Annotated in this window: 80 protein-coding genes, 1 tRNA gene, 3 rRNA genes and 1 pseudogene (2 of these 85 running past the window's edge); 60 read left to right on the forward strand and 25 right to left on the reverse strand. The window is 60.3% G+C overall.

All coding sequences use genetic code 11. From position 1 onward, the window contains the following. From AABM55_RS00585 to AABM55_RS00600, 4 genes are all read left to right on the forward strand, one after another. Positions 1-816: ribosomal RNA gene (locus AABM55_RS00585) — 23S ribosomal RNA — on the forward strand (it extends 2,076 nt beyond the left edge of the window). A gap of 160 nt (positions 817-976) precedes the next feature. Continuing rightward, positions 977-1,092: ribosomal RNA gene (rrf, locus tag AABM55_RS00590) — 5S ribosomal RNA — on the forward strand. 107 nt (positions 1,093-1,199) lie between these two features. Then, positions 1,200-1,315 (forward strand): 5S ribosomal RNA (gene rrf / locus AABM55_RS00595). Between the two features lie 373 nt (positions 1,316-1,688). Next, positions 1,689-3,569, forward strand: coding sequence for a methyl-accepting chemotaxis protein (locus AABM55_RS00600; protein WP_054594980.1), 1,881 nt, complete (start codon positions 1,689-1,691; stop codon positions 3,567-3,569). Positions 3,570-3,641: 72 nt separating this feature from the next. On the opposite strand, the gene AABM55_RS00605 is transcribed toward AABM55_RS00600, so the two are convergent. The 6 genes from AABM55_RS00605 to AABM55_RS00630 all read right to left on the reverse strand — a co-directional run bounded on the left by AABM55_RS00605 (position 3,642) and on the right by AABM55_RS00630 (position 11,531). After that, positions 3,642-4,109 carry an SRPBCC family protein gene (locus tag AABM55_RS00605; protein ID WP_054594981.1) on the reverse strand — a complete coding sequence of 156 codons (468 nt, stop codon included), beginning with the start codon at positions 4,107-4,109 and terminating at the stop codon, positions 3,642-3,644. Positions 4,110-4,138: 29 nt separating this feature from the next. Beyond that, entirely contained in the window at positions 4,139-7,600 is a 3,462-nt protein-coding gene (locus AABM55_RS00610) for an amino acid adenylation domain-containing protein (RefSeq protein ID WP_347928536.1), read from the reverse strand. Positions 7,601-7,614: 14 nt separating this feature from the next. Continuing rightward, entirely contained in the window at positions 7,615-8,544 is a 930-nt protein-coding gene (locus AABM55_RS00615; RefSeq protein WP_054594983.1) for a diiron oxygenase, read from the reverse strand. Then, on the reverse strand, positions 8,541-9,317 hold the full coding sequence (locus AABM55_RS00620) for a DUF3050 domain-containing protein (protein WP_103320469.1): 777 nt from the start codon (positions 9,315-9,317) through the stop codon (positions 8,541-8,543). Before AABM55_RS00620 ends, AABM55_RS00615 begins: the two co-directional genes overlap by 4 nt. A 736-nt stretch (positions 9,318-10,053) precedes the next feature. Then, the gene (locus AABM55_RS00625; RefSeq protein WP_347928537.1) at positions 10,054-10,824 is read right to left on the reverse strand and encodes an alpha/beta fold hydrolase; all 771 of its coding nucleotides are present in this window, start codon (positions 10,822-10,824) and stop codon (positions 10,054-10,056) included. Continuing rightward, the gene (locus AABM55_RS00630) at positions 10,821-11,531 is read right to left on the reverse strand and encodes a GntR family transcriptional regulator (RefSeq protein WP_054594986.1); all 711 of its coding nucleotides are present in this window, start codon (positions 11,529-11,531) and stop codon (positions 10,821-10,823) included. Before AABM55_RS00630 ends, AABM55_RS00625 begins: the two co-directional genes overlap by 4 nt. Positions 11,532-11,802: 271 nt before the next feature. Between AABM55_RS00630 and lapG the strand changes: the two genes are divergently transcribed. Continuing rightward, complete coding sequence (gene lapG / locus AABM55_RS00635; protein WP_347928538.1) at positions 11,803-12,495, forward strand: cysteine protease LapG; 693 nt, start codon at positions 11,803-11,805, stop codon at positions 12,493-12,495. 14 nt (positions 12,496-12,509) lie between these two features. Next, entirely contained in the window at positions 12,510-14,456 is a 1,947-nt protein-coding gene (lapD, locus tag AABM55_RS00640) for a cyclic di-GMP receptor LapD (RefSeq protein ID WP_347928539.1), read from the forward strand. Between the two features lie 128 nt (positions 14,457-14,584). Here lapD and AABM55_RS00645 read toward each other — a convergent pair whose 3' ends face one another. Then, entirely contained in the window at positions 14,585-14,923 is a 339-nt protein-coding gene (locus tag AABM55_RS00645; RefSeq protein WP_054594989.1) for a hypothetical protein, read from the reverse strand. 149 nt (positions 14,924-15,072) lie between these two features. Further along, on the reverse strand, positions 15,073-31,902 hold the full coding sequence (locus AABM55_RS00650) for a LapA family giant adhesin (protein ID WP_347928540.1): 16,830 nt from the start codon (positions 31,900-31,902) through the stop codon (positions 15,073-15,075). A 354-nt stretch (positions 31,903-32,256) separates the two neighbouring features. Between AABM55_RS00650 and AABM55_RS00655 the strand changes: the two genes are divergently transcribed. From AABM55_RS00655 to AABM55_RS00705, 11 genes are all read left to right on the forward strand, one after another. Then, a complete protein-coding gene (locus AABM55_RS00655; protein WP_054594991.1) occupies positions 32,257-33,609 on the forward strand; it encodes a TolC family outer membrane protein in 1,353 nt (450 codons plus the stop codon). A 37-nt stretch (positions 33,610-33,646) separates the two neighbouring features. Further along, positions 33,647-35,803 carry a type I secretion system permease/ATPase gene (locus AABM55_RS00660; protein ID WP_347928541.1) on the forward strand — a complete coding sequence of 719 codons (2,157 nt, stop codon included), beginning with the start codon at positions 33,647-33,649 and terminating at the stop codon, positions 35,801-35,803. Beyond that, positions 35,793-37,160, forward strand: coding sequence for an HlyD family type I secretion periplasmic adaptor subunit (locus AABM55_RS00665; RefSeq protein WP_103319975.1), 1,368 nt, complete (start codon positions 35,793-35,795; stop codon positions 37,158-37,160). Before AABM55_RS00660 ends, AABM55_RS00665 begins: the two co-directional genes overlap by 11 nt. A 320-nt stretch (positions 37,161-37,480) precedes the next feature. After that, positions 37,481-38,377 (forward strand): TauD/TfdA family dioxygenase, encoded by an 897-nt coding sequence (locus AABM55_RS00670; protein WP_347928542.1) that lies wholly within the window; start codon positions 37,481-37,483, stop codon positions 38,375-38,377. Positions 38,378-38,403: 26 nt separating this feature from the next. After that, positions 38,404-39,429, forward strand: coding sequence for an ABC transporter substrate-binding protein (locus tag AABM55_RS00675; protein WP_347928543.1), 1,026 nt, complete (start codon positions 38,404-38,406; stop codon positions 39,427-39,429). 5 nt (positions 39,430-39,434) lie between these two features. Next, positions 39,435-40,295, forward strand: a complete 861-nt coding sequence (locus AABM55_RS00680; protein WP_347928544.1) for an ABC transporter ATP-binding protein — start codon at positions 39,435-39,437, stop codon at positions 40,293-40,295. A 19-nt stretch (positions 40,296-40,314) separates the two neighbouring features. Continuing rightward, on the forward strand, positions 40,315-41,181 hold the full coding sequence (locus AABM55_RS00685) for an ABC transporter permease (protein ID WP_347928545.1): 867 nt from the start codon (positions 40,315-40,317) through the stop codon (positions 41,179-41,181). Positions 41,182-41,258: 77 nt separating this feature from the next. Then, entirely contained in the window at positions 41,259-42,179 is a 921-nt protein-coding gene (locus AABM55_RS00690; RefSeq protein ID WP_054594998.1) for a LysR family transcriptional regulator, read from the forward strand. Positions 42,180-42,322: 143 nt separating this feature from the next. Next, positions 42,323-43,861, forward strand: a complete 1,539-nt coding sequence (locus AABM55_RS00695; RefSeq protein ID WP_347928546.1) for an MFS transporter — start codon at positions 42,323-42,325, stop codon at positions 43,859-43,861. 25 nt (positions 43,862-43,886) lie between these two features. Further along, on the forward strand, positions 43,887-44,957 hold the full coding sequence (locus AABM55_RS00700) for an HlyD family secretion protein (protein WP_347928547.1): 1,071 nt from the start codon (positions 43,887-43,889) through the stop codon (positions 44,955-44,957). Further along, positions 44,954-46,561, forward strand: a complete 1,608-nt coding sequence (locus tag AABM55_RS00705; protein WP_347928548.1) for an efflux transporter outer membrane subunit — start codon at positions 44,954-44,956, stop codon at positions 46,559-46,561. The genes AABM55_RS00700 and AABM55_RS00705 overlap by 4 nt, the downstream gene beginning before the upstream one ends. 18 nt (positions 46,562-46,579) lie before the next feature. Here the strand turns inward: AABM55_RS00705 and AABM55_RS00710 are convergent, their stop codons facing one another. The 3 genes and pseudogenes from AABM55_RS00710 to AABM55_RS00720 form a co-directional block, all read right to left on the reverse strand. Next, a complete protein-coding gene (locus tag AABM55_RS00710) occupies positions 46,580-47,269 on the reverse strand; it encodes an NYN domain-containing protein (protein ID WP_054595001.1) in 690 nt (229 codons plus the stop codon). A 280-nt stretch (positions 47,270-47,549) separates the two neighbouring features. Further along, a pseudogene (locus AABM55_RS00715) lies at positions 47,550-48,254 on the reverse strand (DUF3142 domain-containing protein); the annotation flags it as partial. Between the two features lie 15 nt (positions 48,255-48,269). Next, positions 48,270-50,438: an outer membrane assembly lipoprotein YfiO gene (locus AABM55_RS00720; RefSeq protein ID WP_347928549.1), complete on the reverse strand. Its 2,169-nt coding sequence runs from the start codon at positions 50,436-50,438 to the stop codon at positions 48,270-48,272. A gap of 163 nt (positions 50,439-50,601) precedes the next feature. On the opposite strand from AABM55_RS00720, the gene AABM55_RS00725 reads away from it, so the two are divergent. Genes AABM55_RS00725 through AABM55_RS00740 form a run of 4 tightly spaced genes read left to right on the forward strand, consistent with a single transcriptional unit; the run spans position 50,602 to position 55,329 of the window. After that, a complete protein-coding gene (locus AABM55_RS00725) occupies positions 50,602-51,384 on the forward strand; it encodes an efflux RND transporter periplasmic adaptor subunit (protein WP_347928550.1) in 783 nt (260 codons plus the stop codon). Beyond that, positions 51,381-52,700, forward strand: coding sequence for an HlyD family efflux transporter periplasmic adaptor subunit (locus tag AABM55_RS00730; protein ID WP_347928551.1), 1,320 nt, complete (start codon positions 51,381-51,383; stop codon positions 52,698-52,700). Before AABM55_RS00725 ends, AABM55_RS00730 begins: the two co-directional genes overlap by 4 nt. After that, entirely contained in the window at positions 52,701-54,797 is a 2,097-nt protein-coding gene (locus AABM55_RS00735) for a biotin/lipoyl-binding protein (protein WP_347928552.1), read from the forward strand. 16 nt (positions 54,798-54,813) lie between these two features. Continuing rightward, positions 54,814-55,329 (forward strand): GNAT family N-acetyltransferase, encoded by a 516-nt coding sequence (locus AABM55_RS00740; protein ID WP_347928553.1) that lies wholly within the window; start codon positions 54,814-54,816, stop codon positions 55,327-55,329. On the opposite strand, the gene AABM55_RS00745 is transcribed toward AABM55_RS00740, so the two are convergent. Both AABM55_RS00745 and AABM55_RS00750 read right to left on the reverse strand, forming a co-directional pair. Continuing rightward, positions 55,322-55,633 (reverse strand): hypothetical protein, encoded by a 312-nt coding sequence (locus AABM55_RS00745; RefSeq protein WP_054595008.1) that lies wholly within the window; start codon positions 55,631-55,633, stop codon positions 55,322-55,324. The genes AABM55_RS00740 and AABM55_RS00745 overlap by 8 nt on opposite strands. A 52-nt stretch (positions 55,634-55,685) precedes the next feature. Then, a complete protein-coding gene (locus AABM55_RS00750; protein WP_054595009.1) occupies positions 55,686-56,306 on the reverse strand; it encodes a phage tail protein in 621 nt (206 codons plus the stop codon). Between the two features lie 172 nt (positions 56,307-56,478). Between AABM55_RS00750 and AABM55_RS00755 the strand changes: the two genes are divergently transcribed. The 7 genes from AABM55_RS00755 (at position 56,479) to AABM55_RS00785 (ending at position 71,679) form a co-directional block, all read left to right on the forward strand. Then, a complete protein-coding gene (locus tag AABM55_RS00755) occupies positions 56,479-58,071 on the forward strand; it encodes a glycosyltransferase family 39 protein (RefSeq protein WP_347928554.1) in 1,593 nt (530 codons plus the stop codon). A 285-nt stretch (positions 58,072-58,356) separates the two neighbouring features. Then, positions 58,357-59,202 (forward strand): sulfotransferase, encoded by an 846-nt coding sequence (locus AABM55_RS00760; RefSeq protein WP_103319940.1) that lies wholly within the window; start codon positions 58,357-58,359, stop codon positions 59,200-59,202. A 52-nt stretch (positions 59,203-59,254) separates the two neighbouring features. After that, positions 59,255-67,768, forward strand: a complete 8,514-nt coding sequence (locus AABM55_RS00765) for an Ig-like domain-containing protein (protein ID WP_347928555.1) — start codon at positions 59,255-59,257, stop codon at positions 67,766-67,768. 42 nt (positions 67,769-67,810) lie between these two features. After that, positions 67,811-69,325 (forward strand): TolC family protein, encoded by a 1,515-nt coding sequence (locus AABM55_RS00770; RefSeq protein WP_054595013.1) that lies wholly within the window; start codon positions 67,811-67,813, stop codon positions 69,323-69,325. Further along, positions 69,309-69,914: an adenylyl-sulfate kinase gene (gene cysC / locus AABM55_RS00775; protein ID WP_347928556.1), complete on the forward strand. Its 606-nt coding sequence runs from the start codon at positions 69,309-69,311 to the stop codon at positions 69,912-69,914. The genes AABM55_RS00770 and cysC overlap by 17 nt, the downstream gene beginning before the upstream one ends. Then, positions 69,911-70,702 (forward strand): aspartyl/asparaginyl beta-hydroxylase domain-containing protein, encoded by a 792-nt coding sequence (locus tag AABM55_RS00780; RefSeq protein ID WP_347929983.1) that lies wholly within the window; start codon positions 69,911-69,913, stop codon positions 70,700-70,702. The genes cysC and AABM55_RS00780 overlap by 4 nt, the downstream gene beginning before the upstream one ends. Then, positions 70,690-71,679 carry a sulfotransferase family protein gene (locus tag AABM55_RS00785; protein WP_347928557.1) on the forward strand — a complete coding sequence of 330 codons (990 nt, stop codon included), beginning with the start codon at positions 70,690-70,692 and terminating at the stop codon, positions 71,677-71,679. The genes AABM55_RS00780 and AABM55_RS00785 overlap by 13 nt, the downstream gene beginning before the upstream one ends. A 108-nt stretch (positions 71,680-71,787) precedes the next feature. On the opposite strand, the gene AABM55_RS00790 is transcribed toward AABM55_RS00785, so the two are convergent. Both AABM55_RS00790 and AABM55_RS00795 read right to left on the reverse strand, forming a co-directional pair. After that, entirely contained in the window at positions 71,788-72,549 is a 762-nt protein-coding gene (locus tag AABM55_RS00790; RefSeq protein WP_347929984.1) for a slipin family protein, read from the reverse strand. Further along, positions 72,549-73,085 carry an NfeD family protein gene (locus AABM55_RS00795; RefSeq protein WP_347928558.1) on the reverse strand — a complete coding sequence of 179 codons (537 nt, stop codon included), beginning with the start codon at positions 73,083-73,085 and terminating at the stop codon, positions 72,549-72,551. The genes AABM55_RS00790 and AABM55_RS00795 overlap by 1 nt, the downstream gene beginning before the upstream one ends. Before the next feature lie 214 nt (positions 73,086-73,299). Between AABM55_RS00795 and AABM55_RS00800 the strand changes: the two genes are divergently transcribed. The 15 genes from AABM55_RS00800 (at position 73,300) to AABM55_RS00870 (ending at position 89,487) form a co-directional block, all read left to right on the forward strand. After that, entirely contained in the window at positions 73,300-73,761 is a 462-nt protein-coding gene (locus tag AABM55_RS00800) for an aminoacyl-tRNA deacylase (protein WP_054595018.1), read from the forward strand. A gap of 147 nt (positions 73,762-73,908) precedes the next feature. Then, entirely contained in the window at positions 73,909-74,154 is a 246-nt protein-coding gene (locus tag AABM55_RS00805) for a DUF2789 domain-containing protein (RefSeq protein WP_019691148.1), read from the forward strand. A 230-nt stretch (positions 74,155-74,384) separates the two neighbouring features. Beyond that, positions 74,385-74,636 (forward strand): hypothetical protein, encoded by a 252-nt coding sequence (locus tag AABM55_RS00810; protein WP_347928559.1) that lies wholly within the window; start codon positions 74,385-74,387, stop codon positions 74,634-74,636. Positions 74,637-74,934: 298 nt separating this feature from the next. Next, positions 74,935-75,366 (forward strand): MarR family winged helix-turn-helix transcriptional regulator, encoded by a 432-nt coding sequence (locus tag AABM55_RS00815; RefSeq protein WP_054598214.1) that lies wholly within the window; start codon positions 74,935-74,937, stop codon positions 75,364-75,366. Continuing rightward, on the forward strand, positions 75,363-77,444 hold the full coding sequence (locus AABM55_RS00820; protein WP_347928560.1) for an FUSC family protein: 2,082 nt from the start codon (positions 75,363-75,365) through the stop codon (positions 77,442-77,444). The genes AABM55_RS00815 and AABM55_RS00820 overlap by 4 nt, the downstream gene beginning before the upstream one ends. Continuing rightward, positions 77,441-77,650, forward strand: coding sequence for a DUF1656 domain-containing protein (locus AABM55_RS00825; protein WP_054595020.1), 210 nt, complete (start codon positions 77,441-77,443; stop codon positions 77,648-77,650). Before AABM55_RS00820 ends, AABM55_RS00825 begins: the two co-directional genes overlap by 4 nt. Beyond that, the gene (locus AABM55_RS00830; protein WP_103319480.1) at positions 77,647-78,537 is read left to right on the forward strand and encodes an HlyD family secretion protein; all 891 of its coding nucleotides are present in this window, start codon (positions 77,647-77,649) and stop codon (positions 78,535-78,537) included. The genes AABM55_RS00825 and AABM55_RS00830 overlap by 4 nt, the downstream gene beginning before the upstream one ends. Beyond that, positions 78,534-79,982, forward strand: coding sequence for an efflux transporter outer membrane subunit (locus AABM55_RS00835; protein WP_347928561.1), 1,449 nt, complete (start codon positions 78,534-78,536; stop codon positions 79,980-79,982). The genes AABM55_RS00830 and AABM55_RS00835 overlap by 4 nt, the downstream gene beginning before the upstream one ends. Positions 79,983-80,065: 83 nt before the next feature. After that, positions 80,066-80,701, forward strand: coding sequence for a hypothetical protein (locus AABM55_RS00840; RefSeq protein ID WP_054595023.1), 636 nt, complete (start codon positions 80,066-80,068; stop codon positions 80,699-80,701). A 298-nt stretch (positions 80,702-80,999) separates the two neighbouring features. After that, positions 81,000-82,511, forward strand: a complete 1,512-nt coding sequence (locus AABM55_RS00845; RefSeq protein WP_054595024.1) for a YdgA family protein — start codon at positions 81,000-81,002, stop codon at positions 82,509-82,511. 302 nt (positions 82,512-82,813) lie between these two features. Further along, a complete protein-coding gene (gene pgaA / locus AABM55_RS00850; protein WP_347928562.1) occupies positions 82,814-85,294 on the forward strand; it encodes a poly-beta-1,6 N-acetyl-D-glucosamine export porin PgaA in 2,481 nt (826 codons plus the stop codon). A 12-nt stretch (positions 85,295-85,306) separates the two neighbouring features. Beyond that, a complete protein-coding gene (pgaB, locus tag AABM55_RS00855) occupies positions 85,307-87,304 on the forward strand; it encodes a poly-beta-1,6-N-acetyl-D-glucosamine N-deacetylase PgaB (RefSeq protein WP_347928563.1) in 1,998 nt (665 codons plus the stop codon). A 1-nt stretch (position 87,305) separates the two neighbouring features. Beyond that, positions 87,306-88,667: a poly-beta-1,6-N-acetyl-D-glucosamine synthase gene (gene pgaC / locus AABM55_RS00860; protein WP_347928564.1), complete on the forward strand. Its 1,362-nt coding sequence runs from the start codon at positions 87,306-87,308 to the stop codon at positions 88,665-88,667. Then, positions 88,664-89,185, forward strand: coding sequence for a poly-beta-1,6-N-acetyl-D-glucosamine biosynthesis protein PgaD (gene pgaD, locus AABM55_RS00865; RefSeq protein ID WP_054595028.1), 522 nt, complete (start codon positions 88,664-88,666; stop codon positions 89,183-89,185). The genes pgaC and pgaD overlap by 4 nt, the downstream gene beginning before the upstream one ends. Before the next feature lie 122 nt (positions 89,186-89,307). Beyond that, on the forward strand, positions 89,308-89,487 hold the full coding sequence (locus tag AABM55_RS00870; RefSeq protein ID WP_347928566.1) for a hypothetical protein: 180 nt from the start codon (positions 89,308-89,310) through the stop codon (positions 89,485-89,487). Here the strand turns inward: AABM55_RS00870 and AABM55_RS00875 are convergent, their stop codons facing one another. Continuing rightward, entirely contained in the window at positions 89,488-90,087 is a 600-nt protein-coding gene (locus tag AABM55_RS00875) for a hypothetical protein (RefSeq protein WP_256585307.1), read from the reverse strand. A gap of 298 nt (positions 90,088-90,385) precedes the next feature. Further along, positions 90,386-91,222, reverse strand: a complete 837-nt coding sequence (locus AABM55_RS00880) for a sterol desaturase family protein (protein ID WP_347928567.1) — start codon at positions 91,220-91,222, stop codon at positions 90,386-90,388. 69 nt (positions 91,223-91,291) lie between these two features. On the opposite strand from AABM55_RS00880, the gene AABM55_RS00885 reads away from it, so the two are divergent. Continuing rightward, a complete protein-coding gene (locus tag AABM55_RS00885) occupies positions 91,292-92,290 on the forward strand; it encodes an AraC family transcriptional regulator ligand-binding domain-containing protein (protein WP_347929985.1) in 999 nt (332 codons plus the stop codon). 179 nt (positions 92,291-92,469) lie between these two features. On the opposite strand, the gene AABM55_RS00890 is transcribed toward AABM55_RS00885, so the two are convergent. The 4 genes from AABM55_RS00890 to AABM55_RS00905 form a co-directional block, all read right to left on the reverse strand. Beyond that, positions 92,470-92,712 (reverse strand): hypothetical protein, encoded by a 243-nt coding sequence (locus AABM55_RS00890; protein ID WP_347928568.1) that lies wholly within the window; start codon positions 92,710-92,712, stop codon positions 92,470-92,472. A gap of 12 nt (positions 92,713-92,724) precedes the next feature. Then, positions 92,725-93,225 carry a hypothetical protein gene (locus AABM55_RS00895; RefSeq protein WP_347928569.1) on the reverse strand — a complete coding sequence of 167 codons (501 nt, stop codon included), beginning with the start codon at positions 93,223-93,225 and terminating at the stop codon, positions 92,725-92,727. After that, a complete protein-coding gene (locus tag AABM55_RS00900; RefSeq protein WP_347928570.1) occupies positions 93,222-93,533 on the reverse strand; it encodes a hypothetical protein in 312 nt (103 codons plus the stop codon). The genes AABM55_RS00895 and AABM55_RS00900 overlap by 4 nt, the downstream gene beginning before the upstream one ends. Next, positions 93,506-93,582, reverse strand: a tRNA-Arg gene (locus AABM55_RS00905). Before AABM55_RS00905 ends, AABM55_RS00900 begins: the two co-directional genes overlap by 28 nt. Positions 93,583-93,931: 349 nt before the next feature. Here AABM55_RS00905 and gabD point away from each other — a divergent pair. The 3 genes from gabD to AABM55_RS00920 all read left to right on the forward strand — a co-directional run bounded on the left by gabD (position 93,932) and on the right by AABM55_RS00920 (position 98,179). Beyond that, the gene (gene gabD, locus AABM55_RS00910; RefSeq protein ID WP_054595050.1) at positions 93,932-95,374 is read left to right on the forward strand and encodes an NADP-dependent succinate-semialdehyde dehydrogenase; all 1,443 of its coding nucleotides are present in this window, start codon (positions 93,932-93,934) and stop codon (positions 95,372-95,374) included. A 176-nt stretch (positions 95,375-95,550) separates the two neighbouring features. Continuing rightward, on the forward strand, positions 95,551-96,828 hold the full coding sequence (gene gabT, locus AABM55_RS00915; RefSeq protein WP_054595051.1) for a 4-aminobutyrate--2-oxoglutarate transaminase: 1,278 nt from the start codon (positions 95,551-95,553) through the stop codon (positions 96,826-96,828). A 136-nt stretch (positions 96,829-96,964) separates the two neighbouring features. Further along, on the forward strand, positions 96,965-98,179 hold the full coding sequence (locus tag AABM55_RS00920; RefSeq protein ID WP_054595052.1) for a response regulator: 1,215 nt from the start codon (positions 96,965-96,967) through the stop codon (positions 98,177-98,179). Positions 98,180-98,309: 130 nt separating this feature from the next. On the opposite strand, the gene AABM55_RS00925 is transcribed toward AABM55_RS00920, so the two are convergent. Then, positions 98,310-99,299, reverse strand: a complete 990-nt coding sequence (locus tag AABM55_RS00925; RefSeq protein WP_347928571.1) for a sensor domain-containing diguanylate cyclase — start codon at positions 99,297-99,299, stop codon at positions 98,310-98,312. 245 nt (positions 99,300-99,544) lie between these two features. Continuing rightward, positions 99,545-100,723, reverse strand: coding sequence for a delta-9 fatty acid desaturase DesA (gene desA / locus AABM55_RS00930; RefSeq protein ID WP_103319451.1), 1,179 nt, complete (start codon positions 100,721-100,723; stop codon positions 99,545-99,547). A 148-nt stretch (positions 100,724-100,871) separates the two neighbouring features. Between desA and dibA the strand changes: the two genes are divergently transcribed. From dibA to AABM55_RS00960, 6 genes are all read left to right on the forward strand, one after another. Then, on the forward strand, positions 100,872-102,791 hold the full coding sequence (gene dibA / locus AABM55_RS00935; protein WP_347928572.1) for a phosphodiesterase DibA: 1,920 nt from the start codon (positions 100,872-100,874) through the stop codon (positions 102,789-102,791). Between the two features lie 318 nt (positions 102,792-103,109). Beyond that, the gene (oscA, locus tag AABM55_RS00940; protein WP_007941032.1) at positions 103,110-103,292 is read left to right on the forward strand and encodes a sulfur starvation response protein OscA; all 183 of its coding nucleotides are present in this window, start codon (positions 103,110-103,112) and stop codon (positions 103,290-103,292) included. 75 nt (positions 103,293-103,367) lie between these two features. Beyond that, positions 103,368-104,381, forward strand: coding sequence for a sulfate ABC transporter substrate-binding protein (locus AABM55_RS00945; RefSeq protein ID WP_347928573.1), 1,014 nt, complete (start codon positions 103,368-103,370; stop codon positions 104,379-104,381). A 71-nt stretch (positions 104,382-104,452) separates the two neighbouring features. Next, a complete protein-coding gene (cysT, locus tag AABM55_RS00950) occupies positions 104,453-105,271 on the forward strand; it encodes a sulfate ABC transporter permease subunit CysT (RefSeq protein ID WP_054595057.1) in 819 nt (272 codons plus the stop codon). A 13-nt stretch (positions 105,272-105,284) separates the two neighbouring features. Beyond that, on the forward strand, positions 105,285-106,157 hold the full coding sequence (gene cysW, locus AABM55_RS00955) for a sulfate ABC transporter permease subunit CysW (protein WP_054595058.1): 873 nt from the start codon (positions 105,285-105,287) through the stop codon (positions 106,155-106,157). 3 nt (positions 106,158-106,160) lie between these two features. Beyond that, positions 106,161-107,150, forward strand: a complete 990-nt coding sequence (locus AABM55_RS00960) for a sulfate/molybdate ABC transporter ATP-binding protein (protein WP_054595059.1) — start codon at positions 106,161-106,163, stop codon at positions 107,148-107,150. 81 nt (positions 107,151-107,231) lie between these two features. Here AABM55_RS00960 and AABM55_RS00965 read toward each other — a convergent pair whose 3' ends face one another. Further along, the gene (locus AABM55_RS00965; protein WP_347928574.1) at positions 107,232-107,756 is read right to left on the reverse strand and encodes an Mpo1-like protein; all 525 of its coding nucleotides are present in this window, start codon (positions 107,754-107,756) and stop codon (positions 107,232-107,234) included. A gap of 85 nt (positions 107,757-107,841) precedes the next feature. On the opposite strand from AABM55_RS00965, the gene AABM55_RS00970 reads away from it, so the two are divergent. Further along, entirely contained in the window at positions 107,842-108,528 is a 687-nt protein-coding gene (locus AABM55_RS00970; protein ID WP_347928575.1) for a Crp/Fnr family transcriptional regulator, read from the forward strand. Positions 108,529-108,616: 88 nt separating this feature from the next. Further along, positions 108,617-108,982 carry a response regulator gene (locus AABM55_RS00975; RefSeq protein WP_347928576.1) on the forward strand — a complete coding sequence of 122 codons (366 nt, stop codon included), beginning with the start codon at positions 108,617-108,619 and terminating at the stop codon, positions 108,980-108,982. Positions 108,983-109,129: 147 nt separating this feature from the next. On the opposite strand, the gene AABM55_RS00980 is transcribed toward AABM55_RS00975, so the two are convergent. Then, the gene (locus AABM55_RS00980) at positions 109,130-110,134 is read right to left on the reverse strand and encodes an AraC family transcriptional regulator (RefSeq protein WP_054595063.1); all 1,005 of its coding nucleotides are present in this window, start codon (positions 110,132-110,134) and stop codon (positions 109,130-109,132) included. A 100-nt stretch (positions 110,135-110,234) separates the two neighbouring features. Here AABM55_RS00980 and AABM55_RS00985 point away from each other — a divergent pair, with 100 nt between their 5' ends. The 5 genes from AABM55_RS00985 to AABM55_RS01005 all read left to right on the forward strand — a co-directional run. Continuing rightward, a complete protein-coding gene (locus AABM55_RS00985) occupies positions 110,235-111,308 on the forward strand; it encodes a fatty acid desaturase (RefSeq protein WP_347928577.1) in 1,074 nt (357 codons plus the stop codon). A gap of 458 nt (positions 111,309-111,766) precedes the next feature. Continuing rightward, a complete protein-coding gene (locus AABM55_RS00990) occupies positions 111,767-112,348 on the forward strand; it encodes an alpha/beta hydrolase (protein ID WP_347928578.1) in 582 nt (193 codons plus the stop codon). A 56-nt stretch (positions 112,349-112,404) separates the two neighbouring features. Next, positions 112,405-113,340, forward strand: a complete 936-nt coding sequence (locus AABM55_RS00995; RefSeq protein ID WP_347928579.1) for a sigma 54-interacting transcriptional regulator — start codon at positions 112,405-112,407, stop codon at positions 113,338-113,340. Between the two features lie 303 nt (positions 113,341-113,643). Beyond that, on the forward strand, positions 113,644-114,426 hold the full coding sequence (locus AABM55_RS01000; RefSeq protein ID WP_054595067.1) for a MetQ/NlpA family ABC transporter substrate-binding protein: 783 nt from the start codon (positions 113,644-113,646) through the stop codon (positions 114,424-114,426). Between the two features lie 604 nt (positions 114,427-115,030). Continuing rightward, on the forward strand, positions 115,031-115,343 hold the 5' end (the start) of the coding sequence (locus AABM55_RS01005) for an amino acid ABC transporter permease (protein ID WP_347928580.1). 353 nt of this gene lie beyond the right edge of the window; 313 of the gene's 666 nt are visible here — the first part of the coding sequence; the start codon lies at positions 115,031-115,033; its stop codon lies off the right edge, out of view.

The raw sequence follows: 115,343 nt of genomic DNA on the forward strand, positions 1-115,343 counted from the left end.
CACTGGACTTTGAATTTGCTTGTGTAGGATAGGTGGGAGGCTTTGAAGCGTGGACGCCAGTTCGCGTGGAGCCAACCTTGAAATACCACCCTGGCAACTTTGAGGTTCTAACTCAGGTCCGTTATCCGGATCGAGGACAGTGTATGGTGGGTAGTTTGACTGGGGCGGTCTCCTCCTAAAGAGTAACGGAGGAGTACGAAGGTGCGCTCAGACCGGTCGGAAATCGGTCGTAGAGTATAAAGGCAAAAGCGCGCTTGACTGCGAGACAGACACGTCGAGCAGGTACGAAAGTAGGTCTTAGTGATCCGGTGGTTCTGTATGGAAGGGCCATCGCTCAACGGATAAAAGGTACTCCGGGGATAACAGGCTGATACCGCCCAAGAGTTCATATCGACGGCGGTGTTTGGCACCTCGATGTCGGCTCATCACATCCTGGGGCTGAAGCCGGTCCCAAGGGTATGGCTGTTCGCCATTTAAAGTGGTACGCGAGCTGGGTTTAGAACGTCGTGAGACAGTTCGGTCCCTATCTGCCGTGGACGTTTGAGATTTGAGAGGGGCTGCTCCTAGTACGAGAGGACCGGAGTGGACGAACCTCTGGTGTTCCGGTTGTCACGCCAGTGGCATTGCCGGGTAGCTATGTTCGGAATAGATAACCGCTGAAAGCATCTAAGCGGGAAACTAGCCTCAAGATGAGATCTCACTGGGACCTTGAGTCCCCTGAAGGGCCGTCGAAGACTACGACGTTGATAGGTTGGGTGTGTAAGCGCTGTGAGGCGTTGAGCTAACCAATACTAATTGCCCGTGAGGCTTGACCATATAACACCCAAGCAATCTGCATGCTTCGAGAGAAGAACCAGATTGCGGTGTGTGAAGACGAAACGAACCGAAAGTTCGAGCTGCTCACAAACACCGAGATCTATCACATACCCAATTTGCTGAAGCGGGACCAACAGGTCACGACTCAGTACCCGAATTTCTTGACGACCATAGAGCATTGGAACCACCTGATCCCATCCCGAACTCAGCAGTGAAACGATGCATCGCCGATGGTAGTGTGGGGTTTCCCCATGTGAGAGTAGGTCATCGTCAAGATTAAATTCCGAAACCCCTATTTGCGTATGCAGGTAGGGGTTTTGTTTTAAGTAGAAGTCACCAATTTTGCCGGCACGTATGCTTCATACGGGCTGGTCACAGAATTTCTTGACGACCATAGAGCATTGGAACCACCTGATCCCATCCCGAACTCAGCAGTGAAACGATGCATCGCCGATGGTAGTGTGGGGTTTCCCCATGTGAGAGTAGGTCATCGTCAAGATTGAATTCCGAAACCCCTGTCTGCTTACGCAGACAGGGGTTTTGTCATTTCAGAGGCCGCTAAAGGCTTCAAGCTCCCCGTGAAGACCCTGCCGCCTCGCCCTCCTGCGCGATGATTGGTGCAGAGCGCCTGTGCTGCATGATCAAGCGTCATCAAAAAAACGTAGGTTGAAAGCTCTAGCACGCCATTTAGCGGGCTCATGCAGGGAAAGACGTGCGTTTTGCATAAAAGCCTAAGTTTTCTCGGATCTGTGCCGAAAGACTGGTGAGACATGCGTGCACCAAAGTAGAGCCGCCTTAGAACGGTCTACGGCGTCACATGGAATGTTGCACCCGGAACGCATCCCCACTCCTTGCATAAGAAGTCCCATGAAATGAATCTCAAGTTCAGCCATAAAATCCTTTTGGCCGCTTCAGGCGTAGTGGTTCTGGCTTTTGCGTTGTTCACTTTGTACAACGACTACCTGCAGCGGAATACCATCCAGCAAAACCTCGACTCCTCCGTCCAGCAAGCCGGCGATCTGACGGCCAGCAGCGTCCAGAACTGGCTGAGTGGGCGAATCCTGGTACTGGAAAACCTCTCCCAGAACGTCGCGCACCAAGGCGCCAACGCAGACTTTGCCGGGCTGGTCGATCAGCCGGCCTTCACCTCGAATTTCCAGTTCACCTACGTCGGTCAGTCCAATGGCGTGTTTACCCAACGTCCTGACGCCAAAATGCCCGATGGTTACGATCCACGTCAGCGCCCTTGGTACAAGCAGGCCGTAGCTGCCGACAAAACCATGCTCACGCCGCCCTACATGGCCGCTGTTGGCGGGCTGGTGGTGACGATCGCCATGCCGGTGAAGAAGAACGGTGAACTGCTTGGCGTCGTCGGTGGTGACCTGAGTCTGGAAACCCTGGTGAAGATCATCAACTCGGTGGACTTCGGTGGTATCGGTCATGCGTTCCTGGTCAGTGCTGACGGCCAGGTGATCGTCAGCCCGGACAAAGACCAGGTGATGAAGAACCTCAAGGACATCTACCCAGGCTCGAACGTACGCATCGAGCGGGGGAATCAGGAAGTGCTCCTGAACAAGCAGGCGCGCATCCTGTCCTTTACCCCGGTTACCGGCTTGCCGAATGCTGAGTGGTACATCGGCCTGACGATCGATAGGGATAAGGCTTATGCGCCACTGAGCAAATTCCGCACGTCGGCACTGATTGCGATGTTCATCGCGGTGACCGCAATTGCCGTGCTGCTGAGTCTGTTGATTCAAGTGCTGATGCGTCCACTGACCACCATGGGCCGTGCGATGCAGGACATCGCTCAAGGCGAAGGCGATTTGACTCGCCGTCTGGCGGTGGAAAGCAAAGACGAGTTTGGTGAATTGGGCGGTGCCTTCAACCAGTTCGTGGAGCGGATTCACGCGTCGATTTCCGAAGTGTCGTCGGCCACGCGCCAGGTACATGACCTGTCGCAACGGGTCATGGCGTCGTCGAATGCTTCGATCATCGGCTCCGATGAGCAAAGCGCACGGACCAATAGCGTGGCGGCAGCGATCAACCAACTGGGTGCGGCCACTCAGGAGATTGCCCGTAATGCAGCGGACGCGTCGCAACACGCCAGCGGTGCCAGTGAGCAAGCTGACGACGGTCGTCAGGTGGTGGAACAAACGATTTTGGCGATGACCGAGTTGTCGCAAAAAATCAGCCTGTCGTGCACCCAGATTGAAACCCTGAACGCCAGCACCGACAACATCGGGCACATCCTCGATGTGATTAAAGGCATCTCGCAGCAGACCAACTTGCTGGCTCTCAACGCGGCCATCGAAGCGGCGCGGGCGGGTGAAGCCGGACGTGGTTTCGCGGTGGTGGCGGATGAAGTGCGCAACCTGGCCCATCGCACTCAGGAGTCGGCAGAGGAGATTCACAAGATGATCACCTCATTGCAGGTCGGCTCGCGTGAAGCGGTATCGACCATGAATGCCAGCCAGGTATCCAGTGAGGAAAGCGTCGAAGTGGCGAATCAGGCCGGTGCGCGGTTGATCAGCGTGACCCAGCGGATCACCGAAATCGACGGCATGAACCAGTCGGTTGCGGCCGCAACGGAAGAGCAGACGGCAGTGGTGGAAACCCTGAACGGTGACATCAATCAGATCAACCTGCTGAACCAGCAGGGCGTGGCCAACCTCAACGAAACATTGAAGGATTGCGATGCCTTGTCGCTGCAGGCCAACCGCCTGAAGCAACTGGTGGATAGCTTCAAGATTTAAACCGTTGCATGGATGCAAAAAAACGCGATGAAGTCGGTCTGACTCATCGCGTTTTTTTATGACGAAAATTCCCTACGCAAACAAATTGCGCGCGTTGCTCATCGAGTCATCGGCAAACCCCTGCACGAAGTCCTTGAACCCCGGCATTGCTTCTGCGCCGCCCTGGGCGGGTTCTGCGATGATGGTCCAGGTTGCGCGCGACTTGCCGGCGCTCAGGGGCTCGACACTCATGGCAGCCCACAACTGACCAACGCCCAAGGTGTTGTAGACGGTAGTCCAGGTCATGCTCAGCGCCTGGTCGTCGCGGGAGTTGAGTTGTTCGACGACCAGGTTGCCGTCCTTGAAGAACTTCTTGCGCAGCGACGACACACCTTCGCCGGTCATCTCGATGTGCGACAGCGCCGGGATGAACTTGTCGAAGCCGGCGAAGTTGCCGACCACTTCCCAAACCCGCGACGCCTCGGCGGGTATTTCCACCGACGACACAACGTGGCAGCCGTGCGGGTTTTTGATCAGGGTATCGGGTTGCAGAGTGCTCATGGTCTTGCTCCATTTCTACGGGTGGTGAATCAGATGAAGTTGATTTCTTTCAGGTAGTCGCAGCCGCGACGCAGCAGCGCCGGAGACTTTTGCGGGTAGTGCGTGCCCATTTGCTGCACACCGGCCTGGGCATTGGCGTGGCCGATCATCGAGATGTCGCCGATGTCCTCCTCGAAGCCGTTGAGGTAGAAACCCAGCACGCCAAACAACGCGTTATCGCTGTCGACCCGACCCAGTTGCTGTTGCCAGTCGGCGACGCTGACCATTTGAAACTCGCGGCCGGCCTCGCGGAACGAAGCGACGTAGGCGTCCCAGCTCAGCGGTTCGGGGTTGTGCAGGTTGAACACCGCCTGTTCGGGCTGATAACGGCTGGCGTGAAAGGCGATGAAGCGGGCGAGGAAGTCCACCGGCATCAAGTCGAAGTTCAGTGCGAACTCCGGCACCTGGCCGAGCTGGATCGAGCCTTTGAGCATCAGCATCAGACGGTTCTTGTGCGGCTGGCAGACGCCGGTGAGGCTGTTGAAACTGATGTTGCCTGGTCGGTAGAGGTTGACCCGCACCCCGCGCTCGCGAGCACGCTCGAGGATCCGTTCGCCGACCCATTTGGACAGGTTATAGCCGTTCTTGATGTAGATCGGCGGAGTCTGCGCGGCGGGTTGTTCGAGCACTCGCCCCTCGGCGTCGATGGTGCTGGAGGCCGACAGCGTGGAGACGAAATTGAAGATCTTCTTGCTGCGCCCTTCGCAGAGCCGCAAGCACTCGAAAATCGGCTCGACGTTATCCCGGGCCAACGACTCGTAATCGAGTACGTGGTTGACGTTGGCGGCGTTGTGTACCAACGCACCGAACTCCCGATCCAGCCGCTCATATACCTCCGGCGTCAGGCCCAGTGCCGGTTGCGTGATGTCCGCTGCGTAGACCCGCACCCGAGTCAGGTCCAGGTGCTCCAGACGGTTCTCACGCAGCGATTCGGCGAAGCGCTGCGCAGCACTTTGCCCGGCACCGTCACGCACCAGGCACGCGACTTCGCTGGCGCCCCAGGCCAGCAGCGCTTCGACGATATGCACGCCGACGAAGCTGTTGGCGCCGGTAACGATGACCTTGTGCACATCGCCCATTCGGCTGACCGGCAAGGGCTGTACATCGAGCTCGCGGAAGGCATCGGCCAGGGCTTTTTCGCTGAGCACTTCTTCGCCGGCAGAACCTCTGACCAGCGTGGCCAGCCTGGCGATGGTCGGGACTTCGATGAAGCGGTTGATCGAGATACTGCGTCCGAACTGCTCGCGTATCTGCAGCAACATGCGCGACAACAGGATCGAGTGCCCGCCCAGATTGAAGAAGTTTTCGTCGGTGGAAATGTCGCCTGCCGGCAACTCCAGCAGATCGGCCCAGAGCTCCAGCAGTTGCGCCTCGTCGGTGGACTCGGGTAACCGACGCTGAAGGTTTTCGAGGACACTGACCGGCATCGCCAGCAGCGCCCGGCGATCGACTTTACCGTTGCTGGCAAAAGGCATGTTCGCCAACTCAGTCCAGGCGATGGGCTGCATGTAGTCCGGCAAGAACTGCTGGGCGTGAGCTTTCAGCGCTTCGCGCGCTACGCCTGGCTGGTCTTCCTGGGGTTGTGCGAGGAACGCCAGAATCCTTCGATGACTGTCGATCACTACGGCCACCTGGCGGAACAACTGGCTGTCGCGCAGGCAGCGCTCGATCTCCTCCGGCTCGACCCGATAGCCGCGGATCTTCACCTGATTGTCTCGTCGTCCACAGAGCTCGATGCCGTCGGCGGTCCACTTCGCCATATCGCCGGTGCGATAGGCACGCAAACTTTGGCCGCCCGGCAAGGGCAATTGCAGGTAGCGTTCGGCGGTCTGCTGCGGGTTGTTCAAATAGCCCAGGCACACCCCCGGACCGACGATGTACAGCTCACCGACGGTCTGCTCGACCACGGGCTGAAAGTTCTCGTCGAGGATCAGCACCTGACTGTTGGCAATCGGTGCCCCGAGGCTGCGATTGCTGTCACCGACCTGCAGTTGTCGGGCGGTGATCAGCACTGTGGCTTCGGTCGGGCCATACAGGTTGTAGAGCTTGCCTTGTTGGGTCAGCTGTTTGATCACATGGGGTTCGCAGACGTCGCCCCCGGTCATCACATGTGCAAGGTCGCGCAACTGATCCAGCGGCAGAATGCTCAGCAGCGCTGGCGGCAAAAACGCGTGGCTGAGCTGATGATGACGGATCAACTCGATCAGTTGCAGCGGGTCACGACGCTGGTCGTCGTTGGGTACGATCAGCTCGGCGCCCTGGATCAGCGCCGGAAAAATATCGATCAACGAGGAGTCGAAACTCAGCGATGAAAACTGCAACACCCGACTCCGTTCCGTCAGCCCGACGTAATCGGCATACCACGCGGTGAAGTGCCCCAGATTGTTTTGGCTGAGCAACACGCCCTTGGGATGACCGGTGGTGCCCGACGTGTAGAGCGCCATGCACGGCGCCTGGCTGCCGGGACGCAGGCGCATCAACGGCAAGCAGGGATTTGCCTCGCGGGCGTCGATGCCACTGATGTCGAGCCCCGGCATCTCATCGCTCAGCGGGTGCTGGCCATCGTGCAACAACAGCACGGCGCCAGCGTTCTCCAGGATGTACTGCTGACGTTGCAGCGGGTGGCTGGGTTCGAGTGGCAGGTACACCGCGCCACTGCCGAGGATCGCCAGAATGCCGGCGAACAATGCACTGGATTTCGGCAGGCAAATACCCACGACCACCGGTCCCTCAACCGCCCGGTGCTGCTCGATCAATGGCAGCAGCCGTTGTTGGATTGCCAGGCTCCGGGCGTACAAGTCGCCATAGCTGAGCACCTCACCGGCAATGTGCAGCGCCGGGCGTTCACGGAAGGTTTTGAAACTCTGTTCGAGCCGCTCGATCATCGGGATTTGCCCGAGTTGCAGCAGCTGCGGTTGCGCGTTGAGGTTTAGCCGGTGGGCATAGGCCAGACTCTCCAGCGTCAACAAGCTTTCTTCACGCTGATGACGACCGGGCGCGGCCGTTGCAGCTTGCGTGAAGTACTCGGCATCGCGGGAAAAACGGCTGACCTCAAGCGCCACGCGGTCAACCAATTCAGCGATGACTCTCAGGCGCAGCGCCTGGCCATTACCAGAGGCTTCGTCGGCGACGGGGACGCGAGCGATCAGTCGCTGGTCGCCGCTCGATATGTAGCGGCACAGCACGTCGATAGGCGGCAGACCGCTGGCGTCTTCAGGTCCCAGGCCCAGGCGCACGCTCAGCTGTGCGCACTCGCCCTGGTCGCGCAGACGTTGCGCCGGAATGGCCAGGCTGCCGTCATCGATCAGCAGCTCGGCGTTACCGACCGATTGTTCGCTCAGGGTGTGGCTGTCGCTCAATCGCGTCAGCGTATGGCCGTGTTGTTCCAGCTCCAGCGCCAGCTCATTCAAGGCCTGGCTTTGACCGATGAGCAGAATGTCGAGACGTCTCATGATGTTCTCCTCGGCTAGATCAGGTAGTCGCTCAGGGCGTCTTGCACGCACGGTGAATCGAGCAGCGAACTGCTGCGGAAAAACCGCACGATGTTGGCAACCAGCGGGTGATGGCGATTGATCGGGAAGGCCAGGCCTGCCACTTCGCTTTTGAGTGCGGCCTTGGCGGCATCGCTGATGTGCAGGTGTTCGATCAACCGGAAATCGAACGATTTCTGAATGTCGTTAGTCAGGTAGTGAGTGATGAATACCGGCAGAATCTTCGCGATCAGTTGGCGGTCGTCTTCGTTAGCCGAGTGCCAATAGATCCGAACCAGCCGTGACCAGAACCCCGAGTGGCGGCCCTCGTCGAGCAAGTGGTCAGCCATCAGGCCCTTGATCGATTGCTTGACCGTGTCGTCCTTGGCGAATGCCGCGACGTCGTTGGTCACGGTGCTTTCCGCGATGGCCACGCAGATCAGCTCAACGGCGCTGCGCAGATGTTCCGGGGCCAGCGCCAACGCTGCAGGAATTGCCCTGCTCAGCTCGATTTCATGCGGCAGTTCGATCGGCGTGATGCCGGTCATGGCCACGGTCTGCTGCATGAAATCCATCGCCACCAGCGCGTGGTAATCCTCATCCACCACCACGGTCATGGCGTCATAGCGACAGGCGAACGGGAAGGGCACGGCGAAGCGATTCTTGGCGATGCTGCGGGCGGTCTTGTCGACGATTTCGGTTTCGAAAATCACCACGTCGTTGATGAACTTATAGAGCGTCTGCACCAATGCAAAGTCGCGTTGTTCCGGGCATTCGCGGACAAAGGTTTCGCTCAGCACCAGCGGTTGGCGGCTCAAGGGATAGATCAGTTTGTCGTCGTTTTCGACCATGCGCCGCGGACGTGTACGGATAGTCGCGCGGTTTTCCCAGGCGTCGGCGAAGGATTGGTAGTCGGCGGCGTTCATGCGCTCACCTCGGCGACCGATTCACGCATGCTCAGGCGCAAGCCGTCCCACAGTGCGATACGGCTTTCCACTGCGGCGATGGCTGCGGCATAGACGTCTTCTTGTCGTTGCGGATCGCCATCGACCAAGCGTGCCAGGAGTGTTTCGGCGGCGGGGCCGTGGTCTTCGGAGTCGACTTCGATGTGCCGCTCCAGGTAGTAACGAAAGGTCGGCGCCTGTTCGATGCCTATGCCCCAATCGTCGAGAATGCGCTGGAACATCTGCGGAATGACGCTTTCACGTCCATGCAAAAACGCAGCGGCAACGCTGTGCCCCGGCGCATACAGCGCGGTGTGCAAGGTGTGCCGGACAAAGTTCGATGCGGCCGGGTCGACGTCCACGCTTTGCAGGGCGACGTCGTAGCTCACGCCTTCCTTTTGCAGGGCGACGAAGCGCTCCACGGCCGCCGTGCTGGCGCCGATTTCGCGCATCGCATCCAGGTACAACTCGAAATGGCTGTAGTGACCGTGATCGAGTCGGTCATCGGACTCTTCGCCAAGGACGATTTCGTTGATCAGGCGCGCCGCTTGAGGGTCTTGGGGCGGTAGCCAGGGCAGCTGCACGCACGTGAGTTCCTGTTGCAGGCGTTTGGTCAGTGACATGAAGTCCCATACAGCAAATACATGGGTTTCCATAAAGCGTTGAAGTATTGACAGTGAATGGATCTCGGCAAAGATAGGGTGAGCGCTCAGGGCTGCTTTTTTTTGGTCGAGAAGTGCTTTATTGGGTTTCATGAGAGACCTATAAGTTGTGAGTTAAGTTGTTCGATTGGCAGAGGTTTATTAGGCGAGTTCAAACACGGTGCGGCCTGATCTTTTTAATAGGCGAACAAGTACCTCAAACAAACGTTGATGCAGTTCATGGTGTTGGCGGACCTTGCCAGGCAAGGCGTTGCGTGCGTCGATGGTGCTTGGCGGTCAGATGCCGAGATGAGTATTACAGACCTTGGCATTGACCGTGCCGACAAGTAAGCGGGAGCTTGAAGTTGTCGGCGGAGAAAAATTAATACATGAAACAAGTAGCGGGCAAGTGTTTTTTATATTATTTGTCAAGTGTATTTTTTTGGGCGCGACAAGTTTCGATAAAACTTCTGGATTAAGTTTTATTGGGATGAAGTTGTTCCTTCCGGCTTATATAAGTCAGAATTTAAATGAGTGAATGCCTCACTCGGAGCAACTTTGTATCTGGGGAGTTGATGTTTTTTTTGATGTGGTGGGCAGGAGGAGGGCACGGCCCATCTCTTCCCGTCCTTTGGCAAGCCTCCTTTTGTTCGTCCATCACGCGAGGGCTGTGCAGGCAGATTTACACGCCGCTCGTCCTTTTTTAGTCGGCAAACCAAGAGTGAGCCCAAAAAGCCAGTACTGCTATCACTGGCGCAGGGAGGGGCAGGGGTTTTCAGGGAGGAAAGTAGGGATTGGTGTCGCCAGCGCTTCTCGAGAACCTGTGCCTCATGGCACAGGCGTCAGGCGCTTACTCGCTGAGCAGGCCCAGATGGGTGTTGATAATCTGCAGCAGACGATGGCGCTGAGTGGTGGTGAAAAAATGATTACCGGTCATTTCTATCAGTTCGAATTCACGGCGAGTGAATTCGCGCCAATTGACCATGCTTTCAAGGGGGGCCAGCGGATCGTCGCTGCCGTAGAAAGCAGTCATCGGGATGTGCAGGCTGCGACTGGAAGGGTCGGCCCAGGACTCGAGCAGTTTCAAGTCACTGTGTATCAGTGCTTCGAAGGCGGCGAGTTGATCGCTGGCTGTTGCATCGAGAAGCGCACCTGGGCTTGAGGGTGCATAACTGTGCCGGATGTTCGGCAGACTATGCTGCGGCGCAGAGGCGGGTCGGGTATCCGGGCTGCGGCAACCGGAAATGAACAAGTGACGGGTTTGCCCCGGGCAGTGGGTTTCACTCAACTTGGCCAGCTCGTAGGCCAGAATTGCGCCCAGGCCATGGCCAAACAGCGCATGGGGTTCGGACAAGTAAGGTTGTAGCGCCGCAAAGGCGTCGACCAGCAGCGGTGGCCATTGTTCGTAGCGAGTCCGGTTCTGCGGATTGTCATGGCCGGGAAGCCTGAACGCGAGTAGTTCAATGTGCTCGCTCAGCGCTTGAGTCCAACTGCGGAACTGCTCGGGGTCGGCACCAGCTTCGCCGAAGCAGATCAGCCTGACGTCCGTCGTCTGGCTGGCGCTGATCACGGTCAGCCATGGAGTGTTCCGGGTGTGCACGGCTTTTCTTGTACGATTCACGTCGATGATTTCTTGCCCTGAGGTTCAAGGCTGTTCAGGTAACGCGTGATGACCTCGACACCCCGGTTCAGGTGGTTCTGAAGCTTTGTTACGGTTAGCGCGATGTCTCGGGCTTGTGCAGCGAGCAGCAGGTCACGGTGATCTTCCTGGGACAGCTTGCCGAGCCCCATGGCTTCAAGGTTGAAGCGCAGAAAGCGTTCCTCTTCCCACAGACCGCCTTCCACCAGGCTGAGGAGCCTGCGGTTGGGCGCCTTGCGGTATAGCGTCATGTGGAACAAACGGTTAAGCCTGCCGATCTCGGCATAATCGGTCTGTGTTTCGAGGTCGTCGATATAACGCTCGGCCTCGGCAAAATCTTCGTCGTCGAGCAGCGGAATCGACAGGCGCAGGGCCTCGGACTCCAGCAGGATACGCAGGGCATAGGTTTCGGCGGCGTCACCTTCGACCAATGGTGCGACAACCGCGCCTTTGTGTGCGACAACATGCAGCAGTGATTGCGCCTCGAGCTGGCGCAAGGCTTCGCGCACCGGCATGCGACTGACACCGAACAGGTCGGCCAGGTCTTGCTGGCGCAGCGCGGTACCGCAAGGCAAACGGCCGTCGAGAATCGCCGAGCGCAGGGTTTCTTCGATCACCGATCGCGCAAGGTGAGCGGGGATTGGGCCGCTGACCGGGATAGTACTTAAAGGGTTGGGCTTCTGTGTCACGACAACGCACCCTGATTAAAATGAAAAATATTGGATCCAATGCACACTAGTGACTGCCTTGCTGGTTGTCAAACCGGCAAAACAAATCAGTTTCCGTTAGTTTTATGCCACTGGCATTGCCACCAAACAGAGCATCACTGGCTACGTTTTTTTCAACTGCTTGCGCTTTCTCAAGTTTAGCGTGCTCGCGGTGATTGCACCGTGCCATTGTCTTTTATCCATCAAGGCTTCACCATCCATCGATTTCCAACCGCCCTTTGGACTCACTGCATTGCAGGCACGTTTCGCTCTCCCTCGGCCCCTGCGCTGGTTGTGTTCAGCACTGCTGATTGCTGGCGTCTTGCTGGGCGGTCTGCATGCCGATTGGGATTTTTCGCTGATCAGCCGCCGGGCCGAAACATTGTACGGGCCGTTGGGTGAAGGCAAGCAACGAATCGATGCCTGGCAACACCTGCTGGCGGCACAGAAGCAAACTCCGGAGCTGGAACAGCTCAATGTGGTCAATCTGTTCTTCAACAAGCAGATGCATTACGTGGAAGACATCGACCTGTGGCACGTCGAGGACTACTGGGCGACACCGATCGAAGCCTTGTGGAAGGGTGCTGGCGATTGTGAGGACTATGCGATCGCCAAGTATTTCAGCCTGCGCCATCTTGGGGTTTCCAGTGACAAATTGCGCATCACTTACGTCAAGGCCCTGCGCCAGAATCGCGCGCACATGGTCTTGACCTACTATTCAAGCCCGGACGCCATGCCGTTGGTACTCGACAGCCTGATGGATGCGATCCAGCCGGCCAGCCAGCGCACCGATTTGCTGCCGGTCTACTCCTTCAATGCCGAAGGGCTTTGGTTGCCGGGTGCCAAGGGCAATAAAAAAGTCGGTGACACCAAGCGTCTGTCCCGTTGGCAGGATGTGTTGAAGAAAATGCAGGCCGAAGGATTTCCGGTCGAGACGACTCACTAGGAGCATGCGCTTAGATGTCTTTGTTCAAACAACTGTTGATCGCTATCTGTCTGTTCCTGGTCGTCGCCTTCAGTGGCAGCTTCATGGTCGGCCTGGAGAGTTCGCGGACCCAGTACGTCAATCAGTTGCGCTCCCATGCGCAGGACGCAGCGACCGCGCTGGCGCTTTCGCTGACGCCGAGCATCGATGACCCGGCGATGGTCGAGCTGATGGTCAGCTCGATCTTCGACAGCGGTTATTACGCGAGTATTCGCGTGGTCGACCTCAAAACCGACAAAGCCATCGTCGAGCGCAGTGGCATTCCGGAAGTCAGCAGCGTGCCCGGCTGGTTCGTCAAATTGATCGCTCTGGAACCTGCTGGCGGTGATGCGCTGGTCAGCCGTGGCTGGGAACAGGCGGCCAGGGTCGAGGTCATCAGCCACCCGATGTTCGCCGTGGCCAAGCTCTGGCAGAGCGCTCTGGGCAGTCTGGGATGGTTGCTGATCTGCGGCGCGTTAAGCGCGGTACTCGGCGCACTGTTACTGCGTCGACAATTGAAACCGCTGGATTACATGGTCAAGCAATCCCACGCCATCGCCCGTCGCGAGTTTCTCAGCCTGCCCGAGCTGCCGCGTACCCCGGAACTGCGGCGCGTGGTGCAGGCGATGAACCAGATGGTCGAGAAACTCAAGGCGTTGTTTCAGGAGCAGGCTGAGCGCAGTGAAAAACTGCGGGTCGAGTCCTATCAGGACACCCTGACGGGATTGGCTAACCGGCGTTATTTCGAGATGCAATTGAACGCCCGGGTAAGCAACCCGGAGCAGGCCAGTTCGGGTTATCTGTTGCTGTTGCGGGTCAAGGACCTGGCCGGTTTGAACCAGCGTCTTGGCGGTCAACGCACCGACCAGTTGCTGCGGTCGGTCGGTGAGCAATTGTCGCGTGAGTGCGCCAGATTCCCGGAAACCCAGAACCTGGTGACGCGTATTCGCGGTGGTGAATTTGCCGTGCTGGCGCCTGGTCTGGTGCGCGAAGAGGCGCTGCAACTGGCGCAGAGCCTGGACAGCGCGCTGGCCAGTCTGTACGCAACCGGGGCGACTGATGTGGCGTCGGTGGCGTCGATCGGTTTGGCGCCGTTTGCCCATGGCGACACGCCGCAGGCGGTGTTGAGCCTGGCGGATCAGGCGTTGTCACAGGCGGAAGCAGAGGGCGAGGTGAACTGGGCGTGCCTGGATCACGGCGCAGCGGCCATTGTCGGCGACGATCACCATGCGTGGCATACCTTGCTCGATCAGGCACTGAATCAGCAGCGATTCGAATTGTACTTCCAACCGGTCGTGGCCAGTCAGGACACGCAGTTGGTGCTGCATTACAAAGTGCTCTCGCGCTTGCTCGATGAGCAGGGCAAGACTATCCCTGCCGGGCGCTTCCTGCCGTGGCTGGAGCGTTTTGGCTGGACCGCGCGGCTGGACCGTCTGATGCTGGAACGGGTGTTGGCGCAGATGGCGGGCCATGAAGACTCGCTGGCGCTGAACCTGTCCGCCGCCACCCTGGCGGATCCGCAAGCCCTGAATAAAGTCTTCGAAATCCTGCGCGAGCATTCCAGTCTGGGACCACGCTTGACCCTGGAGATCGGTGAAGAGCAATTACCTGATCAGGCCGTGCTTGAACAGCTGACCCGTCGTCTGCGTGAGCTGGGCTTCTCCCTGAGCCTGCAGCGCTTTGGCGGTCGCTTCAGCATGATCGGCAACCTGGCGCGGCTGGGACTGGCCTATCTGAAAATCGATGGCAGTTACATCCGTGCCATTGATCAGGAAAGCGATAAGCGTCTGTTCATCGAAGCCATCCAGCGCGCCGCCCACAGCATCGATCTGCCGTTGATTGCCGAGCGAGTGGAGACTGAAGGGGAGTTACGGGTGATTCGCGAGATGGGTGTGTACGGCGTGCAAGGGCAGTTGTTTGGTGAGCCGAAGCCTTGGCAGTAAGGCTTGATCGTTCCCACTCTGCGTGGGAATACAGCCCGTGACGCTTTGCGTCACATGCAGAAGCGGACGCAGAGCGTCCATTGAGGCGTGCCCACGCGGGAGCGTGGGACCGAGCGGCGTTGTGGGGGTTAGATCAACCCGCCTTCATCTTCATCAATCAAGTGACTCAAACCACCCAGCGCTTCGCGGGCCTGGGTCCGGTCCATCAGTTTGGCTTGCGCGGCCGCTGGCAGGTCGGTGACGCGAATCACCCCTTTGCTGGTCAGCACCTGAATCAGGTCGTCGAGTACCCGGATCATCTCCAGGTCGCTTTGCTTGAGCTGCTTGAGGCTGGTCTCCATCACTTCGTTGGCGTACCAGGCCTGGATTTCATGGTGATCGGAGGGCAGCGTTTCTGTAGCCTCCGCGTAAGCCGTCGCTTCCACGCGCACCAACTGGCCTTGCGCATCGCGTTGCACGTAGAACATCGAAAATCCCTCATGAATGAACCCGCGTCGTGCTGTCAGCAGGATAGGCCAACGCGTACGAGTATGCGGTGCCACGACGAAATCGTCACCCGCTGGCGACTGACAGCACCGTGACAGCCGCTCATTACGAGCGGCCGTCAGGGGCTTGATCAGGTGTTGTTGTGGTCGATCTTGATGGTCGGGTCGCTACCGGCGATCAGCGAGTTGATGCTCTGACCGGACCAGTTATTGCCTTCCAGTTTGATCGTCACATCAGCGTTGGCCACGCCGCCGGCCGCGTTAAGCTTGCCTTCGGAGCTGACCTGCAACGTCGACACACCTTCAACCGTGCTGATTTTCAGGAAGTTGTCGATGGTGCTGCCGCTTTCGCCCTGCAACAGATCCCGCAGGTCGATCCGGTCGCCTTCGCTGGCCTTGAAGTCCTTGATCACATCGTTACCGGTGTCGCCGGCCTTCCAGACGAATGTATCGGCACCCGATCCGCCAATCAGGATGTCGTTACCCTGACCGCCGATTAGCGTGTCGTTACCCGTACCGCCCAGCAGGATGTCATTGCCCTTGCCGCCGTCGAGGATGTCGTTGCCACCCTGGCCGAAGAGGATGTCGTTACCGGTACCGCCCAATAGCGTGTCATTACCGTCATGAGCGCCGGACACATCGAACGCGGTGTAGTGCTCGGTGATGTACTGGTGCACGTTGCTGGTGGTGACTTTGCTGAGATCCACGCCGGTCTGCTGGGCCACGAAGGCCTGCATGGCCTGGTAGCCCTCACCGGCAATGCCGTTGAAGCTCACCAGGTCGCCGAACAGGATGTCGTTGCCGTCGCCGCCATTAACCGTATCGGCGCCCGGCATGGTCGCTTCGGTGTGACCGATGATCGAGTTGGCCAGGTTGGCCGGATCGATGTTGCTTTGCGGTTTGCCGTCGGTGTCGAACGGTTTCAGGTCGCTGAGGCTGACATCGCTGTTCAGGCCGATGGCCTCGACCTGCGACAACTTGCCGAGCAACGCGAAGCTGTCGTTGGAGTTGCTGGTGGTACTGCTATCGGAGCTGTAGCCCGTGCCGTCCAGTTTCGACAACTCATAGGTGCCATCGCCTTGAGCGTGGAGCATCCCCAGGTCTTTGCTGACCCAGCGGTTGCCGTTATAGGTCTGCAGCGTCGTTGAACCATCGGTGTTGATGGAGAGGTAATGGGTGTTGTCCAGATACTTGGAGAACGTATTCCCCAAGGTGTAGTTGCTGGTTGTGACGACGTCATCCAGCTTCGCACCACCGCTGTACAGCGTCGGGTTGGTCTGCTCGCCGGACTGATAGTACGTTGGCTTTCCGTCGGTAATGAAATACGTCAGGTTGGTCGCGTTGCTGTTACTGGTGGCCATGCTGCTCTGGAAGAAGTTGGCCGTGGTCTTGAACACGTCTTCGTAGTTGGTGCCGCCGCCGGAAGCCATAGAGTCCAGCACCGACTTGAGCAGGGTCAGGGCATTCGGGTCGTTCAGGTTGACCGCAATCTGCTTGTTGACCTGAGTATCGAAGTCCGCGAGGAAGACGTTCACCGTGCCCGAAGTGCTGGCGCCCAGGCTGTTCTTGAGGGTGTTGAACACCGATGTCAGTGAGTCTTTGGCGGCGCTGATCGAGGTGGCGCTCATGCTGCCCGAGCTGTCGACCATGAACGCAATGTTGTAGTTGGTGCCTGGCACCACGGTCAGCCCGCCGATGTCGGCGATCATGATGTCGTTGCCGTTAGTACCGACGAAATTGTCATCCCCTGAAGTGCCGACCAACGGGTTATACACCGCCGGGTAAACCGTGACCGGGATCTGCGCAGTACTTGGCGCCGAGCCGCCGAGGGACTCGGTGGAAGTCGAGGTGACCGTCAGATTGATCGAGCCATTGAAGTACGGTGGCGGAGTGAGCGTCAGGCTGCCGAGATTCCAGCCAGTGACATTTGCTTCACCGGTGGTCGCCACGGTGAAGGTATGTCCCGCGCCATCGCTCAGCACGGAACCTGCCGGCATACCGCCGATTTTCACGCTCAGGCTTTCGGAGCCGTCGGTGTCGGTCAGTGCGGTGGTGATTTTTGACAGATGAACGCTGCCGCCCTCGGCGCCGGTGTTGAGCTTGTAGCCGTCGTAGTAGCCTTCGCCATTGGTGCCGTGCAGATCGGAGACCGTCACACCAGCATTGATCAGGTCGGTGACACCCGTGTAGATCGGCACGCCAGCGCTGCTCAGGTCGACGGCCGGGGCGCCGTTGACCGACAGGTTGACGTCGTAGCTGCCCGGGCCATTTTGGTTGTGGTGGTAGATGTCCAGGGTGTAGTAACCGCTGGTGGTCGGCGTGAACGATCCGGAGATTTGGCCACCCGCGCCCCACGTGGCACCGGCCACGTTATTACCGCCGATGGTCACCAGCAGACTGTCATCAGCAATACCGCTGAAGCTGTAGGTCTTGCCGGCTTCGAGGTAGATCAGCCCGGAAGTTTTCGACGCGGTACCGGCTGCAACGTTGCTGTCGGACTGCACGTTGCTCACGGTACCGCTGCTGTTCGGAGTACCGGCAGCATCGATCACGGATTTCAGGGTTTCAGCTGGCGCGCCACTACCGCTGGTGCCGAGACCGGCCAGGCCGGTCCAGACTTCCTTGATCAGGCCTGTCGAGTTCACGTTGTTGCCGGCGACGCTGAGTGTCGGCGCATCGGCAACGGGAGTGATATCGACTTTCACCGTGCCGGTATTGCCCAGAAGCTGGCCGTCGGTTGGCTGGAACTGGATTTGTGCGTAATCCGCCTGTTGGTTGCCCACGCCGGTGCCGCCGTAGCCATTGGTGCCGGATTCGTTGGCATCAGGCGTGAAGCGCAACTTGCCTGCATCAATGTCGGCCTTGCTGAAAGTCTGGTTGTTGGCCACGTCTTTCCAGGTCGAACCGTCCAGGTACTGCAACTTGCCGTCGCCCGGCAGCTGGGTGATTTTCACGCCCAGGCTGGCAGCAGGACTGTCGACATCGCTCACACCGAAATTCGACCAGCCGAGGATCAGCGGCGTGTCTTCAGTGCCGGTGACCGCACCGCCGGTAGCGACCGGAGCATCGTTGACCGCGACCACATTGACGGTGGTGGTGGCGACGTTGGAGTAATTGCTGCCGTCGGTCACCGTCACGGTGATGGTCCGCGGCGTGGTGCTCGGGTCTTCACTGTTGTTGGTGAAGGTGATGTTTTTGATCTGTTGCATGTAGTCGGCCAGCGTTGCATTGCCGGACAGCGTCAGGGTGATCGAACCATCCTTGCTGTTGGCGTTGATGCTGATGCCGTTGACGCTGTTGCCCAGGTTCAGCGAGTCGCCCGGCTGACGGTTGGTCAACACGATGGTGGCGCCGGTCAGCATGGTGCTGTCCGGGTCAGTGATCGTGAGGTCGGTGTCGCCAATCGATACGCCAGGGCCGGTGGTGCCTTCGGTGAAGGTGACGTTGTAATTGGCACCGGTCGCGCCGCTGGAGTTGTTGGCGTCCAGGTCGATGACGGGCGGAGCATCGTTGTCGATGATCGACGTGTTGACGCTGCCATTGGTGCTGCTGACCACCAGGTTTTCGAAGTTGCCACCGCTGGCCGAGTCGATCTTGACCACGATGTTTTCGGTAGGCTCGGTGATCTTGTCGTCAATGGTCGCGATATTGAAACTGGCGCTGCTGGCACCCGCCGGGATTTTCACCGTGTACACACCGGTAAAGTCCGAGCCGTCGGTGGCCGTGCCGCTGTAGACGACCTTCAGCGTCACGTCGGTTTGCGCAGGGTGCGTCAGGGTCACGGTGTAGCTGGCGGTCTGGCCTTCGGTGACCTGACTGCTGCCGCTGATGCTGACTTCGGTTTTATCGATGGTGTCGGTGACGCTGGTTACCGCTGGGGTATCGCTGGTGACCAGTTTTTCGAAATTGCCACCGGTGCTGGCGGTGATCTTGGCGTTGACCGAGCCGGCGTCGAGGTAGACATCATCTTTCGGCGCGGCGAAGTTCACCGAACCGCTGGTTTTGCCAGCGTCGATGTTGATGACTGCACCGTTGCTCAGGGTCACGGTCATCGCTGTGCCGGCCGGGTTGGTCAGGGTCGCGGTGTAGGTGATCTGGCCACCTTCGGCGACTGAGCCGGTCGCGCTCAGCGTCAGGTTGGTGGTGTCGACGGTGTCGGTCACGCTGGTGCTGACCGGGGTTTTGTCGGCGACCAGGTTTTCGTAGTTGCCGCCGCTGACGTTGGTAATCGCGTTGGTCAGCGGGGTGTGGCCGACCAGCGCGTCGTTTGGCGCGGTGGTGGTCGCGGTGCCGCTGGACTGGCCGACCGGGATGGTGATGGTCTGGCCGTTGGCCAACGTCACGATCACTGCCGAACCGGTGACCGGCGCGCTGACGGTGGCGGTGTAGGTGACAGTGCCGCCTTCGGCTGCCGAGTCAGTCGCGGTCAGTTTCACCGTCGAGGTGTCGATGGTGTCGGTGACGTTGGTGACCGCAGGTGTGCTGCTGGTGACCAGGTTCTCGAAGTTGCCGCCGGTGGCGGTGGAGATCGTTGCCTGGATCTTGCCGGCGTCGAGGTAGACGTCGTCTTTGGGTGCGTCGACCACTACGGTGCCGGTGGTTTTGCCAGCGTCGATGTTGATCACTGCGCCGTTGCTCAGGGTCACGGTCATCGCGGTGCCGGCCGGGTTGGTCAGGGTCGCGGTGTAGGTGATCTGGCCACCTTCGGCCACGGAACCGGTTGCGCTCAGCGTCAGGTTGGTGGTGTCGACGGTGTCGGTCACGCTGGTGCTGACCGGGGTTTTGTCGGCGACCAGGTTTTCGTAGTTGCCGCCGCTGACGTTGGTAATCGCGTTGGTCAGCGGGGTGTGGCCAACCAGCGCGTCGTTTGGCGCGGTGGTGGTCGCGGTGCCGCTGGACTGGCCGACTGGAATGGTGATGGTCTGGCCGTTGGCCAACGTCACGATCACTGCCGAACCGGTGACTGGCGCCGAGACGGTTGCGGTGTAGGTGACGGTGCCGCCTTCGGCTGCCGAGTCAGTCGCGGTCAGTTTCACCGTCGAGGTGTCGATGGTGTCGGTGACGTTGGTGACTGCAGGTGTGCTGCTGGTGACCAGGTTCTCGAAGTTACCACCGGTGGCGGTGGTGATCGTTGCCTGGACTTTGCCGGCGTCGAGGTAGACGTCGTCTTTTGGTGCGTCGACCACTACGGTGCCGGTGGTTTTGCCGGCGTCGATGTTGATCACTGCACCGTTGCTCAGGGTCACGGTCATCGCGGTGCCGGCCGGGTTGGTCAGGGTCGCGGTATAGGTGATCTGGCCACCTTCGGCTACGGAACCGGTTGCGCTCAGCGTCAGGTTGGTGGTGTCGACGGTATCGGTCACGCTGGTGCTGACCGGGGTTTTGTCGGCGACCAGGTTTTCGTAGTTGCCGCCGCTGACGTTGGTAATCGCATTGGTCAGCGGGGTGTGGCCAACCAGCGCGTCGTTTGGCGCGGTGGTGGTCGCAGTGCCGCTGGACTGGCCGACCGGGATGGTGATGGTCTGGCCGTTGGCCAACGTCACGATCACTGCCGAACCGGTCACTGGCGCGCTGACGGTTGCGGTGTAGGTGACAGTGCCGCCTTCGGCTGCCGAATCGGTCGCAGTCAGTTTCACCGTCGAGGTGTCGATGGTGTCGGTAACGTTGGTGACCGCAGGTGTGCTGCTGGTGACCAGGTTCTCGAAGTTGCCGCCGGTAGCGGTGGTGATCGTTGCCTGGACCTTGCCGGCGTCGAGGTAGACGTCGTCTTTTGGTGCGTCGACCACGACGGAACCGGTGGTTTTGCCGGCGTCGATGTTGATCACTGCACCGTTGCTCAGGGTCACGGTCACTGGCGTGCCGGCGGCATTGGTCAGGGTCGCGGTGTAGGTGATGTGGCCACCTTCAGCCACGGAACCGGTTGCGCTCAGCGTCAGGTTGGTGGTGTCGACGGTGTCGGTCACGGTGGTGCTGACCGGGGTTTTGTCGGCGACCAGGTTTTCGTAGTTGCCGCCGCTGACGTTGGTAATCGCGTTGGTCAGCGGGGTGTGGCCAACCAGCGCGTCGTTCGGCGCAGTGGTGGTCGCGGTGCCGCTGGACTGGCCGACCGGAATGGTGATGGTCTGGCCGTTGGCCAACGTCACGATCACTGCCGAACCGGTCACTGGCGCGCTGACGGTGGCGGTGTAGGTGACAGTGCCGCCTTCGGCTGCCGAATCGGTGGCGGTCAGTTTCACCGTCGAGGTGTCGATGGTGTCGGTAACGTTGGTGACTGCAGGTGTGCTGCTGGTGACCAGGTTCTCGAAGTTACCGCCGGTGGCGGTGGAGATCGTTGCCTGGACCTTGCCGGCGTCGAGGTAGACGTCGTCTTTTGGTGCGTCGACCACGACGGAACCGGTGGTTTTGCCGGCGTCGATGTTGATGACTGCGCCGTTGCTCAGGGTCACGGTCACTGGCGTGCCGGCGGCGTTGGTCAGGGTCGCGGTGTAGGTGATCTGGCCACCTTCAGCCACGGAACCGGTTGCGCTCAGCGTCAGGTTGGTGGTGTCGACGGTGTCGGTCACGGTGGTGCTGACCGGGGTTTTGTCGGCGACCAGGTTTTCGTAGTTGCCGCCGCTGACGTTGGTGATGGCGTTGGTCAGCGGGGTGTGGCCGACCAGCGCGTCGTTCGGCGCGGTGGTGGTCGCGGTGCCGCTGGACTGGCCGACCGGAATGGTGATGGTCTGGCCGTTGGCCAGGGTCACGATCACTGCCGAACCGGTGACTGGCGCCGAGACGGTTGCGGTGTAGGTGACGGTGCCGCCTTCGGCTGCCGAGTCAGTCGCGGTCAGTTTCACCGTCGAGGTGTCGATGGTGTCGGTGACGTTGGTGACCGCAGGTGTGCTGCTGGTGACCAGGTTCTCGAAGTTGCCGCCGGTGGCGGTGGTGATCGTTGCCTGGACCTTGCCGGCGTCGAGGTAGACGTCGTCTTTGGGTGCGTCGACCACTACGGTGCCGGTGGTTTTGCCGGCGTCGATGTTGATCACTGCGCCGTTGCTCAGGGTCACGGTCATCGCGGTGCCGGCCGGGTTGGTCAGGGTCGCGGTGTAGGTGATGTGCCCACCTTCGGCCACGGAACCGGTCGCCGTCAGGGACAGGCCGGTGTTATCGATCGAATCGGTGATCGTCGTAACGGCTGGGGTGGTGCTCGGGGTCAGCTGCTCGAAATTGCCACCGCTGGTGCTTTCGATGGTGGTGCTGACGGTGCTGCCGTTTTTGTAGACGTCATTCGCCGGGGTATCGACCACCACGCTGCCGGTGGTTTTGCCGGCCTCGATGTTGATCACCGCGCCGTTCGACAGCGTGACAGTCATCGGCGTGCCGGCCGGATTGCTCAGGGTGGCGGTGTAGGTGATCTGGCCGCCTTCAACCACCGAACCGGTTGCTGCCAGGGACAGCCCGGTGTTATCGATCGAGTCGGTGATGGTAGTGACCGCCGGCGTCGTGCTCGGGGTCAACTGTTCGAAATTGCCGCCCGTGGTGCTTTCGATGGTGGTGCTGACGGTGCTGCCGTTTTTGTAGACGTCGTTGGCCGGGGTATCGACCACCACCGAGCCGCTGGTTTTACCGGCCTCGATGTTGATCACGGCGCCATTGCTGAGCGTGACGGTCATCGGCGTGCCCGCCGGGTTGCTCAAGGTGGCGGTGTAGGTGATCTGGCCACCTTCGGTAATGGTGTTGTTGGCGGTGAGCGTCAGGCCGGTGTTGTCGATCGAATCGGTGATCGTGGTGACCGCCGGCGTCGTGCTCGGGGTCAGCTGTTCGAAATTGCCGCCCGTGGTGCTTTCGATGGTGGTGTTGACCGTGCTGCCGTTTTTGTAGACGTCGTTGGCCGGGGTGTCGACCACCACGGAACCGGACGTTTTACCGGCTTCGATGTTGATTACGGCGCCATTGCTGAGCGTGACGGTCATCGGCGTACCAGCCGGATTGCTCAAGGTGGCGGTGTAAGTGATCTGTCCGCCTTCGGTAATCGTGTTGTCGGCGGTGAGCGTCAGCCCGGTGTTGTCGATCGAATCGGTGATCGTCGTAACGGCCGGGGTGGTGCTTGGGGTCAATTGCTCGAAATTGCCGCCCGTGGTGCTCTCGATGGTGGTGCTGACCGTGCTGCCGTTTTTGTAGACGTCGTTGGCCGGGGTATCGACTACCACCGAGCCGCTGGTTTTGCCGGCCTCGATGTTGATCACGGCGCCATTGCTGAGCGTGACGGTCATCGGCGTGCCCGCCGGGTTGCTCAAGGTGGCGGTGTAGGTGATCTGGCCGCCTTCGGTAATCGTGTTGTCGGCGGTGAGTGTCAGCCCGGTGTTATCGATCGAGTCGGTAATGGTCGTAACCGCCGGCGTCGTGCTCGGGGTCAACTGTTCGAAATTGCCGCCGCTGGTGCTTTCGATGGTGGTGCTGACGGTGCTGCCGTTTTTGTAGACGTCGTTGGCCGGGGTGTCGACCACCACGGAACCAGTGGTTTTGCCGGCCTCGATGTTGATCACCGCGCCGTTCGACAGCGTGACAGTCATCGGCGTGCCGGCCGGATTGCTCAGGGTGGCGGTGTAAGTGATCTGGCCGCCTTCAACCACAGAACCATTCGCCGTCAGGCTCAGGCCGGTGTTGTCGATCGAGTCGGTGATGGTAGTGACCGCCGGCGTGGTGCTCGGGGTCAACTGCTCGAAATTGCCGCCAGTGGTGCTCTCGATGGTGGTGCTGACGGTGCTGCCGTTTTTGTAGACGTCGTTGGCCGGGGTATCGACCACCACCGAGCCGGTGGTTTTACCAGCTTCGATGTTGATGACGGCGCCGTTCGACAGGGTCACGCTCATCGCGGTGCCGGCCGGGTTGGTCAGGGTGGCGGTGTAAGTGATCTGGCCGCCTTCAACCACAGAACCATTCGCCGTCAGGCTCAGGCCGGTATTGTCGATCGAATCGGTGATCGTGGTGACCGCCGGGGTGGTGCTTGGGGTCAGCTGTTCGAAGTTGCCGCCGGTGGTGCTTTCAATGGTGGTGCTGACGGTGCTGCCGTTTTTGTAAACGTCATTGGCCGGGGTGTCGACCACCACCGAGCCGGTGGTTTTGCCGGCTTCGATGTTGATTACCGCACCGTTGCTGAGCGTGACGGTCATCGGCGTGCCGGCCGGGTTGGTCAGGGTGGCGGTGTAAGTGATCTGGCCGCCTTCGGTGACCGAACCGGTTGCTGCCAGGGACAGCCCGGTGTTGTCGATCGAATCGGTGATCGTCGTAACGGCCGGGGTGGTGCTTGGGGTCAGCTGTTCGAAATTGCCGCCGCTGGTGCTTTCGATGGTGGTGCTGACGGTGCTGCCGTTTTTGTAAACGTCATTCGCCGGGGTATCGACCACCACCGAGCCGGTGGTTTTGCCGGCCTCGATGTTGATCACCGCGCCGTTCGACAGCGTGACGGTCATCGGCGTGCCAGCCGGATTGCTCAGCGTCGCGGTGTAGGTGATCTGGCCGCCTTCGGTAATCGTGTTGTCGGCGGTGAGCGTCAGCCCGGTGTTGTCGATCGAATCGGTGATCGTCGTAACGGCCGGGGTGGTGCTTGGGGTCAGCTGTTCGAAATTGCCGCCGCTGGTGCTTTCGATGGTGGTGCTGACCGTGCTGCCGTTTTTGTAGACGTCGTTGGCCGGGGTATCGACCACCACGGAGCCGCTGGTTTTGCCGGCCTCGATGTTGATCACGGCGCCATTGCTGAGCGTGACGGTCATCGGCGTGCCCGCCGGGTTGCTCAAGGTGGCGGTGTAGGTGATCTGGCCGCCTTCAACCACAGAACCATTCGCCGTCAGGCTCAGGCCGGTGTTGTCGATCGAGTCGGTGATCGTCGTAACGGCCGGCGTCGTGCTTGGGGTCAACTGCTCGAAGTTGCCGCCCGTGGTGCTCTCGATGGTGGTGCTGACCGTGCTGCCGTTTTTGTAAACATCGTTCGCTGGGGTGTCGACCACCACGCTGCCGGAAGTCTTGCCGGCCTCGATGTTGATCACCGCGCCGTTCGACAGCGTGACGGTCATCGGCGTGCCAGCCGGATTGCTCAGCGTCGCGGTGTAGGTGATCTGGCCGCCTTCGGTAATGGTGTTGTTGGCGGTGAGCGTCAGCCCGGTGTTATCGATCGAGTCGGTGATCATCGTCACCGCCGGGGTGGTGCTTGGAGTCAGCTGCTCGAAATTGCCGCCCGTGGTGCTTTCAATGGTGGTGCTGACGGTGCTGCCGTTTTTGTAGACGTCATTGGCTGGGGTGTCGACCACCACGGAACCGGACGTTTTACCGGCTTCGATGTTGATCACGGCGCCGTTCGACAGGGTCACGCTCATCGCGGTGCCGGCCGGATTGGTCAGCGTCGCGGTGTAGGTGATCTGGCCACCTTCGGTAATGGTGTTGTCGGCAGTGAGCGTCAGCCCGGTGTTATCGATCGAATCGGTGATCGTGGTGACCGCCGGGGTGGTGCTCGGGGTCAGCTGTTCGAAATTGCCGCCGGTGGTGCTCTCGATGGTGGTGCTGACCGTGCTGCCGTTTTTGTAGACGTCGTTGGCCGGGGTGTCGACCACCACGGAACCGGACGTTTTACCGGCTTCGATGTTGATCACGGCGCCGTTCGACAGGGTCACGCTCATCGCGGTGCCGGCCGGGTTGGTCAGGGTAGCGGTATAGGTGATCTGGCCGCCTTCGGTAATCGTGTTGTTGGCGGTGAGCGTCAGGCCGGTGTTATCGATCGAATCGGTGATCGTCGTCACGGCCGGGGTGGTGCTTGGGGTCAGCTGTTCGAAATTGCCGCCGGTGGTGCTTTCGATGGTAGTGCTGACGGTGCTGCCGTTTTTGTAAACATCGTTCGCTGGTGTGTCGACCACCACGCTGCCGGAAGTCTTGCCGGCCTCGATGTTGATCACGGCGCCATTGCTGAGCGTGACGGTCATCGGCGTGCCCGCCGGGTTGCTCAAGGTGGCGGTGTAGGTGATCTGGCCGCCTTCAACCACAGAACCATTCGCCGTCAGGCTCAGGCCGGTGTTGTCGATCGAGTCGGTGATCGTCGTAACGGCCGGCGTCGTGCTTGGGGTCAACTGCTCGAAGTTGCCGCCCGTGGTGCTCTCGATGGTGGTGCTGACCGTGCTGCCGTTTTTGTAAACATCGTTCGCTGGGGTGTCGACCACCACGCTGCCGGAAGTCTTGCCGGCCTCGATGTTGATCACCGCGCCGTTCGACAGCGTGACGGTCATCGGCGTGCCAGCCGGGTTGCTCAGCGTCGCGGTGTAAGTGATTTGACCGCCTTCGGTGACCGAACCGGTGGCTGCCAGGGACAGCCCGGTGTTATCGATCGAATCGGTGATGGTGGTGACCGCCGGAGTGGTGCTCGGGGTCAACTGCTCGAAATTGCCGCCGCTGGTGCTTTCGATGGTAGTGCTGACGGTGCTGCCGTTTTTGTAGACGTCATTGGCTGGGGTGTCGACCACCACGGAACCGGACGTTTTGCCGGCCTCGATGTTGATCACGGCGCCATTGCTGAGCGTGACGGTCATCGGCGTGCCGGCCGGATTGCTCAGGGTCGCGGTGTAGGTGATCTGGCCGCCTTCGGTAATCGTGTTGTCGGCGGTGAGCGTCAGCCCGGTGTTGTCGATCGAATCGGTGATCGTCGTAACGGCCGGGGTGGTGCTTGGGGTCAGCTGTTCGAAATTGCCGCCGCTGGTGCTTTCGATGGTGGTGCTGACGGTGCTGCCGTTTTTGTAAACGTCATTCGCCGGGGTATCGACCACCACCGAGCCGGTGGTTTTGCCGGCCTCGATGTTGATCACCGCGCCGTTCGACAGCGTGACGGTCATCGGCGTGCCAGCCGGATTGCTCAGCGTCGCGGTGTAGGTGATCTGGCCGCCTTCGGTAATCGTGTTGTCGGCGGTGAGCGTCAGCCCGGTGTTGTCGATCGAATCGGTGATCGTCGTAACGGCCGGGGTGGTGCTTGGGGTCAGCTGTTCGAAATTGCCGCCGCTGGTGCTTTCGATGGTGGTGCTGACCGTGCTGCCGTTTTTGTAGACGTCATTCGCCGGGGTATCGACCACCACGCTGCCGGTGGTTTTGCCGGCTTCGATGTTGATCACCGCGCCGTTCGACAGGGTGACGGTCATCGGCGTGCCGGCCGGGTTGGTCAGGGTGGCGGTGTAAGTGATCTGACCGCCTTCAACCACCGAACCAGTCGCCGTCAGGCTCAGCCCGGTGTTGTCGATCGAGTCGGTGATGGTGGTGACCGCCGGGGTGGTGCTTGGGGTCAACTGTTCGAAGTTGCCGCCCGTGGTGCTTTCGATGGTGGTGCTGACGGTGCTGCCGTTTTTGTAAACGTCATTCGCCGGGGTATCGACCACCACCGAGCCGGTGGTTTTGCCGGCTTCGATGTTGATCACGGCGCCATTGCTGAGCGTGACAGTCATCGCGGTGCCAGCCGGATTGGTCAGCGTGGCGGTGTAGGTGATCTGGCCGCCTTCGGTAATGGTGTTGTTGGCGGTGAGCGTCAGGCCGGTGTTGTCGATCGAATCGGTGATCGTGGTGACCGCCGGGGTGGTGCTTGGGGTCAACTGTTCGAAGTTGCCACCGGTGGTGCTTTCAATGGTGGTGCTGACGGTGCTGCCGTTTTTATAGACGTCGTTGGCCGGGGTGTCGACCACCACGGAACCGGTGGTTTTGCCGGCCTCGATGTTGATCACCGCGCCGTTCGACAGCGTGACAGTCATCGGCGTGCCAGCCGGATTGCTCAAGGTGGCGGTGTAGGTGATCTGGCCGCCTTCAACCACAGAACCATTCGCCGTCAGGCTCAGGCCGGTGTTGTCGATCGAGTCGGTGATCGTCGTAACGGCCGGGGTGGTGCTTGGGGTCAGCTGTTCGAAATTGCCGCCGCTGGTGCTTTCGATGGTGGTGCTGACGGTGCTGCCGTTTTTGTAGACGTCATTCGCCGGGGTATCGACCACCACGCTGCCGGTGGTTTTGCCGGCCTCGATGTTGATCACCGCGCCGTTCGACAGCGTGACGGTCATCGGCGTACCAGCCGGATTGCTCAAGGTGGCGGTGTAAGTGATCTGTCCGCCTTCGGTAATTGTGTTGTCGGCGGTGAGCGTCAGCCCGGTGTTGTCGATCGAATCGGTGATCGTCGTAACGGCCGGGGTGGTGCTTGGGGTCAATTGCTCGAAATTGCCACCCGTGGTGCTCTCGATGGTGGTGCTGACGGTGCTGCCGTTTTTGTAGACGTCATTGGCTGGGGTGTCGACCACCACGGAACCGGACGTTTTGCCGGCCTCGATGTTGATCACGGCGCCATTGCTGAGCGTGACGGTCATCGGCGTGCCAGCCGGATTGCTCAAGGTGGCGGTGTAAGTGATCTGTCCGCCTTCGGTAATCGTGTTGTCGGCAGTGAGCGTCAGGCCGGTGTTATCGATCGAATCGGTGATCGTGGTGACCGCCGGCGTCGTGCTCGGGGTCAACTGCTCGAAGTTGCCGCCCGTGGTGCTCTCGATGGTGGTGCTGACCGTGCTGCCGTTTTTGTAAACATCGTTGGCCGGGGTGTCGACCACCACGCTGCCGGAAGTCTTGCCGGCCTCGATGTTGATCACGGCGCCGTTCGACAGGGTCACGCTCATCGCGGTGCCGGCCGGATTGGTCAGCGTCGCTGTGTAGGTGATCTGGCCGCCTTCGGTAATGCTGTTGTCGGCAGTGAGCGTCAACCCGGTGTTATCGATCGAGTCGGTAATGGTCGTAACCGCTGGCGTCGTGCTTGGGGTCAACTGCTCGAAGTTGCCGCCCGTGGTGCTCTCGATGGTGGTGCTGACCGTGCTGCCGTTTTTGTAAACATCGTTCGCTGGGGTGTCGACCACCACGCTGCCGGAAGTCTTGCCGGCCTCGATGTTGATCACCGCGCCGTTCGACAGGGTCACGCTCATCGCGGTGCCGGCCGGATTGGTCAGCGTCGCGGTGTAGGTGATCTGGCCACCTTCGGTAATGGTGTTGTCGGCAGTGAGCGTCAGCCCGGTGTTATCGATCGAATCGGTGATCGTGGTGACCGCCGGGGTGGTGCTCGGGGTCAGCTGTTCGAAATTGCCGCCGGTGGTGCTTTCGATGGTGGCGCTGACGGTGCTGCCGTTTTTGTAAACGTCATTGGCCGGGGTATCGACCACCACCGAGCCGGTGGTTTTACCAGCTTCGATGTTGATCACGGCGCCATTGCTGAGCGTGACAGTCATCGGCGTGCCCGCCGGGTTGCTCAAGGTCGCGGTGTAGGTGATCTGGCCGCCTTCGGTAATCGTGTTGTCGGCAGTGAGCGTCAGGCCGGTGTTGTCGATCGAATCGGTGATCGTCGTAACGGCCGGGGTGGTGCTTGGGGTCAGCTGTTCGAAATTGCCGCCGCTGGTGCTTTCGATGGTGGTGCTGACGGTGCTGCCGTTTTTGTAGACGTCATTCGCCGGGGTATCGACCACCACGCTGCCGGTGGTTTTGCCGGCCTCGATGTTGATCACCGCGCCGTTCGACAGGGTCACGCTCATCGCGGTGCCGGCCGGATTGGTCAGCGTCGCGGTGTAGGTGATCTGGCCGCCTTCGGTAATCGTGTTGTCGGCGGTGAGTGTCAGCCCGGTGTTATCGATCGAGTCGGTAATGGTCGTGACCGCCGGCGTCGTGCTCGGGGTCAACTGCTCGAAGTTGCCGCCCGTGGTGCTTTCGATGGTGGTGCTGACGGTGCTGCCGTTTTTGTAGACGTCATTGGCCGGGGTATCGACCACCACCGAGCCGGTGGTTTTACCAGCTTCGATGTTGATCACGGCGCCATTGCTGAGCGTGACAGTCATCGGCGTGCCCGCCGGGTTGCTCAGCGTCGCGGTGTAAGTGATTTGACCGCCTTCGGTGACCGAACCGGTTGCTGCCAGGGACAGCCCGGTGTTGTCGATCGAATCGGTGATGGTGGTGACCGCCGGAGTGGTGCTCGGGGTCAGCTGTTCGAAGTTGCCGCCCGTGGTGCTTTCGATGGTAGTGCTGACGGTGCTGCCGTTTTTGTAGACGTCATTCGCCGGGGTGTCGACCACCACCGAGCCGGTGGTTTTACCAGCTTCGATGTTGATGACGGCGCCATTCGACAGGGTCACGCTCATCGCGGTGCCGGCCGGATTGCTCAGCGTCGCGGTGTAAGTGATTTGACCGCCTTCGGTGACCGAACCGGTGGCTGCCAGGGACAGCCCGGTGTTGTCGATCGAATCGGTGATGGTGGTGACCGCCGGAGTGGTGCTCGGGGTCAACTGCTCGAAATTGCCGCCGCTGGTGCTTTCGATGGTGGTGCTAACGGTGCTGCCGTTTTTGTAGACGTCATTCGCAGGGGTGTCGACCACCACGGAACCGGAAGTTTTACCGGCTTCGATGTTGATGACGGCGCCGTTCGACAGGGTCACGCTCATCGCGGTGCCGGCCGGATTGCTCAGCGTCGCGGTGTAAGTGATTTGACCGCCTTCGGTGACCGAACCGGTGGCTGCCAGGGACAGCCCGGTGTTGTCGATCGAATCGGTGATGGTGGTGACCGCCGGAGTGGTGCTCGGGGTCAACTGCTCGAAATTGCCGCCGCTGGTGCTTTCGATGGTGGTGCTAACGGTGCTGCCGTTTTTGTAGACGTCATTCGCAGGGGTGTCGACCACCACGGAACCGGAAGTTTTACCGGCTTCGATGTTGATCACCGCGCCGTTGCTCAGCGTGACGGTCATCGGCGTGCCGGCCGGATTGCTCAGGGTCGCGGTGTAGGTGATCTGACCGCCTTCAGTGACCGAACCGGTCGCCGTCAGGCTCAATCCGGTATTGTCGATCGAATCGGTGATCGTGGTAACGGCTGGCGTGGTGCTTGGCACCAGGTTTTCAAAGTTGCCGCCGGTAGCCCCGGTGATGGTGGTGCTGACCGTGCTGCCGTTTTTGTAAACATCGTTCGCCGGGGTGTCGACGTTCACCGTACCGGTGGTTTTGCCGGCTTCGATGGTGATGGTCGAGCCGTTGGACAGGGTCACGGTGACCGGCGTTTGCGCCGGGTTGGTCAAGGTTGCGGTGTAGGTGATCTGACCGCCTTCGGTGATGGTCGAGCCTGCCGTCAGGGTGACGGTGGTGGTATCAATCGTGTCAGTGACCTGTGTGACGGCGGGCGTCGGATCGACGGTCAGCACCAGGCCGCCACCACCGGTGGTGCCGGTGACATTGACGGTGATCTGGTGCGGGTCGTTGTAGACACTGTCATTCGGTGCCAGCGGAACATTGACGCTGCCACTGACCTGGCCGGCCGGGATGACGATGACCGAGCCATTGGACAGGGTGATGCTCAGGTCAGTCAGCGGCGCCCGGGTGACGTTTGCGGTGTAAACCAGCACACCACCGGCTTCGGTGATGGTCGATGTAGCACTGAGGCTCAGGGTCGAGCCAACCAGCACGTTGGTGCCGTTATTGGTGTTCTGGCCACCCGTAGTGACGTCGACGGCGGAAGTAGTTGCGCCAATGCCTGCGGTCGGAAAACCAATGGTCGGGGCTACGCGGGCAGCTGTTTCGTCCAGTGCCACGAAGCTGTGGCCTCCGCCGGCAGCACCCGTGCCTGTTGCAGTCGGGCCTGCGGCGGCGGCTTCTATATCAGTGGTCGGGTCGACGCCCGCGAGGATGGCTTGTTGCAGTTCTGCTACCGAAGGCGCGGCTTGCGCGGTGGCTTGTGCCAAGTCAGTGCTGGAGTCCGGAGCGCTGCCGCTCCACTGGGTATCACGGCCCAGGTCCAACGTGCGACCGTCGGCCAGTTCAAGCGTTACCGCGCCCGTCGGACCGGTATCGAGCTGGTCGCCCGTGAACAGTCGGTCACCCTCAATCAGCACACGTCTGATGCCTTCCGGGGACACCGCGAAAACTTGACCAACAATGCTTTTGACGATGGCAACAACACTGCTCATTGAGGACTCTCCAAGTGTTCCGTTCAGTAGGCTTCCATAGACCTGAAGAGGCCGTCTGCCAATTCAGTCTGGACGTACTTTCAAAGTGGGGCGCATTAATTTGACGCTACCGCGTCAATAATTTGGCTGGTTTTTTTCGCGATTAACTTTGTGCCAAACTATTGACCTTCTGGGTGCCATCCTAAACAATCGCCCCGGTAATGTCACATTGATATTTGTGTGACGACCTGCCGGCAGCGTGTGACCCAGTTCTGATTTTTAACTTTCCGACATACGGTCATTTCGGTTGCCATTTTCCGTCGCAGCACTGCGATCTGCTGTGATTTGAGACAAGAAGTCCAGGGAAATTCTTATATGCGCTCACACCTGTTCAAGGCTCTACCATTTGTTCTTGCTGCCAGTTTTGTACAAGCCCAAACCCTGCCCCAAGCCATGCAACAAGCACTGGATGTCCACCCGGAAATCCAGGCTGGCGTGAACAGTCGCCTTTCCGCGGACTATCAGCTCAGAGCCGCTCAGGGTGGCTACTTGCCAAAGGTCGATCTGCTAGGGGGGTATGGTCGTGAAGGCACTGACAACCCGAGCACTCGTGCTGGCGCCGGCAACAATCATTGGGAAACCTTGAACCGCGGCGAGTCGAGCGTGCGCTTGCAGCAAATGGTATTTGACGGTTTTGCGACATCCAGCGAAGTCGGGCGTCAACAAGCCACCGTCAACTCCCGCGCCTATTCATTGCTGGGGACTTCCGAGCGCACGGCACTGACTGTGGCCCAAGTTTACCTCGACGTGCTGACCCGTCGCGAGTTCGTGCGCTTGGCCGAAGAGAACCTGAAGAGCCACGAACGGATTTTTGACCAGATCAAACTGCGCACCTCGCGTGGCGTGGGCAGCGGTGCCGACCTCGATCAGGCCGAAGCGCGTATGGCCCAGGCCCGCAACAACCTGATCACTGAGCAGACCAATCTTGCGGACGCCGAGACCAACTTTCTCAGCGCCGTGGGTCAGATGCCCGATCAACTGGAGCGTCCGGCACCCTTCCTTGCGCTGCTGCCGGCGAACCTGAATGAAGCCCGCCAGCAAATGCTCGAAAACAGCCCGGTACTGCGTTCCGCCGAGTCCGATATTGCCGCGGCCGAGAAGCAGTACGATGCTGCCAAGTCGACGTTCTACCCACGTTTCGATGCCGAACTGGGCCGCACCGCCGACAATAATCTGGATGGTGCGGTCGGTCATAACAATGAATGGCAGGCCATGCTGCGCATGCGCTTCAACCTGTATTCCGGCGGCAGCAACAAAGCTGATCTGGAATCCAAGTCCTATCTGTCGAACCAGGCGCTGGATATCCGCAACAACGCCTTGCGCGTGTTGAACGAAGAGTTGGGCCTGGCATGGAATGCCCTGAACAACGCCAACGCCCAAGTGCCGATCGCTCAGCAATATGTCGATCGCAGCAGTGCCGTGCGCACCGCGTATCAGCAACAGTTCAGTTTGGGTCAACGTACTTTGCTCGACTTGCTCGACAGCGAGAACGAACTGTTTACCGCTTCCCGTCGTCTGGCGGATATCAAAAACATTCAGTTATTTACTCAATATCGAATCAAGGCGACCATGGGCGAATTGCTCAAAAGTCAGGGTGTAGTTGCACCCATGGCCTCCGTCGTGTCGAACGATGTGAAGACCAAGGTCCAACTGCCTGGCATGAATTGAGCAGATCCTTCTAGTTAGTTAGCCAAGAGTGCCAAGCGTGGAATCAGAAGCCAGTCGAGTTCATCTCCGTCATGATCCACGCGCGTTGCACGACGATCCGTTACTGGACGGCCTGCTAGCCCTCTGCACGCTGCACCAGAAACCGGCGAGCGCGGCGATGCTGACCACCGGTCTGCCATTGCCCAAGCAGCGCCTGAGCGTCGAGTTGCTCCCGCGTGCGGCGGCCCGCGCCGGCCTGCAAGGGCGGGTGCTGCAACGCAAGCTGGCGCAAATTCCGGCGATTGCCATGCCGGCACTGTTGCTGCTCAAGGATGGTCGCAGTGCCGTGCTGCTGGGCTGGCTCGGCGATGACCAGGCGCGTCTGCTGCTCAGTGAAAGCGATGGCGGTGAAGTTCACGTCAGCCGCGAACTGCTGGCTGACGATTACACCGGGCAAGCATTTTTCGCCCAGCCTCAACATAAATTCGATGTGAACCACGGCACGCTGATCCCGCGTGCGCGCTCCTGGTTCCGCGATACCCTCAAGCGCTCGCGCTGGCTGTATGCCGACGCCATCGCCGCGAGTTTCCTGATCAACATCATCGCCATGGCCGCGCCGCTGTTCGTGATGAACGTCTACGACCGCGTGGTACCGAACCAGGCCGAAGCGACCCTGTGGGTGCTGGCTCTCGGCATCACCGGGGCTTACCTGTTCGACCTGGTCCTTAAAAGCCTGCGTAGTCTGTGCCTGGACCTGGCCGGCAAAAAAACCGACCTGATCATTTCCGCGACGCTGTTCGAGCGGATCGTCGGCATGGCCATGAAGTACCGCCCGGCGCGGGTCGGCAGCTTCGCCCAGAACATCCACGAGTTTCAGAGCCTGCGCGACTTCCTCGCCTCGCTGACCCTGACCAGCTTGATCGACCTGCCGTTCACCTTGCTGATTTTCCTGGTGATCGCCCTGCTGGGCGGGCACCTGGTGTGGATTCCGGTGCTGGCGTTCCCGATTGCCCTGCTGATCGGCTACGCCTTGCAGAAGCCGCTGGTGGCGACCATGGAGCGAACCATGGCGCTGGGGGCCGAGCGTCAGTCGAGCCTGATTGAAACCCTCGCCGGGCTTGATGCGGTGAAGGTCAACAACGCTGAAAGCGAACGTCAGTACCAGTGGGAGCAGACTATCGGCACCCTCAGCCGCCTTGAGCTGCGGGTGAAGATGCTTTCCGGCCTGGCGATGAACATCACCCTGCTGATCCAGCAACTGGCCGGGGTGATCATGATCGTCTTCGGGGTTTATCAGATCATTGCCGGCAACCTCAGCATGGGCGGCCTGATCGCCTGCTACATGCTCAGTGGTCGGGCCCTCAGCCCGCTGGCGTCGTTGTCCGGTCTGCTGACCCGTTATCAGCAGGCGCGGGTCACCATGACCTCGGTCGACCAGATGATGGAACTGCCGCAAGAGCGCAACTTCGAAGAGCGCCCGCTGAGCCGCAAAGTCCTGCAGGGTGGCATCGAGTGTCGTCAGTTGAACTTCACCTACCCGGGTCAGCAGAATCCGGCGCTGAAGAACATCAACCTGATCATCAAGCCGGGTGAAAAGATCGGCATCATCGGCCGCAGCGGCTCGGGCAAGAGCTCGCTGGCCAAACTGCTGGTCGGCCTGTATCAGCCGGACGATGGTGCGTTGCTGGTGGATGGCGTGGATATCCGGCAGATCGATGTCAGCGAATTGCGCCACAACATCGGCTATGTACCGCAGGACATCCAATTACTCGCCGGTACGTTGCGCGACAACCTGGTGTCCGGCGCCCGCTACATGGAAGACGAACTTGTTCTGCAGGCCGCTGAACTGGCCGGCGTGCATGAGTTCGCCCGTTTGCACCCGCAAGGTTACGAGTTGCAAGTCGGCGAACGCGGGCAAAACCTTTCCGGCGGTCAGCGTCAGAACGTGGCCCTGGCTCGTGCTCTGCTGCTCAATCCGCCGATCCTGCTGCTCGACGAACCGACCAGCGCCATGGATAACACCGGTGAAGAACGCTTGAAACAACGCCTGCAAGCCGTTGTAGAGAACAAGACCGTGGTGCTGGTGACGCACCGGGCTTCGTTGTTGTCGTTGGTCGATCGGTTGCTGGTGATCGATCGCGGGCAAATATTGGCTGATGGTCCAAAAGCCTCGGTGATGGAAGCGTTGAAGAAGGGGCAGATCAGTGTTGCTTAAGTCCGGAATGCGCGACTCGATCCGCCGCTACTTCAAAGGCTCAGAATCGCTGCAAGGCCAACCCTTGCCCGAGGTGAACAAGGCGCTGATCGAAGACGCCCCGCGGGTGGTCCGCTTGACCATCTGGGCCATCATCGGCTTCTTTCTGTTCCTGCTGCTGTGGGCCAACTTTGCGGTGATCGATGAGGTCACCAAAGGCGATGGCAAGGCGATTCCATCCTCCAAACTTCAGAAAATCCAGAACCTGGAGGGCGGTATCGTCGCAGAACTCTTCGTTCGCGAAGGGCAAATCGTCGAAGCCGGTGCGCCGTTGATTCGTCTGGATGACACGCGCTTTCAGTCCAACGTCGGCGAAACCGAAGCCGACCGTTTGTCGATGTTGCTGCGTGTAGAACGCTTGAGCGCGGAAGTCGACGACCGCCCGCTGAGCTTTCCTGACGACGCAATGAAAGCTGTGCCCGGTCAGGCCGCCAGCGAAAAATCACTCTATGAGAGCCGTCGCCAGCAACTGCACGATGAAGTCGGCGGCCTGCAGGAGCAACTAATCCAGAAACAACAGGAGCTGCGCGAATTCACCTCCAAGCAGGCGCAGTACCGCAGCGGTCTGGCGTTGCAACGTCAGGAAATCAACATGTCGGAGCCGCTGGTGGCTCAGGGCGCGGTGTCGCCGGTGGAAGTGCTGCGACTCAAGCGTGCCGAAGTCGAAACCCGTGGCCAACTGGACGCTACCACCCTGGCGATCCCGCGTGCCGAGTCGGCAATCAAGGAAGTGCAGCGCAAGATCGACGAGACCCGTGGCAAGTTCCGCAGTGAGGCGCTGACCCAGCTCAACGAGGCCCGTACCGACCTGAACAAGGCGAAGGCGACCGGCAAGGCGCTGGAAGACCGCGTCAGCCGGACGCTGGTGACCTCGCCGGTGCGCGGTATCGTCAAGCAGCTGCTGGTCAACACCATCGGTGGCGTGATCCAGCCCGGCAGTGACATGGTCGAAATCGTGCCGCTGGACGACACCCTGCTGGTGGAAGCGAAGATCCGTCCGCAAGACATCGCGTTTTTGCACCCGGGCCAGGAAGCCATCGTCAAGTTCACGGCCTATGACTACACCATCTATGGCGGGCTGAAAGCCAAGCTGGAGCAGATCGGCGCCGACACCATCACCGATGAAGACAAGAAAACCACCTACTACATGATCAAGCTGCGCACCGAGCGCAGCCACCTGGGCACCGACGAAAAACCCTTGCTGATCATTCCGGGCATGGTCGCCTCGGTGGACATCATCACCGGCAAGAAGACCATTCTCAGCTACCTGCTCAAGCCGATCATCAAGGCGCGGGCAGAGGCGCTACACGAGCGCTAGTCTCTGGTGGGCTGATGGCCCCATCGCGGGCAAGCCTTGCTCCTACAGAGGATCTGCACCGAACCACAATTACGTGGTCGATACAGAGTATTTGTAGGAGCAAGGCTTGCCCGCGATGACGGCCTGAACAGCGGCGCATTTCAAAAGCCATATCGTTATTCGTTAACGGTATTTAAATACTCGTTCTTATATCTATAAAGTCAAACCCCTGCGTACCCACCGACCAATCGGCGTGCCGCACGAAATGAACCCACACGGGACCTCCGTGAGTTTCTGATCGACGCGCACGCCATTGGGCGTGCTCTGCGTGGGAGAGATGTATGCCTGTATTGTCCGCTTTGCCCAGCGCCGCGACCCTCGCGCCGCAATCGTTCGAGATCCGCCCGTTCAGTGGGGCTGTCGGTGCCGAAATCATCGGCCTGAACCTCGCCTTGCCCATCAACGATCAGGACTTCGCACGCATCCACCGCGCGCACCTGGATCACCATGTCGTGGTGTTCCGAAACCAGCGCATCAGCCCCGAACAACAGATCGCCTTCAGCCGCCGTTTTGGCGTGTTGCAGATCCATGTGCTCAAGCAATTTCTGCTGGCCCATCACCCGGAAATCCTCATCGTTTCCAACATCATCGAAAACGGCCAGGCTATCGGCCTCGGTGACGCCGGCAAGTTCTGGCACTCCGACCTGTCCTATAAAGAACTGCCGAGCCTGGGCTCGATGCTCCATGCCCAGGAGCTGCCATCCGAAGGTGGCGACACACTGTTCGCCGACCAGCACAAAGCCTGGGACACCCTGCCCGATGCGTTGCGCAAGGCGGTTGAAGGACGCTCTGCCGCGCACTCCTATACCGCGCGTTACAGCGAGAACAAATTCGAAGGCAACTGGCGCCCGACCCTGACCCCGGAGCAACTCGCTCAGGTCAACGAAGTGGTGCATCCGGTGGTTCGCACTCACCCGGAAAACGGTCGCAAGGCACTGTTCGTCAGCGAGGGTTTCACCACCCGCATTGTCGGTTTACCGGAAGACGAAAGCCGGCAACTGCTGGCCGAGCTCTACGCCCACAGCGTGTTGCCGGAAAACATCTACCGCCATCAGTGGCAGCCTCACGACCTGGTGTTCTGGGATAACCGCTCGCTGATTCACCTGGCCGCCGGTTGCCCGAGCCATCTGCGCCGCAAGCTCTACCGCACCACCATTCAGGGCGACGCGCCTTTCTGATCGGCTGCATTTCGGAGATACCTGCCATGTCCAAACGTATTCCATTCGCGCCGCTGGCCGCCGCCATCGGTCTGGGTTTCAGCCTGCTCGCCGGCAGTCTGGTCGCACCGACTGTGGCGCACGCCGAAGGCGAAATTCGCATCGCCGAGCAGTTCGGCATCGTTTACCTGCTGCTCAACGTGGTCCGCGACCAGCACCTGATCGAGAAGCACGGCAAGGAAGAGGGCATCGACATCAAGGTCGACTGGACCCAGCTCTCCGGCGGCGCGGCCGTCAACGATGCGTTGCTCTCAGGGTCCATCGACATTGCCGGTGCTGGCGTTGGCCCGTTGCTGACCATCTGGGACCGCACTCACGGCAAGCAGAACGTCAAGGCCGTGGCCTCGCTCGGCAACTTCCCGTATTACCTGGTGAGCAACAATCCGAAGGTCAAAACCATCGCCGACTTCACCGAGCAGGACCGTATCGCGGTGCCGGCGGTCGGGGTTTCCGTACAGTCGCGATTCCTCCAGTACGCTGCGGCCAAGCAGTGGGGTGACAAGGAATTCAATCGCCTCGACAAGTACACCATCGCTGTCCCGCACCCGGACGCCACGGCTGCGTTGATCGCTGGCGGCACTGAACTGACCGGGCACTTCTCCAATCCGCCGTTCCAGGATCAGGCACTGGAAAACCCCAACGTCCATGTCGTGCTCAATACCTACGACTTGCTGGGCCCGAATTCGCCGACCGTGTTGTTCACCACTGAGAAGTTTCGCAACGAGAACCCGAAAACCTACAAGGCCTTCATCGAAGCCCTGACCGAAGCTGCTGAATTTGCCCAGAACGACAAGGGCGCAGCGGCGGACACTTACCTGAGGGTGACCAAAGCTAAAATCGACCGCGCCGCGCTGCTGAAAATCATCGACAACCCGCAGTTCGAATTCAGCGTCACGCCGAAAAATACATATCCGCTGGCTGAGTTCCTCTACCGCGTCGGCGCGATCAAGAACAAACCGGACTCGTGGAAGGACTACTTCTTCCACGACGCCAAACCGTTGCAAGGGAGCTGATTGCCATGAACGCTCGCTTGCAAGGCCACGCGGCCAGCAGCTCGACCGCCAGCACCCAGGCGTTGCTCGCGGTCGATCACGTCAGCCTTGAATACCGCACGCCGCAACGGGTGGTGCGGGCAACGCATCAGGTCAGCTTCGAGGTCGATCCCGCCGATCGTTTTGTGTTGCTCGGCCCCTCCGGCTGCGGCAAGTCGACCTTGCTCAAGGCCGTCGCGGGGTTCATCCAGCCCTGTGAAGGGCAAATCCGCCTGCAAGGTCAGGCTGTCAGTGCGCCGGGGCCTGACCGGATTGTGGTGTTTCAGGAGTTCGATCAACTGCCACCGTGGAAAACCGTCAAACAGAACGTAATGTTCCCGCTGCTGGCCTCGCAAACCCTCAAGCGTCGCGAGGCTGAAGAACGGGCGTTGCACTACCTCGACAAGGTCGGGCTGGCGGCGTTTGCCGATGCCTATCCACATACCTTGTCCGGTGGCATGAAGGCGCGGGTGGCGATTGCCCGGGCCTTGGCCATGCAGCCGAAAATCCTGCTGATGGATGAACCATTCGCCGCGCTCGACGCGCTGACCCGACGCAAGATGCAGGAGGAATTATTGCTGCTGTGGGAGGAGGTGCGTTTCACCCTGTTGTTCGTCACCCACTCCATCGAAGAGGCGCTGGTGGTGGGTAACCGGATCCTGTTGCTGTCGCCTCATCCCGGTCGGGTGCGGGCGGAAATCCACAGCCATCAATACGATTTGCAGAGCCTTGGCGGTGTGGCGTTTCAGCAGTCGGCACGACGCATTCATCGGTTGCTGTTCGATGAAGGCCAGTCTGCCGAGAGCGATCACGAACTGGATTTCAACGATATCCGCATCGCTTATTGAGCGGCTGGAGGAGTGCCCGATGAGCCATTCATCACCTGCGCGACAAGAATATGAAGTTGAGTTGCAACCCTTGTTAAGCGTTGCGCTGGAGCGTGAATTGCCCCTTGGCCAGCGCCTCTGGCAGCAGGGCTGGTTGCGTAAAGGCCTGATCCTGATTCTGCTGGCGGTGCTCTGGGAGGCCATCGCCCGCTATCAAGACAATGACCTGTTGCTGCCGAGCTTCCTGCAAACTGGCCATGCGCTGTACGACGGGTTGCTCAGCGGAGAGTTGCTGGGCAAGGTCGGGATTTCGCTGGTGGTGCTGCTCAAGGGGTATCTGGTCGGTATCGTCCTGGCGTTTGCCCTGACCACGCTGGCCGTGTCGACCCAGTTCGGCCGCGACCTGCTGAGCACCCTGACCTCGATGTTCAACCCATTGCCGGCGATTGCCTTGTTGCCGTTGGCACTGCTGTGGTTCGGGTTGGGGCAGAACAGCCTGATTTTCGTGCTGGTGCATTCGGTGCTCTGGGCACTGGCCCTGAACACGTATGCGGGATTTCTCGGGGTCTCGGAAACCTTGCGCATGGCCGGCCGAAACTACGGCTTGAGGGGGATCCGGTTTGTGCTGTTCATCCTGATTCCCGCCGCGCTGCCGTCGATCCTTGCCGGGCTGAAAATCGGCTGGGCCTTCGCCTGGCGCACGCTGATCGCCGCCGAGCTGGTGTTCGGCGCCACCAGCGGCAAGGGTGGCCTGGGCTGGTACATCTTCCAGAACCGCAACGAGTTGTACACCGACAAGGTGTTCGCCGGGTTGGCGGTGGTGATCCTCATCGGTTTGCTGGTGGAGAACCTGGTGTTCGACACTCTGGAGCGAATCACGGTGAAGCGCTGGGGAATGCAGCGCTAGGCTTCTGGTTCTGTGGTGATAGGGATGTTTGCTAGGATTGCGCCTGAATCAATTCTGATCAGCGATGAGTGCTCAGCATGCAACTCCCGGACATGAACCTGTTGGTCGCCCTCGACGCCTTGCTCGACGAGGGCAGTGTGGTAGGCGCGGCGCGGCGGATGAACCTCAGCCCGGCGGCGATGAGCCGGACCCTGACCCGCGTTCGCGAAGCGCTCGGTGATCCGATTCTGGTACGTGCCGGTCGCGGGTTGGTGCCGACGCCCAAGGCGCTGGAGTTGCGCAGCCAGGTACGCGATGTAGTGGAACAGGCGGCGATGCTCTTTCGTTCGGCGGACAAGGTGGATTTGCGCACCCTACGCCGACGTTTCAACGTGCGCGCCAACGACTTTTTCATCGGGGTCTACGGCGGCCGGTTGATCGACACGCTGAACCGTCAGGCACCGCATTGCGAGTTGCGCTTTGTGCCGCTGGGCGATGGTGACGATGAGGCGCTGCGCGAAGGGCGGATTGATCTGATGGTCAGCAACACGCGCCCGCGAACGCCGGAAGTTAAGGTCCAGAATCTGTTTGCCACGCATTTTGTCGGTCTGGTACGTGAAGGTCACCCACTGCTTGAAGGCGAAATCACTGCAGAGCGTTTCGCCGGGTTTTCGCACATTTCCATGTCTCGTCGCGGTATTGCCCGAGGGCCGATCGATACGGCGCTCAACGGTTTGGGGCTGGAGCGTCGCGTGGCCTTGATCGCTCCCAGCTTTCACGCGGCGATGTTCGTGCTGCCAGACTCCGATCTGATTCTGCCGGTTCCCAAAGAGGCATTGCTCAGCGTGGCCCGACTTGGGTTGCGGCTGAGCTCCTTTACTTTGCCGATCCCGCTGCCAACCTTGATGCTGACACAGGCCTGGCACCCGCGTTACGACAAGGACCCGGCCCACCGCTGGCTGCGCGAAACCTTGAAAGCCAGTTGTGATGAGACATGGCTGGCGGCGCAGCCGTCCTGACAGCAGCAGACTACTTTTGTGGCGAGGGAGCCTCGCTATTCGTGTGTCTGGCGCACTTATAACCTGTCGATAAGTCAGTTTTCGTCAGCTGTCTGCGTTCATAAACTGCCCCGGTATTCCTGTAATCCGGAGCTGTACTGAACATGACCTCCCTCGCTGTCCCCGCAACACTCGAAGCGGCCAGCAAATCTTCCGTCGGTATCCCACCGATCTTCGGTCCACGCATCATCATCGGTCTGGTCGGTGTGTTGTTAGCGGTGCTGGTGTCGGGCCTGAACGACATGGTAACCAAGCTCGCCCTGGCTGACATTCGCGGTGCCTTGGCCATTGGTTACGACGAAGGCACCTGGCTCGTCGCCAGCTACACCGCGACCTCCGTGGCGGCGATGGCGTTTGCGCCCTGGTGTTCGGTGACCTTTTCACTGCGGCGTTTCACCCTGTGCGCTATCAGCCTGTTCACTGTACTCGGTGTGCTGAGTCCCTTCGCGCCGAACTATGAAAGCCTGCTGCTGATGCGCACCTTGCAAGGCCTGGCGGGTGGGGCGTTGCCGCCGATGTTGATGACCGTCGCCCTGCGGTTTTTGCCGGCCAACCTGAAACTCTATGGGCTGGCCGGCTATGCCCTGACGGCGACGTTCGGCCCCGGACTGGGCACGCCGCTGGCGGGTTTGTGGACGGAGTACCTGAGTTGGCGCTGGACCTTCTGGCAAATCATTGCGCCGAGCCTGCTGGCGATGGTCGCAGTGGCGTATGGATTGCCACAGGATCCGCTGCGTCTGGAGCGCCTGAAACAGTTCAACTGGCGTGGCCTGCTGCTGGGCTTCCCGGCTATCTGCATGCTGGTGATCGGGATCTTGCAGGGCAATCGCCTGGACTGGTTCGAGTCGAGCCTGATCGGTTGGCTGCTCGGTGGCGGGCTGTTGTTGCTGGTGCTGTTTCTGGTCAACGAATGGTCGCAACCGGTGCCGTTCTTCAAATTGCAGATGCTCGGCATCCGCAACCTGTCATTCGCCCTGTTGACGTTGGCCGGGGTGCTGGTGGTGTTGCTGGCGGTGATCATCATCCCGTCGAGTTACCTGGCGCAGGTTCAAGGCTATCGGCCGATTCAGACCGCCCCGGTAATGCTGCTGATGGCCGTCCCGCAACTGATTGCGCTGCCGCTGGTGGCGGCGCTGTGCAACTTGCGCTGGGTCGATTGCCGTTGGGTACTGGGCATCGGCTTGAGCCTGTTGGCGCTGTCCTGCATCGGCGGTTCGCAGCTGACGTCGGCGTGGATTCGCGATGACTTCTACGGGCTGCAATTGCTGCAGATTTTCGGCCAGCCGATGGCGGTGCTGCCGTTGTTGATGCTCGCGACCGGCAGCATCAGTCCGCAGGAGGGGCCGTTTGCGTCGGCTTGGTTCAACACCGTAAAAGGCCTCGCGGCGGTGATCGCCACTGGTGTGCTGGATGCGCTGACCACGGTTCGCCTGCATTTCCACTCAACGGTGCTGGTCGACAACCTCGGCAATTCACCGCTGGCCGACAGCAACAGCGCGGGTCTCGCGCATCGGTTGCACCAGCAAGCGGTGGTGCTGACCTCGTCAGACTTGTACCTGTGTATGGCCGGGATCGCGCTGGCGCTGATCCTGCTGATTTTCTGGCTGCCGACGCGGATCTATCCGCCGCGCGCGCCGACGTGAACGCTTACTGAAACAGAAGGTTTTTATGACGATCCCTATGAAATCCAAATTCACCGGCGCAGCCGTCGCGGTGTTGGCGGCTGGCGTGCTGGTTTACCTGTTGGCGCCGGGCGTGTTCGGCAACAAACCTCAACAGACCACCAACGACGCGTTTATCGCTGCCGACTTCACGCTGGTCGCGCCGCGCGTGGCCGGGTTTATCAAGGAAGTGCTGGTCGAAGACAACCAGCAGGTCAAGGCCGGGCAGTTGCTGGCGCTGATCGATGACCGGGATCTGCGCGCCGCAGCGCAAGCCGCGGATGCTGAAACCCTGGTGGCCAAGGCACAGCTGCAAAACGCTCGGGCAACCCTCGAACGCCAGGCGTCGGTGATCGCTCAGGCGCAGGCCACGGTGGTGGCCGCGAAAGCAGAAATGGCTTTCGCCGAACATGAACTGAACCGCTACAACCACCTTGCCGGAGTCGGCGCCGGCACGGTGCAAAACGCCCAGCAAGCGCGCACCCGCATCGACCAGGCTGGCGCACGACTGGCCAATGCCACCGCAGTGCTGGCGGCAGAACGCAAGCAGGTGGAAATCCTCACGGCCCAGCGTGATGCGGCCGAAGGAGGGTTGAAGCGCGCCCATGCAGCGCTGGAAATGGCCAGTTTCGAGCTGTCCTATACGCGCATCGTGGCGCCGGTGGATGGCATGGTCGGCGAGCGTGCGGTACGGGTCGGTGCCTATGTCACGCCGGGCAGCAAGATTCTCGCCGTGGTGCCGCTGGCGCGAGCGTATGTGGTCGGTAACTTCCAGGAAACCCAACTCTCTGACGTACAGTCTGGGCAAAACGTGGAAGTGCGCGTCGATAGCCTCGGTGGTGAAACCTTGACCGGTCGGGTCGAGAGTGTCGCACCAGCTACCGGCGTGACCTTCGCTGCCGTGAAACCTGACAACGCCACCGGTAACTTCACCAAAGTCGTGCAGCGAATTCCGGTGAAGATCGTCCTCGATCCCGGCCAACCGCTGGCAGAGCGTTTGCGGGTGGGGATGTCGGTGGAAGCGAGTATCGACACCGTCGGACCAAAGGCCAGTGCGCGTGAGGTGACCCAGCGATGAGCACTGGTAAACACCTATTTCTGTGGCGAGGAGGCTTGCTCCCGTTGGGCCGCGAAGCGTCCCCAAAACCTGCCGCCGCGTTTCCTTTGGTACACCGCGACAGCTTTTTTGCGAGCACTACGCACTCGGGCGGGAGCAAGCTCGCTCGCCACAAAGGCCTTGGCCAGTCAGTGATTGTTGTGCTGGGTTTGTTTTCGCTGGCGGCCTGCACCGTCGGCCCGGACTTTGTGCGACCGCAAGCACCGCAGATCGAAGAATGGTCAAAACCACAAAAAGCCGCTGCCAGCCAAGCGGTGACGGCCGAAATGAACGAACGCTGGTGGGAGGTCTTTCATGACCCGCAGCTGTCGGCGCTCAGCCGCCGTGCATTGACCGGTAATCTCGACCTGCAACTTGCCAGCAGCCGCTTGCAGCAAAGCCGCGCGGCTCGCCAGGTGATCACCGCCGAGCAGTATCCCACCACCGCCGCAACCGGCAGCTACGGACACAAACGCAACAGCGCGCAAGGCTTGATGGACCCGTCCGGCAACAACGGCCGCTCGGCGTTCAACCTCTGGGATGGCGGATTCTCAGCCTCCTGGGAGCTGGATTTCTGGGGGCGTGTGCGGCGCGAAGCCGAAGCCGCCGACGCGACTCTGGAAGTGGCAGAGAATGATCGCCGGGGTGTGCTGCTCTCAGTGTTGGCGGAAACCGCACAGGACTACATTCAACTACGCGGCGTGCAAAGCACCCGGGTTGTCACCGAGCAAAACCTCGAGGTCGCGCGGCACAGCCTGAAGTTGTCGCAGTTGCGTCTGGCCGATGGTGTGGCCACCGATCTGGATGTCGCCGAAGCCGCCGCTCAGGTGGCAACCATCGAAGCGCGCCTGCCCGCGCTTGAGCAGCGTCAGGCGCAGTTGATCAACGCCTTGAGCCTGTTGATGGGAGAACGGCCGCAAGCGCTGCAAGCCGAGCTGTCGAAGGACGCCCCGGTGCCGCAAACCCCGCGTCAAGTCGCGATCGGCCTGCCGTCGCAACTGGCCGAGCGGCGCCCGGACATTCGCCAGGCCGAGGCTCGACTGCATGCCACCACCGCCAGCATCGGTGTGGCCAAGGGCGATTTTTATCCGCGCATCACACTGTCTGGAAACCTCGGTTCGCAGGCCATGCAATTGAGTGATTTTGGTTCCTGGGGTTCGCGTCAATTCGGCATCGGCCCGCAGTTCAACCTGCCGCTGTTCGATGGTGGTCGCTTGCGCGGTATGCTCAATTTGCGCGAGGCGCAGCAACAGGACGCGGCGCTGGCCTACCAGAAAACCGTGCTGCGGGCCTGGCATGAAATCGACGATCAGTTGACGAGCTTCAACGCCAGCCAGCTACGCCGCGACAGCCTTGCCGAAGCCGTGCGCCAAAACCAGATCGCCCTGCACACCGCGCAACAGCAATACGTCGAAGGCGTGGTCGATTTCGTCAACGTCCTGACCGTACAGGGCGCGCTGCTGGCGACCCAGGAACAACTTGTGGAAAGCTCGACCGGCGTGTCGCTGGCGATGGTGGGGTTGTACAAGGCGCTGGGAGGTGGGTGGGAGTCGGTGTATCCGTTGGCTCAGAACGTGAGGGAGTGATGAGACTGAAGCGTGCCGTCACCAGTACTCGGGTTTGATTGCAGGTGCTTTGCGTGTAGGGACTCGAGAGGGAAACTGATGAGTCTCTAGCTCCTGCGCAGTGATGACCCGTCGCATCCAGTGTGAGAATTCTTTTAGAGAACCTGGAGCGGCACGCTTGAACTCAGGTCTGTGAGGTAGAACGATTCCTACGGTCATTTCAGGGAAGTCTTCTCGAATGGCTCTCAAGGCCGGTGTCATGTCGGTATCACCAGAGACCAATATCAGTTGTTCGATGCGATCTGTCTCGCTGATGAGGGCTTGTCTGGCTGCAATGCGGTACATGCTGATTGCGATATGTACGTCTGTTTCTTTCTCTTCGAGCTTCCAGATGTCGACTTTGTCCTGACGCGACGCTCCGGTTTTTTTATCAATGAAGCGTGGGGCCTTGGCGGGCTCGAGCTGATGTCGGCCATAGTGGACACGGACATCACTGGCTTTCAGCGCTCGGACATAGGAGTCTTGGGCTTCCTTTGATACTCGGCCGCGGGTCGCAAGCTCAGGTTTGACAGACGAGGTGAAATAATCGACGGATGCCAACGTGCTGGCCGGGTTTTCTACGTAAGCGATATGGGCCAGTAGTTTCGACAAGTCCAGCCACTTGTAGGGCGTACCCGCGAGCAGGCCATAGAAAAGGTTGTAACCGTCGACGAAGAACGCTGTGCGCACAATTCCAATCCCTGAAAACGAAAAAACCGGCCGAAGCCGGTTTTTTCACCCCAACTGCCAGCGAACTGAATCACTGCGTACGGGGTTGAGTAGTGGGGCCGATGCTAAGTCGAGTTGACACTGACGTCAACTGCAACCTAACAAAGAGATCATGCAGGGATGGCCGACGCTCCAGCACCCGCGGTGGTTGTTTTTGCCCTAGCAGGCCATTGGCGTCAAGTCATGGCGAGCTTGGTTTTATGAGCCCATATTACGGTTGCGTTTGCGTCATATAGCCTGCCTACCGATTCTGCAAAAACACCACATACCCGCGAAACCACTCGTTGTCCTTCAAATACCCCGGCTCCTCCCATTCGCCGCCCTGAATCAGCCCGACCTTGAACGGCAGGCCGAGCCTGTTCAGCCTTGGCAGGTAGGCGGCGTAGTTGGGGATGCTGTGGCGGCCCTGGTAGGTTTGTACTACCACTTCGTCGACCACGCCTTTGAGTTGGCCGATCACCTGCGGATCGGCGTGGCTGCTCCAGTCCATCAGGCCGGTGATGCTCAGGCGATACTGGGCGGGCAGGCGTTGGCGCAGGTCTTTGAGGAAGCTGACGTATTCGTCGAGGTAACGGGTGCGGGCATCGAAGTCGATCTGGATGCCGACCACCGGGTTACCCGCCTGTTGCCAGCGCTGCACCTGCCCCAGCAATTGCTGATAGACCGGCTCCGGCCAGCGCAGGGTGTGGGCGCGGTAGGTCACCCAGACTTCGCCCTGGGTCAGGCGCGGGATGGCGATGCCTTGGGCAATGAAGCGCACGCCGCGCTGTGGCGTGCGGCGTGATTCGCTGATTTGCCCTTGCAGGACGTACAGGGTTTTCGCCTGGGCCAGCACCGGTTGCGTGCTGACCCCGCTCCACAGCCAAAAGGCGTCGTACTCGCCGGCGTCGACGGCCGCAAAGGACGGGGCGCTGACCAGCAGTGCGAGCAGCGCCAGGCCTTTGAGGAAATCTCTCATGGCTTACCAGTAATACTGCAGCGACTTGCCCCATTGAGTATCGGCAAAACCGCTTTTCAGCTGGCGGAACCAGGCCTTGCGCACAGCGGGTTCGACATCCTTGCCGCCGCAGCTGTTATTGCCCGAGGGCGCATAGCAGTTGATGGCGCGGAACAGAGCGTAAGCGCGGTCTTCCTTCGGCGCTTTGGCGTTGTCGATGACCTGGCGATAACCTTCGTGCCGGGAGTAGATCTCGTCTTTGAACGCCGATCCTGTGGCACCGAGTTCGGACTTGTTGGGTTTGGCTTCCAGCGGTGAACTGTCGAGGCCATTGCGCAGGATGAACTCACCCAGGCAGTTCAGGCCTTTGGGGTTCTTGCCGTCCGCCTGAAGGGCCGCGGCAACCTCGGCGATGCTCGGGCAGTGGTAACCCGATTCAGCCTTGTCGCCCTGCCAGCGGAACATCGTCAGCGGTTGGCCGGTGCTGTAGAAATAGCCAATGCTCACACCGAGTTTGTCCGTCGACGGCTCGGCCGGCAGTCGTTTGAAGTCTTCGGCAAACTCGGCGTACTGACTGCGCAGCAACTCTTTGTAGAGCAGCACGAACAGCGCGCTGTTGCGCTCGGTGGCGTCTGCGCCCTGGCTGAATTGCTGACGCAGCAGTGGGGCGTCGGCCACTAGCCGTTGCAGGCGATAACGCACGGCAGGTGTCTTGATCGGTGAGTCGACGGCGAACACTTTGCCGAGCCGCTGGCTGAGTTCGTAGTTGAAGGCCAGCGCCAGTTCGACCTGCTCGCGCTGCAACGGCTGTTTGACTTTGCCCAGCAACTCCAGCCACAGCGCTTCGGCTTCCGGCCATTTGTGCTGCTCATGCAGGGCAATGCCACGCAGCATCTGTTGGCTGAAGGCCAGGTAATCGAGTTTGTCCGGGACGCTGCCCGGGAGGACGTTCAGTGCCTGCTCGGGATTTTTCTCGAGGTACACCAGCACCGCAGCTTGCAGGTAGTCGTAGAGTGCTGGTTGCTGGGCAAACGAGGCTTTCTGCGCTTGCAGCGTCTTGAGGTTGAAAGGCGTCTGGTAGGTGCCGATGCTCAGCAAGTCTTTGACCACCAGCAGCAGCGGCGCCTGAATACCGTTATCCGGCTGGGTCAGCAGTTTGCTGTCGACCTCTTCCACCAGTTCCGGCAGGGTTTTGTTGCGCTGGGCGTCAGTGGCCTGGGTGAGTTGCCAAGCGTAGTCATCGGCGAGTTTCTGATCTTCGCCGGCCAGCCAGTGCACGCGGCGGATCAGGCCTTTGGCCGACGCGCTGTACTCGCCCTGTGGATAAGTTTTCAGATAGTTGTCGAAGCCGGTTTCGGCCAATTGCAGGTTCGCGTTATCCACATGTTCGAGCGTCGGCAGGCCCATCTCGTCGAAAGCGTTTTGCTGGGCCGCGTTGAGCGCAATGCGCGCGGCCATGTACAGCGCGGTTTCCTTGAGCCAAGGCTGTTCGCTGTTGTTCAGGCTGGCGAAGGTTTGCGTGGCCTCGGCGAACTGGCCGCCATAGAACTGCGCTGCGCCGCGCAGGTACGTGAGGAAGGCTTTACCCGGTTCCGAGGTGATTGAGGCGGGCAGCAGGCTGTTCAGTTGATCGGCTTCCCAACTGCATGCGGCGAGCATCTGGAGGCGGCTTTGCGCCAGGCTTTGGCGTTCTTCGGCGGGCAATTGAGTGGTTTTCAGCAGTTGCGCGAGGAACGCGGCGGCGCTCTCTTCACTGTTGCTGCGGCAGCGGCTGCCTTCGCCTTCGATGAACTGATTGCCGGCAATGGTCGAGGCTTCGTGGCTGATGCCGAGTTGGCGCAGGGGCTCATCGAGCACTGAAACCGGGGCTGATTCAGGGGGAGGTGTAGGTGCAGGAGCTGACGGTGAGTCGAGACGTCCGAGGTCGAACGGCACCGGGCCGTAGCCGGCCTCGCGGTCAAAATCACTCAATGGCGCCGGGTTCAGCGCTAGCGCGCCTTGATCGGAGAGCAGCAAGCGCAAATTGGCGCGGCTGTCGTTGCCAGGGTTGAGGAAAGCCACATTGTTGCAGCGTCCGTCACCGCCGAGCGACAGTTCAGGCGTGCAGGCGTCCTGATCGTAGCTGGCGTGGGCCGGGAGTGCGCAGGTTGTGGCAAGTGTCAGAGCGAGGGGCGACAGAAGACCGATACGCATGAATTGTCCTTAATCCGCAAACGCTGAAATCGAGGCCGTGATCATACCGCGCGCTGATCTCGAATTTGCAGTGCCGAGCCGCAATTTCGGGCAGTGATGGCTAATTGCTTGACGCTGGTCGAAGCTGTCTTAGACTCCGACCATCTGTCAGGGAGACATGGCTATGCGGCGTTTTCGTGGTTTGGCGTTAGGTTTGATCGGGCTGGCAGGCGTATCACAGGCGCAAACGCCCGTGCCAGACGATCCGCTCCTGGAAAGCACCAGCACAGGCAGTCATGCCACAACCAGCAGCGAAGCCCGCGGTGTGTTGCGTGCTCGCGATCAAGCGGTGCTTGCCAGTGAACTGCCCGGCAGAATTGTCGAGTTGCCGTTCAGTGAAGGCGAGTCCTTTAAGAAGGGTGACACCCTGGCGCGTTTCGATTGCTCGGCCTTTCAGGCGCAGCTCAACGCCGCACAGGCCGCCAGCCGGGGTGCCGGCGAAGAGTTGGCGCACAACAAACAACTCGCTTCGTTGAACTCGGTTGGGCGTTTTGAAGTGGCGCGAGCCGAAGCCAAACTCAGCGAAACCCAGGCGCAATCTCAGGTGTATCAGGTTCAGGTCAAACGCTGCAGCGTCGTCGCGCCGTTTGACGGCCAGGTCGTCGCACGCAAGGTTCAGCGTTATGAAAGCGTCGCCGCCGGTGCGCCGCTGTTGGACATCGTCGACAACCGTAGCCTGGAAATCCACCTGCTGGTGCCCTCGCGCTGGATGGGCAAACTCAAGCCCGGACAGACCTTCAGCTTCGTTCCCGATGAAACCGGCCAGCCCATCGCCGCCACGGTCAAACGCCTCGGCGCGCGAATCGACGAAGGCAGCCAGACCTTGCTGCTGGTCGCAACGGTGCCCAACGCCAGTGGCTTACTGGCCGGGATGAGCGGCACGGCGCGCTTCGCGGAGCTCAAATGAACGCGCCCGTCACGGGTGGCGCCGAGCAGGTCTTCGCGCGCTTTCTGGAGCTGGAGCGCCAGACTCGCGCCGCGCGCACTGCCGACCAACTGGCTTACAGCCTGGCCAATGACGGTCAATCCTTGTTCGGCTTTCGTCACGCGGCGCTGTTGATCGCCGGCAAGGTGCGGGCGATCACCGGTGTCAGTGCCGTGGAACCGAATGCGCCGTTTGTAGCGTTCGTCGAGCAAGCGGTGGCGCAGTTGTTCAAGCTCGAGCTGGTGAAGCAGGCGCGGGTTATACCGGCCTCTGCGTTAAGCGGCCCGATTCAGGCCGACTGGCAAAGTCTTTCTGCCGCACAGGTGTTCTGGCTGCCGCTGATTGATCGCCAGGGCCAGGTATTCGGCGGTGTGTGGCTGGCTCGCGATGTACCGTGGAATCCGTCCGAGCAAGTGCTGTTGTCGCAACTCGGTGACACCTACAGTCACGCCTGGCTGGCGCTGCAACCGCGTCAACCGTGGCGCTTGCGCTGGACCCGCAAACGTCAGGTCGCCTTGGCGGCGGTGCTGGTGCTGGGCTTGTTGATTCCGGTACGCCAGTCGGTGCTGGCGCCGGCCGAAGTCGTGCCGCTCGGCGGTCGGGTGGTGGCGGCACCGTTGGATGGGGTAATCGCCGAGTTCCTGGTCAAACCCAACCAAAGCGTGAAGACCGGCGACCTGTTGCTGCGTTTCGAAGGCACCACACTCAAAGCCCAGGCGGATGTCGCCGATCGGGCCTTGGGTGTGGCAGAAGCCGAGCTCAAGGCCAACGCCCAGCGCGCCTTTGCCGACGCCGAGTCGAGTTCGAAAATTGATTTGCTGGCCGCACGGGTCGAGCAGAAGCGTGCCGAACGCGATTACGCCCATGAACTGCTCAAACGCAGTGAAGTGCGTGCCGAGCGCGATGGCATTGCGGTGTTCGCCGACGCCGAACGCTGGACCGGCAAACCGGTGCAGACCGGCGAGCGGCTGATGGAAATCGCCGACCCGAGCCAGGCGGAGTTGCGCATCGAACTGGCGGTGGGTGATGCGATTGCACTGGAGTCGGGCGCGCAGGTGGCGCTGTTTCTCGACAGCGATCCGTTGCAACGGCATTTGGCCAGACTCGAACGCTCGGCCTATGAAGCGCAACCGACGGCCGGCGGCCAGTTGGCGTATCGGCTCGATGCCAGTTTCGAGGCCGCGCCGCCGCGTATCGGCTTGCGCGGTACGGCGAAAATCTTCGGCGATCGCGCGCCGCTGGCGCTGTACCTGTTGCGCAAGCCGCTGGCCGGCTTGCGCCAAAGTGTGGGTCTCTAGATGACATTGCCCAGCCTGCGTGCCGATTTACAGTTGCAGATGGCCGCCCCGGCGCTGGACGGATCACCGCGCTGGACCTTGGCCGACCCGCTGCGTGGGCGCTACTTCAAGCTCGGTGCCGCGGCCATGCGCTTGCTGCGTCATTGGTCGTTGGGCGATCCCGAGCAAGTGCTGCGCGCCGCCAATCGCGAACCGGGCTTGCCGCTGGACGTCACGGAGCTTGAGCAGTTGCTGAGTTTTCTGCGCGCCCACGACCTGATTTCCGCCCTCGACCCGCAACAGCGCGACAGTTATGGCCTCAAGGCCGCGGCGCAACGTCAGAGTGTCTGGCAGATCTTGCTGCATCAATACCTGTTCTTCCGGATTCCACTGTGGCGCCCCGACGCTTTCCTCAATCGTGCCTGGCCATGGCTCGCGCGTTTTGGTCCTGGAGCACTGCGTTATGGTTTGCCGCTGACCCTGGGTCTGGGGGTATTTCTGGTATCGCGGGACTGGCAGCGCTTTATCGCGACCTTCCCGCACTTGTTCAGTCTTGGCGGTGCGTTGGCGTTCGGGGTGGCGTTGTTCTTTGCCAAGCTCTGTCATGAGTTCGGCCACGCCTTCATGGCCAAGCGCGCCGGTTGTCGGGTGCAGAGCATGGGGGTGGCGTTCATGGTGCTGCTGCCGATGTTTTACACCGACGTCAGTGACGCCTGGCGGGTCAATGATCGGCGCGCGCGGTTGCTGATCGGCGCGGGCGGGGTGCTCGCCGAGTTGCTGCTGGCGTGTATCGCCTTGCTCGCCTGGTCGCTGTTGCCGGACGGGCCGGCGCGGACGGCGGCGTTCATGCTCGCCAGCGCGACCTGGCTCACTACGCTTGCGGTCAACCTGAACCCGTTCATGCGCTTCGATGGTTATTTTTTGCTCAGCGACTTCTGGGAAGTGGACAACCTTCAGGGCCGGGCATTTGCCTTGTGTCGTTGGCGATTGCGCGAGGCGCTGTTCGGTTACGGCGCGCCGGCACCGGAGCCTTGGTCGCCGTCGATGCAGCGGCGTTTGCTGTGGTGGGGATACGGCTCGTGGCTGTGGCGCGCGGTGCTGTTTTTCGGGATTGCGCTGGCGGTGTATCACCTGTTCTTCAAATTGTTGGGGATCTTCCTGATGATGGTCGAGTTGGTGTGGTTCATCTTCCTGCCAATTGCGCGTGAATGGCGCGAATGGTGGAGCCGCCGCGAACAGGCCCATGCACCGCGGGCGTTGCTCAGTGGTTTGGGATTGCTGGCGGTGATTGCCGTGCTGGTGCTGCCATGGCGCAGCGCGGTGGAATTGCCGAGCATGCTCGAGGCTGGCCGGGTCAGTGCCTTGCATGCGCCGGTGGCGGCACGGGTCAAGCAGTTGAATGTCCGCGACGGGCAAATCGTCGCCCAGGGCGATGTGTTGATTGAGCTGGAGTCGCCGGACCTGGATTCGCGTCAGGCCATCGCACGCCGGGAAATCGAGATTCAGCAATTGCAGATGCGCCGTCAGGCCGGACGCAGCGAAACCGCCGCCGATGCCGGCATCGTCGAACAGCGGCTGGCAGAGGCGGTGGCCGAATATCGCGGTTTGGCGGCGCAGCGCGAGCGCCTGCTGCTGCGGGCGCCCCAGGCCGGTCAGGTGCGCGATCTGCTGCCGCAACTGGCTGTTGGCCGCTGGTTGTCACCCAAGGAGACGCTGGCCCGGGTTGTCGAAGAGGGCGCGCGGCTGCGCGGTTATCTGGCCGAAGCGGAGCTGTGGCGGGTTGCACCCGGTGCGACGGGACGGTTTATCGCCGAGGACCCGATGCACCCGGCGGTGGCGGTCGAGTTGACTGAAATCGACACCAATGGCGCGGCGGTTGTCGATCAGGAAGCGCTGACCTCCGACCACCACGGGCCGATTGCCGTGCGCCGCGATCAGAGCCAGCGCGCCGAGCCTGTGCAAGCGCAATACGCGGTGCGGCTCAAGGTGCTCGACGGCATTGTCACCCCGGTGCAGCCATTGCGCGGCGTGGTGGTGTTGCAGGGTCGCAGTGAATCATTGCTGGGCACCGCCTGGCGCCGATTGGCGGCGTTGGGCGTGAGGGAGAGTGGTTTTTAGCGCAAGGAGCATCACGATGCTGAACAACAATGCGAATGCCGCAGACGGTCTGGTGGTGCGCCCTTCACGGGCAACCGATGGGCCGTTTCTGGAAAGCCTCTATCATGCGGCGCGCCCCGATCTGCAATGGATCGACGGCGAACGCGAGCTGGTCGAGGAAGTCATCGCCCAGCAGTTTCGGGTGCAGGAGCAGGGCACCGGGGAGCGCTTCCCCAACGCGATGCATTATGTGGTCGAGAAACTCGACACCCCGATTGGCGCCTTGAGCGCCGAGTTTGGCAGCAACGAAATTCGTGTCCTGTACCTGGCGTTCATTCCGTCGGCCCGCGGCAAGGGCTATGGCCGTACGGTGCTGCAAGGCGTGCAAAAAGCCGCCGAACAGGTGCGCTGCCCGGTGAGCACGGTGGTCTGGGCCAGTAACCCCCATGCGCGCCAGCATTATCTGGCGCTGGGGTTTCAGGTCGAGGAGCAAAGTGTCGCGGCTGAACGCCTGGTCTGGTATCCCGGCCAGCCGCAGATTCTGGTCAGTTGAAGGTGATGTAGAAATACGCCCGGCTTGCGTCGCGCCCCAGCGCCAGGGTGCGCGATACGAATATGCCTTCGATGCGGCCCAGCCCAGGCAAGTCGATCGCACAGAGTCCATCGACGAACGAAGTGAGGTCCGGGCTGCTCAAGGTCACGCCAAAAGGCATTCGGCTGCCCTCTGACAAGCGTGCCTTTGGTACGTCTTCTACCAATTCGATGATCACCGACAGTTCGCTGCCATCCTCCAGGTACAGCCTGGTGGGTGTTTCCAATAGCTGTCGAAAATGATCGCTGTTGACCTGTTGCTGCATGGCCTGGCTCCAGAAAAGTAAAGAGCCGGGGCCTTGGGCCCCGGCGGCATGTTCAGTTGCGAGACGGGAAAAGACCGTTGAGGCACATGCTGAAGTTCAGTACCAGGAACGGGTTCATCGTGTCCATGGGCACGCCACCGCCGATGGGCGCTACGGAGACGGCGACGTTGACGGTGCCGCCAACGGAGGTGCTGACACCTTGCAGCGGCACGGGCGCAGTGCCCTGTGCGGTGGAGTAAATATTGGCCGTGCCCGGGCCGCCGCTGGAGGCACCGATAAAGGCATTGGTCGTTGAGGGCACGCTCGCGGGGGTGGCAGCGACACTGGCCAGGTTGACGGTGGTGCTGGCCGTCAGGTTAGGAGTGCCGACGGCGGTCGCCGTGGGTGTGTGAATGGGCAGGTTGCTCACCGTGGCAGAGGTTTTTTCGGCGCCGGAGGCGGTGCCGATCACCCGTGGAGTGAGGTTCAAGCCCAACCCCTGACACAAAGGCAGGCGACCGCGCAGGTCCGGCAGCATGAAGTTTGTCGTGCCGTTGCCGCCGTAATTGGTGCCGAGCAAGGCGAACAGCGCCTGGAACTGGCCGACTTGCATGGTCTGCCCGTTGCACAACGCCCAGCCGCTGGGAGGGTAGTTGAAAGCGAAGGTCTGGATGGTTCCGGTAAACACTTCCATGGTTGTTATCCCTGTGTTTTTTGGAGGAGGCCGGCGTGTCCGCCGACCACCGATCAGCGTAGCCGCAAAGACGAAGGCCGCTACATTGCGTGCGTGCAGGGAATGGGGCAGCATCCACACCCAATTCGAGGTCCAAGCCTTATAGGGCCTTATCAATCACCCAGGGGGACAGATGGAATACCGAAGAGAAACAGAGCTTGCCGGCAAGCCTGATGCGTGTGCTGCGCGCACTCGGCTGGCGGCCTCGGCGCGTCTGTTTCAATGGCTGACCGATTACGGGATCTGGCCAATTTTGCTGTTGGCGGCGTTCGTGCGGTTTTACGACCTGACAGCCGCGGCGATTTGGGGCGATGAAGGCTCCAGCCTGCTGATGAGCCAGTACGATCTGGCCGGGATCTGGTTCCACGCGGCCCGTGATGTGCATCCACCGCTCTACTTCATGGTGTTGCATGGCTGGATCGAACTGTTTGGCGACAGCATGCTCTCGATTCGCGGCTTGAGTGCGCTGCCGGGGATCGCCACGGTGGCTATGGGCGTCTGGCTGGTACGGTTGATCGCCAACCCGCGGGCGGCGTTGCTGGCCGGGTTGTTGCTGGCGCTATTCCCCTCGGCGGTGCGTTACAGCCAGGAAGTGCGGATGTATTCGCTGCTGGGCGTGTTGCTGCTCGGCGCGACCATTGCACTGGTGTATTGGGTCAAACAGCCCCAGCGTGCACGGTATCTGGTGATCTATGCAGTGCTGATGGCCGCCGGGTTTTACACCCACTACTTCACGGCCCTGTGCGTGATTGCCCATTGGTTGTACCTGCTGGTGCTGCGGGTGCAGCCAGGCGAGCGGTTGCGGCACATCAACCGCCCGGGCTGGTGGCTGACCAATGCGGCGATCGTGCTGCTGTTTCTGCCGTGGGTCCCGCAGTTGCTGAGCCTGGTTCAGCATATGCCGGAACTCAAGGCCAGCGGCGATGTGGGCTGGGAAGATCCGGTCACTCTTAGCTCTTTGCCGTCCATGGTCTGGACCTTCATGATCCAGAGCGATGATGACTTCCTGCCCAGGTCGGTGTTTTTCGCACTGCCGGTGCTGTTGCTGGGTGTGATCGTGCTGACGGTACTGCGTGATCGTAGCGTCTACCGTTGGAGCGCCTTGCTGGCGATTTACGCGGTGGTGCCGCTGGTGCTGGTTTTCCTGGTGTCGTTCATTTCGCCGGTGTTTATCGAGCGCTACGTGACGGCCTACGCGCTGGGGCTGCCATTGATCATGGCCCTGAGCGTCGATGGCCTGAAAAAAGGGGCTCGGGTGCTGGCCCTGGCATTTCTCATGCTGTTTATCGGTATTGAAGGGGTGGGCCTGAAAAACAACGCGACGGTCGATCCAAATGACCAGCTCAATGTGACGGTGGAGTTCATCAATCAGCATTACGAGCCGGGTGATCAGGTCGTCATCAGCGATCTGCTCTGGTACATGCCGTACGTCTATTACGATCGCACTGTCGTCCAGCCGCGGCTCTTTACTCCGCCCTTGGCCAATGGCGCGTCCAGTCGCCCGAATGCCTACGGTTTCGGTACGCTGGTAGAGGAAGCCGCCGACAAGATTTACCTCGATCGGCTCACCGATCTGCCAGCCGAAGCGCACCGTGTGTGGTTGTTCAGCACCGCTGACCAACCTGATGAGTTCGCACCGTTGCCCGCCGATTGGCAGAAGATCAGCGAAAAAGTCGCCGGGAATGCGCGGGCGCGGTTGTTTGTCATCAACAGCCCAAAAAAATAACCTGTAAATCCGTAGGAGCAAGGCTTGCCCGCGATGAACGATGACGCGGTATGTCTTAAGTATCGCGGCGCACCCATCGCGGGCAAGAGCTAGGCGCTCCCCCGCTCCTACAGAAGCGCGTTGCAGCTGAAGACCGTACTCGATCAGCTTAAACGTTTCACTCTGTCCGCATTCGTTACAACCACACCTTCTACAAGGTTTTTGCTCCGATTTGATATCAAAAGCCCACTAGTCGGATCCAAAATCGTAGGCTACGCTTTGTCCTACAAAGGACTGACGACTACGGTGAAGGGATTGCAGAAATTCCACTTTATCTCCGGCTTGCCGCGCTCGGGCTCGACCCTGCTTTCTGCAATTCTGTTGCAGAACCCGCGTTTCCATGCCGGCATGACCAGCCCCGTCGGCTCGCTGTTCACCAGCGTCCTGGAGCAATGCAGTGCCGGCAGCGAATTTGGCGCGGTGATCGACACTCCGCTACGCCGTCGTCTATTGCGCGGTCTGTTCGACTCCTTCTATGCCGATCAGGCAGATACTCCCGTTATCTTCGATACCAATCGCCAATGGTGCTCGCGTCAGCCTGCGCTACGGGAACTGTTTCCCGAGGCCAAAACCATTGCCTGTGTGCGCAATGTCGCCTGGGTGATGGACAGCCTTGAGCGTCTGTACCGCGCCAATCCGTTCGAGAACACCAAGCTGTTCAATGACGAAATCGAGCGCCATACCGTTTACAGTCGTTGTGAAACCCTGGCCCAGCGCAATCGTCTGGTGGGTTTTGCCTGGACCGCGCTGAAAGAGGCTTATTACGGCGAAAACGCCGACTCGCTGCTGATCGTCGATTACGACTTGCTGAGCCAGGCGCCTGACCGGGTCATGCGGTTGATCTACGATTTCATTGGCGAACCCTGGTTCGAGCACGATTTCAACAACCTCGCCTACGATGCGCCGGAATTCGACCAGGCACTCGGGGTATCGGGGCTGCACAAGGTCAAGCGCTCGGTCGCACTGGAGCCTCGGCGCACGATCCTGCCGCCGGACCTGTTCGACAAATACGCAGAATTGTCCTTTTGGCACGATGGCTCAGCCAGCGCCGCCAACGTTATTCGCATGAAAGCCGACGCCGCTATCAGTTGATTGCGGCGTTTTTATTTGCGCGGTAATAAAAGTTCGAATCCGGGTGAGCAGCATGTGGTGGAGCAAAGGCAAGTCGCAAACATTCCAAGGCGCACGCGTTCTGGCATCGCCAATGATCATGCCCCTGGAACCGAGAATGCTGTTCGACGGCGCAGTGGCGGCCACGGTTGCCGATACTGCCACCCAAGCCGACAGCCACGCCACGGCGGACGCTGCCAAGGCACCGGTTGCCGACCACCCGGTGGCCAGCAAGGACACCCACGGCCAAGCGGACAACACGTCAGCGGCTACGCCCGCGCCCGCTGCGACGCCCACCGCCGTGCCCGGTCAGAGCGTGGTGTTCGTCGATTCACGTATCAAGGACGCCGATAGCCTGCTCAAAGGCGTGGCGCCTGGCACCCAGGTGGTCCAGCTCGACGCGACCAAGGACGGCTTGCAACAAATCGCCGATTATCTGGATACCCACCACGGCGTGAGTACCGTGGAAATCATCGCCCACGGCAATAGCGGCGACTTGTGGCTGGGCGACACTTACCTGTCGGCCGATAACGTGGCGGCTCGCAGCGCGGTGCTGGCGCGCATCGGCAATGACATGAACGTCGGCGGCGACATTCTGATCTACGCCTGTAACACCGCTGCAGGCGACAAGGGCATCAGCTTTGTCGACTCGCTGGCGCAACTTACCGGGCGTGATATCGCCGCCTCGAACAACCGTACCGGTGTGAGCGGTGACTGGGATCTGGAAATCGCCACCGGCACCATCGAGAGCCATAACGTACTGTCGACCCAGTCCATGGCTGCGTATCAGTACAGCCTGGCGACCCTGACGGTCACCAACAACGGTGACAGTGGGGTCGGCTCATTGCGCCAGGCGCTGAGCGATTCGGTGGTGGGTGACACGGTGACGTTCAGCACCACCATGACGGTCAATCTGAATTCGCAACTGACCATTACCAAGAACGTCACGCTGGAAGGTGACCTGAACCACGACGGCATTGCCGATGTGACCCTCAATGGTCAGTACAAGACCCGGGTGCTTCAGGTCGCTTCCGGGGTCACTGCGACCCTCGACGGGTTGATCATCAAACAAGGCCTGGTGGCCGGCAATGGTGCTGCCGCCGGTACGGACGGCACGGCGTCCATGGGCGGTGGTATTTTCAACGCCGGCAACCTGACCCTCAAGAACGTCACCGTGACCAGCAACGCTGCTTCGGGCGGCGGTGGCGGTGGCGGGGTCACCTCACCTTACGTCGGTGGCGCGGTCGGCGGCGGTGGCGGCGGTGGCGGTGCGTTGGGCGGGCAAAGCGGCGGTCATGGTGGCACCTCCGGTTTCGGCACGGGTGTGTACGGCGGTACGAGTGGTAGTGCCAACACGGGCGGTAACGGTGGCGGCTACAACCCCAACTACATGGGCGGTCGCGGCGGTAGCAGCAGCGGTGGCGCGGGCGGCGTAGGGGCTGCCAACTACAGCAGCGGTGGCGCGGGCGGTACGGCGAACAACGGCACGATTTCCATCGGCGGTGGCGGTGGCGGCTCCGGTTGGGACAAGCCCGGCAGGGCCGGGGCGTCGGCTGCCGGTGGTATTTACAACGCCAGTAGCGGCACCCTGACGGTTATTGGCACCTCGGTGATTTCCGGCAACATCGCCGCCGGTGGTGGCGGTGGCGGCGGTGGTGGCCTGGGCGGTTCCGCCGACTCCGGTGGTGCAGCCGGTAAAGGCGTCGGTGCGATCTGGAACAAAGGTACGGTACTGATGACCGCCGCCAACTTCGCGGCGCTGTCCGCTAACGTCGGCGGCAGTGGCTCCGGCGGTCCGGCGCTGGGCGGCGGTAGTACCGGTGCCAGCGTGGCGGCCGTGAACAATATCTTCAACGACGGCGGCACCGTGAACACCGCCTATGCACCGACACCGAGCGCTACCATCGCGGTGGCAAACAGCGCCCTGCACATCGGCCAGACCTCGCTGGTGACCATTACCTTCACTGAGGCGGTGACCGGTTTCACCAACGCCGACCTGACGATTGCCAACGGCACGCTGAGCGCGGTCAGTAGCAGTGACGGCGGTATTACCTGGACGGCGACGCTCACCCCGACCAACGCCATTACTGACACCACTAACCTGATCACCCTGGATAACACCGGTGTCCAGAGCGTGTCGCTGGGCACAGCCGGGGTTGGCACCAGCACGTCCAACAATTACACCATCGACACCGTGCGGCCAACGGCGACCATTGTAGTCGCCGACAGCACCCTCATGGCCGGTGAAACGTCGCTGGTAACCATCACCTTCTCCGAGGCGGTAAGCGGTTTCACCAACGCCGACCTGACGATTGCCAACGGCACGCTGACCGCTGTGAGCAGCAGTGACGGCGGGGTCACCTGGACCGGGACCTTCACCCCGTCCGCGAGCATCACCGACACCACCAACCTGATCACCCTGGACAACACCGGGATCGCCGATCTGGCCGGCAACGCCGGCAGCGGCAGCACCGATTCGAACAACTATGCCGTCGACACCGTGCGCCCGACCGCGACCATCGTAGTCGCCGACAGCGCACTTAAAGTGGGCGATACATCACTGGTGACCATCACCTTCTCCGAGGCGGTGACCGGCTTCACCAACGCTGACCTGACGATTGCCAACGGCACGCTGAGCGTGGTCAGCAGCGGCGATGGCGGTGTGACCTGGACCGCGACCTTTACCCCGAGTGCCAGCACTACCGATGCGACTAACCTGATCATCCTGGACAATACCGGTGTGCAGGGCGGTTCCGGCAACGCCGGCAGCGGCATCACCGACTCGAACAACTACGCTATCGACACCGTACGCCCGACCGCGACTATCGTGGTGGCTAACAACGCCTTGAAAGTCGGTGACACCTCGCTGGTAACCATCACCTTCAGCGAGGCGGTGACCGGCTTCACCAACGCCGACCTGACGATTGCCAATGGCACACTGACCGCGGTGAGCAGCAGTGACGGCGGTATCACCTGGACGGCGACCTTTACCCCGAGCGCCAGCACTACCGACGCCACTAACCTGATTACTCTGGACAACACCGGGATCGCCGATTTGGCCGGCAACGCTGGCAGCGGCAGCACCGACTCAAACAACTTCGCCATCGACACCCAGCGTCCGACCGCCACCATCGTGGTCGCCGACAGCACCCTGATGGCCGGTGAAACGTCGCTGGTAACCATTACCTTCTCCGAGGCGGTGACCGGTTTCACCAATGCCGACCTGACGATCCCCAACGGCACGCTGACCGCGGTCAGTAGCAGTGATGGGGGTATCACCTGGACGGCCACGTTCACCCCGACTGCGGGCATCAACGATACGACCAACCTGATCACCCTGGCCAACGCTGGCGTGGCCGACCTGGCCGGCAATGCCGGTAGCGGAACTACCGATTCCGGCAACTTCACAATCGACACCGTGCGGCCGACGGCGACCATCGTGGTCGCCGACAATGCACTTAAAGTGGGCGATACATCACTGGTGACCATCACCTTCTCCGAGGCGGTGACCGGCTTCACCAACGCTGACCTGACGATTGCCAACGGCACGCTGAGCGCGGTCAGCAGCGGCGATGGCGGTGTGACTTGGGCCGCGACCTTTACCCCGAGTGCCAGCACTACCGATGCGACTAACCTGATCACCCTGGACAATACCGGTGTGCAGGGCGGTTCCGGCAACGCTGGCAGCGGCATCACCGACTCGAACAACTACGCTATCGACACCGTGCGCCCGACGGCGACTATCGTGGTGGCGGACAACGCCCTGAAAATCGGTGATACCTCGCTGGTGACCATCACCTTCAGCGAGGCGGTGAGCGGTTTCACCAACGCCGACCTGACGATTACCAACGGTACACTGACCGCCGTCAGCAGCAGTGATGGCGGCATCACCTGGACCGCGACCTTTACCCCGAGCGCCAGCACCACCGACGCGACCAACCTGATCACCCTGGACAACACCGGGATCGCCGATCTGGCCGGCAACGCCGGTAGCGGCACCACCGACTCAAACAACTTCACCATCGACACTCAGCGTCCGACCGCCACCATCGTGCTGGCCGACTCAACGCTGGCCGCCGGTGAAACCTCGCTGGTGACGATCACCTTCAGCGAGGCGGTGACCGGTTTCACCAACGCGGACCTGACGATCCCCAACGGCACGCTGACCGCGGTCAGTAGCAGTGATGGCGGTATCACCTGGACGGCCACGTTCACCCCGACTGCGGGCATCAACGATACGACCAACCTGATCACCCTGGCCAACACCGGCGTCGCCGATCTGGCCGGCAACGCCGGCAGCGGCACCACCGATTCCGCCAACTTCACCATCGACACCGTGCGTCCTACGGCGACCATCGTGGTGGCCGACAACGCCTTGAAAATCGGTGACACCTCGCTGGTGACCATCACCTTCAGCGAGGCGGTGACCGGCTTCACCAACGCCGACCTGACGATTGCCAACGGCACGCTGAGCGCGGTCAGCAGCAGCGATGGCGGCATCACCTGGACCGCGACCTTTACCCCGACCAGCGCCATTACCGATGCCACCAACCTGATCACCCTGGACAACACCGGCGTGCAGAACGGCTCCGGTAACGTCGGCAGCGGCACCACCGACTCGAACAACTACGCCATCGACACCGTACGCCCGACCGCAACGGTCGTGGTGGCGGATAATGCCTTGAAAGTCGGTGACACCTCGCTGGTAACCATCACCTTCAGCGAGGCGGTGAGCGGTTTCACCAACGCCGACCTGACGATTGCCAATGGCACACTGACCGCCGTCAGCAGCAGTGACGGCGGCATCACCTGGACGGCGACCTTTACCCCGAGCGCCAGCACCACCGACGCGACCAATCTGATCACCCTGGACAACACCGGGATCGCCGATCTGGCCGGCAACGCCGGTAGCGGGACCACCGATTCGAACAACTTCGCCATCGACACCCAGCGTCCGACCGCCACCATCGTGCTAGCCGACTCAACGCTGGCCGCCGGTGAAACCTCGCTGGTGACGATCACCTTCTCCGAGGCGGTGACCGGTTTCACCAACGCCGACCTGACGATCCCCAACGGCACGCTGACCGCGGTCAGCAGCAGCGATGGTGGGATCACCTGGACGGCCACCTTTACTCCGACCGCGGGCATCAACGACACCACCAACCTGATCTCCCTGGCCAACGCCGGCGTGGCCGATCTGGCCGGTAACGCCGGTAACGGCACCACCGACTCCGCCAACTTCACCATTGATACCGTGCGTCCGACGGCGACCATCATCGTTGCCGACAACGCACTGAAGATTGGCGAAACCTCGCTGGTAACCATCACTTTCAGCGAGGCGGTGACCGGCTTCACCAACGCCGACCTGACGATTGCCAACGGCACGCTGACCGCGGTCAGCAGCAGCGATGGCGGTGTGACCTGGACCGCGACCTTTACCCCGACCAGCGCCATTACCGACGCCACCAACCTGATCACCCTGGACAATACCGGCGTGCAGAACGGGTCCGGCAACGTCGGGACGGGCACCACCGATTCCAACAACTACGCCATCGACACCCAGCGTCCGACGGCAACCATCGTGGTGACGGACACCGCGCTGGGGATCGGTCAGACTTCGTTGGTGACCATCACCTTCTCCGAGGCAGTGACCGGTTTCACCAACGCCGACCTGACGATCGACAACGGTACGTTGAGCGCGGTGAGCAGCAGCGATGGCGGCGTAACCTGGACCGCCACACTGACGCCGGTGAACGGCATCACCCACAGCGGCAATGTGATCACCCTGGACAACACCGGGATTGCCGACCTGGCCGGTAATGCCGGTGCTGCGACCACCGATTCCAATACTTACGCTATTGATAGTCAGCGCCCGACCGCCACTATCGTGTTTGCCGACCCGACGCTGGCCGCCGGTGAAACCTCTTTGGTGACCTTCACCTTCAGCGAGGCGGTGACCGGCTTCACCAACGCCGACCTGACGATCCCCAACGGCACACTGACCGCGGTCAGCAGCAGCGATGGCGGCATCACCTGGACGGCCACCTTCACCCCGACTGCGGGCATAAAAGACACGACCAACCTGATCACCCTGGCCAACACCGGCGTCGCCGATCTGGCCGGCAACGCGGGCAGCGGCACCACCGATTCCGCCAACTTCACCATCGACACCGTGCGTCCAACGGCGACCATCGTGGTGGCCGACAACGCCTTGAAAATCGGTGACACCTCGCTGGTGACCATCACCTTCAGCGAGGCGGTGACCGACTTCACCAACGCCGACCTGACGATTGCCAACGGCACGCTGACCGCGGTCAGCAGCAGCGATGGCGGGATCACCTGGACGGCGACTTTTACCCCGACCAGCGCCATCACTGACACCACCAACCTGATCACCCTGGACAATACCGGCGTGCAGAATGGTTCTGGTAACGTTGGCAGCGGCACCACCGATTCCAACAACTACGCGATCGATACCCAGCGTCCAACGGCGACCATCGTGGTCGCGGACAACGCCTTGAAAATCGGTGAAACCTCACTGGTGACCATCACCTTCAGCGAGGCGGTGACCGGTTTCACCAACGCCGACCTGACGATCGCCAACGGCACCCTCAGCGCCGTGAGCAGCAGCGACGGCGGGATCACCTGGACGGCGACCTTTACCCCGAGCGCCAGCATCACCGATGCGACCAACCTGATCACCCTGGACAACACCGGCGTGGCCGATCTGGCTGGCAACGCCGGTAGCGGGACCTCCGACTCGAACAACTATGCGATCGACACCGCGCGTCCGACCGCGACCATTGTTGTAGCTGACGGTACCCTCTCGGTCGGTGAAACGTCGTTGGTGACCATCACCTTCAGCGAAGCGGTGACTGGATTCGACAACAGTGACCTGAGCGTGCCCAACGGCACCCTGACCAGCGTCAGCAGCAGCGATGGCGGCATCACCTGGACGGCCACCTTCACCCCGACTGCCGGCATAAAAGACACCACCAACCTGATCACCCTGGCCAACACCGGCGTGGCCGACCTGGCCGGTAACGCCGGTAGCGGCACCACCGATTCCGCCAACTTCACCATCGACACCGTGCGTCCAACGGCGACTATCGTGGTGGCCGACAACGCAATCAAGGTGGGCGAAACCTCATTGGTGACCATCACCTTCTCCGAGGCGGTCAGCGGGTTCACCAACGCCGACTTGACCATCGCCAACGGTACGTTGAGCGCGGTCAGTTCAAGCGATGGCGGTATTACCTGGACCGCGACCTTCACCCCGGCCGCGAATATTACCGACACCACCAACCTGATCACCCTGGACAACACGGGGGTGCAGAACGCCTCTGGCAACGTTGGTGTGGGCACCACAGATTCGAACAACTACGCCATCGACACGCAACGTCCAACGGCAAGCATTGTGGTGGCCAAACCGCTGCTGGGCATCGGTCAGACCTCGGGGGTGACCATCACCTTCAGCGAAGCGGTAAGCGGTTTTGACCTGTCCGATCTGAGCGTGACCAACGGCACGTTGTCCAACCTGGCCAGCAGTGACGGCGGCAAGACCTGGACCGCGACGTTCACGCCGACGGCGAATGTGACCGACCCCAGCAACCTGATTGTGCTCGACAACAGCAATGTCAACGACGCCGCAGGTAATGCCGGGACGGGGCTGGCCATCTCCAACAACTACGCTCTGGACAGTGATCGCCCCACCGCGACCATCGTCGTCGCCAACCCGAACCTGGGCGTTGGCCAGACCTCGCAGGTGACCTTCAGCTTCAGCGAGGCGGTGAAGCATTTCGATTTGTCCGACATCAGCGTGGCCAATGGCACCCTCACCAACCTGAGCAGCAGCAACGGCGGCAAGACCTGGACTGCCACCCTGACCCCGGCGGCCAACATCAGCGATGCGACCAACTTCATCGGGCTGGACACCAGCAACGTGACCGACCGCGCCGGGAACGCGGGCACTGGGGGCGCGATCTCCAACAATTTCACAGTCAACACGGTGCCGGCCGTCGTGGTCTTGGTCAGCGACCCGACACCGCCGCAAAGCACTCCGAACATACCGTTGCAGCCGATTGTCTTCGCACCGCCGACCGGCAATCTCGGCTCACCGCTGACTTTTGCGCCGTTGTTCGAACAGCGGGTATTGGGCGATGGCATCCGCCCACTGGGGGATATTTTCATCAACCGCGGCGCACTGAGCCCCAGCTATATCGCTCAGGTGTTCACTAGCAGCGACAGCGGCGGGAATGGCTCCGCTCACGGCTTCCTGGGTTTTGGCGGGGGTGATGGCGGGGTGTTTGGCAGCAGCACGCTGTCGAGTCTGTTCAGTCATGAGTCGGGCAATGGCGACAGTTCGTTCAATGCGTTCGGCGACAAGTCGATCCAGCACGGCGGCGATGCCGCTCAAGGCCTGCACGGTGTCTATGGCGCACTGACCTTGGGCGAGCAACTTCAACAACTTGAAAACGCCGAGAAGCAGCAGATCCAGGCGTTGGCTGCAGCGTTGCAACAGGTTGGCATCAGCGAAATGCAGGCCTGACTAAAAACCTGAAATTGTGCGGTACCTAGGGGCGGTCCAAGGATGAAAAAAAGTCAGAAACTATTCGGCGCCAGCCTGCTGGCGCTTGCAATCAGCGGATGTGCGGTAACCAGTGAGCCGATTGAACGCAGTGTCAGCGAGCAGCGCGCCAGAAGCGATTTGGCGAGCATGTACAAGGATCAGGAGCCCCTTAGCGGCCCACTGACGCTGCATCAAGCCATGGCCCGCGCAGTGAAATACAACCTTGAGGGCCGGTTGAAAATCATGGAAGAGGCGTTGGCCAAGCGCCAACTCGACCTCGCCAGCTTCGACATGCTGCCGCGCATGGCCCTGGACGCCGGTTACGTGGGGCGAAACAACACCAGCGCCTCCAGCAGCCAGAGCGTGCGCACCGGCACCCAGTCCCTGGAACCTTCGACCTCACAGGACCGCGACCGCAGAGTCGCCGACCTGACCATGGTCTGGAACGTCCTCGACTTCGGCGTCAGCTACATCAACGCCAAGCAGCAGGGCGATCAACGGCTGATCGTTCAGGAACGCCGGCGCAAGGTCATCAATACCATCGTTCAGGACGTGCGCTCGGCGTATTGGCGGGCGGTGGCCGCTGAACGCCTGCTCAAGCAGATCGATAGCCTGATGGCGCGGGTCGATGCCGCGCGCGACAACAGCCAGAGCATGAGCGAGCAGCGTATCGGCGACCCGGTGCAGGCCTTGGGTTACCAACGTTCGCTGATCGAAGCCACGCGCCAGCTCGAAGAACAGCGGCGGGCACTGTCGCTGGCGAAAACCGAACTGGCGACCCTGATCAACCTGCCGATGGGCACCGAGTTGACGTTGGCGACGCCGGAGGATTACCCGATTCCGGAACTCAAGGTCGGCATGGCCAGCCTTGAGCAGGAAGCCCTGGCCAGCCGCCCGGAACTGCGCGAGCAGGATTATCAGACGCGCATCAGCACCGCCGAAACCCGCAAAGCCATGCTGCGGCTGCTGCCGGGGCTGGAACTCTCGGCTGGCGGGCATTACGACAGCAACTCGTTTCTGGTCAACGACAAGTGGGCCGACTACGGGGTAAAAATCACCTGGAACCTGTTCAACGTGATTTCCGCCCCGGCGGCCATCGACGTGGCCAAGGCCGGTGAAGAAGTGGCCAAGGCACGCCGTCAGGCAATGTCGATCGCGGTGCTGGCGCAGCTCTACGTGGCCAACGCCAACTACCGCGAAGCGCTGCGCCAGTTCGAGACCAACCAGCAGCTGTCGAACATCGACGGGCAGATTCTTGGCCAGTTGCGTAATCGTCATCAGGCCGCGGGCATCGGCGAACTGGAGCTGATCCAGGGCGAACTGAACACCCTGCAAGCCGACCTGCGCCGCGACCTGTCGTACGCGGATTTGCGCAACGCTTACGGGCAGATCTTCGCCAGTGCCGGGCTCGACCCACTGCCGGATCAGGTGCAGTCGACCCAAGTGCAGTCGATCGCCACGGAACTGGCCAGCCGCGAGGATGCGTGGGCCGCCGGCAACATCACGGTGCCGACAGCCCATGTCCAAAGCAAGTAATCTGCTGGCGCCCACGGCCAGCGTCAGCCGGGCGCAACGCGAAGACCGCCATGGCCATCGCGGAGCGGCGATCCTGCTGACCGGTTTACCGGCGGCAGGCAAGTCGACCCTGGCCCAGGCACTGCACGCCGCGTTGTTCGAACGCGGCCTGCACAGCCTGGTGCTCGATGGCGATGGACTGCGGGTCGGGCTCAATCGCGACCTCGGGTTTGCCGACAAGGATCGTCAGGAAAACATCCGCCGCGCCAGTGAGGTGGCAGCACTGCTGGTGGAGAACGGACAGATTGTGATCCTGGCGATGATTGCGCCGCTGGTTGAGCTGCGCGACATTTTCGCCCAGCGTTTGGGCGACGATTACCGCGAAGTCTGGTGCAGTGCTGCGCTCAACGTTTGCGAGCAGCGTGATCCGAAAGGTCATTACGCCCGTGCGCGCAGCGGTGAACTGCCGGGCTTTACCGGTATCTCCGCACCTTACGAGCCACCCGCGTCGGCGGCGTTGGTGCTCGACACCGGCGTGCTGTCGGTGGACGCCTGCCTCGATCGCTTACTGACCTGGCTCGGCGAATGCGCGGTGCTACCGCACCGATGACTCGACCGGCGTTTTCCCGCCTGCCGGTGACGGTGCCTCTGCCGTTACTGTTGCAGGCATTGGCGCAAATCAAGGACAGCGACTGGCATAGCCATTTCAACAGCCACTATTTCAGTGGCGACTGGAGCGGGGTGGCGCTGATCAGCGCGGCTGATGCGCTGACGGAGCTATCCCCTGGCCATGGAAAACCGGTGTTGCGAGCGCCGTGGCTGCTCGATGGTCGGTGGCAGCGTGCATTGCAGGAATTACCGTTGGACATCGTCTCGGCAAGATTGCTGAAGCTGGGGCCCGGCAGTCGGATTCACGAGCACCGCGACTATGACCTTGAGGGGCCAGAGGCCGATCTGCGGCTGCATATTCCATTACTCAGCCCACCGAATGTCGACTTTCTGCTCGACGGTTTGCGGATGCCGATGGAGGCCGGCGAATGCTGGTTTCTCGACCTGTCGCGGCCTCACAGCGTCGACAATCGCGACAGCCGCGAGCGGGTGCATCTGGTGATCGATTGCAGGCCCGCCCCTTGGTTGGAACAGGCGATTGTCGAGGGCGTTTCAACCACGCCGGCGCCTGGCGTCGGTCATGCAGCGCAAGCGCTGGCACAGTTTCGACGGCTGCTGGAAAACGATCCGCAGCTCTGCAAGAGCTTGCAGGGCGTGACCGACAACGAAACCTTTATCGCCACCACCCTGAAGCTGGCTGCCGAACATGGCCTGGCGTTCTCCCGTGAAGAGTTGCGTGCTGCGATGCGCAATGGCCGTCGCCAATGGAATGAACAATGCAGCGCCTGAACCTCGACGGCTGGTTGCCGATTCGCGTCTGGCAGCAGGCCGGGGAGTGGCGGGTCGATTGGTGCTGGTTTGGTGATCAGCCGTTGCGACAGCCGTTTTTCCGCGATGCGGTGGAGGAGGCGCTGCGCCTGCCGTTCAACCAGGCCTTCCGCCGTCAAACGCCGCTGAGAACGCTAAGTGATTGGCAGACGATCAGCCTTGGGCTGGTGCCGAGTGCGTTCATTTTTCACGCCTCGCGCTGTGGCTCGACGCTGATCAGCCAGATGCTGGCGCAACTCGACAACCACATCGTCATTTCCGAACCACCACCACTGGATGCCTTGCTACGCAGCGAACTTCCGCCTGCAGAACGCAACGCGGCGATTCGCGGTTTGCTCTCGGCCTATGGCCAGCCGCGCCGAGGTGTGGAACAACGCTTGGTGATCAAGCTGGACGCCTGGAACATCGGTGAGCTGAAGCGGTTGCGTGAGTGTTTCCCTGATACGCCCTGGTTGTTTGTCTACCGCGATCCGCTGGAAATCGCCGTCTCACACCTGCGTCGTCCGGGCCTGCACATGGTGCCAGGGCTGATCGGCACCAGTGCATTGGACGATGGGGCAGCATTCGAGGGGCGAGAGGATTTCATCGCGCGGCGCTTGGGCAAACTGCTGCAATTAGGCGTTGAACATTGCCACGAATTTGCCGGACTGGCGGTCAACTATCGTGAGTTGCCGGGCGCCATGGAGGGCCATTTGGCCAGGTTTTTTGCACTGAATACCGAGCAGCGAACCCAAGTGTTCAGCGCTGTAAGTCAGCACGCCAAACAACCGGCCGAAACGTTTGTGGCCGACAGCGAAGGCAAACAACAAGAAGCTTCGGCGCGGCTCAGAGAACGCGTTGAGTGTTGGGCGCACGGGCCTTACGAAGCATTGGAGCAATGGCGAACCGCTTCTTGTGGCGAGGGAGCTTGCTCCCGCTGGGCCGCGGAGCGGCCCTGAACTGGCAATGGTATTTTGTCAGACCTCGTCGGCTGAATAACGACGGCTTCGCCCGAACGCGGATCGGCCGACGGGAGCAAGCTCCCTCGCCACAGGTGAATCAACCGCTCAGCTCTTCGACGATAAATCCGCCATGCCCTTGAGCAACTCGATCGGCAACGGAAATACAATGGTCGAGCTCTTGTCGCCGGCAATCGAATTCAGCGTCTGCATATAGCGCAACTGCATGGCGCCGGGTTGGCGACCGAGCATTTCGGCGGCTTGCATGAGCTTTTCCGAGGCCTGCAATTCACCTTCGGCGTGGATCACTTTCGCCCGCCGTTCACGTTCGGCTTCGGCCTGTTTGGCGATCGCGCGGATCATCGATTCGTTGAGGTCGACGTGCTTGATCTCGACGTTGGCGACCTTGATCCCCCAGGCATCCGTCTGGGCGTCCAGCACTTGCTGGATGTCGAAATTCAAGCGCTCGCGTTCGGCCAGCAATTCGTCCAGTTCATGTTTACCGAGCACCGCCCGCAAGGTGGTTTGCGCCAGTTGGCTGGTGGCCATGAGGAAGTCTTCGACCTGGATGATCGCTTTCTGCGAGTCGAGCACCCGGAAGTACAACACGGCGTTGACCTTCACCGAGACGTTGTCGCGGGTGATCACGTCTTGCGGCGGTACGTCGAGCACCACGGTCCGCAGATCGACCCGAACCATTTGCTGCACCACCGGAATCAACAGGATCAGCCCCGGGCCCTTGACCTGCCAGAAGCGTCCGAGCTGGAACACCACGCCGCGCTCGTATTCGCGCAGGATGCGGAAGGTCGATCCTGCCAGTGCAATCATCAGCACCAGCAGCGCGGCAAAACCCAGTTGCAGACCCATGATCATTCTCCTTGCGGCGCCGCGTCAGTCGCGGCCACTTCCAGCAGCGTTCCCTTGCGTGCCACCACTCGCACCCGTTGCCCGGAATGCAAGGGTGTCTTGCAGTGCACCTGCCAGCGTTCACCTTGCAAATGCACCCAGCCCTTGTGCGTGTTGTGACCCTGCAACGCGGTCACCTGCGTGACGCTGCCGAGCAGCCCGGCATCGCCACTGACAATGTGGCGCGGTCGGGTTTTCAGCGCGTGGAACAGCAGGGCGATCAACAGCAGGGCGCTGATCAGTCCAAGACCGATGATCAGTGGCGCAGGGACGTCGGCATTGCTCACCATCACCGCGCCGATCACGAACATCGTGATGCCGCCCAGCCCGACCACACCGTAATTGGGCAGCACCACCTCCGCCACGAGCAGCGCGATACCCACCATCATCAGCCAGACGCCAAGCGGGTTGGGGACGACCACCACAACCGTGTCTGTCGCGAAAGCCGATCCGCTCAAACCCAACAACAGCGCAACCACATACCACCAGCGAGTGTTCACTTGACCCTCCAGGAGAGTCATCCGTCCGCGAGCCACACGGTGGCCCTGCTTATAGTCTAGTTGAGCCTTTGGCTGGATGATTCTTGATCATTTTTTGCGAGTTTCCAGTGAGCAGATTTATCACCGGGTACCGGCAGCAGGCCTAGACTTTAGAGGAGACGCCAACCTGTTTAATCATCGTCCGCCCGCCTTGCGACGGACACCGAGGTGCATCATGCGTATGGCAAGAACCGTGCAGCGCAGCCTGGAAGAGGCGCACTGCGAATTCGACGTAGTCTCTCACCCACATTCGGCCAGCAGCCTGGAAACCGCCCGGGTCGCGGGCATTCCTGCTGAGCGTGTGGCGAAATCGGTGATCCTCGACGACCACCACGGCCACTACCTGATGGCCGTGTTGCCAGCCAGCCGACATCTGGACCTGACCAAAGTGCGTGGCAGCGGTGAATGGCAAGTCACCCGCGAAAGCACCCTGGCCCACCTGTTCAACGACTGTGAACGCGGCGCCGTTCCGGCCCTGGGCGAATCCTATGGCCTGGACATGGTCATCGACCCGATGCTGACCCGCCAGAAAGAGATCTACGTCGAAGCCGGCAACCACAACAACCTCGTACACTTGAGCATGGACCAGTACCTGAAAATGGTGCCTCATGCCGAGGTATGCGAGTTGAGTCAGTAGCCATTACATTATTGGCGGTGAATGCACCGCCGCCATCGCGGGCAAGCCGCGCTCCCACAGGAAACCGCCGTGTGTGGGAGCGTGGCTTGCCCGCGATGGACTGCGAAGCAGTCCCCCCGACCTCTAAAAACGCAGGAGCCAATTTCCATGGAATCACCTACCCACAGCCTCCCCAACCTGTTCAAACAACTCGGCCTGCCCGACGACGCCGAAAGCATCGACAAATTCATCGCCACTCACTCACCACTCAAACCCGAGCTGCACCTGGCCGACGCGTTTTTCTGGACCAAGAGCCAGGCGGACTTCCTGCGCGAAGACATCCTCGACGATTCCGATTGGGCGGAGGTGGTGGATCAACTGGATGTGCTGCTGAGGAAGGGGCGGGGGGTGTAAAAAATCTGACAGTTCGCAGAATGCCTGAATCCTTCGTACCCAAGGCTACCCCGGCTTTCGGCGTACGAATGGGCTAATAGGCCTGAAGAAAATTCCGAAGCTCGTCCGCTCGGTTGCGAACCCCGAAACGCCCCCTATAGTTCGCCACGTCGCCGCACATCGGCGACAGGATATGGCGATCCTAATTCTACGTAGAGGCTGTTCCTAAAACTATCTACGAGATATTCCCTATGCACCCATATCGTCCACTGACAACCAACCCAACCCCCGGCTGCGTTCTGGCCTACAACATCCTCGCACCGACCCATTTTCTCCACGAAACTGCCTGTAGCCGAATCCGCATCGGCACCGATCTGCTGGAAACCCTCACCTCGATCACCCTTCGCGATCTCAATGACAAAGATTTCTACCGCTTGATCAACGCAGCGTATGTGTCATTGCGCGATGGGCTGGATCTTATGGAAGAGCTGCAACACCTTTAAGCCCCCCCCATTCGAGGTGAACACCAAACCTGTGGCGAGGGGGCTTGCCCCCGTTGGGGCGCGTAGCGGCCCTGATAAGCGATCACCATATTTCTTCAGCCATATACGACGGGCGCCGCCATTGCGACTGCTCCGCAGTCGAGCGGGGGCAAGCCCCCTCGCCACAGGTGTTGTGTTTTGCCCGCTAGGCTAATTTGTTTCAAAACTTGACTGAATTTCCCCTCCAATGCGATATTGATAGTTAGCAAACTAACAGTGTGCGAATTCTCCTGTGTCCCAGACCCTCGACGCCCTTCAGATGAACATCAGCAGTGCCATGGTGGTGGCCGCGCGGCATTGGCGGAAAATCTGCCAGACCACGCTGGTCAACTACGGCATCTCCGAAGCCTGCGCGGTCCCGTTGCTGATGATCGGGCGGCTGGGCGAGGGCGTGCGGCAGGTGACGGTGGCGCAGGCGGCGGGGATGGAGAGTCCGTCGCTGGTGCGTTTGCTCGACCAGTTGTGCCAGTCCGGGTATGTCTGCCGCACTGAAGATCCCCTTGATCGTCGCGCCAAGTGCCTGAGCCTGACCGATGCTGGCCGTGAGTTGGTGCAAGCGGTGGAAGCCGAGTTGGTGCGCTTGCGCCGTGTGGTGCTTGAAGGCATCGATCCGGCGGATCTGGAGGCGGCGCTGCGGGTGATTCGCGCGTTCGAGACGGCAGAGCAGCAGTTACCGGTGACCCCCTCGTGAACGGATTTTTTAGCGGCATACCGCCGGCCCGCGACTGGTTTTACGGCGTGCGTACCTTCGCCGCGTCGATGATCGCGCTGTACATCGCCATGCTCATGCAAATGCCGCGTCCGTATTGGGCGATGGCCACGGTGTACATCGTTTCCAGCCCGTTCGTCGGGCCGACCAGTTCCAAGGCCCTGTACCGTGCCATCGGCACCTTGACCGGGGCAGCAGCGGCGTTGCTGTTTGTGCCGATGTTCGTCCAGAGCCCGTATGTGCTGGTGCTGGTCATCGCGCTGTGGACCGGCACCCTGTTGTTTCTGTCGATGCATCTGCGCACCGCCAATAACTACGCGCTGATGCTCGCCGGTTACACCTTGCCGCTGATTTCCCTGCCAGTGGTGGATAACCCGTTGGCGATATGGGATGTGGCAGAGGCGCGGACTGAAGAGATCTTCCTCGGCATCGTCTGCGCAGCGGTGGTCGGCAGTATGTTCTGGCCCCGACGGCTGGCGCCGGTGTTCGATGGTGCGGTGAGCAAGTGGTTCAGCGACGCGGTGACCTACAGCCAGCGCTTCCTGACCCGCAACGTGCAACCCGACGAAGTCAGCACCTTGCGCGCCTCAATGGTGGCCACGTTCAACTCCCTGGAATTGATGATCGGCCAGTTGCCCCACGAAGGTGCGCGGCCGCAAACCGTGCGCAACATCAAAGAACTGCGCGGGCGGATGATTCACCTGCTGCCGGTGGTGGATGCGCTGGACGATGCGCTGTATGCCTTGCAGCGGCGCACGCCCGAGCTTGTGGACAAGTTCGCGCCGCTGCTGGCCGCGACCGTTGAATGGCTCGACCGCACAGACGCTTCGGTCGAGCACTGGCAAGCCCTGCGCGCTCAACTTGAAGCCCTGCAACCGAGTGCCGAAGCGCTGGATGATCGCAAGCAATTGCTGTTTTCCAACGCGCTGTATCGCCTCGGTGAATGGATCGATTTGTGGCAGGACCTGCGCAGCCTGCAAGAGGCGATTCGCTGCGAAAGCCAGGACAACTGGCGTGCGGTCTACCGTCATTGGCGGCTGGGCCGGCTGACACCGTTTCTCGACCGTGGGCTGATGCTCTATTCGGCGGCGTCGACGGTGCTGGCGATCATCGTCGCCTCGGTGCTGTGGATTCTGCTCGGCTGGACCGATGGCGGCAGCGCGGTGATTCTGGCGGCGGTGGCGTGCAGCTTTTTCGCCGCGATGGACGACCCGGCACCGCAGATTTACCGGTTCTTTTTCTGGACCGCGATGTCGGTGCTGTTCGCCAGCCTCTACCTGTTTTTGATCCTGCCGAACCTGCATGACTTTCCGATGCTGGTGCTGGCGTTTGCCGTACCGTTTATCTGCGTCGGCACCCTGACCGTACAGCCGCGTTTCTACCTCGGCATGCTGCTGACCATCGTCAACACCTCGTCGTTTATCAGCATCCAGGGCGCCTACGACGCGGACTTTTTGAGCTTCGCGAACTCCAACCTGGCCGGGCCCATGGGCTTGTTGTTTGCCTTTATCTGGACTCTCGTAGCGCGGCCCTTCGGTTCGGAGCTGGCGGCCAAGCGCCTGACCCGTTTCAGCTGGCGCGACATCGTCGGCATGACCGAGCCGGCGAACCTCGCTGAACACCGTCACTTGGGTGTGCAGATGCTCGATCGGCTGATGCAGCATTTGCCGCGCCTGGCGATGACCGGTCAGGACACCGGCGTGGCGTTGCGCGAAGTGCGCGTGGCGCTGAACCTGCTGGACTTGCTGGCGTACGCGCCACGGGTGCAAGGGGGACCGAACGTCTTGCTGCGGCAGGTGGTGGCCGAGGTCGGCGAGTACTTCAAGGCCTGTCTCAAGGCTGGCGAACGCTTGCCAGCGCCAGCGCCGTTGCTGATGACCCTGGATCGCACCCGGCGCGCACTCAATGGCCAAGGCCTGCAGGGTGACGGCGAAACCCGTCTGCACCTGCTGCATGCCCTCGCCGGTCTGCGTCTGGCGCTGTTGCCGGGCGTGGAGTTCATCGGCGGCAACGAGACCGATGAACCGTTTCCCCAAGGTATCGATGGAGCGCCTTTATGATCGGTGATCTGGACATCAGCGGGGTGTTCCTGCCCACGTTGCTGGTGCTGATGGGTATTACGTATGCGCTGTACCTGGTGGTGCACGGGTTGCTGACACGCCTGCACTTTTATCGTCTGGTCTGGCACCGGGCATTGTTCAACGTTGGTCTTTACGCCTTGCTGCTCGGCGCCGTGGACTCACTCAGTCGATACCTGATGACATGAAAAAACCTATTTTGACCCTTGGCCGTGTGGTGTTGACCCTGTTGGTGGTGACCTTTGCGGTCGTCGTGGTCTGGCGCATGGTGATGTATTACATGTTCGCTCCGTGGACCCGTGACGGGCACATTCGTGCGGATATCGTGCAGATCGCCCCGGACGTTTCCGGGTTGATCCAGCAAGTGGAAGTGCGTGATAACCAACCGGTGAAGCGCGGCCAGGTGCTGTTCAGCATCGACCAGGACCGTTTCAAACTGGCGCTGCGCCAGGCCAAGGCCACGGTCGCCGACCGCCAGGAAACCCTGGCCCAGGCGCAACGTGAAGCCAAGCGCAACCGTGGCCTGGGCAATCTGGTGCCGGGCGAGCAACTGGAAGAAAGCCAGTCCCGTGTGGCCCGCGCCGAGGTGGCGTTGTCCGAGGCCCAGGTGTCGGTGGACAGCGCCCAGCTCAACCTCGACCGCTCGGTAATCCGCAGTCCGGTGGACGGTTACGTCAACGACCGCGCACCGCGTACTCAGGAGTTCGTTACCGCCGGCCGTCCGGTGTTGTCGGTGGTGGACAGCAACTCCTTCCACATTGACGGCTATTTCGAAGAAACCAAACTCGACGGCATTCATGTCGGCCAAGGTGTCGATATCCGCGTGATCGGCGACCGTGCGCGATTGCGCGGGCATGTCGAAAGCATCGTCGCCGGTATCGAAGACCGTGATCGCAGCAGCGGTTCGAACCTGCTGCCCAACGTTAACCCGGCGTTCAGCTGGGTGCGGTTGGCGCAGCGGATTCCAGTGCGGATTGCCTTCGATGACGTGCCGGCAGATTTCCGCATGATTGCCGGGCGTACTGCGACCGTATCGATCATCGGCGACAAGCCTGAGCAGGAGCCGGAGCAATGAAAGCGGCCGCCTGTTTAGCGACGGCCGGTCTCGGCTTGCTGCTGTCGGCCTGTCAGGTGGTGGGCCCGGATTACCATTTGCCCATCGATGCGGCGGTGCACCGCGAGGACTTTCAGGGCGATCTGACTGCGCACGGAAAAAACGTGGTCTCGGCGCCGGTGCCGGGCGACTGGTGGCGGCTGTACCAGGACCCGCGTCTGGATGAGCTGGTGCGCCAGGCCATGGCCACCAATACCGATTTGCGAGTGGCAGCAGCCAACCTGTCGCGCGCTCGTGCCCGGGTCGAACAAGCCGAGTCGGCGGGCGGCTGGAGCGGTGGCGTGAAGGTCGGCGCCCAGCGTTTGCAGGAATCCGGCGAGGCGTTCTTACTGCCGGAAAAGATCCCGGTGACCAATGTCGGTGATATCGGCATCACCACGTCCTATCAGTTCGATCTGTTTGGCACCTTGCAGCGCGGGATCGAAGCGGCGAAAGCCAGCGCTGACGCAACGCAAGCTGCAGCCGATACGGCGCGAATTACCTTGGTCGCCGATGTGGTGCGTGCGTATACCCAGGTCTGCGCGGCCAACGAAGAGCGTGAAATCGCCGAGCACTCACTGGACCTGCAAGGCCAGAGCACCGCGCTGATTCAGCGCCTGCGCGATGCCGGGCGCGGCGACGAAACCCAGGTCACCCGTTCGCAAACCCAGTTCAAATCCTTGCGCGCCGATATGCCGCGCTATGAAGCCGCCCGTCAGGCCGGGCTGTTCCGTTTGTCGATGTTGTTGGCCAAACCGGTGGATCAATTACCCGCCGGGACCAGCAGTTGTCACGAGCTACCAAAGATTGCGCAATTGTTGCCGGTCGGTGACGGCGCCACGCTGCTTAAACGGCGGCCGGATGTGCGCCAGGCCGAACGTCAGCTGGCGGCCGCGACGGCGGACATCGGGGTTGCTACCGGTGCGCTTTACCCGGACATCAGCATTGGGGCGACCGTGGGTACCGTGGGTATTCTCGATCACCTTGGCCAACCGCAAACCAATCGCTGGGGTTTCGGCCCGTTGTTGACCTGGACAGTGCCATCCAACGGCTCCCGGGCACGGGTGCGTGAGGCTGAGGCGGCGACCCAAGGCGCGCTGGCGCACTTTGACGGGGTGGTGTTGAACGCGATCCGCGAAACCCAGACCGGTCTGGCGCAGTATTCCGCGCTGTTGCAGCGCCGCGATGCCCTGGTGGATGCCGAGCAGTCGGCGCAACAGGCGGCGGACCAGACGCACCGCTTCTTCCAGGCTGGCCGGGCGTCGTTCCTTGCCGATTTGCAGGCGACCCGCACCTACACCGACGTGCGTGCGCAGGTGGCAGCTGCCAATACCCAGGTTGCCATGAGCCAGATCGATTTGTTCCTGGCGCTGGGCGGCGGTTGGGAAAGCGGACGAACGCAAGGTTCAGAGCCAACGAAACCCTGAGGCCGTTGCTATGCTTTTAGATGTCGGGTTCGCGCAGGCGGGTCCGGCAGTCAAAGCTCGCATTGGTCATGGGGATTCCAATAATGAAAAACCCTTATGCTCCCGGCTTCTGGTGCGCAATTGTCGCGCTGGTGCTGCTCTCGGCAACGTATTTTTATGGCGTGATGCTGACGCACCAGATTGATAAGGCTTTGATCTTTCTCGACAGTGCCAGTGCGTTGATCGGGGTGATGTCGATCGCAGTCGCCGCCTGGGCTTTGCTGCAAACCCGGCGGATCAAGAAAAAACAACTCGAGCAAGGCAAGACCCTGGTGCTGATCTGGGACACCAAGGTGGCGTTGCGCCGGGTTGAAACGGTATTCGACCGGTATTTCTGGGGCAGTTACTGGCAACCGGGGCGTACTTTTCAGGAAGTCATGGGCGAACTCACCGGCACCCCGCTGGAAAAAAGCCTCGAAGCGCTCAAAACCCAATGCCTGGCCCTCGACAAACAGGTCACCGATGAAGGCTGGCACTGGCTGAACAATGCCCGCGAACTGTCTGACGTGGCCAACGCCATGGCCCGCGAACGCTATCAACTGGATTTTTGCGACCCGCGCGCGGATTCACCGAATGGCGCGGTGATCAATCGGGATTTCGAAGTGCTGGTCTATACGTGGACGGCACGGCTGAAAAGCTTTGATCATCAGCTGGATGAGATCGAAGTGCAGTATTCCTGATCAGCCACCGATCGTTCCCACGCTCTGCGTGGGAATGCCTCTACGGACGCTCCGCGTTCGGCTCTGGATGTGACGCAGAGCGTCACGGGCAGCATTTCCACGCAGAGCGTGGGAAAGATCAACGCGGACTGTCCACAGGCTGCAACGCTCCATAGACATTCTTTCACCTTTAATCATTGGGCCGCTCCACGGCACAAATGCTAATCTCATCGCACTTTTAGCGGAGTCGAGCCGCAACCCGTCGAGGGTTCAGGGAAGACGACCACATTTTCAACAACGGACATTGATCGGGTCATTCATGAATAAATCAGCAGGCGTGCTTCTGGGAATCGTCGTTGCCATCGGTGCAATCAGCGCCGGCGGCGCCTGGTACACCGGTACGAAACTGGAAGGGGTGCTGCAAACCTCGATCGCCGATGCCAACAAAGAGCTGCAAACGGCGATGGTCGGCTCCAACGGCACCGCGACCCTGGAACTGGTGTCGCTGGATCGCCAGTTGTTCAGCAGTACCGCGCACTACCGCCTCAAGGGCCAGGGCGAAATGTTCGGCGAGAACCCTGAAGGCGTAGAGCTGCTGTTCGTTGACCACATCGAACACGGCCCGCTGCCATTCTCGCGCCTGGTGTCGCTGAAATGGCTGCCGGTCATGGCCACCAGTCACTACTCGCTGGAAAAGACCCCGACCACCGAGAAGTGGTTCGCCGCCACCAAGGATGCGTCTCCACTCAAGGGTGTGGTCAACATCGGCTATGACCGTGCTACCAGCGGCAACCTTGAACTGCTGCCCGTCGAAACGGCACTGGACGACAAGTCCACGTTGAAGTTTTCCGGTCTGAACATCGACGTGTCGGCCAGCGCCCAGGCACAGAAGGTCAAAGCTGACGGTTACATGGACAGCCTCACGCTGACCAGCGTTGCCGAAGATCAGTCCCCGGTGAAAGTCGAATTGAATGGCCTGACCCTGGCCAGCAACCTCAGCAAAAGCAGCTATGGCTACTACCTGGGGGAAAACGTCGTCGAGCTGACCAGCACCAAGACTACCTTTGGCGACAAACAGTCGGTGATGACCTTCAAGAACACTGAAATGAAGAGTTCCACCACCGAGTCCGGGACCAACGCAGCCGGTCGTGCCGATTACAAGATTGGCGAAATCGCCCTCAACGACAAGGCCCTCGGCTCGGCGCAAATGGCCTGGAGCATGAAAAACCTCGATATTCCGTCGACGCTGTCGCTGGTACAGATCTACCAGAACAAACTGCAGCCGTACGAAGCGGCCGCCGCGGCTGCTGCCGCTGCGGGTGAACCGGCGCCCGAACTGAAGCTGACCGACGCCGAACAAGCACAGGTCAAGGCGGGTCTGGAGACGTTGCTGGCCGCCCAGCCACAAGTCGCGCTGGAGAACTTTTCGTTCTCCACCCCGAACGGTGAAAGCCGTGCCAGCCTGGTGATTGACCTGACCAAGCCGACATCGCTGGACCTGCCACCCGACCAGTTGGGCAAGCAATTGATTGCCCTGCTGGACTTCAATCTGAAGATCTCCAAGCCGATGATCACCGATCTGGTGACAGTGCAGGCGCAGATGGAAGGCCAGACCGACGTCAAAGCCGTTGCCGATCAAGCCGCTGCGACCAGTGACATGGTCAGCAGCATGGCTGTCGGTACGCAACTGGCGACGCTGGACGGCAACAACATCGTTTCCAAACTGCACTACGCCAATAATCAGGTGGACTTCAACGGCCAGAAGATGACCGTCGAACAGTTCGTCGGTTTCGTGATGAGCAAGCTCGGTACCACTGGCGCACCCCAGTAAACGACCCACCGCTTGACTTAAGCGAACGCTCTAAACCGCAGGTTACAAGCTAGCGCCCGGCCCTCCGAATTTGTGGATTGGCTGGGCGTTTTGCTGTCTGGTGCCCGCAAATCAAGGCTGTAGGGCGCACGGGGGTCAAGCCGTTGTATTGAATCTGAACAAATGTTGTGTTCCTGATAGTGGTCTAACCTTGCGTGAAATACTGCGTTTGCAAAACCTTGTCGGGTGATTGCCCGACTTCCCGTTTCGAACCAGGCAAGGGGGGTATGAGACTCCGGCTCGCCATGTAAGGATGCTGACGAATGCCACGTATTACTCGTCCTTTTATTGTTCTTGGCTTGCGCCCTCTGATTCGTGTGGCCTTGTGCAGCCAACTGCTTTGGCCGAGTCTGGCGTTCGCGGATACCGCCTACGACCAAATGATTCGCGATGCGCGTACTGGTAACTACGCACCGGTGTTGACGCTGTTACGCAACGTGCCTGCGAACCAGGTGACCACCGGCCAGGTCAGCGACCATTTGCAGATCGCCAGTTGGGCCGGTCTCGACGCCGAAGTGGTTCAGGTCTACGAAACCCAGGGGCGCAACCGGGTGCTGCCGATTCAGGCGCTGACCGCCACCGCTCGTGCCTACCGCAATCTCAAGCGCTGGGACTCTGCCACCGAGCTCTACCGCAAGGCACTGGCGCTCGAACCTGCGAATGCTGACCTGCAACTCGGCCTGGCCATGACCCAGGCTGATTCTGGAAACCCCGTCGAGGCCGTCAACCGTGCCAAGGCTCTCGTCGCGGCCAAACCTGACGATCCGGCCCGGCGCCTGGCGCTGGGCTACGCCTTGACCCGTTCCGGTGCGACCTATGACGCGTTGTTCGAATACGACCAGGCGTTCATCCGCGCCGGGAGCAAACCTGAAGTCGCCCGCGAATACGTTTTCGCCCTGCAACGCGCACGGCTGCCAGAGCCGGCTTTGCGTCTGGCCCGTCAACGTCCGGGGTTGATCGATCCGGTGACGCAGCGCCGCCTCGAAGGTGATGTGGCGGCAGAGCGCGTGCGGCTGGCGGAATTTGCCACGCGCAGTGAAAAAGAACGTTACGACATCGCCGATCGTGCCTTGAGCGACTACGACCAGTTGCTGGCGACCTGGACCCCGGATGCACAGGCTCACGACGACGTGGTTCGTTGGCGCATCGACCGCATGGGCGCACTCAAGGCCCGCGCGCGCACGGCTGAGGTCATCGGCGAATACCAGAAACTGCTCGCTGAAAACGTAAAAATTCCAACCTACGCCATGCGTTGGGTGGCGGCTTCCTATCTGGATCAACGTCAACCGGACGTCGCGACAGACTTGTATCGCCAAGTGCTGGTCGCACCGGACGCCGACTCGGCTGACCGGGTAGAAGACACCACGGCGCTGTTCTACGCCTTGATGGAAAGCGACAAACCGCAGGAAGCACGCACCGTCGCCGAAAACCTGGCCAAGACTCAGAGCTCGCGGGTGGAGCTCAAAGGCTTGCCGATCGGCAATCCCAACGATTCATGGATGGACGCGCAACAACTGGCCGCCCAGGCGGGCATCTATAGCGGTAACTTGCCCGCTAGCCAGCAAGGCCTGGATGCCTTGGTTGAAAAAGCACCGGGCAACGTCGGTTTGCGTCTGGCGCAGGCGAATGTCTACCTGGCGCGTGCCTGGCCACGCCGTGCAGAAAATCTGCTCAAGGAAACCGAGAGCATGGCCCCGCGAGATATCGGTCTGGAAGTCGCGCAAGGGCATACCGCGCAGGATTTGCAGGAGTGGCGCCAGCTCGATGCGTTGACCGATGACGTCGCTGCGCGATTCCCGGACAACCGTGCGGTGCAGCGTTTGGAGCGTCAGCGTGAGGTGCACGATATGGCCGAACTGCGCGTGTCGACCTATGGCGGCAAGAGTTATGGCGGTGGCAGCAACGGTGCCGGTGCAGTCGCTGGCAGCAAGGACTTTGGCATTGAGACCACGCTCTACAGTCCACCGATCAATGAGGACTGGCGTGTGTTTGCAAGTGCCGGTTATGCCACTGGTGACTTCCAGGAAGGCACCGGTCGTGATCGTGTCGAACGGCTTGGTGTCGAGCGCCGAACCCGCGATATGACACTGGAAGCGGAAGTCTCCAATCACAACTTCGGCTATGGCAACAAACAGGGCGCGCGCCTGTCGATTGCCCGCGACATCAATGATGCCTGGCAGTATGGCGGCAGCCTCGACTACCTCTCGGCCACTACGCCGCTGCGGGCACTGAACAGTAACGTCACCGCCAACGGCGGCAGCGGTTTCCTGCGCTGGCGCGCCAACGAAAGCCGCGAGTGGAAACTGGCGGTCAGCCCGTCGCACTTCAGCGATGGCAACAATCGTCTCGAAGCATTGCTGACCGGACGCGAAGGCGTGTACAGCGCGCCGGGGGTGCAGGTCGACCTCGGTCTGGAGGTCGGCACCAGCCACAACAGCAAGAATGAGGACGTCCCCTACTTCAACCCCAAGTCGGACTTCAGCGTCCTGCCGACGGTCAGCGTCAATCACGTGCTCTATCACCGCTACGAAACTTCGTGGAGTCAGCAGTTCCAGGTCGGTGCCGGTACATACAGCCAGCGTGATTACTCCACTGGCGGTGTAGGCCTGCTCAGCTACGGCCAGCGCTTGAGCTGGAATGATGTGTTCGAGGTCGGTGCCGCGCTGAGCGCGATCAACCGGCCCTTCGACGGCGATCGAGAAACCGATCTGCGCCTGCTCGTCGACCTTACCTACCGTTTCTAGAAGAGTTTGAAGATGCCTCTGATGACCCGTTGCATCCTTCTGTTGGGCGTTTTGCTGATCAGCGCCTGCGCCCGGCAAGCCCCGACCTTTGCGCCACCGGCACAGCGACCGCTGCCGGCCAATGAAGCGCCATGGCCGAAAAACCATGTGTTGGGAATTGCCTATCACGATGTCGAAGACCGCGACCCTGATCAGGCGGTCGTTGCGGTGCGCACCGAGCGGATGATCGAGCAGCTCGCGTGGCTGCGTGAGAACGGCTACAAACCCGTCACCGTCGATCAGATCATCGCCGCGCGCAAGGGGGGGACCGAACTGCCAGCCAAAGCCATTCTGTTGAGTTTTGATGATGGTTATTCGAGCTTCTACACCCGTGTGCTACCGGTGCTGCGGGCCTATAACTGGCATGCCTTGCTGGCGCCCGTCGGTACCTGGATCGATACACCACCGGATAAGCTCGTGGACTTCGCAGGTGATATGCGACCGCGTTCGGAGTTTTTGACCTGGACGCAGATCTCTGAAATTTCCAGGTCCGGGCTGGTGGAAATCGCCGCTCACACCGACGCCAGCCACAAAGGCATCCTGGCCAATCCGCAAGGCAACCTGCAGCCGGCGGCGGCGACTCGTCGTTATGACGCTGCGACCGGTCGCTATGAGTCGGAAGCGGATTTCCAGGCTCGTCTGCGCAAGGACGTGGTCACCATTACCGAAAAAATCCGCAAGGCTACCGGTTATAACCCGCGTGTATGGGTCTGGCCGTACGGCACGGCCGATGGCACCACATTGCAGGTGGTCGATTCCCAGGGTTACCAGATGGCCCTGACCCTGGATGACGGGCTCGATGCACTCGACAACCTGATGAGCAGTCCGCGTTTCCTGGTGGCCTCGGACCCGGATGGCGAACACTTTGCCAACAGCATCGTCGCGGTGCAGTCCAGCTCACCGATGCGCGTGGTGCATGTCGACCTGGACAACGTTTATGACCCGGACCCGGCCCAGCAGGAAGTCAATCTGGGCAAGCTGATCCAGCGCATGGCCGACATGGGCGCCAACACCGTGTTCCTGCAAGCCTTCGCCGATCCACAGGGCGACGGTCTGGTGCACTCGTTGTACTTCCCGAACCGCCACCTTCCGGTTCGCGCCGACATCTTCGACCGGGTGGCCTGGCAGTTGCGTACTCGCGCCCACGTCAAGGTTTTTGCCTGGATGCCGGTGCTCAGCTTTGCCCTCGATCCAAAACTGCCCCGGGTCACCCGTTGGGACCCGGCCACAGGCCAGACCTCGGTTGACCCGGGACAATATCGACGGCTGTCGCCGTTCGACCCGACCGTGCGGCGCATCATCGGTGAAATCTACGAGGACGTGGCGCGTCTGACCTCGGTCGACGGCATCCTCTACCACGACGATGCAGTGCTGTCGGACTTCGAGGACGCCAGTCCCGAGGCCTTGCGCACCTATGCGGCCAACGGCTTGCCGGGGTCGATGGCGGCCCTGCGCGACGATCCGGCGATGATGCAGCGCTGGACTCGGTTCAAGAGTCGCTACCTGATCGACTTCACCAAAGAGCTCACCGCCAAGGTTCGCGCCATTCGTGGGCCACAGGTGCTGACGGCGCGCAACATCTTCGCCGAACCGATGCTCAATCCGCCCAGTGAGGCTTGGTTCGCGCAGAACCTCGACGACTTCCTCGGCACCTATGACTGGACCGCACCGATGGCAATGCCGTTGATGGAAGGTAAACCCCTCAAGCAATCGGGTGAATGGCTCGAAGAGTTGGTGGCCACGGTCAAGGTCCGGCCGGGAGCACTGGAGCGCACGGTGTTCGAATTGCAGGCCCGGGACTGGACGAAGAAAAGCGGCGCCGACATCGATGGCGGGCAACTGACTGACTGGATGGGTCGCCTCAAACGCCAGGGAGCGACCAGTTTCGGTTACTACCCGGACAACTTCCTTGAGAACCAGCCGGACCTGAAAACCGTGCGTCCCGCGCTCTCCGACAAGTGGAATCCATAACATGCTGGATAGACTTCTAGCTCTGCTGGTCCTGGCGATCGTCCTGGGGATTCCCCTGGGGCTGATCTTTCTGGTCACCGGGCAATTCTTGATGGACTTCGTGTTTTTCTATCCGCTGTTCATGTCCGGACTGTGGATCGCCGGTGGCCTGTATTTCTGGCTGCACTGGGAGCGCCACTGGCCGTGGAAGGATGACACGCTGCCGCCGCCGCTGGCCGGCGAACCGCTGATTTCGATCCTGATCCCTTGCTACAACGAGGGCGATAACGCGGCCGATACGATTCACGCCGCGCTGGGTCAGCATTACCCGAACATCGAGGTGATCGCGATCAACGACGGCTCCAAGGACAACACCGCCGCTGTCCTCGATACCCTCGCTGCTGAAGACCCGCGCCTGCGGGTGCTGCACCTGGCGGAAAACCAGGGTAAAGCGGTGGCCTTGCGCATGGGCGCGATTGCCGCGCGCAGTGAGTACCTGGTGTGTATTGACGGCGATGCCTTGCTCGCGCCGAACACGGCGGCCTATCTGGTGGCTCCCATGCTGGACAACGCCCGGCTTGGTGCGGTGACCGGCAACCCACGGATTCGAACCCGTTCAACGCTGGTCGGGCGTGTTCAGGTCGGCGAGTTCTCTTCGATCATCGGTTTGATCAAGCGCACCCAACGGGTCTTCGGGCGGATTTTTACCGTGTCCGGGGTGATTGTGGCGTTCCGTCGTTCGGCGTTGCATCGGGTCGGCTATTGGAGCCCGGACATGATCACCGAAGACATCGACATCAGTTGGAAGCTGCAACTGGATCACTGGAGCATCTTCTACGAGCCACGCGCACTGTGCTGGATTCTGATGCCGGAGACCCTGTCCGGGTTGTGGAAGCAGCGTTTGCGCTGGGCCCAGGGCGGCGCCGAGGTGCTGTTCAAAAACATCCGCGGCATCTGGCAATACCGCCATCGCTACCTCTGGCCGCTGCTGTTCGAGTACTGCCTGTCCACCGGCTGGGCCTTCACCTTTTTTCTGTCGGTGATTTTCTGGGGCGTGGGCAAGTTCGTCGACGTGCCGGCCGCTATTGCCGTGCACCACTTGCTGCCGCCGGCCTTCACCGGGCTGTTGCTGGCGATGGTCTGCTTGCTGCAGTTCGCGGTCAGCATCCTGATCGACCGTCGCTACGAGCGCGGGCTGTGGAAAACCATGTTCTGGGTGGTCTGGTATCCGTTGGTGTTCTGGTTCATCAGCCTGCTCACCACCCTGGTCAGCTTCCCCAAAGTGCTGTTTGGCCAACATCAGAAGCGTGCGCGCTGGGTCAGTCCCGACCGTGGCATCAAGCCGCTGAATGACGATGACGATGACGAGGAGTTCAGCAAATGAAAATCATCAGAACCCGTCAACGACCATTTCTGGTCGTCATCGATGCCTTTTTCACGGTATTGGCCTGGTTCGGCTTGCTGTACCTGCTGGTAAGCGGCCTCTGGCCATTGTTTGATACCCACGAAGGGTTGCGTATCGAATCGACGATGCTCGACGCCCTTGGCACGCTGCAAATCTACTTGTGGGTGGCGCTGTTCAACGCGGTGGTCCTGATCTCCTGGGCGCGTTACCAGCACCGCAAGAGCAAAAGCTTCGCCCAGCGTCGTCTACCGGCACCGGTGATCGATGACAAAGGCTTGAGCATAAGCTTCAACCTGACCGAAGAGCATCTGGCTCAACTGCGCGATCTGGGAACCATGGTGATCCACAACAACGAAGACGGCGACGTCAGCCACGTTGTCCCACGCTTCTTGCGCATCGATCCCGAGCTCCAGAAGCAGTTGCACCCGCCGGCCTCACTGGTGCATCAGAAGGCGTTGGTGTTGGCGGCAAATGACGATCAGATGCCTGTGACGTGAGCTGCGGTAAGGTTTGACTGAAAGTTTTACAGGGCTATTGCGGTCTGAGCGTTCAGGGCATTGGCGTCGTTCGTCGAAAGCGAGCACTATCGAGCCAATTACTGGTGCGTTGGAGGCCAGCTGTGACACAACGAATAGACCGCATTGCCCAATTGCTCAACTGCCCGATCAAGGGCGAAGAAATGCGCCGGGCGATCACTGAAGCGCGCAAGGACTTTCTGCTCGACGACGATGAAGAGGATGACGACGAGGAGGAGCCTGCCGAGGTGGACGTCGTGGATGAGCTGTCATCCAAGGCATGACTACCACCAACTGCGGTTGCTCTCCAGTTCGCCCCTGCATTGCCGGAGTTGCCAGCCATAATCTTTTGCCTGTTGCTCAACCTTGCGCGCGACCTGCATCAGCCAGGGTTTCTGTAGATAGGTCTGGCGACTGAATCCGCCACGTCCTTCGTGGTAGGCAAGGTACTGGCTGTAGGCATCCCATTTGGAAACCCCCAACTGACGTTGAGTGCCGGCGACGTACCAGCCGACGAACATGATCGCGTCGTCAAAGTTGTCACGCGAACCGCCGTTGCCGGTCGCGCTCTTGTACTCGCTCCACACCGGATCCTGCGCCTGGGCATAGCCGTATGCCGAGCTGACCCGTCCCCAGGGAATAACCCACAAAAAGTAGTAGCGAGGGGGCAGGGCATCGTGCACAAAGCTGCTTTCCTGCTTGATGATCGCCATCGCCACATGCGGTGGCAGGCCCCAGGCCTTCTCCATTTTCAGCGAATCTTCGTACCAGGCCGGGTATTGGCGGTAAATGCTGCAAAGGTTGCTTTGCTCTCTTGGCGGTGTCGTCGAGCAACCCGCCAACAAGCCCAAGGCGATGAGTACGACTAAAAAACGTCCGTGCAAAAATCACTCACTTGGCGATTGGCCAATCCTTATCGGTTCAAAACAGGGTGGGGGATACAGCGCGATCGTTGTTTGCTAACAAGCCAGCCGCCAAACCACAGACTACCCAAGAAACCACCCAAGAAACTACCCAAGAAACCACCCAAGAAACTACCCAAGAAACTACCCAAGAAACTACCCAGGAAATCAGCCTGGAAACGGCACGAGGGCAGATCGTGGCTGTATTGTGTCATCAGCCAGCGACCACCCGGCGTGATCCGGCATGTGGGCCAAATGAAAAGTGGGCACTGGGAAGTACTCAAAGATCGTGTTGCCGCACTCGCTTTGCTGAACGAACCAGCGGCCAGAACAGCTCCTGCTGCCACGTCACCGGATGCAAATCCTCTATGCCATAGGTTGAGGGGCGATGCCGGGTGATCTTGGCCGTACCGAACAGCACGTCCCAGAAGAACAGGAGATTGCCGAAGTTTCCCTTGTAGTGGGTTACGCCGTCATTGGCGTTCAAACCATGATGGGCCGCATGGGTGGCGGGGGTCGAAATGGTTCGTTCGAGGACCCACATCAGCGGACGCAAGGCCGGAATGCGGTAGAGTTTTTCGTCCCAGGCGACGCTGCTGTGCGCGGCGAAGATGACCGTCATCTTGACGATCAAGTAACCGTAGTAAACCGGTGCCAGGCCCAGGTAAATGAGGGCTCCGGACAGCCAGATACCTGGCATCAGCAGGTAGTAAAAGCTGTTGTTTCGATAAACGATGCGAATGCTCATGTAGGGCGCCGAATGGTGAGCGCGATGCAGGGCATAGAGAAACGGCAGCCGATGGGTCAGGCGATGCCACCAGTACTGGGTCAAGTCATCGAACAGTAGAAACAGCCCGAGGCCGGCCATCCAGTGAATGTTGGCCAGACTGTTCTTGAGTTGAGGGGCCAAACCGCCGAGCAGCAGGTTGCTGAGGAACATCACCAATGGAAAGGTGACACCCAGCAGGAGCGACGAACCGATGACCTCGATCAGCGTATCGCGGCGCTGACCTTTGGGTTGGCGGAAACAGGCGCACGCAATTTCCAGCAGGATGAAACTCAGAAAAATCCCGGCGACGACCGGAATTGGATTGTTGGCGAGCATTATTGTATTCATGGCAATCTCGAGTCAGGCCCGACCTGGGCATTGCCTGAGCAATAAGAAACCATGAGCCTTCCAGACAACATGTGCGAAATGGACAAAATCACTCGAGAAGAGGCCAATCAGCCAGCCCGCCGCTTTCATCGAGGGCAGCTCGGACAGGTTCTGGAACGTGTACTGCATAAGCAGACACGCAGTAACCGACGCGATTACAGCCTGCTTGAGCTTGAGCAATTGTGGACGGCGGCGGCCCAACAAGATCCTGCCATTGGCCTGCACCTGTTCGCCGGGTTCACCCCGCAGGACTGCCACGAGCTGACGTACATCTGCATGTATTGCCCGGACGTCAGCGCAGCTATCCAGTGCTGGTGTGACTATGCGGGGCTGGCGTCGGACATGGACAGCGTCAAGCTGATCAACGATGCCCATGGCCTGGGCGTAGAGCTGCGTATCGACGCCCCCGCCAAACTGGCTCGCTACGTGGTGGAGCATTACTGCGTGATGGCCGTGACCCAACTGCGCAAAGCCACGGGCGAACCGGTCCGGCCGGTGCTGGCTCACTTCGCCCATCCACGACCAACCTACCACGCCGAATATGCCCAATGGTTCGGGGATAACATCGTGTTCGAGTGCGCGCATAACTGCCTGTATTACGACCCGAGCGTCTTGCGGTTACCTTTGCTGACGCGACACGACGGAATGGCAGAGTTGTTGCGCAGTGAGATGAACCGACGGATCGCACGGCATCTCCAGCTCAATGGCTGGACCGGGAAAGTCGCGGCCGGCATGCGACAAAGCCTGGCGCGCGGCGTGGTACCCAGCCTGGAAAATCAGGCAGAGGCTCTGCACCAGAGCCCGCGTACCTTACGCCGGCGCATGGAAGAGCAAGGCATGACGTTCCGCCTGCTGCTCGATCTGGTGAGGGCCGAGCTGGAACAGCATCTTGAATTTCTGGGTGAGAACCGCGCGCACATTGCCAGTCAACTGGGTTACGGGGACCTGGCTGCGTATCTGCATGCACGTAAACGATGGCGGCGTGAGCCATTTGACGATTGCATTCGCGATGTCGAGGCGGGTAGGTAACGCAGAGGAAGTGAAATGACTGGTGCGGGCGGAAGCTCGGTTCACAGCAGTCAATGAGCAGCGCCTAGCTCTTGGCGGGCTTGCGCCTGTAATGCATTGACCATCACCAAAACGGCAGCAATCGGCCTACGGCAGTCAGCCTGCTTCAATCGAAGGCAGGCGCCCTTTTTTACATCACTTCAGCCAACCTCCACAAACCGCCGCCTGGTCACGAACAGCCCCGCGCCCACCGGCACGGCAAGGACCGACATCAATCCCAGGTCAAAGCCCAGCAACCGGGTCTGGCTCACTGCAACGCAGCCGATTGCGCCGGCCACCACCAGCGTCACCCCTAGCCACTTGCGCAGCGGGTACGGCTTAAGAAACCGATCAAGTAGAAAGGCCAGCGCCATGACGATGACCGTCTGGGTAATTTCGGACATGTGCAGCCCCACTCAGGTCTTGATGATCAGGGATTCGGAAGAGCGCTGTGGGCCAATCCCACCATTGACCTGCGCCTGGATGCTGACGATGACGTCGCCAGCATGGTAGGTGGGCAGAGTGTCATTGACGTACGAGCGCACACCCGCCGTTACAACAGTACCTGCGGCGAAACTGCCTACAGGCCCGGCTAAACCGCCCACAGTACCGGCAGTGCCACCGAAGGCGGAGGCGGCCAGGTTGGCGAGTCTGGTGCGTTGGGTATCCAGGGCGTCGGCCTGTTGCCGGGTCAGCGGCTTGGAGATGCCGATCATCATCACGCACGGCAGGTTCTTGGCCTGCATCTTGTCGTACACCTCTACGACCTTGCTGTTGACCTGATAGTGGGCGCTTTTCGCTTCGCCAAAATGAAGCTCGCGCAGGCGGCCGCGCTCGCTGTCGGTGAGGGTGATCTGCGAGACGTTGAAGACGATCCCGTGCGGGGTCATGTATTGGAAAGTCCCTTCGGCCTTCATTGCGAGCATCCTTTCGAGCAAGAGGGGGGATTCTCTATAAACAGCACCCAAGATGCAAAGGCTTTGGTTTCGAAGGTTTTTCGTTGGGCTGGATAGCCCTTGTGATGGATTTGCGCTTCCCACTGTCCTTTATTAACGGCAGGGCCGCGATTCCTGATTGTTGCCAATTCGACCATTCCCGCCACCGTGAGTGCGGCAGGTTTGTGGCAAAAACGACGTTCAGGACCAGGACAGGTTTTTATCAGGAGCGCTATTCCCTTGTCATACAAGGGAAAGAAGATGGTGCACCAGGCGGGATTCGAACCCACGACCCCTGCCTTCGGAGGGCAGTACTCTATCCAGCTGAGCTACTGGTGCAATGCGGGCGCCATGATACTCATATGCGCTGCGGGCGTCCATGCTGCTGAATAGCCTGATGTTTCTTGCCCGTCGAATGGGTGTTTACTACGTTGATCAGAAAAATAAGGCAAATGCGGCGTTTTCGTTCTTTTTTTCGAACAGCCTATTGTCCTTTACCCCCTTTGATCCTAGGATTCGTTTGAGATTTCAAACGCTCTTGTCTGGGTGCTGAACCGCACGAGCTTCAATAGTGCGCTATTTATGTGCTTCAGCCCGGTGAATGATTTCCCTGACGGCAGCCTTCAAGGCGCCTTTCTACAATCATAATTTGCTCCGCGCGTGCGCGGTGCTGTTAAGGAAAGCCGACATGCAGCTTAAAGACACCCTGTTGTTCCGCCAGCAAGCCTTTATTGATGGCGCCTGGGTCGATGCGGACAATGGTCAGACGATCAACGTCACCAACCCGGCAACGGGCGAAATTCTGGGCACCGTGCCGAAAATGGGCGCTGCCGAAACCCGCCGTGCAATCGAAGCTGCTGACAAAGCGCTGCCGGCCTGGCGTGCACTAACCGCCAAAGAGCGCGCGAACAAGCTGCGTCGCTGGTTCGAACTGATCATCGAGAACCAGGACGACCTGGCTCGCCTGATGACTCTGGAGCAGGGCAAGCCATTGGCTGAAGCCAAGGGCGAAATCGTTTACGCCGCATCCTTCATCGAATGGTTCGCCGAAGAAGCCAAGCGCATCTACGGTGACGTGATTCCGGGCCACCAGCCAGACAAGCGCCTGATCGTGATCAAGCAGCCAATCGGCGTGACCGCTGCAATCACTCCGTGGAACTTCCCGGCTGCGATGATCACCCGTAAAGCCGGCCCGGCCCTGGCCGCTGGCTGCACCATGGTGCTCAAGCCTGCTTCGCAAACGCCTTACTCGGCCTTCGCCCTGGCTGAGCTGGCCCAGCGTGCCGGTATCCCGAAAGGCGTGCTGAGTGTTGTAACCGGCAGCGCCGGCGACATCGGCAGCGAGCTGACCAGCAACCCGATCGTGCGCAAGCTGTCCTTCACCGGCTCGACCGAGATCGGTCGTCAGCTGATGGCTGAATGCGCCAAGGACATCAAGAAAGTTTCCCTGGAGCTGGGCGGCAACGCACCGTTCATCGTGTTCGACGACGCGGACCTGGATAAGGCCGTCGAAGGCGCGATCATTTCCAAATACCGTAACAACGGCCAGACCTGCGTCTGCGCCAACCGTCTGTACATTCAGGATTCGGTGTACGACGCGTTCGCTGAAAAACTCAAAGTGGCCGTGGCCAAACTCAAGATCGGCAACGGTCTGGAAGAAGGCACCACCACTGGCCCGTTGATCGACGGCAAAGCCGTGGCCAAGGTTCAGGAGCACATTGCTGATGCCCTGAGTAAAGGCGCGACCCTGCTGGCCGGTGGCAAGGTCATGGAAGGCAACTTCTTCGAGCCGACCATCCTGACCAACGTGCCGAAAAGCGCTGCTGTGGCGAAGGAAGAAACCTTCGGTCCATTGGCGCCACTGTTCCGCTTCAAAGACGAAGCCGAAGTGATCGCGATGTCGAATGACACCGAGTTCGGCCTGGCCTCGTACTTCTATGCGCGTGACCTGGGCCGTGTGTTCCGTGTGGCTGAAGCCCTGGAATACGGCATGGTCGGCGTCAACACCGGGTTGATCTCCAACGAAGTCGCGCCGTTCGGCGGCATCAAGGCCTCGGGCCTGGGCCGTGAAGGCTCCAAGTACGGCATCGAAGATTACCTGGAAATCAAATACCTCTGCCTGGGCATCTGATCAGGTAAGGAATTAAACGCAAAGGGCACGAGAGCGCTGTCCCTTTGCGTGCTTCAAACGTTATTTCTCGGTGGCCGGGAAAGCTGTGGCAGTCGATCATCGCATGCTGCCGTAGTTGCCTCCCCGCCACGTATTCCTTGGACCACGCCGCCCGATGAGCGGTGAATGAGGACTTTATGAGCAAGACCAACGCATCCCTGATGAAACGCCGCGAAGCCGCCGTACCACGCGGTGTTGGCCAGATTCACCCGATCTTCGCCGACCATGCGAAGAACTCCACCGTGACCGACGTTGAAGGTCGCGAGTTCATCGACTTCGCCGGCGGTATCGCCGTGTTGAACACCGGTCACCTGCACCCGAAAGTCATCGCAGCCGTGACCGAGCAGCTGAACAAGCTGACTCACACCTGCTTCCAGGTGCTGGCTTACGAACCGTACGTAGAACTGTGCGAAAAAATCAACGCCAAGGTTCCAGGTGATTTCGCCAAGAAGACCCTGCTGGTGACCACTGGCTCCGAAGCCGTGGAAAACTCCATCAAGATCGCTCGTGCCGCCACCGGCCGTGCCGGCGTGATCGCCTTCACCGGTGCGTACCACGGTCGCACCATGATGACCCTGGGCCTGACCGGTAAAGTCGTGCCTTACTCGGCCGGCATGGGTCTGATGCCAGGCGGTATCTTCCGTGCGCTGTACCCGAACGAACTGCATGGCGTGAGCATCGACGATTCGATCGCCAGCATCGAGCGTATCTTCAAGAACGACGCCGAGCCGCGTGACATCGCTGCAATCATCATCGAGCCGGTTCAGGGCGAAGGTGGTTTCTACGTCGCTCCGAAAGAGTTCATGAAGCGTCTGCGTGCCCTGTGCGACCAGCACGGCATCCTGTTGATCGCTGACGAAGTACAAACCGGCGCTGGTCGTACCGGTACCTTCTTCGCCATGGAACAGATGGGCGTTGCAGCCGACCTGACCACCTTCGCCAAATCCATCGCTGGCGGCTTCCCGCTGGCCGGTGTGTGCGGCAAGGCTGAATACATGGACGCCATCGCTCCAGGCGGCCTGGGCGGCACTTACGCCGGTAGCCCGATCGCTTGCGCCGCTGCGCTGGCGGTGATGGAAGTGTTCGAAGAAGAGCACCTGCTGGATCGCTGCAAAGCGGTTGGCGAGCGTCTGGTTACTGGCCTCAAGGCCATCCAGGCCAAGTACCCGGTGATCGGTGAAGTGCGTGCCCTGGGCGCGATGATCGCGGTTGAACTGTTCGAAAACGGCGACAGCCACAAGCCTAACGCCGCCGCCGTCGCCAAAGTCGTGGCCAAGGCGCGCGACAAGGGTCTGATCCTGCTGTCGTGCGGCACTTACGGCAACGTGCTGCGTGTGCTGGTGCCGCTGACTGCACCGGACGAGCAACTGGATAAAGGTCTGGCGATCATGGAAGAGTGCTTCTCCGAGCTCTGATTGCGCAGTGTGACCTGATCGACAAAAAACCCGCTTCGGCGGGTTTTTTTTGTCACTTGAAACACATCGGCGGCTTTTGCGCTGTATCGAATGGCCAGCATTGTCTAAGGTGCAAGCATTGCCTCGGAGTGAACTGATGACCGCTGTTGATTTACCGGCTGTACCGCGAGTGCTGATCGCCGAGGCTGACCCTTGGTCTCGAGACCTGCTCAAGCAGGTGTTGCTGCACGTGCGCTGCGATGCGCGGCTGGATCTGTGTGCTGATGGCCAGCAGGCGCTGGAGTTGTTGAGTGAAAATCCTTATGACCTGGTGATTGCCGATTGGGAGCTTTCCGGTGTCGATGGCCTGGGCTTGCTGCGTAGCGTGCGTCAGCGGCGGCGTAACCCGGTGTTGCCGTTCATTCTGATGAGCAGCCGCAACGACAGCGCCAGCGTGCGCGAGGTATTGCCGCTGGCCCCGACGGCCTACCTGACCAAGCCCCTGAACATGGAAGGTCTGACTCAGCGCCTGCAGGATTTGCTCCTGAGCGCCGGCCAGACGGTTTCCTGTGACGTTCCGGCGCTGGCGCCCGGCATGACCTTGTCGACCTTCCTTGAGCGTCGGCGTGAGTTGGCGGACGGCGCGCCGTTGCTCACCGACGTGCAACTGGCAGTCAAGCGCAGCCTGAACCCCAATGGCCTCGATCTGAAGCTGCTGGAAGAAGAAGTGCGCACTGACCCGCAGATCACTGCGGTGCTGATCGCCGCCGCCAACAGCGCCTCGCAGCACCTTGGCGACACGGTGCAGACCGTGTCCCAGGCCTTGCATCGCCTGGGCACCGGACAAAGCATGAACCTGATCGTTGGCCTGGCCCTCAAGCGCAGTGCGAAGCTGAGTGATCCGTGCCTGGCCGATTACGCCGAGCGCTACTGGGAGCTGTCACTGCACACCGCAGAATACGGACGGAGCCTGGCGCGCTTGCTTGATCTCGATCAGGAGCGTTGCTATTGCGCCGGCATGCTCCATCGTCTTGGCGATCTGGCGCTGTTGCGTTGCTTGCAGGAGTGGAAACAGGCGGGGGGCGAACTGGACGAGCTGGAAGAGGTCGGCGACGCATTGGCTGAATTTGGCGCGGCCTATGGTTCGGCGTTGCGTACTCGCTGGCGGCTTCCGTTGGAGTTGCGAGAGCTGATTGCGGCGGTCTATCAGCTCGGTGGCGGGGTGTATTCCCGTGAAGCGCTGGTGATGAACCTGGCGGCGCAACTCGCTCGCCTGACCGAGCATGAAGGCGTTGAAGAACTGGCCAAAAGCCGAACGGCGCGCCTGCTCAAAATCGGCCTGCCGGAACTGATGCGCTTGCGCAAAAAATGAACCCGATCCGAACCCTGTAGGAGCAAGGCTTGCCCGCGATTGCATCACCGCGGTGTATCTGCAAGACCGAGGCGCCCCAATCGCGGGCAAGCCTTGCTCCTACGGATCGGTGTTGTTCAAGCCATTGGGGTCAGCCGGAGATAATGCGGTTCTTGCCCTGGCGTTTGGCTCTGTACATCGCGGCGTCGGCGCGGGTGTACAGGCTGTCGATGGCTGCATCTTCTGCCGTGAGGCTGGTCAGGCCCTGGCTGACGGTGATGCTGAAGGTCTGCCCGTCATGGCTGAAACTCAAACGCTGGATTTCCCGTTGCAGGCGCTCGGCGACTTGCCTCGCCATCTCTGGCGCGCAGCCAGGGAATACCGCTGCAAACTCTTCACCGCCAATGCGCCCGAACAGGTCACCACGGCGCAATGCGGCGCGTCCGCATTCGGCGAGTTGTTGCAGCACTTGATCGCCTTGCTGATGGCCGTACGTGTCGTTGATGAGTTTGAAGTCATCGATATCCAGCAACAGAAACGCCAGCGGTGAACCTTGCAGGCGGGCCTGTTCGAACTCGTGGCTGGCGCATTCGAAGAAGTGTCGACGGTTGCTGCTTTGGGTCAGCACATCGGTGGTGGCGAGGCGTTGCAGCTCGGTTTCCAGCTGCTTCTTTTCGGTAATGTCCTCGGCGAAGCCGACTACGATCAGCGGTTGCCCGGGTTCGGCCTGACGATTGATGAAGCACTTGTCGCTGAGCCAGCGCACTTGGCCGTCGGCGGCGAAGATTCGGTATTCGCGGTCTTCAACTGCGCCTTTTTCCAGCACTTGGGCAAGGCTGCGTTCGGCATAGTCCAGATCGTCCGGGTAAACGCTGTCGCGCCATTGATGATAGTCAGCCAGCAGCAGGCCGGTCGAGCGACCGAAAATCCGTTCATAGGCCGGGCTGACATACAGCACCTGACGCGTTTCCCAGTTGAAAGCCCAGAGAACGGCATTGACGCTGACCAGCAACGAACTGAACAACTGTTCACGCTCGCTCAGGCGCGCGACTTCGCCCTGGGCATGCATCAAGGCCATCAGGGTTTGCGCGGCCTCGGGCCACTGTGGGTAGGGTAGGTCTTCCAGGTTCTTATTGACCATCGGCACAACTCTCAAAGGGCGTGCCGCAAGTTCGATAGCGGCCACAACAAAGCCCGCCTGGATGGCGAAGTGCTCTTTGAGATAGGGGATTTTAAGCTTAGTTCCCGCTTTTTGTGGCGAGGGAGCTTGCTCCCGCTGGGCGGTATACCGCCCCAATCTGGCGACTGCGTTTTGTCAGTTAAAACGTGTCGCCAAGATTGCGAATGCTCTGCATTCGAGCGCGAGCAAGCTCGCTCGCCACAGGGTCAGGCGGGGCGCAGAGAGTAGGTTTTCAACTGGTGGGCGAAGTCGCGCAGCGATTGAATACCGCTGGCTTCGGCTTCGTGGACCCAGTCCTTGATGGCCGCCAGCATGTCGTGGCCATTTGAGCTGGTCTTGATCCAGATCTGCTGCAAGGCCAGGCGCTTCTCGTAAATTACCTTCAGTGCGTGGCTGTGCTCGAGCATGGTCTGGATGCGCACATGGTGCTTGTCATCCAGCAGGCTGGTTTCTCGCGAGAGCAGGCGCTTGGCGCGATGGAATTGGTGGCGAACCGAATGGTCGACCTTTTCCAGCTCTTGCTTGACCAGCGGGCCGATCACCAGCTTGCGGTACTGGGCCATGATCTGGAAGCGGTTGTTGAGGATCGCCATGGCGGTGTCCATGTCCAGGCTGCCTTTGCCTTCGACACGGTGGGCGATCGGTGCAACCCGCTGAACCTTGGCCAGGCGCAGGAAGCTGAAGACCTGGATCCACGCCCAGCCGAGGTCGAATTCCCACTTCTTCACCGACAGTTTTGCCGAGTTAGGGTAGGTGTGATGGTTGTTATGCAGTTCTTCACCACCGATCAGAATGCCCCAGGGCACCAGATTGGTCGCCGCATCACGGCATTCGAAGTTGCGGTAGCCAACGGCATGGCCCAGGCCATTGACCACGCCAGCGGCCCAGACCGGGATCCACATCATCTGGATCGCCCAGATGGTGATGCCGATAGTGCCGAACAGCAGCAGGTCGATGACGGCCATGATCGCCACACCCAGTAGCGGATAACGGCTGTAGAGGTTGCGTTCGATCCAGTCTTCAGGGCAGTTCTTGCCGTAAATGCGCAGGGTTTCGGGGTTCTCCGCTTCGGCGCGGTACAGCTCGGCACCTTTGCGCAAGACCGTGGACAGGCCTTTGATCACCGGGCTGTGCGGGTCGTCGACGGTTTCGCATTTGGCGTGATGCTTGCGGTGGATGGCAGTCCACTCGCGGGTGTTCTGCGCCGTGGTCAGCCACAGCCAGAAGCGGAAAAAGTGTTTCAGGCCGGCATTGAGCTCAAGGGAGCGATGGGCTGAATAACGATGCAGATAAACCGTGACGCCCACGATGGTGATGTGGGTCATTAACAGGGTGACTGCCACCAGTTGCCAGGGCGACAAGCCGAGTAAACCTTCGTACCACATAGGCTGTATGGCCCTCGATAAAGAAAAAAACAGCTGGCGCATTATCACTCAGCACACAGATAAAACCAGTCGCGCTTTCAGATAAGAGTGGCTGGATGTTTCTTTAATCTATAATTCCAACCTTTTTTGTAAGGCCATGGACGACCGAATGTCTGCTTCTTATCGCGATGCCCTGCGTGCAGCGCTGCTCTACCTGGTGTTTTCTGTCGTTTGGCTGAAATTCACTGGTTATTTATTAACCAATTTATTCGATGAATCCGCAGATCTTCAGCAATGGCAACTGATCAACGGTTATGTCTGGGTGGTGCTTAGCGCTGGGTTTATCTTCACCGCCCGGGCTCGTTTGCTGTGTTTTCTTGGAGTCGGCGCCAAATTACGCCAGCGAAACGAAGATCGCGCACGATTGCGCCAGGCGCAGGCGGTGTTCGATTGCACGCGAGAAGGGGTATTGGTCACTGACCGCCAGGGGGTGATCGTCCACGTCAATCGGGCCTTTATGGACATCACCGGTTATCAGGCCGAAGAGGTGTTGGGCCAGAGGCCCAGCCTGTTCAAGTCCGGTCATCATCCGCCGGATTTCTATCAAGTGATGTTCGAGAGTCTGAAACGTACCCGCGAATGGAGCGGCGAGATCTGGAACCGGCGCAAAAGCGGTGAAATTTATCCGCAATGGCAGACCATCCGGGTCATTCACGATGACCATAGCCAGCTCAGCCACTATGTGGCGGTGTTTTCCGACATCAGCGCGATCAAGAACTCCGAGCACGAACTCGCGCATCTGGCGCACCACGACCCGCTGACCGACCTGCCCAATCGTTTGCTGTTCAGTGATCGCGTCGAGCAGGCGCTGGCGTCGGCGCAGATCCACAAGCGTGGGTGTGCGTTGCTGATGATCGATCTGGACCATTTCAAGATGATCAACGACAGTCTCGGGCATAACGTTGGCGATCAACTGCTCAAAGCGACGGCGGTGCGTCTGCAAGGCCTGTTTGGCCCCGGTGTTACGCTGGCGCGTTTGGGTGGCGACGAGTTTGCCGTGTTGGCCGAGAACTGTCCGCAAGTGGTGCAGGCGGCCGCGTTGGCGCAGCGGATCATTGAGGGCCTGAAAGAGCCGTTTTTCATCGTGGCTCACCCGTTGTTCATCAATGCCAGTGTCGGTATCAGCCTGTTCCCCAGCGACGCGCTGAGCGCCGAACAATTGCTGCGCAATGCCGATTCGGCGTTGTTCAAGGCCAAGAATTCGGGGCGCGACGGTTATGCCTTGTACACCGAGGAGTTGACTGCCCACGCCCAGCACCGGGTCGAGATGGCCTTCGAATTGCGCCGCGCGCTGGAGCAGCAGGAGTTGCGGGTGTACTACCAGCCGGTGCACGACCTCACGACCCGCCGTTTGATCGGCGTTGAAGCGCTGGTTCGCTGGCAGCATCCACAGCGGGGGCTGGTGCCGCCGGGTGAGTTCATTCCGATTGCCGAACGCACCGGGTTGATCGCCGAGATTGATGCCTGGGTGATGCAACAGGCCTGTCAGCAGATGTGTGCCTGGCAGAACGCCGGGGTGGTGTTGTCATTTGTTGCGGTGAACGTTTCCACCCGCCTGTTTGCCCGGCGCGAACTGTTTGAGCGGGTTGCCCAAGTGCTGCACGACACGGGACTGGACCCGGCGTGCCTGGAGCTGGAAGTGACCGAAAGCGCAGTGATGGACGATCCGGAAGTCGCGCTGGAACAAATGCACCGCTTACGCGAACTGGGCGTGCGGCTGGCCATCGATGACTTTGGTACCGGTTATTCATCGTTGCTGCGACTTAAGCGTCTGCCAGTGCAGAAACTCAAGATCGATCAGGGCTTTGTCGCTGGCCTGCCGTTGGATGAGGACGATGCGGCGATCGTTCGAGTGATCATCGCCCTCGCGCAAAGCATGGGCATGCAGGTACACGCCGAAGGCATCGAGCAGGTCGAGCAGGCGGCGTTTTTGCTCGAGCAGGGTTGTGATCTGGGCCAGGGCTACTGGTTTGGCCGACCGATGCCGGCTCATGAGCTGGACTGGACGCGAGCGCCGGTGATTCGGTAAACACCGCGCTCTTGTGGCGAGGGGGCTTGCCCCCGTTGGGCTGCGCAGCAGTCCCGATATCAGCAGCCCGGTTCTTTCAGACATATCGCGTGTTCCGATTTTACGGCTGCTTCGCACCCGAACGGGGGCAAGCCCCCTCGCCACAGAGGCTGCGAAATTTTCAAAATCTGCAAATCCTTGTCCTGCCAGTTAATGTCTTTCAGTTATATAAACATTCTTAAATAGTATTTTTAAGAATATCTGCGTCTATCTACTATTGCCCTCACGCCGTAAGCAGTGCCGCCACTGCCAGGCACATCTCATTGAAGGAGCAGCACCATGAGCGCATCTCTACGTAGCGTTGACGGCCAGGACGAAGCAACCATTTTGCGTGAGATCCAGAGCGCACTGCGCGATCTGCGCTTTGGGGCAGTAGAAATCACCGTGCACAACGCCCAGGTGGTTCAGATCGAACGCAAAGAGAAATTCCGTTTGCAGAACCCAGGCAACAAGCCGAGCTGAAGCACTACTCAACGGGCAACCCGATTCCGGAAAACCATAAGAACAGCCAACACAAAAGAATTCAGGAGCTGCACCATGTCGTCGATTCGCCGTTACGCTTTGGCCGCTCTGGCCAGCGCTATTTTTACAGGTTCCGCGGTTGCCAAGGATTATGAACTGCTCAATGTGTCGTACGACCCGACCCGCGAGCTGTATCAGGACTACAACACCGAGTTCATCAACTTCTGGAAGAAAGAGCACGCTGGTGACAACGTGAAGATCCAGCAATCCCATGGTGGTTCGGGCAAACAGGGCCGGGCGGTGATTGATGGACTGCGGGCCGACGTGGTGACCCTGGCCCTGGCCGGTGACATCGACGAAATCGCCAAACTCGGCAAAACCCTGCCGGCCGACTGGCAAAAGCGCCTGCCGGACGCCAGCACGCCGTACACCTCGACCATCGTGTTCCTGGTGCGCAAGGGCAACCCCAAAGGCATCAAGGACTGGGGCGACCTGACCAAAAACGGTGTTGAAGTCATCACCCCGAACCCGAAAACCTCCGGCGGTGCGCGCTGGAACTTCCTCGCGGCCTGGGCCTATGGCCTGAAAGCCAACGGCGGTAACGAAGCCAAGGCCAAAGAGTACGTGCAAACGCTGTTCAAGCATGTCCCGGTACTCGACACAGGCGCTCGCGGTTCGACCATTACCTTCGTCAACAATGGTCAGGGTGACGTGTTGCTGGCCTGGGAAAACGAAGCCTTCCTGGCGCTGAAAGAACAGGGCGGCGCTGACAAGTTCGACATCGTCGTGCCTTCGCTGTCGATTCTCGCCGAACCGCCCGTAGCGGTCGTCGACAAGAACGCCGAGAAGAAGGGCAACGAGCAGATCGCCGAAGCCTACCTCAAGCACCTGTACAGCCCGGCTGGTCAGGAAATTGCTGCGAAAAACTTCTACCGCCCGCGTGACAAGGACGTGGCCGCCAAGTACGCCAAACAGTTCCCGACCCTGGAGCTGGTGACCATCGACAAGGATTTTGGTGGCTGGAAATCCGCCCAGCCGAAATTCTTCAATGACGGTGGCGTGTTCGACCAGATCTATCAGGCGCAGTAACCTGAAATAGATCGGCAAACGAGCCCCGAATTCACCGTCGGGGCTTTATGCATTCTCAACCAAGGACTTTTATGTCGCGTCGTATCTCCCCCGTCATACCCGGCTTCGGGCTGACGCTGGGCTACACCTTGGTGTACCTCAGTCTGATTGTGCTCATACCACTGGCGGCGATGTTCGTGCATGCCGCTCAACTCACCTGGGATCAGTTCTGGGCAATCATCTCGGCGCCACGGGTGCTGGCGGCATTGAAGCTCAGTTTCGGCACCGCGCTGTACGCCGCGATCATCAACGGCATCATCGGCACGTTGCTGGCCTGGGTGCTGGTGCGTTACACCTTCCCCGGACGCAAGATCATCGACGCGATGATCGACCTGCCGTTCGCATTGCCGACGGCCGTGGCCGGTATTGCGCTGACGGCGCTGTACACGCCGACCGGTCTGGTCGGGCAGTTCGCCGCGGACCTGGGGTTCAAGATCGCCTACACGCCGCTCGGCATCACGCTGGCGCTGACCTTCGTCACGCTGCCATTCGTGGTGCGTACGGTGCAGCCGGTACTGGCCGACATCCCGCGAGAGATCGAAGAGGCCGCCGCGTGCCTGGGCGCCAAGCCGTTGCAGGTGTTCCGTTACATTCTGATGCCGGCGTTGCTGCCGGCGTGGCTGACCGGTTTTGCCCTGGCGTTTGCCCGTGGCGTCGGTGAGTACGGCTCGGTGATTTTCATCGCCGGCAACATGCCGATGAAAACCGAAATCCTGCCGCTGCTGATCATGGTCAAGCTCGACCAATACGACTACACCGGCGCTACCTCCATTGGCGTGCTGATGCTGGTGGTTTCCTTCGTCCTGTTGCTGCTGATCAACTTGTTGCAGCGGCGCATCGAAACCCCATAAGGAGGCGCGAAAAATGTCCCAATCGTCTATTGCCGCCGCGTCTTCGGCCAACGCCGCCCGTCGTGGCAGCGCTGTTTCTCGGCGAATTCTGATCGGCCTTGGCTGGCTGATTTTTGCGCTGTTCCTGCTGCTGCCGCTGTTCATCGTGGTGTCCCAAGGCTTGAAGCTGGGCCTCGGCGCATTTTTTACCGCGATCTTTGAGCCCGACGCCTTGTCGGCTCTGAAGCTGACCGTCATAGCGGTGTTGATTTCGGTGCCGTTGAACCTGGTGTTCGGCGTAAGCGCGGCCTGGTGCGTGAGCAAATACTCGTTCCGTGGCAAGAGCATGCTGGTGACCCTGATCGACTTGCCGTTCTCGGTGTCGCCGGTGATCGCCGGTCTGGTCTACGTGCTGATGTTCGGTGCCCAGGGGATTTTTGGCCCGTGGCTGCAGGATCACGACATCCAGATCGTCTTCGCCTTGCCGGGCATCGTGCTGGCGACGATTTTCGTCACCGTGCCGTTTGTAGCGCGTGAGCTGATCCCGCTGATGCAGGAGCAGGGCACGCAAGAAGAGGAAGCCGCACGGCTGCTGGGTGCCAACGGTTGGCAGATGTTCTGGCACGTGACCGTGCCGAACATCAAGTGGGGCCTGATCTACGGCGTGGTGCTGTGTACCGCGCGGGCGATGGGTGAGTTCGGTGCGGTGTCGGTGGTGTCCGGGCACATTCGCGGGGTGACCAACACCCTGCCGCTGCACGTCGAGATCCTCTACAACGAATACAACCACGTTGCCGCGTTTGCCGTTGCGAGCCTGTTGCTGATCCTGGCGCTCTTCATCCTGCTGCTCAAGCAGTGGAGCGAAAACCGTATTAACCGCCTGCGCGCCAGCGCCGCGGAGGAATAAGTCATGTCGATCGAAGTCCGTAATGTCAGCAAGAACTTCAACGCGTTCAAGGCGCTGAACAGCATCAACCTGGACATCCAGAGCGGCGAGCTGGTGGCGTTGCTCGGTCCGTCCGGCTGCGGCAAGACCACTTTGCTGCGGATCATCGCCGGCCTGGAAACCCCGGACGCCGGCAGCATTGTGTTCCATGGTGAAGACGTCTCCGGCCACGACGTGCGTGATCGCAACGTCGGCTTTGTGTTCCAGCACTACGCCTTGTTCCGCCACATGACCGTGTTCGATAACGTCGCGTTTGGCTTGCGCATGAAGCCGAAAAACCAGCGTCCGAGCGAAAGCCAGATCGCGGTCAAAGTCCATGAGCTGCTGAACATGGTGCAACTGGATTGGCTGTCGGATCGCTACCCGGAACAACTCTCTGGTGGTCAGCGTCAGCGCATCGCCTTGGCCCGTGCCTTGGCGGTTGAGCCGAAAGTCTTGCTGCTCGACGAACCGTTCGGCGCGCTGGATGCCAAGGTTCGTAAAGAGCTGCGGCGCTGGTTGGCGCGACTGCACGAAGATATCAACCTGACCTCGGTGTTCGTGACCCACGACCAGGAAGAGGCGATGGAAGTGGCCGACCGCATCGTGGTGATGAACAAGGGCGTGATCGAGCAGATCGGTTCACCGGGTGACGTCTACGAAAACCCGGCCAGCGATTTCGTCTACCACTTCCTCGGCGATTCGAACCGCCTGCACCTGGGCGACGACAATCACGTGCTGTTCCGCCCTCATGAAGTGTCGCTGTCGCGCACCGAGCTTGCGGATCACCACGCGGCGCAAGTACGTGATATCCGCCCGCTGGGTGCGACCACCCGCATCACTTTGAAGGTCGAGGGCCAGAGCGAACTGATCGAAGCTGAAGTAGTGAAGGATCACGACAGCCTGACCGGCCTGGCCAAGGGCGAGACGCTGTTCTTCAAACCCAAGGTCTGGCAGAAAGTCGCCAACCTCTGAAAAATATCGCCGGCTTGCCTCTCCCACGGGGTCTGCACTGACCTGTGGCGAGGGAGCTTGCTCCTTCGCCACAAAAGCGTCTTATGCTGCTGCATTTTTGCGATTAATTCGCACCCCACCCGCCCGCGCCTCGATCTGCTCTTTGAGCTCATGCCGCAAGCCCAGTAAAAACCCCAGTTCGGCCACCACAAACAACGGCCCGACGATCAATCCCGTCACATCATCGACAAACGCCGGTTTGCGTCCTTCGTAGTGATGGCCGACAAACTGGATCGCCCAGCCGACCACAAACATCGCAATGCCACTGCTCAACCAGAGCAGAGTGCTGTGCGCCGCAAGAATCTGGCCTAGCCAAACGGACAGGCCCAGCAGCACCGTCATCACCATGCCAAGGCGTATTTCCAGGCGCAAATAGAACCACGCCGACGCCAGCGCCAATAGCACCGCCGGAGACAGCCAGAGCCCGGCCACCGGCCATCCTGGCCGTGACAGCAACACCGCAACGGCGACCACGATCAGTGGAATGCCAATGAAGTGGCTGGCGATGTTGCGCGGGTCACGGTGGTACGCGGCGTATTGACTGAGGTGGTCAACGAGGCTTTTCATTGTTATTCCTCCTGTAGGGATCTCGATCATGCCCTGCGGTCCGTCGTTGCTCTGTCAGCCAGACGACAATCATCTTGGAGTTTTCATGGATATGCAGGTCTGGCGGTCGCGCCTGATGAGTGGCCAGTGGTTCAGCCATTTGCCGCCCTCGTTACAGGATAGTCTGCTGTCCCTGGCCCGCGTGCGGCGGTTGTCGCCGGGGCAACGGCTGTTCAAGCGCGGCGATCCACCGTGTGGTCTGTACGCGGTGCTCGAAGGTGCGATACGCGTGGGCGCCGTGAGCGAACAGGGCAAGGAGGCGTTGTTGAGCCTGATCGAGCCGCCGCACTGGTTCGGTGAAATCAGTCTGTTCGATGGCCAGCCGCGCACCCACGACGCCTATGGCGTGGGCCACTGCATTCTGTTGCACATACCGCAGGCAGCGCTGCTCACCTTGCTCGAAGAACAGCCGCACTATTGGCGACAGCTGGCCTTGCTGATGAGCCATAAATTGCGCCTGACGTTCATCAATCTCGAACAGTTGACCCTGTTGCCGGCCCCGGCCCGCGTGGCGCATCGCTTGCTGATGATTGCCGACGGCTACGGTGAGATCGAACCGGCACGGCGTACTTTGCAACTGCCTCAGGAGCAGTTGGCGTTGCTGCTTTCGCTGTCGCGGCAGACCACCAACCAGATCCTCAAGGAACTGGAGAGCCAAGGCATTCTCAACCTGAGTTATGGCGAGATAGAGATCCTCGATCCAGGGCGGTTGCGGGCGATGGCGAGCGTCTGAGTCGGCCGTCTCATCCGAAATAACCGTTAGTGATGGGCTTTGTGCGCCAAGGCGCCTAGCCTGTGGTGATGATTATTCGAGGTGTGCCATGCGTTTGCTGTTAGTGGAAGACGAACCCGAGACCGCGAAGCTTCTGGCCCGGGGCCTGAGCGAAGCCAGTTATGCGGTGGATGTAGCGGACAACGGCATGGCCGGGCGACGCTTCATCGAAGCGGGTGAGTATGATCTGATCATTCTTGATGTGATGTTGCCCGGCCTCAACGGCTGGCAGCTGTTGCAACAGATCCGCCAGCTCGGTGCAACGCCGGTGCTGTTCCTGACCACTACGGATGGCATTGAAGACCGGCTGCGCGGGTTGGAGCTGCATGAGGATGACTATCTGCTCAAGCCGTTCGCCGTGAGCGAGCTGGTGGCGCGGGTGCGCAAGTTGCTGCGCCGTGATCGGGGGCGCTGAACCTTCTGTGGTGTCTGGGAAATTGCTATCGCGAGCAAGCTTTGCTCCTACGGATTTGTGGTGAAGCACAACGCTGGATCGACGTGAATCCGTAGGAGCAAGGCTTGCCCGCGATGAGGCCGGCAAAAGCGGCCAAATCCCGACGCTTTACCGCAACCCATCGCGAAACTGCCCCGGCGTCATCCCGGTCCAGCGTTTGAAGGCGCGGCTGAAGCTGCTGGAATCGGCGAATCCGAGCAGGTAGCTGATTTCGCTCAGCGAACATTGGGGGTCTCGCAAGTGCAGCAACGCCAGATTCTCACGACACTCATTGAGCAGCGTATCGAACCGGCAACCTTCGTCCGCCAGGTGCCGTTGCAGGCTGCGCAAACTCAAGTGCAAGGTCTCGGCGATACGTTCGGCGCTGGGTTCGCCTTCCGGCAGCTGTGCTTCGATGGCATCGAGCACCTTGCGCTCCCAGGTCAGCAGGCGCAGTTGCGTCAGGGCGCGCTTGAGTACGGTTTCGTTGTGTTCGGCGAGTTCCGGGTTGGCGTCATCCAGATGGCTTTCGAAGTCTTCGATGGAAAACTCCAGCCGGTCTTCATCAGCAGCAAAGAAGATCGGCGCGCGGAACACCGCGTGCCATTGTTTCGGGTCGGCCGGTTCCGGGCGACGCAGGTACACCGCCAGCGGCGCGTAGTCCCGGCCCAGACGGTTGCGACAGGTGCGCACGTAGATCGCGGCGAAGGCGTCGATTGCTTCCCGTGCTGGCGCCGGGCTGCCTTCGGGCACCTTGAGGGTGAAGCAATAACGATCTTCGCCACGGGTCAGTTCGAGGTCCAAGGCGTCGCTGATCACCTGGTGATACCGCACGATGCGCTCGAACACCTCACGCAGACTGCCGCTGGCCACCAACGCATAACCCAACGCGTGGAAGGTGGTCGGGCTGACGAATCGCGACACCCGCAAACCAATCGCCGGATCGCCGCTGACTTCGACCGCCAGCTCCCACAGTCGGGTCGTGGCCGATAACGGATAGCGGGCGTTCGGGTCGTCCATCAGTTGCGGGTCGAGCCCGGCTTGCAGGCACAGCGCGTTGCTGTCGAGGCCGAGGGCATCGAGTTGTTTGCGCAATGCGCGGGTCCAGCTGGCGAGGGAGGTGGGTTCAATCATGATGATTGGCGCTTCCGGTCAACAGGTTGGCGTTCACAGCTAACGCCCGAAGCAATCGCACAGGGCAGGATGCGAACATCAATAACTAAAGGATGGAAGCATGTACGGTACTTCTGCAAGTCCTCAACGCCTGAATGCACAACAACGATCTGCACACATTCGTGAAGTGGTGCTCGCCCGCGGTGTCGAACTGCGTAAGCGTTACCCGATTCTCGATCATCAGGACGCCTTGGGCGTGGGCATTCTGGCCTTCGCCCTGGCCGGGATGATTGGCTCGGCGGCGCTCTACATGACCGGGCATATGGCCTGGTGGGCGTGTTTGCTGCTGAATGCGTTTTTTGCCTCGCTGACCCATGAGCTGGAACACGACCTGATCCACAGCATGTATTTCCGCAAGCAACGCCTGCCGCACAACCTGATGATGGGCTTGGTCTGGCTGGCGCGGCCAAGCACCATCAACCCGTGGATCCGCCGTCATCTGCACCTCAACCACCACAAGGTGTCCGGCAGCGAAGCTGACATGGAAGAGCGCGCGATCACCAACGGTGAACCCTGGGGCATCGCGCGTTTGCTGATGGTCGGCGACAACGTGATGTCGGCATTCATCCGCATGCTGCGGGCCAAGACCTGGGCGCACAAATTCAGCATCATCAAGCGCTCTTTGAAGGTTTACGCGCCACTGGCGCTGGTGCACTGGGGCGCGTGGTACCTGTTTCTCGGTTTCCATGCGGCCAACGGCATTGCGTCTTTGCTGGGCTCCTCGGTGGAGTGGTCGGCGACCACGCTGTCGGTGATGCAGGTGATCGATATCGCCGCCGTGGTGATCATCGGCCCGAACGTGCTGCGCACCTTTTGCCTGCACTTCGTCAGCTCGAACATGCACTACTACGGCGACATCGAGCCGGGCAACGTGATCCAGCAGACCCAGGTGCTGAACCCATGGTGGATGTGGCCGTTGCAAGCGTTCTGCTTCAACTTCGGCAGCAGCCATGGCATCCATCATTTTGTAGTGAAGGAACCGTTTTATATCCGCCAGCTGACCGTCCCGGTGGCGCACAAGGTGATGCGCGAGATGGGTGTGCGCTTCAACGATTTCGGCACATTTGGACGGGCGAACCGGTTTGTGCGCAAGGCGCAGCAGACAACCGAAGCGGTGCGGGGGGCTCAAGCGTAGATCGTTCCAAAACGTGTCCCACGACAGCTTTTTGATTTCGGGAGGGGCCGGAAGTGTTGATTTATTTATTCGATATAGGTCTATATAAATGAAAAAATATTACTTTCGGAAATAAGTCATTGAGGCAATGATTCATCCATCGAAGTGATTGCGTGGGAGTGCCAGGCGCAGGCAGATCGATTCATCGAACCGCAACTTATCCGTGTTAAACATTTGAGGACTACCGAGCTGTCGGTGATGACCGCGCGGTACAAAATAGTGATTTCCGGGGCCGTCTCCTTGGCAGGGTGCGGCCCCTTTTTTTCTCGACAAAGCGCAGGCTCCTACATCTGGTCTCCGGTATCAGGTACCTATCGCATATTCTATTTACGTCTTAATAAATAGCTTCTTATTCCTTAACGAATATAAATCCTATCCCTATACTCGACCAGGAACAGACACGCACAGGAGAGCTCCCCATGCGCAACGAGTCAATTCGCTACCTGATTGTGCCGGGCTGGCAAGGATCGCCAGAGGATCATTGGCAAAGCCATTGGCAGAACAGCCTGCCGAACAGCGCGCGGGTAGAGCAGGCCGACTGGCTGACGCCGCGCCGCGAGGATTGGGTCGCGGCGCTGGCCGAAGCGATTGATGCCGACAGCACGCCGGTGATCCTGATTGCCCACAGCCTGGGTTGCATCACCGTTGCCCATTGGGCGGCTACTGCGCCGATTCAGGCATTGCGTCAGGTTCGCGGGGCCTTGCTGGTGGCGCCTGCCGACGTCGAGCGCCCGGCCTGTGTGCCTGCGTTGCGTAACTTTGCACCGATTCCGACGCACCTGCTGCCGTTCCCGAGCCAGGTGGTGAGCTCCGACAACGATGCCGCTGTCAGCGCTCCGCGGGCGCTTGAGTTGGCACGAAACTGGGGCGCCGAAGCGGGGATTCTGGCGGGTGCCGGGCACATCAATGTGAAGTCTGGCCACCATCGTTGGGAGCAGGGTTTTGCCTACCTGTATCGCCTGCAAAACCGCATGGAACATCACGCCCTGCGCCGCGCTTGAACCTCTTTATTATTTAAACGCCCCCGTCTCCTGGCGGTTCTGGGCGGGAGTCTGCCATGAGTTTGCATGAATCTTTCGGTCAGCCCTTGCTGACCTTTCCCGACGCTGAAAAAAGCCCGTTGAGCATTCGCGCCAAAGCGCTGGTGTTTGTCGACCCGCGTTCGCGGCAGCTGCGCCAGGAGCTGGAGCAACTGGCGCCGCGCTCGATCTCGGTGTTGATTCGCGGTGAAACCGGCAGCGGCAAAGAGCTATTGGCGCGACATATCCACCGCGCCAGTGATCGCGGTGGTTTGTTCGTATCGGTCAACTGCGGCGCCATCAGTCCAACCTATGCCGATGCCGAGTTGTTCGGTTATGCCGGCGGCAGTTTCAGTGGTTCGGCCAGCAGTCGCGCCGGCTGGTTTGGTTCGGCCAATGGCGGGACCTTGTACCTGGATGAAATCGGCGATTTGCCGTTGCCGATTCAGATCAAATTGCTCGCCGCCCTGGAGAATCACGAAGTCACCCGCGTCGGCGCGCAACAACCGAGCCCGGTGGATGTGCGCCTGGTGGCGGCGACCAGCATCGATCTGACGCAAGCGGTGGCGGCTGGCAAATTTCATGAGCGGCTCTACCACTACCTCAGCGAAGGTCAGCTCGAATTGCCGGCCTTGCGTGAGCGAGTCGGTGACATTCAGTCATTGGCCGAGTATTTCCTCGGTATCTACAGCCAGCGCCTCAATCTGCCGGTACCGTTTATCAGCGACGCGGCCCAGCAGGTTCTGGAACGGCACAGCTGGCCGGGCAATACCCGTGAGCTGGAGAACGTCATTCACTTTGCGTTGCTGGTGAGCAGTGGCGAGGAAATAACGCCTGCGCATTTGAATTTGCCTCAGGTGGTTGCGCCATTGGAGTTGATCGAGCGAGAGGCAACGCAGCTCATCACCTCCGGTTCTGCCGGCGAGCGCGCAGCGCTTAAACGTTTGCTCGAAAACCTGACGCAAACCTTTTAACCCCCTGTGGCGAGGGAGCTTGCTCCCGCTGGGGTGCGAAGCGCCCCCAACAAGGCGACTGCGGTTTTTCAGAAAGTACGCGGTGACCTTTTTGGGGCTGCTTCGCACCCCAGCGGGAGCAAGCTCCCTCGCCACAGGAGTTAGGTGTCTTTTTTGTGTATGAACAAAATGGAATATGAAAGTGAATAAAAGATATTGTTCGGGAATAAAAAATCTCGGTATCGTCCGCACCACACCAGCGATAGCACGTCACTGGCATTTCATTTTTTAGCCGTTGTCGACAACGACAAATAAGGACACTGCATGAAAAAGGTTCTGTTGTTCACCGCATTGGCGGCTGCCCTGACTGCGGGCCTGGCCCAGGCTGGCGAAAAACTGGTGGTTGCCGCAACGCCGGTGCCGCACGCCGAGATCCTCGAACTGATCAAACCGACCCTCGCCAAAGAAGGCGTGGATCTGGAAATCAAGGTCTTCACCGACTACGTACAACCGAACGTGCAGGTCGATCAGAAGCGTCTGGACGCCAACTACTTCCAGACCCTGCCGTACCTGCAAAGCTTCAACGAAGGCAAAGGCACTCACCTGGTGACCGTGATCGGCGTACACGTCGAACCGTTCGGCGGCTACTCGAAAAAGGTCAAAACCCTGGCTGAGCTGAAAGACGGCGCGACCATCGCTATCCCGAACGAAGGCAGCAACAGCGGCCGTGCGCTGATCCTGTTGCAGAAAGCCGGCCTGATCGAATTGAAAGACCCGAAAAACGCCCTGGCTACCCCGAAAGACATCGCCAAGAACCCGCACAACTTCAAGTTCAAGGAACTGGAATCGGCGATGCTGCCGCGTGTGCTGGATCAGGTCGACCTGGACATGATCAACACCAACTATGCGCTGGAAGCGGGTCTGAACCCGGCTAAAGATGCACTGGTGATCGAAGGTGCGGATTCGCCCTACGTGAACTTCCTGGTCGCGCGTCCAGACAACAAGGACAGCGTAGCGATGCAGAAACTGGCCAAGGCCCTGACCAGCCCTGAAGTGAAGGCATTCATTGCCAAGAAGTACAACGGCGCGGTACTGCCAGCGTTCTGATTGAGCGGTATACCCTTCCGAGGTTTCAACGCCGACGGCTTTCGATAGCGTCGGCGTTTTTGCGTGGTCGTACTTCCTGTGGCGAGGGAGCTTGCTCCCGCTCGGGTGCGCAGCAGCCGCATAGCCAGCCGATGAGATGTATCTGACAGAATATCTGGGGTCGCTTCGCCCGAGCGCGGACCGACCCGCGGGAGCAAGCTCCCTGGCCACAAGATCACAAGATCAATCAGGCCACTCTGGCCTTCAACGCCCTGCGTAACGCCGTCAATAACTTCACGATGTCCTGCGGATCCAGCCGCTGGGGTGTTTTCACGTCTGCCATTTTTATCGTCCTTGTGATGGTTTGGCCGGGGAGTGTGGCCGCGCGCTGCTCGTCCTTGGAGGGGCAATCTGAAAAAAAGATCCTTCCTACAGCGCAAAGGGAAATAGCTGTCTCCTGCTGCTGCCGCCAATCCAGCGAATAGTTTTTTGCGTGATATCAATATGCTTTATCGGTATTTAAATGTTTCTTTTTATACCTTTAAGGTTAGTGCCTGCCGGGTTGTTATCCACAGCCCAATGGACTGCGCCACCGTCGCTTACCCTGCGGCGTTCAGGATCTTCAATGACGTTCGATTACGCTTTCATCCTCAGCACCCTGCCAGCGTTTCTGCGCGCTGTGGGTGTGACGCTGCAGGTCGGTCTGATCGCCATCAGCACTTCGTTGCTGGTCGCCCTGATCAACGCGACGCTCCTGGTGTTCCGCACGCCGTACTTGCAGCGCCTGGTGGCGTTGTACGTGGAGTTGGCGCGCAACACGCCGCTGCTGATTCAACTGTTCTTCGTCTACTTTGCATTGCCAGCGCTTGGGGTGAAGGTTTCCGGTTTTGCCGCGGCGATCATTACCATGACCTTTCTTGGCGGCGCCTACCTCACTG

It is taken from the genome of Pseudomonas helvetica (assembly GCF_039908645.1).
In the GTDB taxonomy this organism is placed as follows: Bacteria; Pseudomonadota; Gammaproteobacteria; order Pseudomonadales; family Pseudomonadaceae; genus Aquipseudomonas; species Aquipseudomonas helvetica.

Coding starts and splice junctions, on each gene's coding strand:
- AABM55_RS00750 (WP_054595009.1), bottom strand. CDS start 56,306: ATGGAAGTGTTTACCGGAACCATCCAGACCTTCGCTTTCAACTACCCT.
- AABM55_RS00695 (WP_347928546.1), top strand. CDS start 42,323: ATGACCTCCCTCGCTGTCCCCGCAACACTCGAAGCGGCCAGCAAATCT.
- AABM55_RS00645 (WP_054594989.1), bottom strand. CDS start 14,923: ATGTTCTACGTGCAACGCGATGCGCAAGGCCAGTTGGTGCGCGTGGAA.
- AABM55_RS00920 (WP_054595052.1), top strand. CDS start 96,965: ATGACCGCTGTTGATTTACCGGCTGTACCGCGAGTGCTGATCGCCGAG.
- AABM55_RS00655 (WP_054594991.1), top strand. CDS start 32,257: ATGCGCTCACACCTGTTCAAGGCTCTACCATTTGTTCTTGCTGCCAGT.
- AABM55_RS00610 (WP_347928536.1), bottom strand. CDS start 7,600: ATGAGACGTCTCGACATTCTGCTCATCGGTCAAAGCCAGGCCTTGAAT.
- AABM55_RS00800 (WP_054595018.1), top strand. CDS start 73,300: ATGCGTATGGCAAGAACCGTGCAGCGCAGCCTGGAAGAGGCGCACTGC.
- AABM55_RS00615 (WP_054594983.1), bottom strand. CDS start 8,544: ATGAACGCCGCCGACTACCAATCCTTCGCCGACGCCTGGGAAAACCGC.
- pgaB (WP_347928563.1), top strand. CDS start 85,307: ATGCCTCTGATGACCCGTTGCATCCTTCTGTTGGGCGTTTTGCTGATC.
- AABM55_RS00785 (WP_347928557.1), top strand. CDS start 70,690: ATGCAGCGCCTGAACCTCGACGGCTGGTTGCCGATTCGCGTCTGGCAG.
- AABM55_RS00680 (WP_347928544.1), top strand. CDS start 39,435: ATGAACGCTCGCTTGCAAGGCCACGCGGCCAGCAGCTCGACCGCCAGC.
- AABM55_RS00670 (WP_347928542.1), top strand. CDS start 37,481: ATGCCTGTATTGTCCGCTTTGCCCAGCGCCGCGACCCTCGCGCCGCAA.
- AABM55_RS00600 (WP_054594980.1), top strand. CDS start 1,689: ATGAATCTCAAGTTCAGCCATAAAATCCTTTTGGCCGCTTCAGGCGTA.
- AABM55_RS00990 (WP_347928578.1), top strand. CDS start 111,767: ATGCGCAACGAGTCAATTCGCTACCTGATTGTGCCGGGCTGGCAAGGA.
- AABM55_RS00805 (WP_019691148.1), top strand. CDS start 73,909: ATGGAATCACCTACCCACAGCCTCCCCAACCTGTTCAAACAACTCGGC.
- AABM55_RS00890 (WP_347928568.1), bottom strand. CDS start 92,712: ATGTCCGAAATTACCCAGACGGTCATCGTCATGGCGCTGGCCTTTCTA.
- gabT (WP_054595051.1), top strand. CDS start 95,551: ATGAGCAAGACCAACGCATCCCTGATGAAACGCCGCGAAGCCGCCGTA.
- AABM55_RS00880 (WP_347928567.1), bottom strand. CDS start 91,222: ATGAATACAATAATGCTCGCCAACAATCCAATTCCGGTCGTCGCCGGG.
- AABM55_RS00730 (WP_347928551.1), top strand. CDS start 51,381: ATGAACGCGCCCGTCACGGGTGGCGCCGAGCAGGTCTTCGCGCGCTTT.
- dibA (WP_347928572.1), top strand. CDS start 100,872: ATGTCTGCTTCTTATCGCGATGCCCTGCGTGCAGCGCTGCTCTACCTG.
- AABM55_RS00895 (WP_347928569.1), bottom strand. CDS start 93,225: ATGAAGGCCGAAGGGACTTTCCAATACATGACCCCGCACGGGATCGTC.
- AABM55_RS00780 (WP_347929983.1), top strand. CDS start 69,911: ATGACTCGACCGGCGTTTTCCCGCCTGCCGGTGACGGTGCCTCTGCCG.
- AABM55_RS00745 (WP_054595008.1), bottom strand. CDS start 55,633: ATGCAGCAACAGGTCAACAGCGATCATTTTCGACAGCTATTGGAAACA.
- AABM55_RS00720 (WP_347928549.1), bottom strand. CDS start 50,438: ATGCGTATCGGTCTTCTGTCGCCCCTCGCTCTGACACTTGCCACAACC.
- AABM55_RS00705 (WP_347928548.1), top strand. CDS start 44,954: ATGAGCACTGGTAAACACCTATTTCTGTGGCGAGGAGGCTTGCTCCCG.
- AABM55_RS00755 (WP_347928554.1), top strand. CDS start 56,479: ATGGAATACCGAAGAGAAACAGAGCTTGCCGGCAAGCCTGATGCGTGT.
- AABM55_RS00740 (WP_347928553.1), top strand. CDS start 54,814: ATGCTGAACAACAATGCGAATGCCGCAGACGGTCTGGTGGTGCGCCCT.
- desA (WP_103319451.1), bottom strand. CDS start 100,723: ATGTGGTACGAAGGTTTACTCGGCTTGTCGCCCTGGCAACTGGTGGCA.
- cysW (WP_054595058.1), top strand. CDS start 105,285: ATGTCCCAATCGTCTATTGCCGCCGCGTCTTCGGCCAACGCCGCCCGT.
- AABM55_RS00960 (WP_054595059.1), top strand. CDS start 106,161: ATGTCGATCGAAGTCCGTAATGTCAGCAAGAACTTCAACGCGTTCAAG.
- oscA (WP_007941032.1), top strand. CDS start 103,110: ATGAGCGCATCTCTACGTAGCGTTGACGGCCAGGACGAAGCAACCATT.
- pgaA (WP_347928562.1), top strand. CDS start 82,814: ATGCCACGTATTACTCGTCCTTTTATTGTTCTTGGCTTGCGCCCTCTG.
- pgaC (WP_347928564.1), top strand. CDS start 87,306: ATGCTGGATAGACTTCTAGCTCTGCTGGTCCTGGCGATCGTCCTGGGG.
- cysT (WP_054595057.1), top strand. CDS start 104,453: ATGTCGCGTCGTATCTCCCCCGTCATACCCGGCTTCGGGCTGACGCTG.
- AABM55_RS00945 (WP_347928573.1), top strand. CDS start 103,368: ATGTCGTCGATTCGCCGTTACGCTTTGGCCGCTCTGGCCAGCGCTATT.
- AABM55_RS00690 (WP_054594998.1), top strand. CDS start 41,259: ATGCAACTCCCGGACATGAACCTGTTGGTCGCCCTCGACGCCTTGCTC.
- AABM55_RS00700 (WP_347928547.1), top strand. CDS start 43,887: ATGACGATCCCTATGAAATCCAAATTCACCGGCGCAGCCGTCGCGGTG.
- AABM55_RS00845 (WP_054595024.1), top strand. CDS start 81,000: ATGAATAAATCAGCAGGCGTGCTTCTGGGAATCGTCGTTGCCATCGGT.
- AABM55_RS00825 (WP_054595020.1), top strand. CDS start 77,441: ATGATCGGTGATCTGGACATCAGCGGGGTGTTCCTGCCCACGTTGCTG.
- AABM55_RS00995 (WP_347928579.1), top strand. CDS start 112,405: ATGAGTTTGCATGAATCTTTCGGTCAGCCCTTGCTGACCTTTCCCGAC.
- AABM55_RS00685 (WP_347928545.1), top strand. CDS start 40,315: ATGAGCCATTCATCACCTGCGCGACAAGAATATGAAGTTGAGTTGCAA.
- AABM55_RS00835 (WP_347928561.1), top strand. CDS start 78,534: ATGAAAGCGGCCGCCTGTTTAGCGACGGCCGGTCTCGGCTTGCTGCTG.
- AABM55_RS00620 (WP_103320469.1), bottom strand. CDS start 9,317: ATGAAACCCAATAAAGCACTTCTCGACCAAAAAAAAGCAGCCCTGAGC.
- AABM55_RS00925 (WP_347928571.1), bottom strand. CDS start 99,299: ATGGTCAATAAGAACCTGGAAGACCTACCCTACCCACAGTGGCCCGAG.
- AABM55_RS00605 (WP_054594981.1), bottom strand. CDS start 4,109: ATGAGCACTCTGCAACCCGATACCCTGATCAAAAACCCGCACGGCTGC.
- AABM55_RS00650 (WP_347928540.1), bottom strand. CDS start 31,902: ATGAGCAGTGTTGTTGCCATCGTCAAAAGCATTGTTGGTCAAGTTTTC.
- AABM55_RS00725 (WP_347928550.1), top strand. CDS start 50,602: ATGCGGCGTTTTCGTGGTTTGGCGTTAGGTTTGATCGGGCTGGCAGGC.
- AABM55_RS00765 (WP_347928555.1), top strand. CDS start 59,255: ATGTGGTGGAGCAAAGGCAAGTCGCAAACATTCCAAGGCGCACGCGTT.
- AABM55_RS00770 (WP_054595013.1), top strand. CDS start 67,811: ATGAAAAAAAGTCAGAAACTATTCGGCGCCAGCCTGCTGGCGCTTGCA.
- AABM55_RS00975 (WP_347928576.1), top strand. CDS start 108,617: ATGCGTTTGCTGTTAGTGGAAGACGAACCCGAGACCGCGAAGCTTCTG.
- AABM55_RS00815 (WP_054598214.1), top strand. CDS start 74,935: ATGAACATCAGCAGTGCCATGGTGGTGGCCGCGCGGCATTGGCGGAAA.
- AABM55_RS00840 (WP_054595023.1), top strand. CDS start 80,066: ATGAAAAACCCTTATGCTCCCGGCTTCTGGTGCGCAATTGTCGCGCTG.
- AABM55_RS01000 (WP_054595067.1), top strand. CDS start 113,644: ATGAAAAAGGTTCTGTTGTTCACCGCATTGGCGGCTGCCCTGACTGCG.
- AABM55_RS00830 (WP_103319480.1), top strand. CDS start 77,647: ATGAAAAAACCTATTTTGACCCTTGGCCGTGTGGTGTTGACCCTGTTG.
- pgaD (WP_054595028.1), top strand. CDS start 88,664: ATGAAAATCATCAGAACCCGTCAACGACCATTTCTGGTCGTCATCGAT.
- AABM55_RS00885 (WP_347929985.1), top strand. CDS start 91,292: ATGTGCGAAATGGACAAAATCACTCGAGAAGAGGCCAATCAGCCAGCC.
- lapD (WP_347928539.1), top strand. CDS start 12,510: ATGTCTTTGTTCAAACAACTGTTGATCGCTATCTGTCTGTTCCTGGTC.
- AABM55_RS00675 (WP_347928543.1), top strand. CDS start 38,404: ATGTCCAAACGTATTCCATTCGCGCCGCTGGCCGCCGCCATCGGTCTG.
- AABM55_RS00965 (WP_347928574.1), bottom strand. CDS start 107,756: ATGAAAAGCCTCGTTGACCACCTCAGTCAATACGCCGCGTACCACCGT.
- gabD (WP_054595050.1), top strand. CDS start 93,932: ATGCAGCTTAAAGACACCCTGTTGTTCCGCCAGCAAGCCTTTATTGAT.
- AABM55_RS00980 (WP_054595063.1), bottom strand. CDS start 110,134: ATGATTGAACCCACCTCCCTCGCCAGCTGGACCCGCGCATTGCGCAAA.
- AABM55_RS00810 (WP_347928559.1), top strand. CDS start 74,385: ATGCACCCATATCGTCCACTGACAACCAACCCAACCCCCGGCTGCGTT.
- AABM55_RS00970 (WP_347928575.1), top strand. CDS start 107,842: ATGGATATGCAGGTCTGGCGGTCGCGCCTGATGAGTGGCCAGTGGTTC.
- AABM55_RS00985 (WP_347928577.1), top strand. CDS start 110,235: ATGTACGGTACTTCTGCAAGTCCTCAACGCCTGAATGCACAACAACGA.
- cysC (WP_347928556.1), top strand. CDS start 69,309: ATGTCCAAAGCAAGTAATCTGCTGGCGCCCACGGCCAGCGTCAGCCGG.
- AABM55_RS00735 (WP_347928552.1), top strand. CDS start 52,701: ATGACATTGCCCAGCCTGCGTGCCGATTTACAGTTGCAGATGGCCGCC.